The sequence below is a fragment of the Nocardia suismassiliense genome (assembly GCF_900269665.1).
In the GTDB taxonomy this organism is placed as follows: domain Bacteria; phylum Actinomycetota; class Actinomycetes; order Mycobacteriales; family Mycobacteriaceae; genus Nocardia; species Nocardia suismassiliense.
Map to the genome: position 1 here is coordinate 6,209,273 of NZ_LT985361.1, position 115,343 is coordinate 6,324,615.

The window sequence follows — 115,343 nt, forward strand, 5'->3', positions numbered from 1 at the left end:
CTTCCGCAATCCAAAATTCGGTCAGATTCTTCGAGATTCGATCGAAGCGGAGACCTCACGACCGCCAACGGCTGCCCCCACAGAATGGCGCTCCCAGGAGTGCGGCCCCATCGATAGCCTCGGACGACGGCCACCATTCGTTGTGACTCGAAAGGACTCCTCATGCTCCGGCCACACAGGTCCGTCGCGCTTGCGCCGTGCCGATCGACGGCGGTGAGCAGACCATCGAGATCGAGGTCACCGACAGGGGGAGAGGGTGCGCCCAGACCTTCCCGATGCTGATGGATCACGAATAGCACTGGCCCGAAACGGCATTCCAGCGCCGCCGTCGGCGCGGGAGCCGCCCCCGGCGTATAGCCGAAACGCACTGCGGGGGCCTCAGCACATCGCTGAGGCCCCTGCGGTCGTGCCGACCGGTGTCCGAGTGATTTCCTCTGGGCCCCGGCCTCGATACAGAAGGCTCTCATACTTGCGGGTATTCGGCGCACCGAGCGCGGACGTGACCAGTGTAGATGCGTGGCCGTGCATCTGTACGAGCAGTGCGGCGCCGAGCTTCCTCCCGAATCGCCGCCCGAAAGCTGTTCGTAGATAACGAAATAGCAACGACGCCTCGCAATCGTGCTCGAACTGTTCCGCTCGCCGTTACCCGCCGCCCCTCGAGAATTCGCCGGGGAGTCGCCCCGCGGCCATGGTCCGCCCGCCGGTGCCGAAAGGTCGCTCGGATAACCTGTCCCGATGTTCCTGGCCCAGATCGTCGCCGCTCGGGTACCGAGCCGGATGCTGTCCATGTTCGTCCGCAACGCCGAGTTGCTGAAGTTCCTGACCGTCGGCGCGATCGCCTTCGTGACCACCTCGGTGCTCTTCTTCGGCCTGAAATGGACTGTGCTGGAAGGTAAGCCGGTCACCGCGAACGTGGTCGCGGTGCTGATCGCGACCGTGGTCTCCTACGTGTTGAACAGCGAGTGGGCGTTCACCGCGCGCGGTGGACGTGCGCGCAGGCACGAAGCGGCCCTGTTCTTCCTGGTGGCCAGCGTCGGCATGGTGATCAACCAGCTGCCGCTGGCCGTGTCGAGCTACCTCTTCCAGCTCCGCACGCCGCACGTCTCGATCCTGGTGGAGAACATCGCCGACTTCGTCAGCGCAACCATCATCGGCACCCTGCTCGCCACGGTCTTCCGTTGGTGGGCCATGCGCAAATTCGTGTTCCTCGACCCGGTCCGACCCGACCTGGAACTGGACGAGCCGATGTCCGAGACGCGAGCCTGACCGTGCTGGTCGCCATTCCGGCGGGCACGGTGACGCTGTCGGATCGGCGAACCCAGCGCAGCTGGCCGGTCGAGGTCGCGCCGTTCGAGCTGGCGGCGGTCCCGGTCACCCAGGCGGAGTACGAGCAGGTCACCGGGCTGGCACCGAGCAGTGAGCGCGGCGACCGGCGGCCCGTCGACAGCGTCTCGTGGTGGGATGCGCTGCACTACTGCAACGCACGGTCGATCCAGGAAGAGCTGACACCCGTGTACCGGATCGACGACGAGAACGTCGACTGGAACACCGACGCCGACGGCTTCCGACTGCCGACCGAGGCCGAATGGGAGCACGCGTGCCGCGCGGGCAGCACCGGCCCGCGCTACGGTGAACTCGACGAAATCGCCTGGTACCGAGGCAATTCGGCTGAGCACATGCATGACGTCGGCGGCAAGCGGCCCAATGCGTGGGGCCTGTACGACATGCTCGGCAACACCTGGGACTGGTGCTGGGACATCTACGACGCCGAAATCTACGGCTCCTACCGGGTGCTGCGCGGCGGTGGTTGGTTCGACGAACACTGGAGCTGCCGCGCCTCGGTGCGCCGCCGCAGCCATCCGTCCCTGCGCTTGGACGACGTAGGCTTCCGCGTTGCACGATCGCCGCGTTCCTGATCTGCCGCGACCAGCGAATCTATTGTGGCCGTGGAGCATTCACCGACCCTGCCGCACCTCGGTCCGGTAACGTACCGAGCAGGTCGGCGGCTTCGGTTGTCGAATCGACCCGCACCCGTGCGCCGGAACCGGATTCGAGCCCCGAACCACACCGGCCCGGAGTAACGCTGTCGCGATTGTGGATTCACCCGTACTACAGAACGGTGGTGCGCGATGAGAAACACCGGCCCGATTGTCGTACTGACCGATCACAGCTCGACCGAGGGCAGCTCCGCCCTGCTCGCCCGCGCCGTCGAATGGGTCACCGACGCTGCACCACTGGTGCTGGACGCGAGACATTTCTACGACGGCGGCGAGGGAGTGCTGCGGGCCGCCGACGCTGACGGTGCCGTCCGAGCACATCGAGGTCCAGCCGAGCGCGCTCGTCGTCTATGAAATTCCGCCGATCGACCGGCATCGATTCACCCGGTTCCAAGCGGCCATCGCCCGCAGCGGTATCCCCTGCCTCGGGGCCGACGCGCAGGCGTGGCGCAACGCGACCGACAAACGTCGCACAGTCGAACGATTCCGGGCCGACGGTATCCGTCAGGAGGAATCGCTCGTACTGGACGATCCCACTCCGAGCGCCGCATCGACAGCCTTCGAACGGCTCGGGCGCGACGTCTGGACCCGGCCGGTGATCGGCTTCGGTGGACGCGATGTATTCCACGTGACCACCGAGGCGCACCTGCACGCCGCGCGCGAGCTCTACCGAAAGACCGGCACGAGTTGGCTGCTCACCCGCGACGCACAAAACTTCGACGAGCACGGGCGACGCCACCAATATCGAGTGGTCGTGCTCGGCCGGCGGGTGCTGCGGGTCTGTGAGCACGTGCAGGTCGACCCGGACGCCCCGTGCAACGAGGCGCAGGGCGCGGTCTCGACCGTGCTCCCCCGCAACGCCCTGCCCCGGCGCCTGCACGAGCTCGCGATCCGGGCCACAGCATCGGTCGGGCTACCGTTCGGCGGTGTCGATCTGGTGTCCGAGAACGGCGGCGTGGTTTTCGAGGTGAATGTGCATCCGGTGCTGGATGTTCCGCAAGGTTTCGAAACGGTGGCGGTTCCCTTCCTGCTCGCGCACCTTTCCGAGTCCGGCGCGCCGGACTTGCCCCGATCCACACGGGTACACCCGCAGCACTGATCGGACATTTCGGACAGGTTTTTTCGTACGCTCCACGAAATCGTCAGCGCCGCACATACTGTCCGGTACAAGCATGGCTATCACCCAGACAACGCGCCCGTGGCGCCTACGGTAGGTGCCACGCCGACCCCGAAGCGAGCGTATTCATGGTCATCATCGCTGTGCACGACGCCCTCCTCGCGCAGATCGGCAATCCGACCCCGGAACCGCCGCCGGTCTCGGACAAGATTTTGCAGATGGTCCGCTACCTCACCTGGCTGGTGCTGCTGTCCGGGGTCTGCGGGATCACCTTCGCGGGTGGACGATTCGCCTGGGAGAAGTGGCAGGGCGGTCCGCTCGACTCGCCGAAGATGATCGCCGGCGGCATGATCGGCGGCGTTGTCGCCACCAGCGCGGGCACGATCATGAACGCGGTGATCGGCTGAGCGGTAGCGGCTGGACGACGGGCCGATCAGGTTAATCGCGGAAGGTAACCTTCCGCGATTCCTGCGATGATCGACCCATGTTGGAGACCTCCGCGCGGCTACTCCGCCTGCTGTCGCTGCTACAACTGCACCGGGATTGGACGGGGCCGGTGCTCGCCGAGCGACTGGGGGTGTCCACGCGCACCGTGCGCACCGACATCGAGCGGCTGCGGACCTTGGGTTATCCGGTGCACGCCACGCCGGGTGTCGCGGGCGGCTATCGATTGGGTGCGGGCTCCGCGCTGCCGCCGCTGCTGCTCGACGACGAGGAGGCGGTCGCGGTCGCGGTCGGTTTGGCCACCGCGGCCAACGGGGCCGTCACCGGCATCGAGGAGACCTCGGTGCGGGCGCTGGCGAAGCTGCAGCAGGTGTTGCCCGCGCGGCTGCGCGCCCGAGTGGCGGCGCTGACCTCGGCCACCGTGCACGCGCCGGATATCGGCCGGAACACCGTCGACGCCGAGGTGCTCACCGCCGTGGCCGGCGCGATCCGGGCGAGCGAGCGGTTGCGCTTCGACTACGCAGCACATTCGGGTGCGCCGTCGCGTCGCGAGGTCGAGCCGCACCGGCTGGTGCACTGGCGCGGGCGCTGGTATCTGGTCGCGTGGGATCCGGGCCGCGACGACTGGCGTACCTTCCGGGTCGACCGGATTGTGCCCAAGACGCCGAACGGACCGCGGTTCACTCCGCGCGAGGTGTCCGAGGACGACATCGCCGAGCGCGTGCGGCGTGGGGTCGGCGCGGCGACCTGGCGGTATCGTGCGACGGTGCGCATGGCCGCGCCCGCCGAACGGATGCGGGCCCAGTTGCCGCCCGCGGTGTCCGTCGAGCCGGACGGCCCGGATCACTGTGTGGTGCGGGCGGGTTCGGATTCACCGCGGATGCTCGCGTTCTATCTCGGTTCCGTCGATGTGGATTTCGAGATACTCGAGGGCGCCGAGCTCGCGGAGCAACTGCTGGCGACCGCCGAGCGATTCCGCAGGGCGGCCGGTCAGCAATAAACGATTACGTACCGGAATTAGGCAATTAACGGGTGAGCCCAGCCTGGCCGGCATAAAACACCGAACAGGCTGGGCTGTCCCTGTTCTCGATTCCCGTCAGGGCTGGTTGGCACCCGCGATGCCACCGATGATTCCACCGATGATGCAGCCGGGGATGGCACCGACAATGGCGAAGATCAAGCCGATCAAGAAACCGATGGCGCACCCGATCAACACACCGGCGACGGTAGTGCCCGCGTCACCGATGAACTGCGGCGCACCCGCCTCCGGGAGCGCAGCCCCGACCGGCGTCAACGTCAAAGTGGTTGCGCTGGCGTCGACTTGCGGCGCGACCCGCACCTGCTGACCCGCCACCGATTGGAGGGTCGTCGACACGTTGGCGATCACCGATCCGTCCGGTGCCAGCACGGAGATGCCCTGATCGGGCGTCAGTACGAACTTGCCGGAGGCGAGCGTGACCGTCGCGTTCGAGCGGTCCGGCGCGACGGCGGCCGTGTAGGCGACTCCCCGATCGACCCCGTTGATCGCGTCGGCCACCTGCACTTCACCGTGTGCGGTTGCCGCGGCGACACCGGTCGCGGCCACGGTGAGCGCTGCGGTAGCGAGCATTTTCCTGATATTCATAAGGCTTTCCAATCATCTAGCCGATTCGATTGGCGTTTCCCGGAAACGGCCGTGGAACACCATCGATCATGCTCTCTCGACAACAGGATTGTCGAGAGAAACGGGCAGATTGAATTACCTTGCAAGATCACACATTTCGCGCTTCCCCATGAAATTGGGGGGTTGATTTTCGCGCTATTCCAATTCCCCTTCGGTCTCCAAGTAGACCTGGCGCAGTCGATCAAGTGTCGCCTGCTCCGGATGCTCCCACAAGTCCCGTTCGGCGGCTTCCAGCAGCCGCTCGGCAATGCCGTGCAGCGCCCACGGGTTGGACTGCTCCATGAACTTGCGGTTCACGTCATCGAAAACGTAGCTCTCCGCGAGCTTCTCGTACATCCAGTCGGCGACGACGTTGGTGGTGGCGTCGTAACCGAACAGGTAGTCGACCGTCGCCGCCATCTCGAACGCGCCCTTGTAGCCGTGCCTGCGCATCGCCTCGAGCCAGCGCGGGTTCACCACGCGAGCCCGGAACACCCGCGAGGTCTCCTCGGAGAGCGTGCGGGTGCGCACCGCGTCGGGCCGGGTGCTGTCGCCGATGTAGGCCTCGGGGTTCTTGCCGGTGAGCGCGCGCACGGTGGCGACCATGCCGCCGTGGAACTGGAAGTAGTCGTCGGAGTCGGCGATGTCGTGCTCGCGGGTGTCGGTGTTCTTGGCCGCCACCGCGATTCGGCGGTACGCGGTGCGCATGTCGTCGGCGGCGGGTGCGCCGTCGAGATCGCGACCGTAGGCGTAGCCACCCCAGGTGGTGTACACCTGCGCGAGGTCATCGTCGGTGCGCCAGCTCTTCGAATCAATCAGTTGCAGCAGCCCCGCGCCGTAGGTGCCCGGCTTGGAACCGAAGATGCGGGTGGTGGCGCGGCGGGCATCACCGTGCTCGGCCAGGTCGGCTTCGGCATGGGCGCGAACGTAATTCGACTCCGCGGGCTCGTCGAGTTCGGCGACCATTCGCACCGCGTCGTCGAGCAGCGCGAGCACGTGCGGGAAGGCGTCGCGGAAGAAGCCGCTGATGCGCACCGTCACATCGACACGGGGACGGGACAATTCGTCGAGGGAGATCACCTCGAGGGTGGTGACGCGGCGGCTCGCCTCGTCCCACACCGGCCGGACACCAAGCAGAGCAAAGACTTCGGCGATGTCGTCGCCGGAGGTGCGCATGGCCGAGGTGCCCCACACCGAGAGACCCACCGAGCGCGGGTACTCACCGTGATCGGCCAGGTACCGCGCCAGCAGCGAATCCGCCATGGCCTGACCGGTTTCCCAGGCCAGCCGGGACGGGACGGCCTTCGGGTCGACGGAGTAGAAGTTGCGGCCGGTCGGCAAGACATTGATCAGGCCGCGCAGGGGTGAGCCGCTGGGGCCCGCCGGGATGAAGCCGCCGTTGAGGGCGTGCAGGACGCGATCGATCTCGATGCCGGTTTGACGCAGGCGGGGGACGACTTCGGTTGCGGCGAAACGGAGTACGTCACGGACCGCGGTGAGCCGGGGGTCCGTGGTCAGGACTGCGGCCGCCTCGGCGAGGTCGGCGTGCGCGGCCGTAGCCGAACTGTCAGCAGCCAGTTGAGGACTGGATGCGGCAGGGCTGTCGGCCTCCGCTGTCGCGCCGGACCGCGAGCCACCCGCTGTCGCGAGCAGCGAGGCCGCGAACTCGTCGACGAGCCTGTCGACCGCGTCGGCCGACCAGTCGGCGCCCTGCAAGGCTGCCACCAGCCCGCGAGCTTGGTTCTCCACCACATCCACTCGACCGCGCACCTCGGTGCCGGATTCGTCCAGCCCCAAGGCTTCCCGCAGCCCGGGCACGTTGCGCTCGCCGCCCCAGAGCTGACGGGCACGCAGCATGGCGAGCACCAGGTCGACCTCGCTCTCCCCCGCGGGCGCCTGACCGAGAATGTGCAGTCCGTCGCGGATCTGCACGTCCTTGATCTCGCACAGCCAGCCGTCGACGTGCAGCAGCATGTCGTCGAAGACGTCCTCGTCGGGGCGTTCGGCGAGGCCGAGGTCGTGGTCCATCTTGGCCGCGCGCATCAGCGTCCAGATCTGCTGGCGGATGGCGGGCAGCTTGGCCGGGTCGAGGGTGGAGATGTTGGCGTGCTCGTCGAGCAGCTGCTCCAAACGTGAGATATCGCCGTAGCTTTCGGCGCGGGCCATCGGGGGGATCAGGTGATCGACCAGGGTCGCGTGCGCGCGCCGCTTGGCCTGGGTACCTTCGCCCGGGTCGTTGACGAGGAACGGGTAGATCAGCGGCAGGTCGCCGAGGGCGGCGTCGGTGCCGCAGGAGGCGGACATGCCGAGGGTCTTGCCGGGCAGCCACTCCAGGTTGCCGTGCTTGCCGAGGTGCACCATCGCATCAGCGCCGAAACCCTCGGCGGAGCTGAGCCATCGGTACGCGGCGAGGTAATGGTGGCTGGGCGGCAGGTCGGGGTCGTGGTAGATGGCGACCGGGTTCTCACCGAAACCACGGGGCGGCTGCACCATCAGCACCACATTGTCGAAACGCAAGGCGGCGATGACGATCTCACCGTTCGGGTCGGCGGAGCGGTCGACGTAGAGCTCGCCGGGCGGCGGGCCCCACGCCTCGACGATGGCTTCGCGCAGGTCTTCCGGCAGCGTGTCGAACCACGCGGTGTACGCCGCCGCGGTGATCCGAATCGGGTTGCCTTCCAGCTGTTCCGCGGTGAGCCAGTCCGGATCCTGGCCGCCCGCCGCGATAAGGGCGTGGATGAGGGTGTCACCGTCTTGCTCATCGAGGCCCGGAACCGCACCCTGCTCGCCGAGATCGTATCCGGCGCTGCGCATCTCGGTGAGCAGGCGAATCGCGCTGGCGGGCGTGTCCAGGCCGACCGCGTTGCCGATGCGGGCGTGCTTGGTCGGGTAGGCGGACAGCATCAGCGCGACGCGCTTGCGCTCGGCCGGGATGTGCCGCAGCCGCGCGTAGCGCACCGCGATACCCGCGACCCTGGCCGCGCGTTCGGCGTCCGGGACGTAGGTGGACAGGCCGTCCGCGTCGAACTCCTTGAAGGAGAACGGAACCGTGATGATCCGGCCGTCGAACTCGGGGACGGCGACCTGGGTGGCGACGTCCAGCGGGGAGAGCCCGTCGTCGTTTGCCGCCCACTGGGCCCGGCCACTGGTCAGGCACAAGCCTTGCAGGATCGGCACATCCAGGTCGGCGAGTGCGCCGACGTCCCAGGACTCGTCCTCGCCGCCCGCCGAGGCGGTGGCCGGCTTCGTACCGCCGGCGGCGAGCACGGTGACCACCAGGGTGTCGGCCTGGCGCAGTGTCGCAAGTAGTTCGGGCTCTGCGGTGCGCAACGAGGCACAGTACAGCGGCAGGGCGCGTGCGCCGGAGTCTTCGATCGCCCGGCAGAGTGCGTCGATGTAACCGGTGTTCCCGGCGAGATGCTGTGCGCGGTAATAGATCACCGCGACGGTGGGCTGTTCGTCGCCTGCGTCGGCCGAATCCCGTTCCAGCACACCCCAGCTCGGCAGCTGCACCGGCGGCTCGAAGCCGTGGCCGGTGAGCAGCACCGTGTCGGACAAGAAGTTGTGCAGCTGCCGCAGGTTTTCCGACCCGCCCGCGGCCAGGTAGTTGTGCGCGTCGGCGGCGACACCGCCGGGCACGGTCGAGCACTCCATCAGTTCCGCGTCCGGCGCGATCTCGCCGCCCAGCGCCACCATCGGCACACCGCTGGCCCGGATCGCGTCGAGGCCGTCCTCCCAGGCGCGCTTGCCGCCCAGGATGCGCACGATCACCAGGTCGGCGCCGTCGAGCAGCGCGGGCAGGTCATCCACCAGCAGCCGGGCGGGGTTGCCCCACCGGTACTCGGCGCCGCTCGCGCGGGCGCTCAGCAGATCGGTGTCGGACGTGGACAGCAGCAGAATCACAGGTGACGGCCTTCCTCGGGTTACGCGCCCATCGGTGCTGCTCGCCGCCGGGGTCGGCGGCCAGCGGAGCCGGCGGGGTGGGTGAGCCCAGAGGGTCTGGCTATTCACAGTGGCGCGACCGCACCGGATTTCCACCGGTTTCCTCGTCACCCGCCGAGCACGGCAGATGCTACCTGCCGTACCACCGGGTTCGGCTCGCCGGTCGCCGTCAGCTCGCCGCGCGGGCAGCCAGGAAGTCGTCCACGATGCGCACGCAGTCGGCGGGGGTGGCGTGCTCGATGCCGATCAGTTTCGCGAAGACGATCGGGCCGACGAGTTGGGTCAGCGCCAGCTCGAGGTCGAATTCGCCCAGTCGCGGAAGACCACGGTCGCTCCCGATCCGCAGCGGACCCCGGCGCACATCTGAGCGATATCTGCTTCGACTACGTCAGATCGGCGTTTCCGTCGACGACTTTGAGGTGGTAGTGGAATCGGTTGACCCGCCAGCCATCCGGAGTCCGTTCGGTGCCGAGGACATAGCTGCCCACGAAGGTGCGGGTCTTGCCGTTGGTCGCGGAGTTCTTCACGTGCACCGCGATCGCGTCGGCATGCACGGTCGCCGTATCGCCCGCCAGCTCGATCAGATGGTTCCCGGACTGATGATGAACCTCATCCAGCTCGGCCAGCCCCACCCGCCAGTCCTCGACGATATCCGCCGCCGCACGCTCACCGGCCGGGCCGCCGAAGCCCCCATCGAAGTCCACCTTCGGGGTGAACACAGCAGTGGCAAGATCATCCCACCGCCCCTGATCGGTGTAGACGAACAACCGGGTGATCACGTCGACGATCGCGAGTCGATCTGCAAGGGTAGAGATTTCGGACATATGCCCCACCCTAGCGATCCGCGGGATCAGTTGCTCGACGACCGTCACCGGTGGCGTTGGGCGAATCTGTCGCCGACGTTGCGCGCGCTCGCCCACGCCGCTGAGCGTGCGGCCGAGTTGCTGACCTACACGTTCGGCCGTACATGCGGCTGCCCGCGCCCTGTGACGGCGGGCCGATTGGCGCGGCGGCGGGCGTCCCGTCCTGAGGCAACTGGCTGTCGCCCGTTGAGATCCCCCCATGCGGGTGGTGGTGAAAGGCGCGATGCGGCGGCGCGGCTCTCGCGCGCAAAACCCAAGCGCCCGTGAGCAATCGACGGCACCGTAGTCGAAAGTGCGGCCCAGCGATGGCGGAGGCCAGGACCGTCCGGCTCGCCGGCTGGGACGGGCGGCGCGGGCCAGGACACGGCAGCGCGTGCTAGCGCGGCTCAGCAGGACTACCGCGCGGCTGAGCAGCGCTAGTTGGGCTGGGCCGCGCTACCGGAATGGGCGCCGCTACCGGGCTGGGCGGCGCGAGTCGGGCTCGGCCACGCGGGTCGAGCTGGACCATCCCAGTCGGGCTTGGCCACGCCAGTCGGGCGGCGCCACACTGCCGGGCGGGGCGGCGCTACCGGACTGGGCTACGCCAGCCGGACTGGGCCGCGCTTCCGAGGCTCGGCCACGCCAATCGGGCTCGGCCACGATACCGGCTGGGCGGCGCTACCGGATTGGGCCAAGCCAGTCGGCTGGACGGCGCTACCGACCTGGCGGCGCGAGTCAGCTCGGCCACGCCAGTCGAGCTGAGGGCGCTGGCGCGGCTGGGCAGCGGCGGCGGGCTGGGCGCGTCTCCTCCCTGGTAGGCCGGTCGGCTCGGTACGTACCCTGGACGGACTATGACTCGAGGTGTTCCGGATTCCTGTCCCGGCGTGTTGCGGCTGCATGAGGCGGCGGATGGGCCGTTGGCGCGGGTGAGGCTGCCTGGTGGGCGGGTGGAGCCGGGGCAGTTGCAGGTGTTGGCGGAGGCGGCGCGGGAGGTCGGGGACGGGAATATCGAGTTGACGTCGCGGGGGAATGTACAGCTGCGGCAAGTGCGGGATGCGGGGGAGCTGACGGGACGGCTGGAGGCGGCGGGGTTGTTGCCTAGTCAGACGCATGAGCGGGTGCGCAATATTGTCGCTTCGCCGCTGTCCGGTCGGATCGGTGGTATCGCGGATGTGCAGCCGCTGGTTCCAGCGCTCGACGCCGGGTTGCTGGCCGCGCCGCGGCTTGCAGAGCTTCCTGGGCGCGTGCTGTTCACGCTGGATGACGGGCGCGGCAATGTCAGCGTGCTCGGTGGTGATATCGGCGTACACGCAACCGGCAGCGAGGAATTCGCGCTGCTGCTGGCGGGACGCGACACCGGTATCCGGATCTCGGCCGCCGACGCGGTGGATGTCATGCTCGCCGCCGCCCACGGGTTTCTCGACCTGCGCGGTGGTGAGGCGGGGCGGTGGCGGCTGCACGAGATCGATAACGGTGCCGAGCGGGTAGCTGAATTGCTCGCCCTCCAACGCGGCACCGACCGGGTGGAACTCGGTGCGGCTCAAGATGTTCCGATCGGCTGGCTGGATCAGGACGACGGCTTGGTCAGCCTCGGCGCCGGCGTACGCCTGGGCTCGCTGCCTGCCCGGACCGCCGAATTCATAGCCGCCATCGAGCGTCCCGTGTTCGTCACCCCGTGGCGCAGCCTCGTCATCACCGACTTGGCGGAATGGGCAGCGGAGCAAGTTGTCCGCGTGCTGGCCCCGATGGACCTCATCTTCGACGCCAACTCCCCCTGGCTCCAGGTCAGCGCCTGCGCGGGTCGTCCGGGTTGCGCGAAGTCGCTCACCGACGTCCGCGCCGACGTGACCGCTGCGGTCGAGTCTGATCGGGTTCTTCCCTCGGAGTCGAATCAGCCTATGCCCCAAGGCCTGCCGATAATCGATGCCGACGAGGTAACCGTCGCGGGCCGCCAGCACTGGTCCGGCTGCGACCGACGCTGTGGCCGCCCCCGAGGCACGGTCACAGACGTCGTTGCCACCGATACCGGCTACCGCGTCGACTGACCGCTGGGTCCGCCTCGGGCCTTGAGGCCCCGCCCCGGGACACATTGCCCCTCAGCCACACACCGCCTTCAAGACCACGGAGACCTCACCCCGAGGGCCACGCAATCCCACCTCCAAAACCGCACAGTCACGCCCTCCAGACCACGCGATCTCACCCTCAAAACCGCGCAGTCGGAGTCGAAGACCACAGTCTCGCCTTCAGGACCACGCTCTCCGACTCAGAACCACGTCTGTCACGACGAACGGCATCTGGCAGCGGGCCTTGCCCGAGGACAGCCCACCACCAGCGCCGTTGACCCTCGAAGCTACTCGTGAATCTCCAACGTGCAGCACTTGACGCTGCCACCGGCCTTGAGCAGCTCGGACATATCGATGCCGATGGGGTTGTAGCCGCGGGCACGCAGCGCTTCGCTGAGCGCGACGGCCTTGTCACTGAGGAAGACGTTCAACCCATCGGAGACACCGTTCAACCCGAGCACTTCCGCGTCCGCATCGGTGGCGACGATGGCGTCGGGGAACAGCTCGGCGAGCACCGCCTGGCTTTCCGCGCTGAAGGCGGGCGGGAAGTAGGCGATGGTGTTGTCGTCGAGCGGCAGCAGCACGGTATCGAGGTGGTAGAAGCGCGGATCGACCAGCTCGAGCGACAGCACGGGTCGCGAAAAGTGCTGCGCCACTTCGCGATGCGCCGCGAGCGAGCTGCGGAAGCCCATGCCCGCGAGCATGCGGTCACCGACCAGGAGGAAGTCCCCCTCGCCCTCGTTGACCTCCTTGGCGTCGACCAGTCCGGCGAGGCCGTGCTGGGCGAACCAGTTGTGGTACGCGGGGCCCTCGGCGGCGCGCTGAACGTGGGTGAACCGGGCCGACATCGCCCGGTCGCCGACGACGAGTCCGCCGTTGGCCGCGAACACCATGTCGGGCAGGCCGGGCACGCCGGGCACCACGTCGACCTTGTGGCCGTACTCCTCGTAGGTGGCGCGCAGGGTTTCCCACTGGAGCAGGGCGAGGGCGCGGTCGACCGGGGCTTCCGGATCCATCCACGGATTGATGCAGTAGGTGACGTCGAAGTAGTCGGGACGGCACATGACGAACCGTCGCGGTGACGGCTTACGAACGGTGGTCTCGGCACGGAGGGTGGCTACAGACGTCAACGTGTCTCCCGGAGGTCGGCGCGATCTTGCGGCTGACACGACCGTAATTCGCCTAGTATTGCGCCAGGAACATCGAATCGTTGCGCATTTCGGCCCTAGAACATCGAATAATTGCGCAATAGCGAAAGGGCTGTGACGTGGACGACATCGATCGGCGGATATTGGAGCACCTGCTCAGACAGGCCCGCGCCTCGTTCCAGGAAATCGGCAGCGCGGTCGGCCTGACCGCACCCGCGGTGAAGCGGCGCGTGGACAAGATGGTCGCGACCAAACAGATCACCGGTTTCACGGCGTTGGTGAACCCGGCCGCGATGGGCTGGAAGACGGAGGCTTACGTCGAGGTGTACTACCGCGACAACATCTCCCCCGCGGAACTTCGCCGCAGTCTCGAACCCATTCCGCAGGTCGTCGGCGTGTGGACCATCGCCGGCGAGGCCGACGCGCTGGTGCACGTGATGGCCACCGATATGGCCGAGATCGAGGTGACCGTCGAACGCATCCGGGAGAACGCGCGCGTCGGCCGCACCCGCAGCTCCATCGTGATGTCCCGCATTCTCGAACGCCCCCGCACCTGACCCCGGCTACCCGCGCCGACCTGGTGGGGAAGGCACCTCTTAGGGTGGACGCCATGTCCGACTTGCGTGCCAGCTACCTCACCGACGGGGCCGAGATCTATCGGCGCTCGTTCGCGATGATCCGGGCGGAGGCGGACCTCGATCGGTTCCCGCCGGAGGTGGCGCAGGTGGTGGTGCGCATGATCCACGGGTGCGGTCAGGTGGATCTGGCGGGGGATGTGGCGTTTTCGCCCGGCGTGGTGGCTTCGGCTCGGGCCGCACTGCGGGCGGGAGCGCCGATTCTGTGCGATGCGAACATGGTCGCATCCGGTGTGACGCGCAAGCGGCTACCCGCCGACAACGCGGTGATCTGCACGCTCACCGACCCGCGCGTGCCGGAACTCGCTGCGCGCATGGGCAATACGCGCTCCGCCGCGGCGCTGGAGCTGTGGCGTACGCACCTCGACGGCGCGGTCGTTGCCATCGGAAACGCGCCGACCGCGCTGTTCCACCTGCTCGACCTGCTCGACGCGGGCGCACCGCGGCCCGCTGCCATCATCGGCATTCCGGTCGGCTTCATCGGCGCCGCCGAATCCAAGGACGCGCTGGTCGAGTTCGGCGACATCGAATACCTCACCGTCCGCGGTCGACGTGGTGGTAGTGCCATCACCGCGTCCGCGTTGAATGCGATTGCGAGCGAACAGGAATGACGGGCGATATGGGGACCGGGTCTGAATCACACACGGCGCCAGGCAAGTTGTGGGGTGTAGGACTCGGCCCCGGCGATCCCGAACTCGTGACGGTGAAGGCGGCGCGGGTGATCGCCGCGGCCGATGTGATCGCGTTCCACAGCGCGCGGCATGGGCGCAGCATCTCCAGAGGTATTGCGGCGCCGTACATGCGAGCGGGGCAGCTCGAGGAGCATCTCGTCTATCCGGTGACGACCGAGACCACCGATCATCCTGGCGGATACCAGGGTGCGATCGATGAGTTCTATGAGCAGGCCGCCGAACTGCTCGCTGGGCATTTGGCGGCGGGTCGGTCCGTCGCATTGCTCGCCGCAGGTGACCCACTGTTCTACAGCTCCTACATGCATATGCACCGGCGGCTGGCCGATCGGTTCGAGGCGGAGATCATCCCGGGTATCACCTCGGTGAGCGCCGCGTCGGCGGCGTTGGGTACCCCGCTGGTCGAGGGCGAGCAGGTGCTGACCATCCTGCCCGGCACCATGCCCGTCGACGAGCTCACCCGCAGGCTCCGCGACACCGAAGCCGCCGCCATCATGAAACTCGGCCGCACCTATCCCAATGTGCGCCAGGCTCTTTCGGATTCCGGCCGCCTCGCCGACGCCTATTACGTCGAGCGTGCCAGCAGCACCCGTCAGCGTGTGTTGCGTGCCGCCGACGTAGCCGACGCGGACGTGCCCTACTTCTCCATCACTCTGGTTCCGGGCCCGACACCGACTACCCCACTTCCCCACGCGAAACCTGCTGCGGCACAGCATGAGTCGCCGAACACGCGCGCTGCCCTGTCCACTGGGAACGCCAACGAAGACATCGCCGACCGCCCCGACCGAGTCGCCATCGACCGCCCCAGCCAAGTCGTCATCGACCGGCCCGACCGAGTCGTCGACGACCGCCCGGGCCAGGTCGTCGTAGTAGGCCTCGGCCCCGGCGCCGCCGAGTGGACGACCACCGAGGTACACGAAGCCCTCGCCGACGCAACAGATCTCGTCGGCTACACCACCTACCTGAACCGAGTCCCAGCACGCCCCGGCCAGCGCAGGCATGCCAGCGACAATCGCGTCGAGTCGGAACGCGCAGCCATGGCATTGGATCTGGCGCGGCGAGGCGCGCGGGTCGCGGTGGTGTCGTCGGGCGACCCCGGGGTCTTCGCGATGGCCGCAGCAGTCTTGGAGGAAGCCGCAGATCCCCAGTGGCGCGACGTGCCGGTCCGGGTGCTCCCCGGACTCACCGCGGCCAACGCGGTGGCCAGCCGGGTCGGCGCGCCGCTCGGGCACGACTACGCGATGATTTCGCTCTCCGATCGCCTCAAGCCGTGGGAGGTTGTCGCCCAACGGCTTTCCGCGGTCGCCGCCGCCGACATGGCGATCGCGGTGTACAACCCGGCCTCGTCGCAGCGCACCTGGCAGGTCGGCGCCATGCGCGACCTGCTGCTGGAGCATCGCAAGCCGGACACGCCCGTGGTGCTCGGCCGCGATGTGGGCGGGCCGACGGAGTCCGTGCGGGTGGTCGCGCTCGGCGATCTCGACCCGGCCGAGGTCGACATGCGCACCCTGTTGATCATCGGCGCGTCGACCACTACGGCCCAGGAAACCGACCAGGGGGTCCGCGTTTACACCTCACGACGCTATGCCCGCAGCGGCAACGCGGCCGCCCCCGACGCGTAAGATCTGCTGACGCACCGACGAATGGAGGGATCTTGGCCGCGACACTGTCGGAGCTGACGCTGCGCGCCCGAGCCCTGGAGGCCCGAGCCACCGCGAGCGAACAAGCACTCGACGAGCAGGGCGACGTCCTCAGCGAGCTCGCGGCTCTCACCCGAAAGGCGCTCGACGGTATCGACCGGATCGAGGGGCGCGCCGAGAAGATCGAGGAAGACCTCGTCGAACTGCGCCTGGGCCAGGCGCGACTGGAAGAGGGCATGGCGCTGGTGCTGGCCAGGCTCGATCAGCTGGCCGGCAAATAGGTGTCACCGCCGATCCGGCGCACGTTCGTATAACATTCCACTATGGAAGGTTGAGAGCGAAGGGAGCAGTCGGTTGACGAAGACCGCGACCAGCCGCAAGCCGTTGAACTCCACGGCCGCGTCGCTGCTCGGATTTCTGCACGAAGGACCGATGTCGGGCTGGGATCTGGTGGCCAAGGCCCAGGACCGCATCGGCGACTTCTGGACGATCACGCAAAGCCAGGTCTACCGGGAACTGGCCGCAATGGACGCGGCAGGACTGGTGGCGAAAGGCGAACCGGGCGCACGGGAACGCACGCCCTATCTGATCACCGACGCGGGACGGGAAGCCTTCCTGGAGTGGATCGCTCGCGACCCGGGCGGCGAAAACATCCGCTTCCCACTGTTGCTCACGCTGTCCTTCGGTCACCATCTCGACCGCGCGCATCTGGACCGAATTATCGCCGCCAACAGGGAGATTCATCAGACGCGGCTGACCAAGTATCTCGGCGATGACCCGACCGATCTACCGCCCTATGCCCGCGCCACGCTGGATTTCGGCATCAGATACGAACGCGCGGTGCTCGATTGGTTCGATCGCCTGCCCGAATTACTCGGCCGATGACCGGAGCCAATCCCATACCTGGGCAACGTTTTCCATGACTACCGCACCTTCCGGCAGCGCAGGCCGGTCGATCATGACAACCGGCAACCCTGCCGTACGGGCGGCAGTCAACTTAGCGTCGGTCTGATCGCCGCCACTGTCCTTGGTGACGAGCACGTCGATGTGCCGGTCTGCCAGCAACTGGGATTCGTCCTCGACGGTGAAAGGGCCACGGGCAAGCAAGAGTTCGTGCCGTGGCGGGAGCGCGCCCTCAGGTGGATCGATAGCGCGGATCAGAAACCAGGGCTCTGTCAGTCCGGCAAAGGCACCGACACCTTGACGGCCGATGGTCAGAAAAACGCGTTCGCCCATCTCGCCGACGGTCTCCGCCGCAGCCGCGAGATCCGTTACCCGGATCCACCTGTCGCCATCCTGCGCGGACCAGCCGGGTCGCCGCAGGTGCACGAGCGGCAACCCTAGATCGGCCGCAGCCGCAGCGGCATTCGCACTGATGACGCCCGCGAACGGATGGGTGGCATCGATCACGGTATCGATCCCGTTGGCCACCAACCAGTCCCGCAGCCCCTCGACCCCACCGAACCCGCCGACCCGCACTTCGCCGACCGGCAGCAGAGGGTCACGAACGCTTCCGGCGAGCGAGGAGACGATATCGAATCCTTGCTCGCCGGAAGCGATGTGGGCGAGTTCCCGGGCTTCCCGGGTGCCGCCTAAAAGGAGGGTTTTCAGGGCTGGCCGCTGAAGTAGGCGATGCCCGCGTTCAGCAGCGACGGCCCGCCCGCGACGGCGAGACCGATGAGCGCGCCGAGCACGGCACCGGGCAGGATCCCGACACCGAAGAACAGGAAACCGATAGCGGCGCCGATCAATCCACCGACCGCGGCACCGAGCGACGCGCGCTGCAGTTCGGCGAAGAACCATTCCTGCGCGCCGATGAACTCGGCGGCGACCGGCGCGTTCGCGGACGGCGCGACCTTCGGGGTCAGCGTCAGCTGCTTGGCGTCGTCGGCGATGGCCGCGGCGATCTCCACCTGCTCGCCCTTGGCGGTCGCGGTGAGCGGAATGGTGGTGACGGCCTCGCCGGCGGCGTTGGTCAGGGTCACCGACTGCTTGTCGGCGGCCAGGCTGAACGCACCGCCGGTGACGCTGGTGACGACGGACTTGCCCGCGTCGGCCAGCTGCAGCGCGTAGCTGACACCCTGGTCGGTGCCCTTGACGGTCTGCGCGGCGGTGGTCTGATCCTGCACTGCGGGCGGTACCGGCGCGGCATACGCGGTACCCGCGGCGACGCCGGTGGCGGCGATGGCCAAAAGTGCGGTGGCGGCAAACTTCTTGTATTTCATCTATCTCCCCATCAGGAACCGGATTTCCGATCATGATCGGATCTCGGCCCCGACCCTACCCGCCGGACAGAACTCGTTTCACTCGCGGACCTCATATCAGGGCTCCGCTTTGTGCTATTTCACAACGAACCACTGTGTGACCGGGAGCTGCGGGCGCCAAGTCGTGAAGGATCCCAGTGACTCCGCGCGGTAGATCTGGAACTTGCGCAACGTGCCGCCGTGTCTGGCCGCCCAGCTGAGCAGCAGCGATTCGGATTCGGCGGTCACTGCGTTCGCGACGAGCCTGCCGCCCTGTCGCAGCTGCGACCAGCATGTCTCGAATAGGCCATACTGAGTGAGTCCGCCGCCGATGAAAATGGCGTCCGGCGAGACGGATTCGGCGCTCCGGCGCAATTCCTCGAGCACTTCGCCGCGTACGTCGATATACGGTACGCCCAGGGCCGCAGCGTTATCGGCGATCTGCTGTCGCCGGTGTTCGAGCCGCTCGAAAGTGACTGCGCGGCAGCTGGGATGCGTGCGGCACCATTCGATCGCGATGCTGCCGGATCCGCCGCCGATGTCCCACAGCAGCTCGCCGGGGGCGGGTGCCAGTGCGGTCAGGGTCAGGGCTCGCACTTCGTTTTTGGTGAGTTGCCCATCGCCGCTGAACAGTTCGTCCGGCAGGCCGGGCAGTCTGGTCGCTCGGGTATGCGCGGGGTCGGCGACGCACTCGATGGCCACGATGTTCAGCGGGTCACCGGCGGACCGCTGCCACTGTTTCGCGATCCCGGTCTCGACCCGTTCCGCCGGGCCGCCCAGTTGCTCGAGCACCGTCAGCGTGGAATCGCCGAAGCCGTTGCGCCCCAACAGCTCAGCAACGTGCGCTGGCGTTTGCTCGTCGGCACTGAGCACCAGCAGCCGCCGCCCGTCTGCCAGCTCGGGCAGCACTGTTTCCAGCGCTCGGCCGACCACGCTGACCACGGGCGTCTCCGCCAGTCCCCACCCGAGCCACGCGCACGCCAACGACGCCGACGATGGCTGCGGTAAGACCCGAAGCGCGTTCGCCCCCAGCGACCGCGCCAACGTCACTCCGATGCCGTAGAACATCGGGTCGCCGCTGGCCAGTACACAGATTCGGGAGCCGGCGTACCGGTCGAACAAGCCGGGCAGGGCGGGCACCAAGGGCGAGGGCCACGCGACCCGCTCCCCTGCCGAATCCTGTTCCGGCACAAGGGCAAGCTGCCGCGATGAACCGAAGAGCACCTCGGCGGTCGCGATAGCCTCCCGCGCTTGGCGCCCCAGCCCGTCCCAGCCGTCGGCTCCGATCCCCGCCACGACCACTGGCGGACCGGACCAGGTCGCGGTCACCGATACCCACCGCGCAGCATCGCCGTCATTGGTGCGCACCAGGGAGTGACAGGCAATCGACCATCCCTCGCGTCCGACGCCGACCGCAGTCGGCACCGCGCGCTAGGCGAGGGCCTTGGTTCGCTGCCCCGGCCTGGACCGACACCTTGCGGCGAGTCATCGCAGCCGAACCCGCATGGTCGTGCCGCCGCTCACCGCGGCATCCGGCGCCAGACCGCTTGGGGCAGCAGGCGCATCGCGAAGAAGACCGGGCGCAGGATCAGGGGCGTCCAGACGACACCTGTGCGCTTGTGCAGTCCCTTGACCACGGCGGCGGCCACCTGGTCCGGCGTGCTGGAGAACGGAGCCGGCTCCATGCCCTCGGTCATCCGGCCGATGACGAAGCCGGTACGCACCAGCAACAGGTGAACGCCGGTGCCGTGCAAGGCATCCGCGAGTCCGCTGGCGAAACCGTCGAGTCCCGCCTTGGCCGATCCGTAGACGTAGTTGGCGCGGCGGACCCGCACACCGGCCACCGAGCTGAAGACGACGAGCTGCCCTTCGCCTTGCGCGCGAAGCAGATTCGCGAGCGTGGTGAGCACGCTGACCTGAGCGACGTAGTCGGTGTGCACCACGGCGATCGCGTGCGCCGGATCACGCTCGGCCCGCGCCTGATCGCCGAGCACACCGAAGGCGACCACCGCCACCCCGATCTGCCCGTACTCCGCCGTGAGCTTCTCCAGGAAGGCCGGATGGTTCGCCGTGTCGTCGGCGTCGAATTCCACGCAGTGCACGGCCGCCGCGCCGGCGTCGTTGAGCGCCGCGATCTGCTCCGCCAGGTCGCCGCTGCGTCGCGCCGCGAGGATCACCACCTGCCCCGGTGCCAGCCGCCGCGCCACCTCGAGCCCGATCTCGCTGCGCCCGCCGAGCAGCAGCACCGTCCCCTCGGCAATCCCTCGCATTCCCATGCGCCCAGTCTGTCATTCCACCCCCACCCACCCGCGCAACGGGACATATCGAGCTATATCCCGTGCGCGGCCGCTCGACTCAGGTCCGTGAGTGGCACATGGCTGCGGCAAACGTCGAGAACGTGTCTCCATGGTGTGCCACTCACGCATCGCGCTGGCTGCGCTCGACCACGCGGGCACCACGGCGTGACGTCGACTCCTTGGTGCGTGCCCGCCGGAGGTGCGCGCCGCGCCCCTCTGCGGGACGACCCGGCGGCACCGCTACGGTCTGGTTATGCCCACGCAGACCGCAGAACTTTCGCCCGCCGCCCTCGAATTCGTCACCGAGCGGCATCTGGCGACCTTGACCACGTTGCGGGCCAACGGGACACCGCATGTGGTGGCGGTGGGGTTCACCTGGGATCCGGAGGCTCGGATCGCCAGAGTGATCACCGACGGTGCGTCGGCGAAGGTGCGAAATGTGCGGCGAGGCGGATACGCGGCGGTCAGCCAAGTCGAGGGTCGACGATGGCTCACGCTCGAAGGCCCGGCAACGGTGCTCGACGATCCGGACGCCGTCGCCGAAGCCGAGCAACGCTACGCCGGCCGCTACCGAGTCCCCCGCGTAAACCCAACCCGCGTGGTCATCGCAATCCAGGTCGAGCGCGTACTGTCCAGCTCCACCCTGATCGCCGCCGCGCCCGAGGCCACCGAACCGGCGTAGTACCGCAGCGCGGGCCAGCGAATCAGCTCGCCCAGCAGCCGTTGGCCGAACGACAAGCGAAGCAACCCGCCCAACCGCCACTGGGCAGCGAAACAACCCGGCTAACCGCAGCCCGGGCCGACCGTGCAGCCAACAGCCCATACAGCCGCCGAGCCGAGCGGCAGCGAGTCAGCCCGCCCGGCGGCGACCGGGTCGAGCGAACGCGAAGCAGCTCGCCCGAACGCAACCGCGCCAATGGGCAGCGAAACAGCCCAGCCAAACACGGCCTGGGCCGACCTGACAGCGAACAGCCTGTCTGGCCGCCGAGCCCAGCGGCAGCGAGTCAGCCCGCCCGGCGGCGACTGGGCCGAGCGGTCGCGAAACGGCTCGCCCGACCACTACTCATCGTCTTACAGGACCGTCAATGCGTGGGGGCGCTGGTTCATGGACTCGCAGCCGTCTGCGGTGACCACGACGATGTCTTCGATGCGGGCGCCCCAGTCGCCGCGGAAGTAGATGCCGGGCTCGATGCTGAAGGCCATGCCTTGCTGGAGGACGAGGTCGTTGCCTTCGACGATGTAGGGCTCCTCGTGTACCGAGAGGCCGATGCCGTGGCCGGTGCGGTGCACGAAGGCGTCGCCGAAACCGGCTTCGACCAACGGGTTTCGGGCGGCGGCGTCGACGGATTCGGCGGTGACGCCGGGGCGGACGGCGGCGACGGCGGCGGCTTGCGCGCGTTCCAGTGCGGCGAAACGGGCGGCGATCTTGGGGTCGGGTTCGCCGAGGACGTAGGTGCGAGTGGAGTCGGAGTAGTAGCCGGGGTCGACCGGGCCGCCGATGTCGATGACCACCACGTCGCCGGACTCGATGCGGCGCTCGGAGACACCGTGGTGCGGGTCCGCGCCGTGCGGGCCGCTGCCGACGATGACGAACGCGGCTGCGGTGTGCCCTTCCTCGATGATGGCGGCGGAGATATCGGCGCCGACCTCGGCTTCGGTGCGGCCGACCTGCAGGAATTCGCCCATCCGCGCGTGCACCCGGTCAATGGCCGCGCCCGCTCGGCGCAGTGCGTCGATCTCGGCGGCATCCTTGATCATGCGCAGTTCGCGCAGCACCGGCGTGGCGGAGGCGGGCAGGCCGGTGAACGACGCGGCCAGCGGGATCAGGTGCAGTGCGGGCATGGCGTCGGCGACGGCCACCCGGGAGCCGACGTGCAGCGCCGACTTCACCAGTCCGTACGGATCTGTTCCGTCGACCCAGTCCAGCACGCGCAGGCCCAGTTCGCCTGCCGCGGATCCTTCCAGCGAGGCCAGTTCCAGCTTGGGGATGACCACCGAGGGGGTTGCGCCGTCGGCGGGGATGACCAGGCAGGTCAGGCGTTCGAACGATTCGGCCGCGGACCCGATCAGATACCGCAGATCCGGGCCGGGAGTGATCAACAAGGCGTCCAGATGGGCGGCCCGCATCAGCTCCACCGCCCGCTCCAACCGCTCACCATAAATGTCCGCCGCGAACCTGGAATCCGTATGCGAGCTCATTCATCCGACGTTACCTGCCGCGCCCGCCCCCGCGAACCCGAACTCCCCCGCTCCACTTCGTCCACCCCGAACCGTCATCGGCACTTCACGAAGCCGCCGACCGGCCGGGAAGTGTGTGCGGGCGGCAGGACGACGCCGAACTGCTCGAATTCGTTGGCCACCGGAACGGCTGTGTAGCACGCAAGCCGCGCCTCATTCATCCCGGTGCAATGAGGTGGTGACTTGTGCGAATCGAGTGGGGAGCCGACGGACTGTCAATTCTCGTGATGCACACGAGCCGCCTCCCGCTCGCCACTTCCAACCTCCTACTTGCCAGCTCCGCCCGCCGACTTCCCGCTTCCGCTTCCTGCCTCCCACCTGCAGACCTCTCGCCGGCCACCTCCTGGCTCCCGCATGCCTGCCTTCCGCTTGCCACCTCTCAACTTCCGGCATCCGTCTTGCCGCTCCCGCCTCCGTCTGCCCACTTCCGCGTCCGCCCGCCACCTCCCACTTCCGGCCCCCGTTCGCCGCTTCCGCGTCCCGCTTAGACCTGCCGNCCCCGACACCCTCCCCACCGCCCCCGCTGACTTGGACCGCCTCCGCGAACTGGCCACCGCCTACAACGCCGAAAGCCCGGTCACCCGCCTCATCAAGGCCCTCGCCGCCCGCACGGCCTAGTTCTGAAAGCCCCACTACCGCAACCCTTCACGGCAGAGCTGTCCGTCGACAAGATCCCGAAAACAGCACCACAGCCAGTCCCCACGCCGGAACCTTCACCCTGCCCATCCCAGGTTGCGGAAGAGAAAGCCGGGAACACCACCCGACGCGCTCAGCACCATCCGGGCATCCCATCGACTGTCATAAACCCTCGAATCAGCTCACCCCGGGAGGTCTTTGAGCGCGCGGTCCTATACGGGTACACCCAAAGACACCCCGCCAAGGTTCACCTTCCCGGTAGGAGCAATCAAGGACTCCTCGGGTGAACGGTCCAGCGAGCTGAAGACTCACCCAGGTTTTCCCGTGAGTAGTGCTGGGCGCGTCGTGTGCCGTACCCGGCTTACCTCCGCGGTCGGTCACGCGGCGCTCGGTTCCAGCGTGGTCATCTGGCTGTGGTTGCGTTCCGAGAGCTCTAATGGGTGGAACACGTTGCGGGGTAGAGAGACTCGCAGACCGTGCACACTATTCACAGACGGTAGACACTCTGTGAGGGGTCTGCACGGTCTGTGAGAGGTGCGCACGGTATACGAGAGGTGCGCACGGTCAGCGAGAGATGCGCACGGTATACGAGATCGCCCAGCGCTGGCGGGGCGCGGGGATTTGCTGGCAGCGGCCAGCTTTCATGCTCGACGTGTGCGGGGACGGGAAAATGCGAGCAAGCCCGCCATGACGTCCCACTCGAAACCGAGCCGATCACCAAGCGGGATATAGCGGCGGGAAAACGCGAGTGAGTCCGCCGTGATGTCCCACTCGGCATGCAGCTGCTCACTCAGCGGGACATAGTGGCGGCGAACCGCGCGCTTTGGCGCCGCTGGGTCCCGTTGATCATGAACGGAGCTCCAGAGGGTACGCGAAATGGCGCCAATGCTGGCGCAGCGGTAGTTGTCAGCAAGATCCGCACTGGCTCTCGGGTTCCGCACCGATTGCGGGGGTCCCAAGTGGGTGCGGATCCCGAGAGGGGGTGCGGTTTTTGCTGGCAGCGGCCAGCTTTAGTGATCGGCGGGACATAAGGGCGAGCCAATTCGCGGCGGCCCGCCACTACGTCCCGCTCGGCGAACAGTCAGACGGAAGTGCTCAACCTGCGGGACACAGCAGAGGCGAAACATGGGCAAGCCCGCCCTCATGTCCCACTCAAGGCCGCACCGAACACCCAACGGGACACAGTAGCGGCGAACCGCGAGTAAGTCCGCCGTCATGTCCCACTGGAAGCCGAGCCGAACGCCCAACGGGATATAGCGGCGGGAAAACGCGAATAGGCCCGCCATTACGTCCCACTCAAGGTTGGGTCGAGCACCCAGCGGGACACAGGGGTCGGAAACGCGACTAAGCCCGCCATGACGTCCCACTCGAAGCCGGACCGATCACCCAACGGGACTTAGGGGTCGGAAGACGCGGGGAAGTTCGCCGTGATGTCCCACTCGGCACCCAGCTGCTCACTCAGCGGGACATAGCGGCGCCGAGCCGCGCGCTCTGGTGCCACTGGGGTTCCTCGATGACGGGCGGAGCGCCAAAGGGTATGCGGAAGGGGGCCTTACGGTTCGGTCGGCCGCCTTCACCTTTCGCTGTCAACCACCTTCAGCTCTCGACGTAGGCAGTCTTCACCTTTCGATGTCGACCGTCTTCACCGTCCTGCGGCAACCACTTTCATGTTTCGCTGCAGGCACCCTTCAGGATTCATCGGGCCCCCTCGAGGAATGACACCCCCGCCAAGGCATACAACGCCTGCGAATCCCCAACCAAGCCGGCACCGCCCACACCCCACAGAAACGCCAACGGCCGGCCCACCGAAGTGGGCCGACCGGGAGGCTACTAGCGACGGGACCTAGTTCGGGCGGCCGACCTCGTAGGTTCCATCCTCCTTGGTGATCTTGATAGTCACCTTCTTGCCCTCGCCGCTGACCTTCAGGTCGCAGGTGAAGGTGGCGTCGACCTTGACTTCTTGACCGGACGGGCAGGTGACGTCGCTGACGTCCTGGATGCCGTAGGAGTCGGTGAGGACCTTTTTGACGCCGTCCTGGACGGCGGCTTGGTCCAGCTTGTCCTTGGAGGTCAGTACGAGGACTAGGGCGACGATGGCGCCGATGACCACGACACCGAGCACGACCAGGCCGATGACCAGGCCTTTTCCTTTGCCTTGCGGCGGGGGCTGCTGCTGGCCGCCCCCCTGCGGTTGCGGCTGCTGCTGGCCCCCCTGCGGCTGGCCCTGCTGCCAGTCCTGCGGCTGAGTCTGGCCCCACGGCTGGCTCTGCTGGCCGGGCTGACCCCACTGCGGGTTCGGCTGCTGACCCCACTGCTGCTGGCCGGGTTGTTGCGGCGGCTGACCCCACGGCTGCTGCGGCGGCGGCTGATCACCGCCCCACTGCTGGGTCGGCTGGGCCGAGGCCGGAGTTTGCGGCTGGCCGCCCCACTGGTGGGTGGGTCCTGCCCCGCCGGGTGCCTGCTGTCCACCCCACTGCTGGGTGGGATCGTTGTTGCGCCCCTCCCCGGGTTCGCTGGGTCCAAACGGGCCGCTCATCTGGTTGCCTCCACTCGCATCGTTGTACACACGGTAGCCCCCCGCGTGAGAACGGTCCGATATCTCTAGTCCTCCGCCACGGTCGGTACGCGAAAGAAATCAAATCACAATCGAATCCGCTACGCGGCGTCCACCGCGACGACACCCCGCCGGATCGCGCGCACCGCCTTCGCGGCGGTCGCGGCGACCTCCTCGTCGTCGGCGGTGTTGTGGATCTGGTCGAGCAGGTCGATCACCTGCCTGCACCAGCGCACAAAATCGCCCGCGGACAGCGGCGTGGCCTGATCACCGCTGGCGAGCAACGACTCGGCCAACCCGTCGCCGCGCGCCCACTTGTGCACGCCGGTGACGAAACCCAGATCGGGTTCCCTGGTCGGCGGCAGCTTGTGCCGGGCCTCGTCGGAGCGCAACTCCGACCACACGCGGATGGTCTCGCCGATCGCCCGCCGGATCGGTGCCGTCGGACCCGTCACGCCGAGATATCCACCGTCCTGGCGGGATTCGAACACCAGAATGGACACGACTCCGGCCAACTCGGCCGGGCCGAGCCCGCGCCACAGCCCCTGCCGCAGGCATTCGGCGACCAGCAGGTCGCTTTCGGAGTAGATCCGGGCCAGCCTGCGACCGTCCGCGGTCACCTCGGATTCGTGCACGAACCCGCGTTCTTCCAGCAGCCCGAGGATCCGATCGAAGGTGCGGGCCAGCGAGTTGGTCGTTGCGGCAACCTTCTGGCGCATGGTCTCGGTCTCCCGGGCCAGCTTGTTGTAGCGCTCGCCGATGCGCGACATCTGCTCCCGATCCGCGCGGGTATGCGCCGGATGGGCGCGCAGAGTGCGACGCAACGTGGACAGTTCCCGGTCGTCGGCCGCCGACGCACGTTTGCCGCGGCGCGGCCGGCCCGGCACGGAAATCCCGGTGCTGCGCAGCGCCGACGCGAGATCGCGACGGGTCTGCGCGGTCCGGTGATCGACCCGCCGCGGCAACCGCATGTGCCCCAACGCCTCCGCGGGCACCGGGAAATCGGCCACCGACACCCGACCGGCCCACTTGTCCTCGGTGAGCACCAGCGGCCGCGGGTCACCCGGCGTCGCATCGGGTTCCAGGATGACCGCGAGCCCGGCCCGCCGCCCGGATGGAATCGCCACCACATCACCGCGGCGCAACGCCGTCAGCGCCGCGACCGCAACCCCGCGCCGGTCCGACCGACCTTGCTGTTCGAGCTGCCGCTCCCGCTGCTTGATCCGTTCCCGCAGCGAAATGTATTCCAGGAAGTCACCATCGGCGCCGCCGAGCTGATCGCGCAGCTTGCGCAGCGCGGACTCGTTGCGTTCGATACCGCGGACCAGCCCCACCCCCGAGCGGTCGGCTTGGAACTGCGCGAACGACCGCTCCAGCAGCATGCGCGCTTCGGCGGCACCCATCCGGTCGATCAGGTTGATCGACATGTTGTAACCGGGCTTGAACGAACTGCGCAGCGGATAGGTCCTGGTGGAGGCCAGACCGGCGACGGCACTGGTATCGACCTCCGGCTGCCACAGCACCACCGCGTGGCCTTCGACGTCGATGCCACGACGTCCGGCGCGTCCGGTCAGCTGGGTGTATTCACCGGGGGTGAGCTCGGCGTGCGACTCACCGTTGTACTTGACCAACCGCTCCAGCACCACCGTGCGCGCGGGCATGTTGATGCCGAGAGCCAGTGTCTCCGTGGCGAATACGGCCCGCACCAGACCTTTGACGAACAGCTCCTCGACGGTATGCCGGAACGCGGGCAGCATCCCCGCGTGGTGCGCGGCCAGCCCGCGGTGCAGCGCCTCGCGCCACTCCCAGTACCCGAGCACCTCCAGGTCCGCCTTCGGCAGGTCACCGGTGTGCTTCTCGATGATGTCGTCGATCTGTTCGCGATCGTCCTCGCGGCTCAAATCGAGCCGGGAACGCAAGCACTGTGCCAGCGCGCCATCGCAACCCGCGCGACTGAAGATGAAGGTGATCGCAGGCAGCAGGCCCTCTTCGTCCAGCTTCGCCAGCACCTCCGGCCGCGGCAACGGACGGAAGTCACGCCGCGGACCGCCGCGCCCGTTGCGCGGACCATTCCAGCTGTTGGCCCGATCGGCGGCTTCACGCTGCTTGATGAACCGGACCAGGTCGCCGTCGACCAGCACCTTCTGATCGGTGGAATCGGTGTCGAACAGGTCGAACATGCGCCGCCCGACCATGACGTGCTGCCACAGCGGCACCGGCCTGGTCTCATCCACCACCACGGCGGTGTCGCCGCGCACGGTCTCCATCCAGGCGCCGAACTCCTCGGCGTTGGAGACCGTCGCCGATAGGCTGACCAGCCGCACGTCCGGCGGCAGATGCAGGATCACTTCCTCCCACACCGCGCCGCGGAACCGGTCGGCCAGGTAGTGCACCTCGTCCATCACCACGAACGACAACCCGCGCAACGCGTCCGAGGACGCGTACAGCATGTTGCGCAGCACCTCGGTGGTCATCACCACCACGGGCGCGCCCGGATTGATCGACTGGTCGCCGGTGAGCAAGCCGACGCTGTCACGGCCGTAGCGCTCGGTGAGATCGGCGAACTTCTGGTTCGACAGGGCCTTGATCGGCGTGGTGTAGAAGCACTTACCGCCCGCGGCGAGCGCCAGATGCACGGCGAACTCGCCGACCACGGTTTTACCCGCACCGGTCGGCGCGCAGACCAGGACGCTGTGTCCCTCTTCGAGTGCCGCGCAGGCGGTGCGCTGGAAAGGATCCAGGCTGAACTTCAGCTCGGTGGAAAACTTCGCAAGCTCGCCCGTATGCGACCGGTGATGTGTCACCGTCAGAGGGTATCGGAGTAGTCCGACATCGAGCGCCCGGTTTTATCCGGGGGTGTCATGATCGAGTCGGCCGGATCGATCGGATCGGGGCTGCTCAGCGTGGACGCTTCTTCGTCGGCCAGCGCGGCCAGGTTGTCGGCTTCCTTGCGCGCCTTGCGGATGTCGTTCAAGCGGGAGAACTGGATCGCGACCTCGAACAGCACCGTGAGCGCGAGCGCGAGCGCCAGCATGGAGAACGGGTCCTGCGGGGTGACGATGGCCGCGAACACGAAGAGCCCGAACGTGATTCCGCGCCGCCACGCCTTGAGCCGGGCGTAGGTGAGCACCCCGATGAGGTTCAAACCGATGATCAGCAGCGGGGTTTCGAAGCTGACGCCGAAGATGACCAGCAGCTGGATGATGAAGCTGAAGTACTGCGAACCGCTCAGCGCGGTGATCTGGACGTTGTTGCCGATCGTCAGCAGGAAGCTCAATGCGTGAGCAACCACGACGTAGGCCAGCACGGCGCCGGACGCGAACAGCACGCTGCCCGCCGAGACGAACCCGACCGCGTATTTGCGTTCCTTCGCGTACAGACCCGGCGTGATGAACGCCCACAACTGGTAGAGCCAGATCGGCGCGGCGAGCACGATGCCCGCCGTCATGCCGACCTTCAAGCGCAGGGTGAACTGCTCGAACGGTGCGGTGGCCAGCAGCTTGCAGGTCCCGTCCGGGCTGATCGCGGCGCGCGACGAGTCCGGCAGCGCACAGTAGGGACCGCGGAGGATATCGCCGAGGCTCTTGAGGCCGAGGAACCCGTACTCGTACCAGAGGAACCCCAGCACGGTGGTGAGCAGAACCGCCGCGATCGAGACCAGCAAGCGGTAGCGCAGTTCCTGCAAATGCTCGACCAACGACATGGTGCCGTCGGGATTGGTCCGGCGCTTGCTGTGCCGGGGATCGAACGGGATTCGCATGGTGGGTGATGGCCCCTGGGTTGAGAAGCTCGGCAACAGCGCACGGATCCCGGAGTGAGTCGCGACTCACTCCGGGTCGAACAGCCCGCTCAGAGCGTCTTCGGCTCGGCCTGGGGCTGCGGGGTGACCGACGGGGTGACCGGCTGGGCCTGCGGCAGTTGCTGAACGGGCGGCTGCTGCGCCGGCGCCTGCGCGTCGGACGACTCCTTGCCCTCGTTCTGCATCTGGCTGACCTCGCTCTTGAAGATGCGCAACGACCGACCCAGGCTGCGGGCCGCGTCGGGCATCCGCTTGGCACCGAAGAACATCACGAAAACGACCGCAATGATCAGCCAGTGCCAGATGCTCAGACTGCCCATGATTTTTACCTCCCAAGACTGGTGATGGTTCTGATGCTACCGGAGGGTGACGTGCGCGAACGCACCGTCCGGCCGCTCGGCGCACTGGGGAGTGCGAAGTCACGATGCCCTGTTTGCCCGATGTTCACTCCAGCCGGGCGAGCTCGGTCAACGAGCACCGGCCTGCGCGGCCCGCAGTTGTTCGAGCAATTCCGCACCGGTCCAGGTGCGCCGGTCGCCTTGCTCGGCGGCCACGATCAACTCGATCAGCCGCTGATTCACCGGCGTCGGCAGGCCGACCATCGTGCCGAGACCGACGATTTCCCCACAGAGCCAAGAGATTTCGGTTTTGCGGCCGAGTTCGAGATCGTCCGCCATGGACGAGCGCGCCATCGGATCGATGGCCAGTACCCGGCCGAAGACGCGCCGGAAAATACCGTCGGGCACGGTCAGCAGCCTGGTCATCAAAGCAGGCGGTACGGGTGTCAGCCGGGCGGGCGCTATTCGCGCCCTGTTCATCACCGTGAGCGCCTCGCGCTGGGTCAGCGCCAGGCAACGCCGATAATTCCGGTCGCTGAGTTGCTCGCGCAGCGGTCGTCCGGACAACGCGTTGATCGGGTTGTTCAGGTTCAGCAGCAGTTTCGCCCACTGCACCGAGCGCAGCTCCGGGTAGCGGCGCAATGCGAGCCCGGCCTGCTGGAAGACATCGAGGAACGGTGCCAGCGCCGGATCGTCCTGCACGGCGAGCCCGCCCTCGGTGCCGCGATGGAACCGGCCGCCGGGGTGGTGCACCACGTTGAACAGCACCATGCCGGCCAGCACCACGCAGTTGGGCAGGATCTCCCTGATCACCGTGTCGTTGCCGATGCCGTTCTGCAGGCTCAGCACCACCGTGCCCGGCCGGATCTTGCCGGTGAGTTCACGCACCGCATCCGCGGTCGCCGCCGATTTCACGGTGACCAGCACGATATCGGCCGAGCCGATGTCGTCCGGCTCGGTGGCCACCTGGAAACGATCGGGGGCCACTGTGTCGTCGCCGCCGTCGAGGTCGGTGAGCCGGACACCGGACGCGGTGATCTCGTCGAGCAGTCGCGGCCGGCCGACGAACGTGACGTCGGCGCCCGCCACGGCCAGCTTGCCGCCGACGAAGATGCCGATGCTGCCCGCACCGATCACCATCACCCGGCTCGCCGCGCCGGTGCTCATCCCACCGCCTCGAAGCCGGCGGCCGCGTAGGCGGCCAGCGCGGCATTCGAGCGTTCGCGCACCGCCGCAACCAATTCCGGCGGACCGAGCACGGTGACGCTCGAGCCGAAGCCGAGCAGCAGGCGCGCCATCCAGTCCAGTGTGGCGAACCGCATGGTCGCCTCCAGGCTGCCATCGGGGTGCACGGCGAGCCGATGCATCGGGTACTGATCGAGCACCCAGGCGTAATCACCGTGAATACGCAAGCGCGCCAACGGAACCGCGGGATCGTCCTGGAACAGGTCGAGCGCGGCGGACTCCTCGGTGGCGTGGCTCGGCGGCCTGGCCGGTTCGTCGAGTTCGGTGGCGTCCTCGATCCGGTCGAAGCGGAACAGGCGGACGCCTTCGGCCTGCCTGCACCAGGCTTGCAGATAGCTGTTGTTGTCTACGAGGACAATCCGGATCGGATCGCCGACGCGTTCGGTGACGACATCGCGACTCGCGGAGTAGTAGACCAACCGCAACGCGCGCTGCCTGGCCAGCGCGGAGCGCACGGTGGCGACGGCGGGCGCCTCGGTCGGCGGGGTGCGGGCATCATCGAGCTGGCTGCCGGAACCGCCTGCGATAGCCGATTCGATCTTGGCGATGGCGGCGTGTGCCGCGGTCGGGTCGACCATGCCCGGCATGTCCACGATCGAGCGCAGCGCCACCAGCAGTGCGGTCGCCTCGGTGGAGGTGAGCCGCAGCGGGCGGTCGATGCCCGCGGAGAAGGTGACCTCGATGCTCTCCTCGGAGAACGAGAGATCGATCAGATCGCCGGGGCCGTAGCCGGGCAGGCCGCACATCCACAGCTGGTTGAGATCGCTCATCAGCTGCTTGGTGGTCACGCCCAGATCCGCCGCCGCCTCCGCCGCACTGATACCGGGGTGGGCGATGAAGTACGGAATCATGTTCAGCAGTCGCGAAAGTCGAACAGAAAGTCTAGAAGAACTCACGCTCTGACCTCCGTGCGATCGAAAACCGAACGCAACCGCGCAACCACATCGGTGCGCAGGTCCTCCGGCGCGAGCACGACCGCATCCGGGCCGAGCCCGGTGATCAGGCGGGCAATCCAATCGCGGGAGCGAACCGGTAGCTCCACCACCGCGCCGACGCGACCACCGATGGTGCGTTCGCCGGTCACCTGACCGATCCGGCGCAGTTCACGCCCGCGCCCCTCGGCCACCCACACCGTCGCCGTGAAACTGACCGGCGCCGAGCTGGTGACGCGATCGACGATCGTGCGCAGGTCGATACCGTCCGGTTTGCGCACGACGTTCTCCGGCCCGTAAGCGGTCACGTCGTCGCCGATCCGGGACAACCGGAAGCTGCGGACCGCGTCCCGCTGCCGGTCGTGGCCGACGAGATACCAGCGGCCGTGCCGGGTCACCACTCCCCACGGCTCCACGTCGCGCATCAGATAGGGCGCGTTGATCGCGCCACGATGTTCGAACCGTACGGCTTGGCCGGCGTCGATCGCGGCGAGCAGTTTGCCGAGCACCGGCTCCGAGCCGCGGGTCCGTGCGGGCACGGCGGGAACCGAGGCCACTGCGGCATCGGTCTCCACGTGGATGCCGGCGGCACGCAGTTTCAGCAGCGCCCCGTCCGCGGCGGCGGCCAGCTCCGGCGATTCCCACATCTGCACGGCGACCGCGACGGCGGCGGCTTCCTCGTCGGACAGGTCGATCTCGGGCAGCTCGTAGGCGTCCCGGTTGATCCGGTAGCCCTCCACCGAGGTGTACCGGCCGACCGGTCCGATCTCCAGGGGTATGCCCAGGTCACGCAGCTCGTTCTTGTCCCGCTCGAACATTCGGCTGAACGCCTCGTCGCTGGCGGACTCCTCGTAACCGGCGACGCTGTCCCGGATCCGCTCCGCGGTCAGGAACTGCCGGGTCGACAGCAGCGCGATGACCAGATTCATCAGCCGCTCGACCTTCGATATCGCCACCCGATAGAGGGTAATCTGCCCGGCACCGCGCGTGCGCGTCGGCGCGCGATTCCCTCGATCACAGGTCGCCACGCGGCAGAATCGAGGGCATGATCATCGCTTTCTCTGTGACCCCGCTCGGCACCGGCGTCGATGTCGGACGTGCCGTGGCCGAAGCCGTCCGAGTCGTGCGCGCCAGCGGGCTGCCGAACCGCACCGATGCCATGTTCACCACCGTCGAGGGCGAATGGGACGAGGTGATGGGCGTGGTCAAGCAGGCCACCGACGCGGTGCTCGCCGCCGCCCCGCGCTGCAGTCTCGTATTGAAGGCCGACATCCGGCCCGGCGTCACCGACGGGATGACGTCGAAGGTCGAGACGGTCGAGCGCTACCTCGCCGAGGGCTAGTCCGGGATCGGCGTCTGCTGATACAGCACCAATTTCCACTCGCCGCCCGCGCGCAGATAGACACTCGACATCTGCCCGCGGAAGGCCGGTGCGTCCCCCTCGCGATACGCGACGCCGGTGTAGACGAGCACCTTGCTGTCCACCCCGCCGTCGATCAGCCGCGGCTCGAGAATCTCGTAGGTCCGCCAGGGCGGTGAATCGTTCAGCGCGGCAATGACTTCCGCGCGCCCCAGCACCATCCCGTGCGCGAGCACCATCACCGCGTCCCCGGTCATCAGCAGCCCGTAGAAATCGGCCCCGGTGCCGTCGCACAGCGAGTCCCAGCCCCGGCGCTCGACCGCGAGCAGCTCATTGAGAAGTTCCGTGTCTGCCATACCCCCACGGTAGGCACAGTCACGGCAAACGACATCCACCCAGGTAAGGGGTTCGCCGAAAAAGTCCGACGGCGACCGATACCCGATTGCTCGGGTCCGGTCGCCCCGTCACTACATGGAGGCGATGAGCCGGTCCACGCGTTCGTCCACCGAGCGGAACGGGTCCTTGCACAGAACCGTGCGCTGGGCCTGGTCGTTCAGCTTCAGGTGGACCCAGTCGACGGTGAAGTCGCGGCCGGCTTCCTGGGCGGCGGTGATGAAGTCGCCGCGCAGTTTGGCCCTGGTGGTTTGCGGCGGGGTGTCGACCGCGGCGTCCACGGCCTCGTCCTCGGTGATCCGCTTGGCCAGACCCTTGCGCTGCAGCAGGTCGAACACGCCGCGGCCGCGCTTGATGTCGTGATAGGCCAGGTCGAGCTGGGCGATCTTCGGATCGGACAGCTCCATGCTGTAGCGATCCTGGTAGCGCTGGAACAGCTTGCGCTTGATCACCCAGTCGATCTCGGTGTCCACCTTGGCGAAGTCCTGCGCCTCGACGGCGTCGAGGGTGCGGCCCCACAGGTCGACGACCTGGTCGATCTGCGGGTCACGGTCCCGGTTGCGCAGGTGCTCGACCGCGCGGGCGTAATACTCGCGCTGGATGTCCAGGGCGCTGGCCTGCCGCCCGCCCGCGAGCCGCACCGGACGGCGACCGGTCAGATCGTGGCTGACCTCGCGAATGGCGCGAATCGGATTGTCCAGGGCGAAGTCTCGGAAGGAGACGCCCGCCTCGATCATCTCCAGCACCAGGGCGGCCGTGCCGACCTTGAGCATGGTGGTGGGCTCGGCCATGTTCGAGTCGCCGACGATGACGTGCAGGCGGCGGTACTTCTCCGCGTCCGCATGCGGCTCGTCGCGGGTGTTGATGATCGGCCGCGAGCGCGTGGTCGCGGACGAGACGCCCTCCCAGATGTGCTCGGCCCGCTGGGACAGGCAGAACGTGGCCGCCTTCGGCGTCTGCAGGATCTTGCCCGCGCCGCAGATCAACTGCCGGGTCACCAGGAAGGGCAACAGCACGTCGGAGATCCTGGAGAACTCCCCCGCACGCACCACGAGGAAATTCTCGTGGCAGCCGTAGGAGTTGCCCGCGGAATCGGTGTTGTTCTTGAACAGGTAGATATCGCCGCCGATGCCTTCTTCGGCAAGCCGCTGCTCGGCATCGATCAGCAATTCTTCGAGGACCCGCTCGCCCGCTCGGTCGTGGGTCACCAATTGGTGCAGGCTGTCGCATTCGGCAGTCGCGTACTCCGGATGGGACCCGACATCGAGATAGAGCCGAGCACCGTTGCGGAGGAACACGTTCGAGCTGCGGCCCCAGGACACCACCCGGCGGAAAAGGTACCGGGCTACCTCGTCGGGGGACAGCCGACGGTGACCGTGGAAGGTGCATGTCACACCGAACTCGGTCTCGATCCCCATGATTCGTCGCTGCACACTATCGACATTACAGCCATGTCATGCGCCCGCGTGGGGCTGCGGACAACACGATCGCATACGTCTTCACAACGATTCGGTCCGGTTTGCCCGGATTCGGCGTCCCGCACCACCTTGGACACCCTTTTCGCAATCCACGAGCCACCGCGCGGCGGCCGCAGATACCATTCGATCCTCCCGCGTGTATCCCGACCTCGGTATGCGCGGTGCGCAGCGTCATGGCTACCGCTTCAGCGAAGTTCGTTTGTCCCGATATCGACGACGAAGGTAGGCCGAATGCGAACATGGCTCAGGGTGGCGGCCGTCGCGGTAATGTGCGCGGTCGTTTCGCAGGGCGTAGTGGCCGCCGAATTCGACGAGGCCCCGCCGACCGAACTGATCGCGGTGGACGGCGGGCACCTCGACTGGCCGACCATGCTGCGGGTGCTGCGCGACGAGAGCGTCACCGTCCGACTGGCCGACTCGGCCCGGCAGCGAATGAACACCACCCGGCAGGGCGCCCTGGATTCCGTCGCGGCCGGTCAGCGCGTGTACGGCTGGAATCAGGCGCTCGGACCGTTGAAGGACCGCCCGCTCGAACCGGATCAGCAGCGCGAATTCCAGCGGCGCATGCTGCGCTCGCACGCCGCGGGCGTCGGTCCCATGCTGCCCCCGGGCGTGGTGCGGCTGGCCCTGGTACTGCGCGCCAACTCGATGGCCAGGGGCGCGATGGGGGTGCGCCCGGAGGTGGTGGACCGGATGCTGTCCATGGTCGAGGCGGATGTGCTGCCGCTGATGCCGGAGATCGGTTCGCTGGGCACCGGCGATCTGCAACCGATGGCGGCGGCCGGGCTGAGCATGATCGGCGAGCACAATCCGGTCCTGTTCCGCGGCAAGCAGGTCGCGGCGAGCATGGCGTTTCGCGCGGCGGGCCTGCCGCAGCAGTTCACCCTGGAGTCCGGCGAGGCGCTGCCGCTGATCAGCGGCGGCAGCGTGGTCACGGCCCGTTTCGTCGAGGCCATCGACCGCGCCGAGCACGACCTGCACGGCTTCGCCGCCGCCTTCGCGCTGTTCCTGGAGGCGACCAGGGCCGAGCAGGGCGCCTTCGACGAGCGCACGCATACCGAGCGCAACCTCGATCACGACATCGACGGAGCCGGGGACATTCGCTCGATGGTGTGCGGCACCGAATGGATGACCGATCAAGGCCGCGAACGGTCCGGCGACGCACACCCGCGCATTCAGGACGCCACCTCGGTCCGCTCGACCCCGCACGTGATCGGCGGGCTGCGGCACAGCCTGGAGACAGCGCGCGACATCGCCCTGCGCGAGGCGAATGCCTCCACCTCCAACCCGCTGATCTTCGAAAAGGACGGTGGCGGCTACGAATTCGTGATGGGCGGCAACTGGGCGGTGACCCGCATCGGTGCGCAGATCGACGCGTTGAACGCACAGATCGCGAACCTGGCGATCCTGTCCGAAGGGTTGTCCGGCCGTCTGCTGGAACCGAAATGGAGCTACGGGGTACCGGCGAATCTCGCGGGTGGGGAGATCGGGCTGAACTCCGGCATGGTGCAGGCGCAGACGGTTGCCGCCGCCTTGATACCCGAGATCCAGGTCCGAGCCCATCCCGCGAGCACCATGTCCCGGCCGGTGAAGGGTGGTCAGGAGGATCTCAATACGATGGCGATGGCGTCGATGCGCAACCTCGCGGACAATCTGGATCGGCTGGATATCGTGCTCGGCGTCCAGATTCTGATGGGCGCGCAGGCGGTTGACTTGATGCGCGAACGGATGGGCGAGTTGCGCCTCGGTTCCGGGACCGAGGCGGTGCACGCGGTGGTTCGTCAGCGCATCCCGATGCTCCACGACGACCGCTATCTCAGCCCGGACGTCGACGCGGCCATTGCCCTGGTCCGCGAGGACGCCTTCACCCCCGCGTTCCGCGCGGCCGACCAAACCCGCTGCGCCGCATAGCCGGAACGGGACACGGCGGCGCGGCTACCAGGGCAGTGCCGGACATGAAGCGGGCCCGTGCGATGACCACCACTGGGGCGGCACCGCACGGGCCCGGACTTCTGAACGGCGTTACTCGGCTTCGGGTGTCTCCGCCGGCTCCGCCTTGGCCTTACCCTTCTTGGCCGCCGGGTTCAGCAACTGCTCCAGCGCGGAATTGGTGACCCGCCGGAAAGCCCGTCGCGGTCGCGCCTGCTCCAGCGCGGCAACCTCGAGCGAACTGACGCCGAGCACCCGCTTCTCCTTCTCCGCACCCTCGGGGACGCCCGCTTGCAGCGCCTCCACCGCGACCTTGATCGCGGCCCCCAGGTCGAGACCGGGCTTGTAGGACGCCTTCAACGCGGTCAGGATCGGCTCGGTCGTGCCGCCCATCACCACGTATTCGCGCTCGTCCACGATCGACCCGTCGAAGGTGATGCGATACAGCACCGTCGTCGGCGGCTGCTCCGGATAGCCCACCTCCGCCACGCAGATCTCCACCTCGTAGGGCTTGAGCTGATCGGTGAAGATCGACCCGAGCACCTGGGCGTAGGCGTTGGCCAGTGCGCGGCCGGTCACGTCGCGGCGGTCGTACTGGTAACCGCGAATGTCGGCCTGCAAAATTCCGCTGCGGCGCAGGTTCTCGAACTCGTTGTATTTGCCGACCGCGGCGAACCCGACCCGGTCGTAGAGCTCACTCACCTTGTGCAGCGTCGCGGACGGGTTCTCCGCGACGAACAGCACACCCTTGTCGTACACCAGGACCACGACACTGCGACCCCGACCGATGCCCTTGCGCGCGAGCTCGGTCTTGTCGCGCATGATCTGCTCGGCCGACGCGTAGTACGGCAGTGTCATGCTGTGCCCTCCTTCGCATGCCCGAGGGCCCCTCCGTGGTTACGCACGCTGCCTCCTCCGGGGCCTGACCCGGTCATGCGGTGGCCCTCCCTTCTTCGGCAGCCTCGCGATCGGCCACGATCCCGCGAGCGATCGCTTCGAGGCGGTCCTCGGTCACCTCGACCGCACCTTCCTCGTCGATGACGATCGCCGTCGGATAGATCCCGCGCATCAGATCGGGACCACCCGTCGCGGTGTCGTCGTCGGCCGCGGCGAACAGCGCCTCGACGGCGATGCGCAAGGCGCGCTCCTGATCAATTCCCTTGGCGTACAGCTTCTTCAGCGACCCCTTGGCGAAGACCGAACCCGATCCCACCGCGGCGTAACCGAACCGCTCCTCGCTCCGTCCACCCACCACGTCGTACGAGACGATGCGGCCGACCCGGTCCGGGTCGGTGGCATTGACGTCGTACCCGACCAAAATCGGAACCACCGCCAGCCCCTGCAGGGCGGCGGGCAAATTCTCGCGCACCATCTTCGACAGCTTGTTGGACTTGCCGTCGAAGGTCAGGGATACGCCCTCGAGCTTCTCGTAGTGCTCCAGCTCGACCGCGAAGATCCGCACCATCTCGACGGCCATGCCCGCGGTGCCGGCGATGCCGGCCGCGGAGTAGCTGTCGGTGATGTAGACCTTCTCGATGTCCCTGCTGGCCAACAGGTTTCCCTGGGTGGCCCGCCGGTCACCGGCGATGAGCACGCCGCCGCGGTAACTGATCGCGACGATGGTGGTGCCGTGCGGCGCGATGTCCTTGGCGCCGGTGGCACTCAACATCGGGCCGTCGACCATCCCGAACTTGTTGCCGGGCAACATGTCCGGAGCGTGCATGCGGAGGTATTCGGAGAAGGACGAGAGGGCGTACCCCAGGTGGAGACGCGAGGGGTCACCTACTGTCACTGGCCGCCTTTCTGAACGTACGCACGGACGAAGTCTTCGGCGTTCTCCTCGAGCACATCATCGATCTCGTCGAGCAGGTCGTCGGTCTCCTCCGCCAGCTTTTCGCGGCGCTCCTGACCGGCGGCGTCCGCACCCTCCGGACCATCATCCTCGTCGCCGCCCCCGGCGCGCTTGGTCTGCTCTTGTGCCATGGCAGCCGACCTCCTCTGTCCTCATCATGACCGGAGCTCAATGTCGAGCACGGCCCCGATCATGAGCAAATGTCCGTGCTCGTTCTTCAACACTACCCAGCCGAACCGACACGATGTCGTATTCCGTCCCGATGTAGGTCGAGTCGGTAGCGGTCCCGTGATCAGGTTGTGAGCTGTTCCACAAGATCGGCGGCCGAGGTGACCCCGTCCAGCAGCTTGCCGACGTGCGCCTTTGTGCCGCGGCGCGGCTCCAGGGTGGGGATGCGGACCAGCGAATCGCCGCCGAGGTCGAAGATCACCGAATCCCAGCTCGCCGCGGCGATGTCGGCGCCGAACCGGCGCAGGCATTCGCCGCGGAAGTAGGCGCGAGTGTCAGTGGGCGGGTTGGTCATCGCGTCCATCACCTGCTGCTCGGTGACGAGCCGTTTCATCGAGCCGCGGGCCACCAGGCGGTTGTACAGGCCCTTGTCCAGGCGCACGTCGGAGTACTGCAGATCCATCAGGTGCAGCTTCGGGGCCGCCCAGCCCAGTCCCTCACGCTGGCGCATGCCCTCGAGCAGGCGCAGCTTGGCGGGCCAGTCGAGCAGGCTCGCGCATTCCATCGGGTCACGCTCGAGCAGATCGAGCACCATGGCCCAGTTGTCGATGATGTCCTGCACGCGCTTGTCGTCGTTGCCGGTGCGGTCCATGAACTTGATCACGCGGTCCAGGTACACCCGCTGCAGCGCCAGTCCGGTGAGCTCGCGGCCGTCGGCGAGCGCGACGGTGGCGCGCAGCGTCGGGTCGTGGCTGATCGTGTGCACGGCGGTGACCGGGCGGGCCAGCTGCAGATCGGTGAGATCCTCGCCCGCCTCGATCAAGTCGAGCACCAGCGCGGTGGTGCCGACCTTGAGGTAGGTGGACATCTCGGCCAGGTTGGCGTCGCCGATGATGACGTGCAGCCTGCGGTACTTGTCCGCGTCGGCGTGCGGCTCGTCGCGGGTGTTGATGATGCCGCGCTTGAGCGTGGTTTCCAGGCCGACCTCGACCTCGATGTAGTCCGAGCGCTGGGACAGCTGGAAGCCCGCGGTGTCGCCGGACTGCCCGATGCCGACCCGGCCGGAGCCGGTGATCACCTGACGGGACACGAAGAACGGGGTGAGGCCGAGGATGATCTGGTTGAACGGGGTGTCGCGGCTCATCAGGTAGTTCTCGTGGGTGCCGTAGGAGGCGCCCTTGCCGTCCACGTTGTTCTTGTACAGCTGCAGGCGCGGGGCGCCGGGCACGCTCGACGCGTGCCGCGCGGCGGCCTCCATCACTCGCTCGCCCGCCTTGTCCCAGATGACCGCGTCCAGCGGATCGGTGACCTCGGGTGCGGAGTACTCGGGGTGGGCGTGGTCGACGTAGAGCCGGGCGCCGTTGGTGAGGATCATGTTCGCCGCGCCGACCTCGTCGGCGTCGATCACGGGCGCCGGTCCGTTCATCCGGCTCAGGTCGAAGCCACGCGCGTCGCGCAGCGGCGACTCCACCTCGTAGTCCCAGCGGGTGCGTTTCGCGCGCGGCACACCCTCGGCGGCGGCGTAGGCGAGGACGGCCTGCGTGGAGGTGAGGATCGGGTTGGCCGACGGCTCGGTTGGGGTCGAAATGCCGTACTCGACCTCGATTCCGATGATGCGCTGCATAGGTCGAGCCTAACGGGCACCGCCGGGCGAAGTCCGTCGGCAGGCTGCGCCGGGCCGGGGACGACGGCGGTGGAGGTCGATCTCATCCCGCGCGTCGTACTTCCGGAGGATTCTCGCAGCCCCAGGTCGGCGCGATAGTCGGTGCATGACCGAATCTCTCGCCACACCGCACGCCGACGCGGGGCGGCATCGCGCGGCAGCCGCGCAGGCACCGGCCGGGCGCTCGCGCTTGGTCGCCTTGGATGTGCTGCGCGGTATCGCGATTCTCGGCACCCTCGGCACCAACATCTGGATCATGACGAACCCCGAAGGGCTCATGGGCTACGTCGATCAATTGAACGGACCCGCGAGCGGCTGGATCTGGGCCGAACGCGTGCTGCAACAGCTGGCCCAGGGCAAGTTCCTCGGGCTGCTCACCATCATGTTCGGCATCGGGCTCGCGATTCAGCAAGCTTCGGCGCAGCGCGGCGGGCGGCGCTGGCCGGGCAAGTATCCGGTGCGCGCGGGACTGCTGCTCCTGGACGGTCTGCTGAACTTCCTGTTCATCGCGGAATTCGATGTGTTGATGGGATACGCGATCACCGGTTTGGTCGTCGCCTATGTCCTCGCGACAAGTGAACGCGCGCAACGGCGTTGGCTGATCATCGCGGCGAGTATTCACGTCGGCATGCTCACCTTGCTCGCCCTGGCGATAGCGTTCGCACCGGAGCAGGACGCCGAGCCGCGCCGGCCGCTGGACCCGAATCCTTATGCCGACGGGTCGTTCTGGGATCTGGTGGTGTTCCGGGTGCAGCACGCGGGCGAGTTCCGGGTGGAGACGGTGTTCGTATTCGCCATGTCGATCGCGCTGTTCCTGGTGGGCGCCCGGCTGTTTCGGGCCGGGGTGTTCCGGCCGGAGGGCGCGGCGCTGCGTAAACGGTTGCTGATCATCGGTTTCGGTGTCGCGGCGCCGATCGACCTGGTCGCCGGCGTGGCGGGCGGCGGTGACCTGTTCCTGTTCACTCGCTACGGCACCGCGCCTTTCGTATCGCTCGGCATCCTCGCGCTGGTGGCGCACTTCTATCTGCGCAAGCCAGACGTCGGATTCGTGGGCAGGCGGCTCACCGAGGTCGGCCGTACCGCGCTCAGCTGCTACATCCTGCAGAACCTGGTGGCGTCGATCCTCTGCTACGGCTGGGGTTTCGGCCTCGCGGCCCGCGTCTCCGGCGACGCGCGAGTGCCGTTCACCGTGGGCGTCTACCTGCTGGTTTCGCTGATCATCGTGGCCGGTGCGCATCTGTGGTTGCGCCGGTTCGAGCGCGGGCCGGTCGAATGGGCTTGGCACCACAGCTTCCAGTTGCTGACCGGCGGAAAAGCCTGACTGAATCAGGAGGGGAGACGTCCGGCCCGCGGAGCTACGTGGGCCGGACGCCCTCACAATGAGTTGGCGGACTGGGCTTTCGGTGCCGACGGCAACTCGATGTGGTCGATGACCACCCCGACGTCGAGGTTCGCGACGAGCCCCGCGTCGTCGAATTCGATGGTCCCTGCCATACCGGCGCCGCTGAATTCGAGCAGTCGATTGTCCTCGAGGAATCCGGTGACCAGTCCCCGCCTGCTCAGGTAGCTCTGGGTGGCCCGCCGATGGTCGACCAGCGGCAATGCGTTGAAGCCGTGGGCGAGTACGCGCGCGAGGCCCGCCGCGCTCGGCGGCGGTAACTCGAACGCCGGGTGCTCCACCAGAAACGCCACGCAGGTGCCGTCGGTGACCCCGCAGTACGAACTCCAATGCCCGGAAATCACTTTCGCGGCGTCCAGCAGCAGGGTCGCCACCTGGTGTGGCTCGGGCGTGGCGCGGCCGAGCGCGACCGGCATTTCCGCGGCACACAATTCGGCGACGCCGTAGCGGAAACCGAACTCGCGCACCATGCGCGCGACCGCGATCAGCGGCGGCGCGAAACCCCATGGATTAGCCCAGGCCCACAGCCACGTCTCGGCGTCGGCGGTGCCGAGCAGGTGAAAATTCGTGCACTCGAATGTCTGGTCTTCGCCGATGAATTCGAGCCGCCGCTCCTCCATATCGGCCTGCCACCGGTGCGGACCGAGCAGTTCCTCGACATGTAGGCGATGCTCGAGCGACAGCAATCCCGCGTCGTCGAGCAGCCTCGTCAGGGGCACAGGTTCGGACACCGGCATGAGCGTAGTCAACGCACGCCGCGTCGTAGGCATCCTCGCCCGGCGCTGGTTTCGTGTCGAAATGCATCGCCCGCGATCGCTGGGCCCGGAATTACTCGGCGCGCAACGCTTCCGGGCGGGCCAGCAGATCGCCGACGACCACGTCGCGTTCCAGTGGCACGCCGAGGCTGCGCGCGTTGCCCTCGAAGAGCGCGAGTACGGATTCGGTGAGGATGCCCTCGACCTGATCGGAGGCGAGGGTGCTGTTCGGGTCGGCGCGCCAGCTGTTCACCACGCCGTCGACGAAACCGATGATGCCGAAGGCCATCGGACGCGCGCGCCCCGGGTCGATGCCGAAGCGGGACAGCCAAAGGGCGAACAGGTCGGCCAGCCGGCCGCCGATCCGGTCCTTCGCCCCGGCCAGCGACGAATCACCCTGCGGCGCCGCGCCGCCGATGAAGCGGTGCAGGTTCGGGTGGCGTTCGACCCAGCGCACGTAGGTGCCGACGGCGCCGCGGACGGCATCGCGCACGGTGCCGTCGGGGTGCAGCTTCGGCATGATCTGCGCCAGTAGCGATTCCAGGATCTGGCGGCGGATCTGCTCGTCCAGATCGGTGCGGCCGTCGAAATGCCGGTAGACGACCGGGCGGGGCAGGTTCAGGCGGTCGGCGATCTGCTGCACCGACACCTCGACACCGTGCTCCTCGATGACGGTGATCGCGGCGTCGATCACGTCGGCGCGGCGCTGGGCCTTGTGCCCGTTCCAGCGGGTCGCGCGCCCGTCGGAGACGGGAGGCTCGAGGTTTCCGCTGGTCGTGGTCACAGAATCACGATACCCGCCCGGCGGTTGACTGCGACAGAGTGTCTCACTAATCTGAGTGTGACAGCTTGTATCGGTTAGTCGACATGTTGGAGAGCAGTCATGGGCAACGAAGCCGCACTGATCCCCCAAGAGTCCTTCGCGCAGCGCCTACTGGCCGGCTCGGTCAAGAAGTCCTACGACCCGGTGGTCGACATGGACTGGGACGCGCCGCTCGATCCGGACAAACTCTTCCTCCCGGCGGCGGTCGTCTCGCTGTACGGCACCGAGCTGTGGGAGTCGATGACGCCGCAGCAACAGCGCGAACTGTCCCGCCAGGAACTGGCGAACGTGCTCTCGGTCGGCATCTGGTTCGAGAACCTGCTCAACCGGCTGCTGTTGCGCGAGTTACTCGCCGACGACCCGACCAGCAGGCATTCGCATTACACCCTCGTCGAGATGGGTGACGAGTGCAGGCACATGATGATGTTCGGCAAGCTCATCGACCGCATCGAGGCCCGCCCGTACTGGCCGCGGCGCGCGGGCAGACTGGTGATCGGCGTGCTGCCGCTGTTCCTGCGCGGCTCGATGACCTGGGTCGGCGCGCTGGTCGGCGAGGAGATCTTCGACGCGATCCAGCGGCGCACCCTCGACGATCCGGAGTTGCAGCCCTTGGTGTCTCGTGCGATGCGCATCCACGTCACCGAGGAGGCGCGCCACATCGGCTTCGCCAGGGACGCACTGGCCCGCATGGTGCCGACCATGTCGCGCGCCGAACTCGCTTACACCAGACTGTGTGTCGCGATCGCCGCACCACTGTTCGTCTATCTCTTGACCAACCGGCATATGTACACCCGCGCCGGTTTGGACGGGCGCGCGGCCCGGCGCATCGCCACCAAGAATCCGGACGCCAAGAAGGCGCTCGGCATCGGCGCCGCGAATCTCGGTGTCTTCCTGCAGAAGCAGGGCCTCATCGGGCCGATCGGCGAGTGGATCTGGCGGCGACAGGGGCTGCTCGCATGATCGAGAACCCCGAAATCGTCATCGTCGGTGCCGGTTTCGGCGGTATCGGCATGGCCATCGAGTTGCGCAAGGCGGGCATCGACGATTTCGTCGTGCTGGAGAAGGCCGGCGAGATCGGCGGCACCTGGCGGGAGAACACCTATCCCGGTGCGGGTTGCGATGTGATGTCGCTGATGTATTCGTACTCCTTCGAGCCGAACAAGCGGTGGACGCGCATGTTTGCTCGTCAGCCGGAGATCCTGGACTATCTGCGCCGTACCGTCGACAAGTACGACCTGCGCAGGCACCTGCGCCTGCACGCCGAGGTGGTGACCCTCGACTTCGACGACGCGGCCGATCGCTGGGACGTCGGTCTGGCGGAGGGGCGGCATTTTCATCCGCGAGTGGTCCTGATGGCGCCCGGCCCGCTGCACGAACCGTCGGTGCCGGACTTTCCCGGCCGGGACACCTTCCGCGGCAAGAGTTTCCACTCCGCCGAGTGGGACCACGACTTCGACCTCAGCGGCAAGCGGGTCGCGGTGATCGGCACCGGTGCCAGCGCGGTGCAGTTCGTGCCGCAGATCGCCAAAGAGGCTGGGCATGTGACGGTGTTCCAGCGTACCCCGCACTGGATCGTGCCGAAACCGGACCGCCCGCTCTCCCCCGTGGAACACCGGGTGTTCCGGTATCTGCCCGGCGCCCAACGGCTCTACCGCTGGGCGATCTACTGGGGCTACGAGTCGCTGATTCCCGCGTTCATGAACCCGGAGCTGATGCGCCGGGTGGAAACCGTCGCCCGCGGCCACCTGCACCGCCAAGTCCGCGATCCGGAGCTGCGTGCTCGGCTCACGCCGGACTACCGGCTGGGCTGTAAACGAATTCTGGTGTCCAACAACTTCTATCCCGCGTTGCAGCGGGACAACGTCGAGCTGGAGAGCACGCCCATCGCGAGCATCACCGAGTCCGGTATAGCCACCGTCGACGGTGCCGAGCAGCCCTTCGACGCGATCATCTACGGCACCGGCTTCAAGATCTCCGACCGGTTCGCCGACCAGCACATCGTCGGCGCCAACGGCCTTACCCTGCAACATGCTTGGCGCGACGGGGTGGAGGGATTCCTCGGTGTGGCGGTCAACGGATTCCCCAACCTGTTCCTCATCGTCGGCCCGAACTCCGGCGGCGGGCACCAATCGATCGTCTTCATGATCGAGGCGCAGGCCCGCTACATCCGGCAGTGCGTCGAGTTGCAGCGCAAGACCTCGACGACCCGGATGGAGGTGCGGGCGGCGACCCAGCACGAGTTCAATCGCCGGACCCAGGCGAAACTGGCTGGGACCGTGTGGAATTCCGGCGGCTGCCAGAGCTGGTATCTCGACGAGCACGGCGTCAACCGGGCCGCCTGGCCGGGCTCCAGCGTGTCCTACTGGCGCACCATGCGGCACCCGGACCCCGGCCACTACGACCTCACCGTGGCGGCGGATCGCGAACCGGCACACGAGTATTCGGGTCCCGCCACGCTCGACTCCCCCGGTTCGCTACTGCCGGTGACGGTGACGCTCAGCGGGCACGCCGACCCGATCGATGGCCGATATCACTGGTACGGACGCATCCGGGCCGCCGACGGGGCCGACCTGCCCGATCCTGGCCGCGCCGAGGTATTCCTGACTCTTCCCGGCCGCTTCCCCACCGCGGGGCGACTACAGGAGCGCGCCCCGTGGGGCAACCTGCGCATCGTCGGCGTCGGTGACCCACCGTTCGCGCTGGAGCCTGCCGAAATCCATTGAGCCGGAAGGGACTATGCCGTCCAATTCTGCCGCGCGGCCCACTGTGCGGGAGTAGTCGTCGTCCGCCACACCAGTTCGGCGGGTAGCGGAGGCGGCGGTGCCGCGGCAGCCTGCTCGTAGATGCCCGCGACGGCTTCGGCCGCGGTTTCGCCGATGACCGGAGCCATCAGCCGTCCGTATTCGGCGGGCGGTATCTGCACCCAGCGCACCGGACGTCCGACTGCCGTACCGACTGCGGCCGCGAGGTCGTCACCGGTGACCGCCGCTGGGCCGGTCGCCAGGGTGACCCCGGATTCCGTCCCGCCGGCCAGTGACTCGGCGATGCGGTCGCCGATGTCATCGAGCGATACCCACTCATCAGGGACGCCCGCCGGTAGTGGATAGGCCACCTCGCCGTCCTGCGTGATGCGCCGAATCGACCACGGCTGCAACAGATTTTCCAGATAACGACCGGCGGGACCGGTCGTTGCCCCGTACGCCACCGCACCAGGCAGTTCCCGCATGAGGTGCACTCGCGCGTCGATGAAGGGCACCCCGATCGGCTCCGGCGGTAACCCCGTCGCCGGATTGAACACTGCCCGCTCGATCCCGGCTTTAGTCAGCGCGGCGAGGATGGTCTCGGCGTACCGCACGACGACCGGTTCGAACAGCAGGGGCAGTTGTACGAGGACTGCGTCCGCCCCGGTGTACGCCGAGACCAGCGAGTCGATATCGGACAGGTCGGCATTGCGGGAGTTGAGTGGCCGAACCACCCAACCTGCCGCGGCCAGCCTGCCGCTTATCGCCGCTCCCTGCGCCCCGGTGGCGCCGTGCACTGCAATCGTCTTGGTTGTCATGCCCCGAGTCTGCGCGTGATACTTCCTTTACGGAAGTACGCACATTTCTCGCATATACTATTTGAATGGAAAGTATCCAGGTAGAGGCACCGATGACGCCCGAACAGTGCCCGGTCACCCGCACCCTCACGCTCGTGGGCAGCCGGTGGACACCCCTGGTCATCTACCACTTGCACGCAGGCACCCACCGCTACGGCGAACTGCAACGCGCCCTCCCCGGCATCAGCCCGAAAACCCTGGCCGACCGCCTGCACGTCCTCGAACGCCACGGCCTGCTCACCCGCACCGTCTACCCCGACAAGCCGCCACGCGTCGAATACACCCTCACCCCCAGCGGCCACCGCCTCGGCAACATCCTCGACTCGGTCGCCGACTGGGCCGCCGAACCCGACGTCACCATCTGACCCCACGATTCGGGCAGAATCGAACCATGGCAACGGCAACCTGGCAGGGTCGCGTCCTCGCGAGCAGCGACGACACGGTCATCGTCGAAGGCAACCACTACTTCCCACCGGACTCCGTGCACACCGAGTTCTTCCAACCATCGCAGTCCCACACGTTCTGCCCATGGAAGGGCACCGCCAGCTACTACACCGTGGTCGTCGACGGCGAAACCAACGAAGACGCGGCCTGGTACTACCCCGACCCCAAGCCGGAAGCAGCCCAGATCAAGGACTACGTCGCCTTCTGGCGCGGCGTCGACGTCGCCTGAGAGTCGCACAGCAGAGCAGGCGCGAGTTCCTCGAGCTGATCCAGCCCGAGGTCGTGCGCCGCGAGCGTGATCGGCTGGATCGCGACGTGGTCGGCGCCCGCGTCGAAATGCTCGCGGACGCGCCGCCGGATCGCGTCGTGATCGCCCCATGCCACGAGCGCGTCCACCAGCCGGTCGCTGCCGCCACCGAGCAGGTCGTCCTCGCCGTACCCCAATTCCGCCAAGTGGTTGATGTAGTTCGGCCTGGTGATCGTCTGCGCAAGGTAGTGCCGACGGGCTACGGCGCGGGCGGTGCCGGGATCGGTTTCCAGCAGGACCGCCTGTTCAGGTGCCAAAAGCGGTCCGTCACCGAGGATTTCGCGGGCTTTGTGGGTGTGTTCGGGGGTCACGAAATACGGGTGGGCGCCGCTGGCGTGGTCGCGGGCCAGCGCCATCATGCCGGGACGCAACGCGCCGAGGATCCGGTGGGGCGGCCGGAGCGCGCGGGGACTGTCGTATCCGGCGGCGTCGAGGGCGGCGAGATAGCCGCGCATAGCGGTCAACGGTTTGGTGTAGCGGTGTCCGCGCACGTCGACCTCGGGGCCGTGGCTGGCGCCCAGGCCCAGGACGAACCGGTCGGGGTATGCCTCACCCAGGGTGTGGGCGGCGGCGCCTGCCGCGGTCGCGTCGCGCGCCCAGATGTTCGCCACGCCGGTGGCGACTACCAGGCGCCGGGTCGCGGCGAGTAGCAGTCCGGCGTGGGTGAACGCCTCTTTGGAGGCGAAGCCCTCCGAGATCCAGAGCGCGCCGTAGCCGAGAGCTTCGAGCCGCTCGGCGGCGGATTGTGCACGCTGAGCCGGGACGTGGTTCAGCGCACCGGACCAGACTCCGACGCTGCCCAGCCGTCCCGCCAACGCTCGCCCTCGAGTATCGTTCGCCATGAATACCCTTCCCTGCCTTATGTTTCCGAATGATCGACGGTTGCGCGGCAACACCGGTTCCTGGCACGAGCGCGTTGGCACGTGGTGGGTCTGCTCCGCGCTGTGCGACCTATTTCCCGTCGGCCGGATGGAGCGGTCAGCCGACCACCGGGAGCACGACTCGCGACGGTCGAGCCGGGTCGTGAAATATTTCGATGTCGTAGGGGGCGGCGCTGGTCGCTGTAGCAGCAGGCTCGCCGGTGCCGTGGTTGCGGTTGAAGCGGGGGAACGCGCCGCCGCACACCTGTACCCGCAGTCGGTGGCCGCGGCCGAAGCGGTAGGCCGTGGCGGTCAGCTCGATTTCTGCGGCCACTACGCCGTCCTGGTCGGCGGTGGGAGCGCCTGGGCGCAGTCGCAGGATCCCGTCGGTGACATTGCGTGAGATGCCACGCGGGTCGACGTCGCACAAGCGCACGAAGACATCCGCGTGTCCGGAAACGGTGCGCACATAGATGGTGGCGTTGAGCTCACCGATCAGGTCGAGGTCGCGCTCGAGCGGTTCCCCGGTGAATACCAGTACGTCGGTGCGCTTTTCGATCTCGCGGTTGTTTTGCCCGTGTGTCTTACCGATCAGCATGAGTCCGCCGATGGAGGGCGTGGGGTCGGCGGGGTGGTAGGTGAACGTGTCCGGGACGGATTGGGTGGGCCTCTCGCCCAGCAGTCCGCCCGGTTGCAGAAATATGGGAGCCGGGGTGGCGGGCGGTGGCCACGTCGCGAAGTCGAGCCATTTGCCTGCCTGCTGTAAGAACAACCGCACCGGGGGTCGTTGCAGTTCGGCGCGGTCGCCGAGCAGATGCGCGCGCAGCCACGACAGTTGGTCGGCGACCATGGTCGGATAACTGCCAGGTTCGCCGTGACCCCACGGGCCGATGGTGATGCGCGCCGTCTGTCCGGCGGCTTGCAACCGGGCGAAATCGCGCAGGGCCGACGATACGAACAGGTCGTACCAGCCGGTCGTGATGGTGACCGGAGTGGGCACGGTGTCCGCACCCGCGCTGTGGTCGATCGGATCCCAGCGCTCGATGGTCTCGACATTGCTCGACAGGTCGGTGTAGAACGGCGACGGCCGGCCGAGCGCGCCCACACCGGCGTCGCCGATCGGCAAGCCGCGCATCGCCTTTCGAGTGCGGCGTTGGAAGCCGAACCCAGGCTTCACCTGTTGCATCCCACCGAGTTCCTGCTCCTGCACGCCGATCAACACCGACCAGGACAGCGCGTTGTCCAGTGCGAACGCACCACCGGGATACATCGAGCTCACGTACTCCGAAGCACCGACGCCGACGCACATCGCTTCGAGCGGCTCGTCCAGATAGGGGGCCACCGCCCACTGGGTGTGGCCGAGATAGCTGGCACCGGCGGTCGCGATCCGCCCGTCGCACCACGGCTGCGCCCGCAGCCAGGCGACGACCGCCAGCCCGTCGTCCTTCTCGTCGTCGAAGGGCCGGAACGTGCCGCCGGAACCGAAGGTGCCGCGCGAGCTCACCGTTACCACCTGCAGCCCGCGGCGGGCGAACACCGGTCCGAACAGCGCCATGAACACGCCGCGCCGACCGTAAGGGCTGCGGATCAGCACCACCGGCAGCGGCGACTCGCCCGGCGGGCGGAGGCGGTCGGCCAGCAACTCGACCCCGTCCGGCAGGGGGATGGGTATATCTCTCGTCTCCTGTGGGACAGCGATCGTCGCGGGGGGAACTTTCAGCCAGGCGTCGACCACGCGACCGAACGCTGCGGCACGGGCATATCGCCAATCGGCGCTCATGCCCCGGCTCCAGCCTCGGCCCTGGACCCGGTCACGGTCACGAATCTGCCGGAACTGATGCCGACGCCGGTGCCGCGCACGCAAAGTGCAGGAGCCGAGCCCACGTGTGTTTGACTCGAACCGCGTGGAAGCAGCAACGATTTCGAGTGTTCCATCTGATTTCCTCTCGAGATCCCCGTTGACCTACAAAATGTAACCTACAGTTTGTAGCGTACTGTGGAACAGACCGCAAGGGAGCACATTTGCCGACGACATCGACCCGACTGCCACGGCAGGCCCGGCGCGAGCAACTGCTCGACGCCGCGCTGTCGCTGGTGCGCGACCAGGGCACCGACAATCTCACCCTGGTCACCCTCGCCGAGGCCGCCAGCGTCAGCCGCCCGGTCGTCTACGACCACTTCGGCACCCGACCCGGATTGCTGCTCGCGCTCTATCGCCGGCTCGCCGACCGGCTGCGCGAGGTCACCACCCGCGCGCTGGCCGAGGCCGCCGCAGATCCCGCGGAGCTGGCCCGGGCGACGAGCACCGCCTACTTCACCTGCCTGACCGAGGTGCCGGAGTGGACCGCCGTGGCCGCCGCGCTGCGCGGCAGCCCGGAATTGGCGCCGGTCGAGCTCGAGCTGTGCGACTGCTACGCGGACATGATGATCGCCGCGTTCGGGCCGCACTCGCGCCTGGACGCGAAAGCGTTGCGGCTGCGGTGCTTCGGGGTGATGGGGGCGGCAGACACCCTCGGCGCGGAACTGAGCCGGGGACGCACCAGCATCACCGACGCCACCGACGCGTTGGCCGCGCTGATCCTCGCCGGTATCGACCCCACCACCCGCTAGCCACTACTTCCCGGCGTTCGCCGCGAACATTGCCTCGACCGGATCCCCCGTGGCCGCGTCGCGGAAGATCGTGCCCATCTCCAGCATGCGGCCCACCGCGTACGCCGGAGCCAGCAGCGACTCGGGGGTATGGATGCCCGGCCTGGCCGGGGCTTCGTCGCGCAGGCCGAGCAGTCGTTCGACCCCGAGAGCGACACCCAGAGAAGTCAACGGGCCCTGCCCTTTCGGGTGCACGACGTAGTAGCCGCGACGATACGGCTTTCCCTCCTCGTCGATTCCGTCGAGGTCGATTCGGATCTCCATCGACGGTGCGTCACCGTGGCGTCGGCTCGCGGACGCGCCGAAGGCCAGATCGAAACGGACGTTCTCGGCCCCCGTGGCCAGCGCCAAACTCGGCACGTCCGGGTAGGCCATCGCGAACCCCGGCATGACGGTGCCGTCGACGCTGGCCACACTCGCCTGAGAGGCGGCACCACCGATCCAGCTGAATACGCCGTCGCGACGGACGAATCCCGCGGCAGGCAGGGCCGACCAGCGTTCCAGCTCCGCCAGGCCCGCGGGCCCACCGAGATCCTGGTCGTCGATCAACGCCCCGATCCGGATCCCGTCGACCTGCTCGAACTCGCGTGCCAGCTCCAGGGTGGCCAGCACCAACAGACCTGCGAACCAGTGACTGCCGACCAGGATCGGCACCGCATTCGAGCGTTGCGCGCTCGCGACGATCTCCGGACCGAGATCCACCAGACCACTCGAGATGCTCAGATACGGCAGTCCGTGGCGCTGGGCGTAGCCCAACCCGTTCAACCGGTTGTCCCACACCGTCGCCACGACCGCCGAGTACTCGGCACCCTCGGCCGATCCCAGATCCTCGCGTGCCAGATCCACGGTGACCGCTCGCGCACCTCCGAGCTCGTCGGCGAGACGCTGCGCGCGACCGAGGTCGCGACCGGCGATGGTCAGCGGCAGCGACGGATGCCACTGCCGCAGGAACCGCGCGGCCCCCGCACCCGCGACACCCGAGCCGCCCAGCATCAGTACCGATTTCGGCCGTTCCACCATTCGTTTTCCTCTTTCCTCTCGGCAACCAACCTCGAACCTACATTATGTAACCTACCTTTTGTAGGTACAGGTTGGCCGCACGAGAAGAAGAGACATTGGCCACGGCAACGACGCCGTCGCGGCTGCCGCCGGCATCGCTGGGTCTCCAGCGACTCACACGTCGAAGTACAGGTCGAACTCGAAAGGGTGTGGGCGGACGTTGATCTCGGCTATTTCGGTGTCGCGCTTGAGGCGGATCCAGGTTTCGAGGAGGTCGTCGGTGAAGACGTTGCCTTCGGTGAGGTAGTCGTGGTCGGCCTCTAGACGGTCGATGACGCTGGCGAGGCTGGGTGGGGTCTGGGTTACCTCGGCGGATTCCTCGGGGCTCAGTTCGTAGAGGTCCTTGTCGATGGGGGCGGCGGGCTCGATCTTGCGGCGGATGCCGTCGAGGCCGGCCATCAGCATGGCGGCGAAGGAGAGGTAGGGGTTGCCGGAGGAGTCGGGGCAGCGGAACTCGAGCCGCTTGGCCTTCGCACTGGCTCCGGTGACCGGAATGCGTACTGCGGCAGAACGATTGCGCTGGCTGTAGACGAGGTTGACGGGCGCTTCGTAGCCGGGGACGAGCCGCTTGTAGGAGTTCACCGTGGGATTGGTGAAGGCGAGCAGTGAGGGCGCGTGCCGCAGCAGTCCGCCGATGTAGTGGCGCGCCAGATCGGAGAGTCCGGCGTAACCGACTTCGTCGTAGAACAGCGGATCGCCGTTCTGCCACAGGGATTGGTGCACGTGCATGCCGGAACCGTTGTCGCCGAAGAGCGGCTTCGGCATGAAGGTGACGGTCTTGCCCTCGGCCCACGCGGTGTTCTTGATGATGTATTTGTACAGCTGCAGATCGTCGGCGGCGGCGAGCAAAGTGTTGAACTTGTAGTTGATCTCGGCTTGGCCCGCGGTGCCGACCTCGTGGTGCCCCTTCTCCAACTCGAAGCCCGCGTTCTGCAAATTGCTGCACATGCGATCGCGCAGGTCGACCTCGGCGTCGTAGGGCGCGACCGGGAAGTAGCCCCCCTTGGGGCGCACCTTGTAGCCGCGGTTGAGCGTGCCGTCGGGGTTGTACTTCATGCCGGTGTTCCAGCTCGCCGACCCCGAATCCACCTCGTAGAAGGCCCCGTTCATGGTCGTTTCGTAGCGGACGGCGTCGAAGATGTAGAACTCGGCCTCCGGGCCGAAGTACGCGGTGTCGGCGATCCCGGTGCTGCGCAGATACTCCTCGGCCTTGCGCGCGACATTGCGCGGGTCGCGACTGTAGGCCTCGCGGGTGTGCGGGTCGTGCACGAAGCAGTTCATGTTCAACGTTTTCGCCGCGCGGAACGGATCGAGCCGGGCGGTCCGCAGATCCGGGAACAGCAACATGTCGGACTCGTGGATGGACTGGAAACCGCGCACCGACGAGCCGTCGAACGCGATCCCGTTCTCCACCAGGTCCTCGCCGAAAGCGACGGCCGGGATCGAGAAGTGCTGCTGCACACCGGGTACATCGCAGAATCGGATGTCGACATAAGCGACTTCCTCCGCGCAGATGTACTCCAGTACTCCCTCGGTAGTCGGCTTCATCACGACTCACTCCTCGCACGCGCGGCATCCGCGGATCGGCGAGGCGGGCCCATTCCATCGTTCGCGCTCGAGAGGTCGCGGCAGGTCCGGCTCGCCGAATCCACCATACGACGCCGCACTCGGCACCGGAGGTGAATCGCTCGGGCGGACCATGATTCGGCACTACCTGCGGGTTCGGCACCGGGCATCGGCACAAAGAACGACCGTCAGGTTCGGCATTCTGCCGATACCACCCGGTCGGGTGATGGGGTGGGCTGGATCACACGGCGGTGCGCGGCACCGTCGAGATCGATCCGGAAGGCCCCGATGAAACTGTCTCCGCCGCAGCTCGCCGCGGCGAGCGTGCTCTGCTGCGCGCTCACCGTCAGCACGGCACCGATGCACGCGTCCGCCGAGCCGGGCCGGACCTGGTATGTGAGCGCGACGGCCGCGGCTGGCGGGAATGGTACGGAGGCAACACCTTTCAACACTTTGCAGGCGGTCCAGCAGGCCTCGGGTGACGGTGACACGATCGTCGTCCTGGCCGCGCCACTCGGCACTCCACCGCTCGATGGCGGTATCGCGCTGAAGCAAGGCCAGCTACTACTCGGCCGTCAGGGTCCCGGCAGCGTTGCGGCCGTGGTCAACACGACCGCCGCGAACGACGGTGACGCGGTCCGTCTCGCCCCGGACACCGAAGTCCGCGACCTCACCATCACCGGCGCCCAGCGCGGCGGCATCTACGGCCGCAATGTCGGCACCGCGGTCGTCGCGGGCAACACCATCGCCGCCACTAATCGCGCCTGTCACGACGGGTTCCTGGTGCAGCCTTTCCCGCCGATGCTCGGCGTTCCGTTCGGCACGCCACTGCCCGTCGCACCGAATGTGGTCAAGCTGAACAACGGCTGGGCCGGGATCATGATCGACGCCGACGCCGGCCCCAGCGCGCTGACCATCGAGCGAAATACCGTGCGCGACACCGCCTGTGGCGACGGCATCGACGTCCGCACCACCGGCACCGCACAGGTCACCGCCGCCATCAGCGACAACCTGACCGAGAACATCAATCAGGGTCTCGCCAAACTCTCCGTCCTCGCCGTCGGCATGCAGAGCACCGGAACCTCCGCGCTGACCGCCACGGTGCGCGGCAACACCCAGCGCAATATCGCGGTGCCGGCCAACGACCCACTCAACGCCGCCGCCGACAGCGAAGGCATTTTCGTCAATGCGGCAGAGCGCGCCCGCATGCGAATCACCATCGACCGCAACAGTTTTCGCCACGGCGGCGGCCATTTCTCCGCCAACGGAATCGAATTCGTCACCAGCAACGGCACCCCCGACAGCGAAGTCACCCTCACCAATAGCGAATTCATCGATGTCCCAGGCGATATCGTGGAAAATCTCAATCTGAGCGCCGAGGGCGCCCGCCACGTCATGACCATCGACGGCCTCACCGCGTCGCGCTCCAGCTTCGTCGCCGCCCTCTTGAATCCGTATGTGCCGGGCAATCTCGGCAGCTGCCTGTTCTCGGCCAGCTTCGGCCGGGACAACACCACCGCGCTGACGCTGCGCAACGCCCACCTCAGCCAGTGCAGCGCCGACGGCATCGGCATCTACGCCTACTCCCCCAGCGGCCCTGCCCCCGCGACGGCGACCATGCGTTTCGACATCGCCGACACCACCGTCACCGACGCCGCGGTCGCCGACCTCCAGGTGCACACCGTCGGCGATCTGGCCGAGCTCACCGGCAAGGTGGAACGGTCTCGCTTCAGTGGCGACATCGTGCTGAGTCAGCGCAACAGCACCCTCGGCGCGGGCTCGGTGGTCGACTTCGGCGGCGGTCGCCTCGGCAGCGCGGGCGGCAACTGCTTCTCGCCCGCCACCGAGGCCGCCCTCGCGGCACCGAACCTACCGCTCGACCACCCGGGCTCCTGGCCGATCTGTGGCTGACCCTGCCATCCAGCTGAGTCGAATGGTCGTTGCCCAAGATCAACGAGCGACCATTCGACTCTGCTGATCTTGCGTGGACAACTACCGGGCAGCCCGCCGCGGTGCACGGGTGACGCCAGAGCCCCGCATTTGGTCGAGTGCACAATGTCGTGCGCCACACTCTGCGCGTTTGCCGCTAGCGCACACACTCGCTCATGCGTTCTGCTGATAGATGACGATGAGGTCATCCGCGTCCCCAGACGATCGGGATGACCTCAGCCCTTCGCTAGCAGAGGTTAGGTTCTTGGTTTCATCGACAGTCCCGGCGGCCGCCCGCCCGGACACGCTGTGTGCGGCGTTCCAGTCAAACGTCGCGAAGTACCCGGACGCGGTCGCGCTGCGCACCCTCGGCGGTGCCGTCTCCATCACCTGGCGCGAGTACGGCGAACGGGTACGAACCATCGCGACGGGGCTCGCCGCGCTGGGCATCACCTCCGGCGACACGGTCGCGATCATGCTGACCAATCGCCCCGAGTTCCACCTCTGCGACACCGCCATCCTGCACACCGGCGCGACGCCGTTCTCGGTGTACAACACCAACCCGGTCGACCTGCTCGTCTACCAGTTCGGCAACGCCCGCAACAAGGCCGTCGTCTGCGAGCGCCAGTTCGCGCCCAAGATCCTGGAGGCGGTGGCCAAGGCCGCCGCCGAGGGCATCCACGTCGAGCACGTGATCTGCGTGGACGAGGCGCCCGACGGCACGCTCGCGCTGTCCGACCTGGAACAGCGCACCGCCGAGGGTTTCGATTTCGAGGCCTCCTGGCGCAAGGTGCGGCCCGACGATCTGCTCACCGTCGTCTACACCTCCGGCACCACCGGCCCGCCGAAGGGCGTGGAGCTCACCCACACCAACTTCATCGAAAATGCCCGCGTCCTGGAGACATTCGGCGGTGGCGGCCCCGAGGACCGGGTGATCTCCTACCTGCCCGACGCGCACGCCGCCAACCGCTGGTTCGCGCATTACCTGACCTTGCTCGAAGGCTGCCAGATCACCACCGTGCCCGACTTCAAGCAGGTGGCAATGGCTTTGGCCGAGGTGCATCCGAGCGTATTCCTCGGGGTCCCCCGGGTGTGGGTGAAAGTCAAAGGCGCACTGGAGGAACGGTTCGCCACCGAGTCGCCGGTCAAGCGCCGCCTGATCCACTGGGCGGTCGACGTCGGCCGCAAGAAGGCCCGCGCCACCTCCGATGCCCGCCCCCTCGGCGCCCTCGATCGGGTCCAGTACGCGCTCGCCGATCGCCTGGTGCTCACCTCGATCCGCGCCGGACTCGGCCTCGACCAGGTCCGCATCGCGGTCACCGGCTCGAACGCCATCCCGCCGGAGGTGCACGAGTTCTTCCTCGGGCTCGGCATCCCGCTGTGCGAGGGCTACGGCATGAGCGAATGCACCGCGGGCGCCACGCTCAACCCGCCGGAACGGGTCAAGATCGGTACGGTCGGCACCCCGCTGCCGGGCGCCGAGGTCAAGCTCGCCGACGACGGCGAGGTGCTGGTGCGCGGCAAGATGGTGATGCGCGGCTACCGCGGCGACCCGGCGAAGACCGCGGAGACGATCGACAGCGACGGCTGGCTGCACACCGGCGATATCGGCAGCATCGACAGCGACGGCTACCTGTCGATCATCGACCGCAAGAAAGAGCTGATCATCAACGCGTCCGGCAAGAACATGTCGCCGGCCAACATCGAGAACACGGTCACCGACAACTGTTCGCTGATCGGCACGGTGGTGGTGATCGGTGAACAGCGGCCGTTCAATACCGCGCTGCTGGTGCTCGACCCCGACCTGGCCGCCGCCTACGCGCAGCGGCACAACCTGGCGGGCAGCACCGTCGCCGAGCTCGCGAAGGACCCGCAGATCCTGACCGCGATCGACGAGGGCATCGCCGCGGCGAACAGCAAACTGTCCAGGGTGGAACAGATCAGGAAGTACATCGTGCTCCCCGAGGTATGGGAGAACGGCAGCGACTACCTGACCGCTACTGGCAAACTCAAGCGAAAGCCCATTTCCAGCGGCTACACAGATACCATCGAGGCCTTGTACTCGACCTAAGTCCGGGAAGAAGAACCAGCATGATGCCATCGCGGACTCGGGTGTTCGACGATCTTCATCGGCGGACCGCGTCGACTCTCGAAGCGTTCTACGCCGCGCTGCCGCCGTACCAACGGCTGCCGCAATCCATGGTGGAGACCGACTTCGCCCGGGGCACCAAGCTCAACGTGGACCTGTTCTTCGAGTATCTGCGCCGCGGCGAGGATCCCTCGGAAGAAGACACCAGGGAACTCGTCGAGCTCGCGATGGACCGGTTGCGCGACGGCACCCCGCTGCCCGAGGTGCTGGAGCGCTACCGGTTCGGCGCGGCGTTCATCTGGGAGCGGCTGCGCGCCTCGGCCAGCCCGACCGAGCGTGAGCTGCTCTTCGAGACCTCGCTCGCGCTGCTGAAGTACGTCACGCTGGTCACCTCCCGGATCGCCACCGCGGCCACCCAGCGCGTGCACGACCCGCGCTGGGAGCTGCTGGAGCGCAGACGCGGCATCGCCGACGCGCTGCTCACCGGCCGCGACCCGGTCGAGTGGGCGAACGATCCGGTGATCCCGGTGGCCGACGCCTTCCTCGTCGCGGTATTCCGGCTGTGCGGCACCCGCGGCGGTCCCGCGTCGGCGCTGCGGCACCGGGTGGAGGCGATTCCCGGGGTGTTCCTCCGGCTGGACGCGGGCGGCTGGACCGCGCTGATCCCGTTGCAGGCGGGTGACGACGGCTCCGCCACCCTGTCCGGGCTCACCGCACGGCTGCCCGCGCAGGAACCCGCCGAACCGCCGCCGTACTGGGTGGGGGTCGGCGCGGCCCGTACCAAGGACGCGATCCCGCCGATGTACGCCGAGGCGCGGGTGCTCGCCGAGCTGGGCCGCTGCCTCACCCGGCGCGAAATACTGTGCCGCAGACAGGATTTACAGTTCGAATACACGGTCGCGGTGAGTGACGCGGCCCGGCCCGGACTCGCGTCGGTCCTCGCACCGCTGGACCCGCAACCCATGCTCGCCGAAACCCTCGAGGTATTCGTCGACAGTGGCTTCAACCAGCTGGCGACGGCCCGGCAGCTCAATGTGCACCGAAATACGGTGACCTACCGCCTTTCTCGGGTAAATGAACTGACCGGCCTCGACCCGCACCGACCGGCCGACGCCATGACACTGTCGGCGGCACGTCTGGCACGGCGACTCGAATCCGCTTCGTTCGCACCATAATTCAAGCGGAACGCCGCAATCCCCGACACGGTGCCGGAATCTCCGACACTGTCAGCCAGCTCCACGGTGTCCGCAATCGGTGACGACGCTCCGTAACCTGCTCGCGTCGCGCCATAACCCGCTAGACCGCTACCTCCGCAACTCCCCATTTTTAGGCACTTTCCCAAAGACTCGTCGATACCTCTAGCGAATTGCCAGTGTTGCGGCACCCCGTTTATGCGTTGTGCTGAAGGGCGACGATGAGGTCAGGCGTAGCCACCGCACCTCCGGACACAATCCGGGATCAGTTGGCCCGACCCGGCGCTCGAACCGCGGTACCGGCCGGCGGACGGGTAGCCGGCCGCCCGGCTTCGACCACAGCCAGCAAAGGTTCAGGTAGTTGAGAATTGTATTCCGGGCGCGGGCCTTCCGCCGCGCTGTGCCGGTCGCCGCCATCACCGCCGTCGGCCTGATCATCCAGCTCACACCCGCCGCGAACGCCGTGCCCACCGCGGGCCCGGTGCCGAATGCGCCCGCGAACTTCGGCCTGCCCGCGGACTATCAGCCGACGCCCGAGCGCTACGGCATCGCTTACGAACTGGGGCATATCGTTCCGCTCGCGGACGGCACCCAGCTGCAAACCGAGGTGCGCTACCCCACCGACCCCGCCACCGGTCAGCGCGCCACGGGTGAGTTCCCGGTCGTCGTCAACTTCACCACCTACGGCGCGGTGTCCAGCGCGCTCGCCGCGGCGGTGACCAGCGTGATCGACACACTGCACATCCCGCTGCCCGATCAGCTGAAGGACGCGCGCCGAATCATCAACCAGGCCACCAGCGCTCAGGACATGCTGGTGCGGCGCGGCTACATCGAGGTGATCGCCGACGTGCGCGGCACCGGCGGCTCGACCGGCGCGTGGAATCCCGCGTCCCAGCAGGACGGCGTCGACGGCGCCCAGCTGGTCGACTGGGCCGCGAAACTGCCCGGCTCCAACGGCAAGGTCGGCATGTTCGGGTACTCGTTCCCGGCGCTGTCCGCCCTGCGCACGGCCGAATCCGTCGCGCCAGGTTCGCCGTTGAAGGCGATCGTGCCGATGGCCATGCCGAACAACATCTTCAATGAGGTGCTCGGCCACGACGGCATGATGAGCCCGATTCTGCTCACCGCCATCTCGGTGCTGGTGCCGTACCTGAGCCTGATCGGCCCGTTCCTGACCGCGGTGGTGTCACCGCAGATGTTCATCAAGACGCTCGTCGACCATCTCCAGGCGGTCGTCTCCTCGGACAGCACGATCAAGCTCCTGCTGGAGGCGTACGGCGGCGGCCCGCTGGCCTACGACGGTCAGTGGTGGCAGGACCGCCGCTTCGAGACCGACCTGAACAGGGTCGTCGAGAACGGCATCGCCATGTACCAGATCGGCGGCCTGTGGGACCTGTACCAGGAAGGTCCGTGGCGCAACTACTCCCAGCTGCAGAACCTGGCCGCGGGCCGCGACCAGTTCGCGCCGATGGCGCCGCATCAAACTCCCGACGGACGGTACCAACTGCTGATGGGCCCGTGGTATCACGTCGGGCTCGGTTTCGGACCAGGCTCCCGGCTGGACACCGACATGATCACGGTGGCCTGGTTCGATCGTTGGTTGAAGGACATTCCGAATGGAATAGACAAAACAGACAAAACACTTCATGTGATCGACCCGAACAATATGGCGGTCAGCGCCGCGCGTTATCCGTTCGAGCAGGCGGCGGTTCAGCAGCGGTATTTCGACGGCGATCGACTCGTCACACAACCACCTACCGTCAAGGACGCCTCGGATCGCCTCGACTACACCGGCATCGACAGCATCTGCAACCGGCAGAGCCTCGGCCAGTACAGCGCAGGCCTGTTCGACTTCCTGTTCCGCCTGTTCAACGCCTACAACCCGTGTACAGAGTGGGTGCAGGAGCCGGTGGCCGGCCGCCGCTACACGATGGACCCGGTGACCGAGCCGACCGTGCTGGCCGGCCCGAGCAGCGTCACCCTGTACGCGTCCTCGACCAGCACCGACGCCGCCTTCCAGGTGTGGCTCGACGATGTCGCGCCGGACGGTTCGGCGGTCAACATCACCGGCGGCTCCCAGTTGGCCAGCCAGCGTACGCTGAACGATGAAAAGACTTGGCGCGCAACCGATGGCACCATCTACGCGCCGGAACACGTGGTCCGCAAGGACGCGGAGCAGCTACTGACGCCCGGCGAGGTGACCGAGCTGGAGATCAAGATCCGCCCCACCTTCTACCGATTGGCACCCGGACACGCACTGCGCCTGCGAATCACCAGCGGCACCTTCCCGTCGACCATGCCCATTCCGACCGATTTGCCGCGTTTGCTCGGTTCGTCCCAGCAGCTCCACCGGGACGCGGCCCGGCCGTCGAGCCTGGTCGTACCGCTGGCGCCCGAGTCCGCGTTCGGCGGCTGAGGCAGACCGGGAAGGCGGGCGGGAACCGGACGAATCGGGCGTGACCCAGGTTACGTTTAGCCCGCCTTCAGGGTTGGTAGCTGTAAAGATCATGCAAACCTGGGATGAATTCCAGGTGCATTGAGACACATTGTCCGGCAATCTATCAGCTACCTGAACATTGAGTGTTTAACATTGCCGCTGGCAGCGGCGTCGCACTCCCCCATTGCGTTGCCCGCAACGCCGTTGTCCGCGATATCGGGGCAAATATCGGTGATCAGGCTCACCCGCGCATTCACCAAGAATTTCTTCTACAGTTTGTCTCGTTCCGGTCCGACGATGACGTCCCGGAACCGTACGGACAAAGTTCTCGGATGCAGGCCGAAATTCTTGTCACTATTCGGATCGGCAATTCCCTTACCGCGCATAGGGAACGGCCGATGGGCAGCTGAAGGTGTGTCATGGAATTCATCGAACTGGCCGATTACCCGTTGCCGAGCGGCCGTGTGATCGAGTGGCTCCCGACTGCCACTTCGCACTGGGCCGACTGGCCGCGGGATACTCGCGCCGTTTCCTACAATCACGAGCATCATCTTCGAGATGCGGTGGAACACAGTCGAATACGAGATCGGCGCCACTACTGGCTCGGGCACGCGTTCCGGATCGACGGACCGCTCGACCCGCAGGCCTGGCGTACCGCCTTCGATGCCTGGATCGACCGGCACGAGGGTCTGCGCTCGCATGTCGCCATCGAGGGCGGCCAGCCGGCCAGATACACCTTGCCGCCCGGCGACATCCGGGTCCAACCGGTCGACGCGGGTGCGCCGACCTCGACAATGGCGACATATCGCCTGGTACACGGGCTACTCGACGACGGAACCTCGCCGCTGCGCTGGCCCTCCTACGTCGCCGTGACCATCGCGGGCCGCGACAGTTTCACCGTCGTATTCGCCGCCGATCACTCGATCATGGACGGCTACTCCACCGTCTCCACCGGCGGCGAGCTGCACGCGCTCTACAACGCGGTCCGCGCGGGCAAGTCCGCGCAGCTGTGCGACACCGGCAGCTACGTGGACTTCTGCCAGGACGAGCGGGTCCGCGCCACCGCGGCCACCGCCGACGACCCGGCCGTGCAGACCTGGCGCACGTTCTTCCCGGAGAACACCGAGAACTCCCTGCCCTGCGGCACGTTGAGCAAGGTCGCCGCGGCGCCGATCGAGTTCACCGGTCCCGCGGAGGCCTCGCCGCGGCGGGTGCCGCAGCGCAATCTGTCGGTCGAGGTGCTCGATGCCGACGCGGCCGACGCGGCGGCCTCGGTCGCCAGGGAACAGGGTCAGGGGCTGTTCGCGGCCCTGCTCGCCGCGTTCGCGGTGACCACCACCGAGCTGGGCGCCGGACGGGATTTCCGCACGGTGATCCCGCTGCACACGCGCACCGAAGCGCAGTGGGCCGACACGCTCGGCTGGTTCGTCGGGCTCGCGCCGTTCCAGCTGGATTGCGGTCCGGCCCGCAATCTCGCCGAGCTCATCCAGCCCGCGGGTGAGGAGTTGCGCCGCACCCGCGGCGCGGCGACGGTGCCGTTCGGCCGAGTCTGCGAGTTGCTCGGCACCCGGCCGCGCATCTCGTTCATGGTGTCGTACATGGACGTACGCGGCGCCCAATCGGCCCCCACCTGGGTCGATACCAACACCCGCTGGCTGCGCAGCCGCAACGTCTCCGCCGACGAGTTCTTCTTCTGGTTCGTCCGCACGCAGCACGGCGTGACGCTCAACATGCGTTATCCCGGCACCACCAAGGCGACCCGCGATATCCACCGGCACGTGCTGCGGATGCGCGACCTGCTCGCCGAGTTCACCCGCTACGGGGACGCCCGAATCCGTCCGATCGAAGGAGCGCCGCTGTCATGGTAGAGATGACCCTCACCGAACACTGGCAGCCGAAACCCGGCGTGCTACTCGAGTTCACCACCACGGCGGCGAGCCAGGCCGCCACCGAATCCACCGCGCCCTCCGACGTTCCCGCGACCTACCTGCAGGAGTCGCACATCCGCCGCTGGTCGGCGCGCAGGCAGACCAACGACCCGCTCGCTTCCGAGCTCTCGTTCTGCTTCACGATCGCGCGCCCGCTCGACTCCGAGGCCCTGCGCCGGACCTACATCGCGTTCCTGCAGCGTCACGAGACACTGCGCTCGTGGTTCCGGATCGACGAATCCGACGGCGGGTTCGCGCTGACCAGATACCTGCTCGACCCGGCAGCGGTCGACCTGGAAGCCCACACCCTCGACACCTTCACCGACAGCGGCGAGCTGCGCGACACCCTGGTCGCGAAGTTCAAGGCCAACGCCAACCCGACGCGCTGGCCCGCGATCGTCTGCTGCGCGATCGATCACGGTGCGGACGGATTCACCATCGTCTACAGCGCCGATCACGCGTTCACCGACGGCATGTCGGTGCTCACGTCCACCTACGAATTCCACGCGCTCTACACGGCGTTCAGCACCGGCCAGGAGCCCGTGTTGCCGCCGGTCGGCAGCTACGTCGAGTTCGCGAGGACCGAGCGCGCCGCCGTCGCCGCACGGCCGCCGGAGTTGGAGCAGTTGGCAGGCCTGTTGGCCGAGAAAGCGGATCAGGTCCGCCCGCTGCCGATCGAGCTCGGCCTCGCCCCCGGTGAGGTCGCCGACAGCTTCGGCACCAAGGTCGACATGCTCGACGCGGCCGAAATCGACGCGTTCGCCGCAGCGTGCAAGAACGCGGGCGGTTCGTTCTCCGCAGGCCTGTACGCGGCGGTCGCGCTGGCCGAGCTCGAATTCGCAGGCCGGACAAGCTATCTGGGCATGAATGTAGTCGGCACCCGGAGCGAGCCGCAGTACCAGCTCGCGCAGGGTTGGTTCATCAACCTGATGCCGATCGCGTTCGACCTCGACGGAGCACAGCGGTTCACCGACCTGATCGGCCGAGCCGGTGTCGCACTGGACTGGACCAAACCGCTGTCGAACGTCCCGATCCATGCCGCGCTCGACCGGGCGGCCGAGCTCACCGGCGCGCCGCTGCCGGTCACCACGGACTGGCCGTGGGTGTCCTACCTCGACATGCGCGCGGTGTCCGGTCCGGCGCTGGAGGCCGCGCTACCCGGCGTCTCCGGCATCAACGGTCTCGGCTCCCGCAGCAAGATCGGGCAGACCTCGCCGATCTGGTTCAACAGGGAGCTGGAGCGGCTGCACGTCACGATGATGTATCCGGACACACCGGTCGCGCACAAGTCGGCCGCCGAGTATCTGGAGCAGATCCGCACCACCTTGCGCGCCATCGCCGAGACCGGCGATTTCGCGGTCACCGCACCAGCTCTCGCGAGGTCATGATGCAGTTGCTTTTTCTCGACCAACTGAATGCACCACCGGGCACCCTGCTCGAATGGACCGCGGTCGCCGAGCCCGGCCCGACCCCGGACGCGACCCCACCCTCGGCCAACCAGGCGATCCACCTGGCCTCGGCCGGGCCGACGACCTGGCTCGCCGCGACCTTCGACGTGGCCGGTCCGATCGACGAATCCGCCTTGCAGACGGCGTTCTCGGTGTGGCTACCGCGCCACGACGCCCTGCACTGCAGCTTCGAACGCCCCGCGGACGGCAAGGCCGCCTCGGTGCACGTGGTGGTGGACAGCGACATCCGCCTCCTCCCCCAGCCCGCCGTCGAGACCGCGACCACCGAGGACCTGCGCACCGTGCTCGGCGGCCGGCTCGATCAGGCGTGCTCGCCGTTCACCTTCGCGCCGTACTTCCTCGGCGCGGTCAGCAGGTCCGAAACCTCCACCATCGTCTGCGGATTCGACCACGCGGTGTGTGACGCCTGGTCGATCACCATCGCGGTGGCGGAGCTGGACGAGCTGTACCGGGCCGCCTGCGAGGACGGCCACGACGGTGCCGTCGCGGCCGCCGACCGGCTGCCCGAGCCGGGCAGCTTCCTGTCCTATTCGACCAGGGAGGCCGCCATTCCGGCGGCGGCGACCGGGCCGCTGATCCGCTCGTGGCGCGACTTCCTGCACGCGGCGGGCAACGACCTGCCGCACTTCCCGCTCGACCTCGGCCTGCCTGCCGGGTCGGTGGCCCCGTTCGGCAGCGATGTCCGCCTGCTGCTCGGCGCCATGGCCACCGATGCGCTGCACCGCAAGTCGCGCGCCGACGGGTATTCGATGTTCGCGGCACTGCTCGCGGCGGTGGCCATGGCGGCCGCCGAACTCGGCGGCCGCACCGGCGTCGACCTGGTGTTTCCCGTGCACACCCGACGGGAACCCCGGCACCACAACACCTTCGGCTGGCTGGTGTCGAATGCCCCGGCGCATGTGCCGGTGGCGCACGACTTCTGCGCCACCGCGCAGGCCGCCGACGACGCGGTGCGGTCTGGGCAGCGGTTGGCGCAGGTGCCCGCCAACCGCGTCCTCGCCGCGATGGGCAGTGACCTGCGCCGGACCAGGCAGGATCTGTTCAGCGTCTCCTACACCGACTACCGGCGACTACCCGGCGGTTCGCGCAGCGACACGACCCGCGCGGTGCCCCGCAATCCGGCCCAGCTCAGTCGCAGCGCACCGCTGGACGACGTGCAGCTGTGGTTCACCCGCACCGATGACGGGCTCGCCCTGCGCACCCGTTTCCCCGCGACGCCCACCGCAGGGCCGTTGATCGGTGAGTTCCTCGACAAGGTCGCCGCGACCCTGTCCGCGGCGATCTCGGTTCGGGTATGACCGATCGCTCCACGCACCGCGTTCACCCGACTAGACCCGCAGGCTCGGCGACCCCGGCAGCGGGGCCGTCGAGTAGCGGGATCGCGGCCTGGTTCGGGCCGCAACCATCGACAAAGTACGACTGCCGGGTAGCCGAACCCGATAGTCTCAGCACAGGATCCAGCGAGAGAAATCTCGTGAAAGCCGGGAGCGTCCGACGATGAAGGCTCTGGTCAGCAACGAATCAACGACGTCATCGGACGCCGAAGTGCAGTGGCGGGGCACCGCACTACTACGGCCGGGCATCCTGGCTTTCGAAGGTGAGGTCCTACCGACCGAACTGCCCGCCCATCACGCCGTGCAGATCATGGCCTCGTGTACCCCCATCATGGTCGTGGACGGCAGCGGGGTGCGGCGCGAAGGCAGTCATCTCATCGTGCCCACCGACTCGCCGCACCGGGTCTGCGGCGGGGCCGCGCACGGTATCGCGGTCTACCTCGACCCGGAGACCGTGGCAGGCGCGGCCGCCGATCGGCGGGCCCATCTGCACGGTTGGGTGCAGGGGCTCAGCGTCGATCCGGGGCAGGGCCGGTTGGCCGAGCACGTGTCGGACATCCTCACGGATCTGCTGCGCGACAACAAGGCAGGCGAGCGCGACGATCGGCACGGCGTGGTGACCGCGGCGTTGCAGTTGCTGCCCGACATGGTCAAGGACGGCTCGGTCCGCGGCTCCGATGTGGCCCGTCAGCTGGGGATCTCGGCGACTCGGCTCACCCATCTGTTCACCGAGCAGGTCGGTATTCCGTTGCGGCGCTACATCCTCTGGCTGCGGCTCTACATCGCGATGAACGGCGTGATGGCCGGTGACGACATGACGACCGCGTCCGCGTCGGCCGGTTTCGCCGACAGCGCACACCTCACCCGCACCTGCCGGCGCACCTTCGGGCTGCCGCCGTCGATGATGAGTCCCGACATCGACTGGGACATCAGTCTGTGAGCGCCGGCCCGTCCGTCGGCACACCGGTGGCGACGACGGGCAGTATGCTCGGAGCATGATCTCGCGGGCCAGGCTGACGACGTATGCGGTTTTCGCATTCGTGCTGCCCGCTTTGCTGCTCTTCGTGATTCCGGCGGGCGAGCCGGGTTCGGTGGCCGCCGTCGGCCTCGTCGCGGCCTCGCTGTTCGTCGCGCTCGCCGCGGTGCACCCGCCGGCCCGGCTGCCGCTCCCGCTGGTCGGTTCCGGCCCGCCGCCGTCCGCGCAACGCCGCCGACGCGGCTCCTTCCTGCGCCAGAGCAATCCTGACACCCCCGGGCGTCCGCGCCCACGAGCGCCAGGGTTCGCGACCGCCTGACGTCCACTCCGCACCAGGTGCGCGGTGTGCGTCGGCGTTGTCGTCGACCCCTTCCGTTCTCGTGCGCCTACGCACGCCCACAGTCAGGTGCTCTCATGCTCGACTTCGTCTACTACCCCGTGTCCGCCATCTTGTGGCTCTGGCACTACGTCTTCGCCGCGGCTTTCGGTCCGGCCAGCGCACTCGCCTGGGTGCTTTCGGTGATTTTCCTCGTACTCACCCTGCGGGCCGTCCTTTTTGTGCCCTTTCTCAAGCAAGCGCGCAGCCAAACCATTGTCAAAAAATTGCAGCCGAAGGTCGCGGGCTTGAAACAAAAATACGCGACCGATCGACGGCAGCAGGCCGTTGAGATACAGAAACTCTATAAAGACAATGGCATCAATAGCTTCGCGACACTGATTCCGCTCATCGGTCAGCTTTTGGCATTCCTCGGCCTGTTTCATGTGCTGCGTTCGTTCGACCGCACCGGGGCCCTCGCCCATCTGCCCTTTCAGGCCATCGCAACCCCGATGACGCCCGAGCAGAACGCCGCGACGCCCAATTACGTCTTCAGCGCCGCCGATGTGCAGTCGTTCCTCCAGGCGAAGATCTTCGGCGCCCCACTACCGGCCATCCTGGCCGGCACCGGCGATCTCCTGGCAACGGTGGCCGCCGTCGCCGTCCCGCTGATGCTGATCGCCGCTGTCGCAACGCATTTCACCGCACGCGCGTCGCTGTCCCGCCAGGACACCACCGTCCAGCTCCCCATGATGCGCCCGCTCACCCTGTGGGCGTTTCCTGCGTTCGCCCTGATAGGCGGCGCGCTGGTCCCGGTGGCGATCCTGCTGTACTTCGTCACCAACAACGCCTGCACCCTCGCCCAGCAGCACCTCGTCTATCGCCGGCTCGACGCGGAAGCGGCCGCCGAGGCCGAGCGCACGGCGGTTGTCCGCGCACAGTCGGCTCCGAAACCGGGGGCCAAACCCATCCGGCGCCGATGAGGACCGGGGTGGGTGCGCCGACGCACCCACCCCAACAGGTCGAGCGCTGTTCGCTGCGCGGGTTACCCTCGAGCGGTGTCAGCGCAGCCGGAACGCGTCCAGCAGAAGTCCGAGATGATCGCCGTCTATGACGCGGCGGGGCGGGTGGTCGGCGCGGCCGATCGGGCGGAGGTGTACCGCGCGGGGATCTGGCATGCGAGTGCCGGTGTGCTGGTTCGTTCCGGCGATGGCGAGCGGATCTATGTGCATCGGCGCACCGACACCAAGATGGTGTTCGCGGGGATGCACGACTGTTTGGCGGGTGGGGTGATCGGGCCGGGGGAAAGCCCGGAGGAGACCGCGGTCCGGGAGCTCGCCGAGGAACTCGGCATCACGCTGACCGGGACCGAACCGCGACCGCTGGCGCGGGTGGCCTGGGATGGTGAGTGGCAGGGAAAACCTATGCGCTGCCACGTTTTTGCCTATGAACTGCGCTACGACGGACCGATCCGCCATCAGCCCGAGGAGATCGCCGACGGCTGGTGGTGGACCGACGCGGAACTGCGCGCCCACCTGGCTGACCCGGACTGGCCGTTCGTGCCGGACACCCGGGTACTCGTCGGCGATCTGCTCAGCTGAGCCGGGTCAGGACGCGCTGCCGCTGCCCAGCGAGAGCACGGTGGCGAACAGGTTGGCGAAAACTTCGAGCAGTTCCATGAATTCTCCGTTTGTTTGGCTATACCGATGAAGCACCGGAGCTTCGACGACCGACATGGCCGATGTCTGAACACCGGGGGAACACCGATGATCGCCGCGCCGGATTACCCGGAGGAGGCTACCGAACTAGCCCACGCAGCGAAAGCGCCAGGATTCCTCGTCTGCAGCAGCACCCGCCCCGGCCCCACGAAATCGAAGACGAAGCCCTCACCGGACTTCAGCGACTGGATGGAGCGCCCGACCACCGCCCGCCGGATGGTGAAGTTCATCGCCAGGTCGTAGGCCACCACGTGCCCGGTGTCGATGGTGATCGGCTCCCCCGGCTGCAGATCGATGACGTCGATGGCGCCGAAGACACCGACGACGACCTCGCCCTCACCGTGCGCGCGCAGGCCGAAACCACCCTCGCCGCCGAACAGGTTGGCGAAGCCGCCCCACTTGCCTTCCACCTGCACCCCATGGGAATTCGCGATCCAGCCGCCCCGGCTGATGAAGAACGGGCGGTCCTGGGTGATCTGCAAATTCAGCATGTCGCCGGGTAGTGCGGGCGCCACGTCCACCCAGCCGCCCTGCTGCGGCGCGGTGAACGTCGAGACGAAGAACGATTCCCCGGCGAGCACGGAGCGCTTCAGCCCGGCCAGGATGCCGCCTTCGGCCTTGGCCGCCAACGTGACTCCCGCCGAGTGCGCGACCATGGCGCCGCTCTCGACCCGCATCGGCTCGCCGCCCGCGAGGAAGCACCGCGCGATGGCCGATGCGGGGTTATGGCGCAGTTGTACCTTCATATTCGCCGACCCTACCGCCTGATTCGCGGTGGCAGGGACACCAATAACGGGGATAGGTCCGCAGTGTGCGGACCGTCTCGTTCACCCCAGTTCGCGCAGCGCCGCATCGTCGCGGGCGACCACCGCGCCGCCGTCCGCGGTGAGCACGATGGGCCGCTGAATCAGCTTCGGATGCTCGGCCAGCGCCGCGATCCATCGGTCCCGGTCGGCGGGGGTGCGACCCCAGCCGGACAGGCCGAGATCCTTGGCGATCTGCTCGCCGGTGCGGGTGATGTCCCACGGCTCGGCGCCGAGCCTGCGCAGCACGGCGCGCAGCTCGTCGACGGTCGGCGGCTCGTCGAGGTAGCGCCGCACCGAGTATTCGACACCCGCCTCGTCCAGGAACGCGGTGGCGTTGCGGCTCTTGGTGCACCGCGGGTTGTGCCAGATCTCGGTCTGCCCAGATGTCATGCAGGCAGGGTACCGAGGCACGCCGACACCATCGTGACGACACCGTTTGAGCAGTGCCCGGCTGGATAAGCTCGACTCGATGCGTAAACGAATGAACTCGATCAACACCCTGGATCGCCGCCTGGTGGAACGCACCGCGCACTGGCGCGCCTCGCCCGCCGACCAGTTCCTGCGGTCACTCAGTATGAGCGCCAACCACAGTCGGCTCTGGATGGCCATCGCCGCCGGGCTTTTCGTGGCGGGCGGGCGGTCCCAGCGACGCGGTGCGGTGCGCGGCCTGGCCGCGGTGGGCATGGCGAGCGGTCTGGCGAACGGGGTCGCCAAGCCGCCGTTCCCGCGGCGCAGGCCGCCGGTGCAGGCGGTGCCGCTGCTGCGGCGGTTGGTCAAGCCGCCGGTCTCCTCTTCGTTCCCGTCCGGCCACGCGGCCTCCGCGGCGGCGTTCACTACCGCGGTGGCGCTCGAGTCGCCGGGGACGGCTGCGGTGCTCGCGCCGCTGGCCGTCGCGGTGGCCTATTCGCGGGTGCACATCGGCGTGCACTGGCCCTCCGATGTGGTGGTCGGTGCGGCGCTCGGCTCCGGCGTGGCGCTGGGCACCCGGCGGTGGTGGGCGGTGCGCGACGACGAGCCCGCCACCCTGGGTCCGGCCAAGCGGACCGAACCGCTGCCCGACGGACGCGGCATGCTGCTGGTGGTCAACCCGTCCTCGGGCCCCGGCGACGGCGCCGAAGAGGTTGCGCTGCTACGCAATCGATTGCCCGCGGCGCAGTTGCTCGAGTTGGGCGGAGACATCGACCTCGATGCCGAGATCGATCAGCGGGTGCGGCGCGACGACATCGCGGCGCTCGGCGTGCTCGGCGGCGACGGGACGGTGTCGGCCGTGGCGGAAGCCGCTGTGCGGCACAGCCTTCCGCTGGCGGTGTTCGCGGGCGGCACACTCAACCACTTCGCGCGCGATGTCGGCGTCGAGGAGCCCGCGACGACGTTCGCCGCGCTCGATGCGGGTCAGCTCATGCTCGTCGACACCGCTCAGGTGAAGCTGGACGACGGGGAGGAGCGCATCTTCGTCAACACCGCCAGCCTCGGCGGTTACCCCGACTTCGTCCGCCTGCGGGAGCGCTGGGAACGGCGGATCGGCAAGTGGCCCGCGGCCGGAATCGCCATGCTGTGCGTGCTGTTCCGGGCCGAGCCGCTGCGCGCGGTCGTGGACGGTGAGCACAACGACCTCTGGATGCTGTTCGTCGGCAACGGGGCGTACGACCCGGCGGACCAGATCCCCATGTCGCGTCCCCGCCTGAGCGACGGCACCCTCGACATCCGGTATCTGCGTGCGGACCTTCGTTTTTCGCGGCTGCGCCTGATCTTCGCCACCTTCACCGGGACGCTCAATCGCTCGGACACCTACGTGCATCGGCGCGCCGGCCGCCTGAACGTTCAGGTCGAGGGCGCTCCGGTGTCGCTGGCCACCGACGGCGAGGTCGCGCACCAGGCCGAGAAGCTCGACTTCGCAAGTCAGCCTGCCGCTTTGGCCGTGTTCCGGGAAGCCCAATCCGACGACGCAGGGTGATCGGTCCGTTGCAGCGGGGTGGCGTCTTCGCGCGCACGCCACCCTGCTGCCTCGGCTCAGCTCACGTAGCCGTCGGCGACCTCCAGTACCTCGTCGACGATCTCCAAGCCGGTGCGCAGGTCATCCGCCGACGTGGTGAGCGGCGGCGCGATCTGGAAACGATTACCCACGCTGAACGGCCACAGACCCCGAGCCTTCGCGGCGGCGGTCACCTTCGCCATCGGCTCGGCGGCGGCACCGGCGGCGGCGAACGGGACCAGCGGTGTCCTGGCCGCCGGATCACGCACCAGCTCGAGCGCCCAGAAGAACCCGAGCCCGCGCACCTCCCCGACGCTCGGATGCCGGGCGGCCAACTCGCGCAAGCCTTTTCCGAGCACGTCGGCGCCCACCGAGCGCACGTGGTCGAGAATGCCGTCGCGCTCGTAGATGCCGATCGAGGCGCCACCCGCCGCGCAGGCCAGCGGGTGCCCCGCGTAGGTGAGGCCGCCGGGATAGACGGTGTGGTCGTAGCGCTGCGCGATCCGTTCGGCGATGAGCACACCGCCGAGCGGCACGTAACCCGAGTTCACGCCCTTGGCGAAGGCGATGATGTCCGGTGCGACGTCGAAGGCCTGCACCGCGAACCACTGCCCGACCCGGCCGAAGCCGACCATCACCTCGTCGGCAATGTAGACGATGCCGAACTCGTCGCAGAGCGCGCGCACGCCGGCGAGATAACCCGGCGGCGGGATCAGCACGCCATTGGTGCCGACCACCGTCTCCAGGATCAGACCTGCGATGTTCTGCGGGCCCTCCAGCTCGATCACCTGCCGCAGGTGGGTCAGCGCGGCCGTCGTCTCTTCTTCGGGACTGTTTGTGCCCCAAGGTGATCGGTACGGGTACGGGCCGAAGAAGCGCACCACGTCGACGTTGGTCGGCTCGGCGGCCCAACGGCGCGGCTCACCGCTGAGCCCGATCGCCACACCGGTACCGCCGTGATAGGAGCGGTAAGCGGCCAGCATCTTGGTGCGGCCGGTGAAGCTGCGGGCCAGCCGCACCGCGTGTTCCACCGCTTCCGCGCCGCCGGTGGTGAACAGGATGCGGTTCAGCTCGCCGGGTGCCCGCTCGACGATCAGCCTGGCCAGTTCGCTGCGGGCCTCGTTGCCGACGGTCGGCGAGATGGTGGCCAGCTGCTGCGCCTGGGCGATGATCGCGGCGATCATGTCCGGATGCTGGTGTCCGAGATTGACATTCACCAACTGCGAGGAGAAGTCGAGGTACCGATTGCCGTTGTCGTCCCAGAAGTGCGAGCCCGAGGCGCCGACGATCGTCGCCGGGTTCAGTTCGGCCTGCGCCGCCCACGGATAGAAGACGTGATCGGTCAAATCACTTACCCCCTTCGGTCAGGGTGACCTGGCTCGGGGCGAAGCCCGCTCCGGTCACCTCGGTGCCACCGGACTTCAGCAATTCCAGTGCCTTCGTGACGTATTCGCTCGTATAAGCGCTCGCGTCGGGATCTTTCTTCAGGACGGTGACGCCCTCTTGGTTCTTGGTGTTCTTGGCGATCTGCACGGTCCGCGCCCAGGCAGCGGGGTCGACCATGCCGATCCCGGCGGGCGAAGGCCAGATCAGCTTGTTCACCTCGTTGATCTGCCACTGCTGATGGGTCGCGCCGAGCGTGGAGCCCGCGGCGACGGTGATGTCCCGGCATTTGTCCAGGTTGTCGCGGCAGAACACCCAGCCCTTCAGCGAGGCCGCGATGAATTTGACGGTCTGCTCTTGGTATTTGGCGTCCTGCAGCTTCTCGGTGTTGGCCCAGATGGCGTCCTGCAGCATGGCGACGCCTTCGTCGTTCCAGTCGATGGTGGCGAAATCGTCTGCGGTGTAGAGCTTTCCGGTGGCCGGGTTCTTGGTCTCCAATAGCTGGGCGTACTCGTTGTAGGACATCGCCTGGGCGGCGGCGATGTCCTTGGCCAGGAAGGCGTTCATGTCGAACTGCTGCTGCACCAGCTTGACGTCTTTCGCCGGGTCGATGCCGGCCTTGGTCATGCCCGCGAACAGCTCGAATTCATTGCCGTAGCCCCAGTTTCCGACCGTCTTGCCGCGCAGCGCGGCCGGACCGGTGATGTTGTCGGACTTGAACGACACCTGCTTGGTGCCGGAGCGCTGGAAGATCTGCGCGACATCGGTAATGCCAGCGCCCGCCTCCCGCGAGGCCAGCGCCTTGGGCACCCAGGCGATGGCGTAGTCGGCCTGTCCCTGCGCCAGCACCGTCTGCGGGACGATATCCGTGCCGCCGTCCAGGATTTCGACCGATAAACCCTGCTCCTTGTAGAAGCCCTGATCGACCGCGGCCAGGTAGCCGGCGAACTGTCCCTGCTTGAACCATTGCAGTTGCAGGCGCACCTTGGTGAGGCCGTCGGCCGTGGTGGTGGAGCCGCCGTCGGTGGTGCTACACCCGGTCAGCACGGTCGCGGCCAGCGCGGTGAGCGCGAGACCGATCCGGAATCGTTTGGGGGACTTCGTCATCTAGATCTCCAGAGGGTGGTGCGTGGTCTACGGGTGAGGAATTCGAGGAGTAGGACGGCGGCCAGGAAGATCAGGCCGACGAGCACGGCGCCCGCCACGTACGCCCACGCCCTGGGGTAGGCGGTATTCGCCGCCGCGGAGGTGATGCGGCTGCCGAGCCCGTTCTGCAAACCGCCGAAGTATTCGGCGATGACGGCCGCGATCACCGCGCCGGGTGCGGCGATGCGCAGACCGGTGAACAGGTACGGCAGTGCCGCGGGCAGTCGCACGGTGCGGGTGACCTGCCAGCCGCCCGCCGCGTACGACGTCATCAGATCCGTATGGACCTGCGGAACCTGGCGCAGGCCCCTGGCCGTGCTGACGAACATCGGGAAGAACACGACGATGGTGACGACCATGCGGCGCGGGGTATCCGTGGTGGTCGAGTACATCGAGTTCAGCAGGGGCGCAAGGGCGACGATCGGCACGGCCGCCGCGCCGGCGGCGAGCGGGCTGAGCAGGCCGTCGACCAGGTGGAACCGGACTGCGAACATCGCGGCCACGATGCCGAGCACCGCACCCACCAGCAGCCCGATCAGGGCGTTGGTTCCGGTCGCAGTCGCGGCGTCGGCGATGCGGTCGAAATTCTCGGTGAATTCGCTCGCGATGGCCGTCGGCGCGGGCAGCAGGAACGACGGCACACCGGCGGCGACAGTCAGCACCTGCCACAGCGCCAGACCACCCACGCCGAACAGCAACGGCGGCAGCACCGTTCGCCACGGCAGCGCGGTCTTCCAGGACGTCATCGCAGCTCCCGCCCGGCCACCGCGCCGCTGCCGCCGTGCCCGTCGCGCAGCGCCGCGCGCACGGCGGCCACCGCCGCGAAGAAGGCTGGGCTGGAACGCACTTCGTCGCCCGCCTCGGCCGCATCACGCCTACCCCAGCCGCCCGTCGGCACGATCTCGGTGATGCGGCCCGGGCGCGGCGACATGACGACGACCCGGTCGGACAGGAACACCGCCTCCGGAATCGAGTGGGTCACGAAGACTACAGCGGCCTCGGTCTCCCCTGCGATCCGCAGCAGCTCGCCCTGCATTCGCTCACGCGTCATCTCGTCGAGCGCGCCGAACGGTTCGTCCATCAGCAGCAGCGAGGGTTTCGGGGCCAGCGCCCGGACGATCGCCACGCGCTGCTGCATGCCGCCGGAAAGCTCGGCCGGATAACGCTTGGCGAAGTCGGTCAGCCCGGCCATTTCCAGCAATTCCGCACTGCGCGAGCGCCGTTCGTTCTTGGGCACCTTGTGCAGTTCCAGCGGCAGTTCGACGTTGGCCTGCACAGTGCGCCAGTCCAGCAGGCCGGACTGCTGGAAGGCGATGCCGTAGTCCTGGTCGATTCTGGCTTGCCGCGCGGTTTTGCCGTGCACCGTTACGGTGCCGCCGGTCGGCTGCTCGAGATCGGCGATGATGCGCAGCAGGGTGGACTTGCCGCAGCCGGAAGGGCCGATCAAGGAGACGAATTCGCGTGGTGCGACGGTGAGGGATACAGCCGAGAGGGCGGTGACCGAGCCTGCGGTGTAAACCTTGTCGACGCCGGTCAGCTGGACTGCCGCAGTTCTTTCGGCGGTCGCTGTGGTGTCGGAGAGTGAGTCCTGCTCCGCGGCGCCAGCTTGCCCGTCACCCGAAACCTGCGGCCCCTCTGCGGTTGTGACGCCTGGGCGTCCTTCGACGGTCAACGGGTACCTCCTGATGAGCTGCCGCGCGGGCGGCGGTAGTAACTGAGCACGGATGCGGGTGCGGCGCAGCCGCACGTCGCTGTGCACCCGACCCGAACCCGATCAGCGCACGAACGGGCGTTCACCGATCCGCTCCCGCGGGCCGGGCGGCCCCGACCGGCCTGCTGTAGCGACGCAGCGCCAGTTCGGCCACGCCGACGACTGCGGTGACGACGACACCGAGCAGCGCGGCGGCCAGGACCGCCGCGTAGAGCCGTGAGGCATCACCGGTGGCCTGCTGGGAGAAGACAATGATCTGGCGGCCGATGCCACCCGCGGTGCCGGTGGAGATCTCGGCGACGACGGCCCCGATCACCGAGGCCGCGGCGGCCAACCGCAAGGCGGGCAGCAGGTGCGGGACAGCGGCCGGAAGCCTCAGGTGCAGCAGGGTCTCCCACCAGCTGGCCGAATAACTGTGCAGCAGTTCGACCGACGCCTTCGACGGTGCCTGCAATCCGCGCAGCATGCCGACCGCCACCGGAAAGAACGCCAGGTACGACGCGATGACCGCGATACTCATCCACGGCCGCCACGGCTCCCCCGCGATCACGATCTTGCCGCCCCACCCGGCGACCAGCGGTGCCAGCGCGATCAGCGGAACCGTTTGCGACACAATGATATACGGCAGCAAGCCACGCTCGACGAAGGCGAAGCGCTGCATCACCACGGCGAGCAGTACGCCGACGACAGTGCCGATCAACAGCGCGAGCAACGCCAGGCCGAGGGTGAATCCGGCGGTTCGCACCAGGGTGACGCCCACCGTCCCGTTGCCATCACGCTCGCCGAGCACCGTGAGGACCGCCCATACGTGCGGCAGCGCCCCGTCTCCGGTGCGCGGCAGGATCCGCTGGTCCCCGATGCTCACTCCGCTTTCGGGGACAACGAGTTTCACCAATTCCCAGCAGCCGAGCACCAACACCAGCACGGCGACCGCGTACACGGCCCGTGCCGTACGCAATCTCATCTGTGCTCCGCACCCAGCTCAGCCACACCGGTGCGTACCTCGGCCATCAGACCACCTCCGTGGCGGTGACCGGATGCGCCAGCCGCGGCAACACCGACTCGCCGTACGCCTCCAACGTCGCGGTTTTCGCGTCGTGCTGCAGGTACACCGCGAACTGGTCGACCCCGAGCTTTTCCAGCTCCCGCAACCGCGCCAGTTGATCATCCGGTGTGCCGAGCAGGCAGAAGCGGTCCACGATGGTGTCCGGCACGAACTCCGCGTGCGTATTACCCGCGCGCCCGTGCTGGTTGTAGTCGTAACCCTGCCTGCCCGCGATGTATTCGGTCAGCGCGGCCGGAACCTCGCTGCCCGCACCATATTTCGACACGATATCGGCCACGTGGTTGCCGACCATGCCGCCGAACCAGCGGCACTGTTCGCGAGCGTGCGCCAACGCCGCGTCCGACCCGTCGGTGACGTACGCCGGTGCGGCTACACAGATCTTCACCGCGCCGGGGTCGCGCCCGGCTCGCTCGGCGGCGGCCCGCACCCGGGCGATGGTCCACGCGGTGATGTCTGGGTCGGCGAGTTGCAGGATGAACCCGTCGGCGACCTCGCCGGTGAGATCCAGTGCGCGCGGGCCGTATCCGGCCATCCAGACCTCCAGCCGGGAATCGCCGGCCCACGGGAACCGCACGATGGTGTCGCCGACCCGGGCGCTGCGCCCGTTGCCGAGCTCCCGGATCACCTCGATGGCGTCCCGCAGGGTGGCCAGCGTGGTGGGCTTGCCGCCGAGCGTGCGCACCGCCGAGTCGCCGCGGCCGATGCCGCAGATGGTGCGGTTGCCGAACATGTCGTTCAGGGTGGCGAAGGTCGACGCGGTCACCGTCCAGTCCCGGGTGGCCGGGTTGGTCACCATGGGGCCGACCACGACTTTCCGGGTGGCGGCGAGGATCTGGCTGTAGATGACGTAGGGCTCCTGCCACAGCAGGTGCGAGTCGAACGTCCAGACGTGCGAGAACCCGTGCGTCTCGGCCTGTCTGGCCAGTTCGACCACCCGGGAGGCGGGGGGTGTGCATTGCAGCACCACACCGATGTCCATGCGGCACTCTCCGTTTCGAAGTCGGATACAGCTGTGCGGGAGCTGGGGGCGTCAGATCAAGTTCTGTGACAGTGCACGTTTGACGAACCGGCCGTGCCCGGCGCTGCCCAGGTAACTGCCGTGATCGATGACCACCCGGCCGCGGGAGAGCACGGTATCGACGTGACCGTCGATCTCGAAGCCCTCGTAGGCCGAGTAATCCATGTTCATGTGGTGGGTCTTGCCGAGCCCGATGCTGGTGTGCCCGTTGGGGTCGTAGATCACGATGTCGGCGTCCGCGCCGGGGCTGATGACGCCCTTGCGCGGGTACATGCCGAACATCCGGGCCGGCGTGGTGCAGCACACCTCGACCCAGCGCTCCAGCGAGATCTTGCCCCTATTGACGCCCTGGAACATCAGGTCCATCCGGTGCTCGACGCCGCCGATCCCGTTCGGGATCTTGCTGAAATCGCCGATGCCCATCTCCTTCTGGTCCTTCATGCAGAACGGGCAGTGGTCGGTGCTGACCGTGGTCACGTCGCCGGTGCGCAGGTAACGCCACAGCTCGTCCTGATGCCCCTCGGCCCTGGACCGCAGCGGTGTCGAGCAGACCCACTTGGCACCCTCGAAACCTGGTGCGCCCAACTGTTCTTCGAGCGAGAGGTACAGATACTGCGGGCAGGTTTCGCCGAAGACGTTCTGCCCGTTGCCCCGTGCGGTGGCGATCTGTTCCAGCGCCTGCTTCGCCGACACATGGACCACGTACAGCGGCGCACCGGTCAACTGCGCCAACATGATCGCGCGATGCGTGGCCTCCTCTTCCATCTGCCACGGGCGGCTGGTGCCGTGGAAGTACGGCGCGGTGTCGCCGCGAGCGATGGCCTGCTCGACGAGCACGTCGATGGCGATCCCGTTCTCCGCGTGCATCATCAGCAGCGCGCCCAGATCGCCCGCCGCCTGCATGGCGCGCAGGATCTGGCCGTCGGTCGAGTAGAAGACACCCGGGTAGGCCATGAACAGCTTGAAGCTGGTCACGCCCTCGGACACGAGTTCGCTCATCCCCTTGAGGGATTCGTCGTTCACCTCGCCGATGATCTGATGGAAGCCGTAGTCGACGGCGCACTTGCCCGCCGCCTTCTGGTGCCACGCGCCGAGCGTGTCCTGCAACCGCTCCCCCGGCGTCTGCACCACGAAATCGACGATGGTCGTGGTACCGCCCCAGGCCGCGGCGCGGGTGCCGGTCTCGAAGGTGTCGGACGCCTCGGTGCCGCCGAACGGCATCTGCATGTGCGTATGTCCGTCTACCCCACCGGGAATCACGTATTTCCCGGTCGCATCGATGACGGTGTCGGCGGTGGTGGTCAGGTCCGCCCCGAGGGCGGTGGCGCCGGGTTGCAGGACGGCGACGATGGTCTCGCCGTCCACCAGCACATCGAGCAGTTGCGATCCGGTGGCCGAGACCACCGTGCCGCCGTGGATGAAGGTCAGTGCCATGTGATCCGCACCCGCTCTCAGGGAGCTACCAGCGGGCCATAGGCGTCCGGCCTGCGGTCGCGGTAGAAGGCCCACCGGTCGCGGACCACTTTGATCAGATCCAGATCGAGGTCGCGGATCACCAGTTCGGGATCGGTGTCCGAGGCGACCTCGCCGACGAACTTGCCCTCGGGGTCGACGAAGTAGCTGGTTCCGTAGAAGTCGTCGTCGCCGTACTCCTCGATGCCGACCCGGTTGATCGCGCCGATGTAGTACTCGTTGGCCACCGCGGAGGCGGGCTGCTCCAGCTTCCACAGGTAACCCGACAGGCCCCGCGAGGTCGCGGACGGGTTGAAGACGATCTCCGCGCCCGCCAGGCCGAGCGCGCGCCAGCCCTCCGGGAAATGCCGGTCGTAACAGATGTAGACGCCGACCTTGCCGACCGCGGTGTCGAATACCGGCCAGCCCAGATTGCCCGGCCGGAAGTAGAACTTCTCCCAGAAGCCGTTGACGTGCGGAATGTGGTGTTTTCGGTACTTGCCGAGATAACTGCCGTCGGCGTCGATCACCGCCGCGGTGTTGTAGAGCAGGCCGGGCTGCTCCTGCTCGTACACGGGCAGGACCATCACCATGCCCAATTCCCTTGCCAGCGCGGCGAATCGCTCCGTCGTCGGGCCCGGCACCGACTCCGCGTACTCGTAGAACTTCGCGTCCTGCAGTTGGCAGAAGTACGGGCCGTAGAACAACTCCTGGAAGCAGATCACCTTCGCGCCCTGCGCGGCCGCCTGGCGGGCGTAATCCTCGTGCGCTTTGATCATGGACTCTTTGTCGCCGGTCCAGTTGGTCTGGACGAGCGCCGCTCGAACGATTCCCATGCTTTGTTATACTTCACTGCGAACCAATTCGGTTGTGTTACAAGATTGCGGAAACAGTTTCGTAGCCGTAAACCTCGAGCCTGGTCGTAGTTCCGGCGACGCCCCCGACGCAGAATGACGGTGTGAGCGAGCGAATCGGCGAGGTTACGGCCCCCACGAACGGGTCGGGGCGGTTCATCGCGGACCTGGCCGACCGGACGCCCGCGGGGATCGCGGCGGCCGTCAGCAGGCTGATCCGTTCGGGGACGTTGACACCGGGCGCGCGGCTGCCCACCGTGCGCGAAGTCGCCCGCGAATTGAAGGTCTCGCCCGCGACCGTGAATCAGGCGTGGCGGGCGCTCGCCGCCGCCGGTGCGATCGTCGCGCGCGGCCGGGCGGGCACCTTCGTCGGCGCCGCCGCCACCAACGGGTCCGGCACCGCCGTCGGCCGCTACCAGCGGCTGCACCCGCCGTCGTTGAGCGCGTTCCGCATCGATCTGTCCCGTGGCACCCCCGACCCGGAACTGCTGCCCGATCTGGGCGCCGCGCTGCGCGACCTCACCAAGGACGGCGCCAGCGACCTCGCCGCCGACTATCTGGGTGAGGCGGTACTGCCCGAGCTGGCCGCGAAAGTCCGGGCGGACTGGCCGTTTCGCGCGGAACGGCTTGCCGTCCTCGACGGTGCGCTGGACGCCGTGGACCGGCTGCTGTCCGCGCACGTCCGGCTCGGGGACGCGGTAGCGGTCGAAGACCCTTGCTTCCCACCGTTTCTCGACCTGCTCGCCGGTCTCGGTGCTCGGCCGGTCCCCGTCCGCATGGACGAATCCGGTTTGCTTCCCGACGAACTCGCGCGAGCTGTCGCAGTGCACGGTGCCACTGCGCTGATCCTGCAACCACGAGCCCAGAACCCGACCGGGGTCTCCCTCACCGCTGCCCGTCTCCGCGAGCTGGCCGACATCCTGCGGGACACGGGCACTCTCATCATCGAGGACGATCACTCCGCCGGAATCGCCGCCGCCACACTGCGTTCCCTCGGCAGCCGGCTCCCCCGGCGCACCGTCCACATTCGCTCGTACTCCAAATCGCACGGCGCTGACCTGCGTTTGGCCGTGGCGGGCGGGCCGGCGGACCTGCTCGACCCGGTCATCGAACGCCGCATGCTCGGCGCGGGCTGGACCAGCAGGCTGCTCCAGCGCGTCCTGCTGAGCATGCTCGACGACCCGGCGGCGATCCAGGCCGTCACCACCGCGCGTACCGAATACCGCAGGCGTTCAACGGAACTCCGTCGCGCGCTGGCCCGCCGCGGCGTCGCCGTCGCGCGCGGGGACGGCATCAATCTCTGGCTGCCGGTCGCCGACGAGAACGCCGCCATGATCTCGCTCGCCGCGGCGGGCATCAAGGCGGCGCCCGGTGGGCCGTTCCGCGTCGGTGACCAGCCGCCCACCGACCACCTCCGCATCACCGTCTCGGCGCTCGCCGACGGCGACCTGGATTGGCTCGCCACCGAACTCACGGCCGCCACCGCCGCGGCACCCACCTATCGCCGCGTTCGCCGGGCTTGACCCCCTTCACATAGCCCACAGACATGCATCGGGCGCGCGAAGAACCTGCTGGTTATGCGAGCCACCTGGGGGCATGTGGATTCCGCAGTGATCGAGGCGGTCCCGGCACGCTATCGGCGGGTAGATGGCATGATTCGGCACGGCATCGTCCGGTGCGCAATCCGAATGAAGGAGATTCCTAGCGGTGAGCAGCGAAGTGCAGGGGCGGCATTCAGGCATCAAGGGGTGGCGGTTCGGGGTACCACGCGGCGTGCTGCGGGTCGTCGGCGTCGCGGCGGTCGCCGCAGCGCTCGCGGCGTTCGCGTCCGGCGGCGTTTCGGCCGATACCTGGAGCGTGCGCACCCAGCAGCCCGCCCAGTGCAATGCGCCCGCGGAAGGCGCCGTGACCGCGCGCACCTACCCGGCGCCCGGCCCGGCCACCGAGCCCGGCGCCAACTACGCCGCGACGCTCGACACCACCTGCGGGGCAATCCAGATCGACCTCGATCCGGCCGCGCCGCAGACGGTCAACTCGTTCGCCTTCCTGTCCAACGAGCAGTACTTCGACCACACCAAGTGCCACCGGATCACCACCGACGGCATCTACGTGCTGCAATGCGGTGACCCGACGGCCACCGGCACCGGCGGCCCCGGCTACCAGATCCCGGACGAGAATCTGGCAGGCGCCACCTACCCGGCAGGCACCGTCGCCATGGCCAACGCAGGCCCGAACACCAACGGCAGCCAGTTCTTCCTGGTCTACCGGGACAGCCAGCTGCCCCCGAACTACACCCCCTTCGGGCGCATCACCGGCGGCCTGGACGTTCTCCAGTCCGTCGCCGCCCAGGGCACTCGGGATGGCGGCTCCGACGGCGCCCCGCGCAACGACGTCGTCCTCAACAAGGTCGAAACCTTCAAGAAGTAACACCCCTCGGCGATGGCGGCGTCCTCGGACGCCGCCATCGCCGTATCCCGGGGTCGAGTGGCACCGGGCCACTCGCCGCTACTTGTGTGGGGTGAGGGGGAAAGTGGTGGCGCCGTCGTTGCCTGCGGGGATGATCGGGACGATCACCGACGACGGGTGTTGGGGATCCTTGTAGATGGTTTGGGTGGCCGGTTCGGTGCGGGTGCTTTCGCCGAAGGGTTCGCCGGTGTTCGGGTTCGGCGCGTACTGGGGGTAGTCGCTACTGGAGATGGCGAGGCGGATCCGGTCGCCTGCCTTGAATTGGTAGCTGGTCGGCCAGATCTTGATGGTGAACTCGTACGGCTGACCCGGCACGATCGGGGTGGGGTTGGTGAGTGAGTCACGGAAGGCGGCGCGAATGATGCCGTTGTTGAGGTTCACCGCGGAGCCGTCCGGAGCGAGAACCTCCAGGCGCGCAACGAAATCGGTGTCGGGTGCGGTCGAGGAGGCCCATAGTTTCACCGTGATCGGGCCGGTGATCTCGGTGTCGGTGCCCAGCGGAGCGGTGTCGTAGGTGAGCACGTCGGTCCGCTGCTCCACCGCGGCCTGGTCGAACGGTCCCTGCGGCGTATTGCCGACACCGCAGCAGGAATGTCCGCCCACACTCGGGGCCGGATCGGTCGGGTCGTAGAGGTAGCGGTCGCCTTCGGCGGGTCCGGCCGGGGCCTGCTCGACCAGTTTGCCGGTGCGACCGGACGAGCCGTTCTCGCCGTCACCGCTGAAATAGTAAGTCTTCCACTGGGTTTGCGGCAGCGGCCAGCTCGGCGCCGACTTCCACCGGTTGGCGCCCATCACGTAGTAGTCGACCCGCGGCTTGCCCGCGACACCGTTGTCCACGCCCTTGAGGAAGTGGTCGTACCAGGCCAGCATGAGCTCGTTGATCGGGCTGTTGCCCACCGGTCCGAGCTGATCGAGCAGCGGCGCGACCACCGAGGTCGGGCGTCCCCACCCGAGGTGGTCCCACGGGCCGATGACCAGACGCTGGTTCTGCCGCGCCTCCGGCGTGCCGCCCTTGTCGACCATTCCGGTGAAGTTCTCGATGCCGCCGGCCAGGAACGAGTCGTACCAGCCCTCCATGTTCAGCACCGGCACCTTCACGTTCTGGTAGCGCTCGCGGATGCTCCATTTCTTCCAGTAGTCGTTGTAGGTCGAGTTACGGATCCAGTCGAAATACCAGGGCGCGACCGCCGGATTGCCCGGCTGCAACGGCGGAAAGTCCTTGTATGGCCGAAAATTCATCCACTGGGTGGCGTTGTCCATGGCCGCGCGGATCTGCTCGATCGCCGCGGTGTCGCGGCGATGCTCGGCGGCGGCGAGGCCGATCGTGCTCACCGCCCACGGTTCCACGAAGCCGAGGCGGAACTGCCCGCCCTCATAGGTCCAGCCGTCGTAGTAGTCCGAAGAGGTGTTGGCGGGCACGATGGCTGCCAGGTGCGGCGGCGTCCCGACCGCGGCGAGCCACTGCGTCGCACCGATGTAGGACGACCCGTACATGCCCACTTTGCCGTTCGTACCGGGCAATTGGGCCGCCCACTCGACGCTGTCGTACCCGTCGCGCAGGTCGTTGTCGAACTCGGTGAACGTCCCGTCCGACTTCCCGACGCCGCGAATGTCCTGAATCACCACCAGATAGCAGTGCGAGGCGAACCAGTCCGGCGTCTGATAACGCGAAGAGCTCACTTGCGCAAACGATTTCCCGTACTGCGTGCGCATCAGGATCACCGGCACCGGATCGCTGGTCTGGGGCCGATACACATCCGCCCGGAGGATCGTCCCGTCCCGCATCGCCCCCGGCACGTCGGTTTCCTTGTCGACCGCGCATTTTCCCCGTCCCGTGTTGGGCGGCCAGGCCCCCGCCTGCCCCGGCGCCCCCGTCTGCGTGCTCGCCGCATCATCGGTGTCCGAGCCCGGCGTACACCCCCCGACCAAAACCCCGACGCACACCAGCGCGGTCAGCAACCGCCCGACGCCAATACCGTGACCGGACAACCGGATACACCTCCCGTGAGGCGCCGACCGGACACTCGACGCGTGCCCCTCAACAGTGAGAACGCCTCCGTCGAGCCGATGCTATCAAGATCCAGTACCAAACGTCCCACGAATGCGGTTCCGCGACGGAAGGTCGCCGTCCTCGTGAATCTCGTTGCTACACAGCATTTCCCAGAGCACTTCGGACCTCGATTTCCCTGACAGGTCAACAGTCCTCACGCGCGGCAGGCGACAGTGATGATCTCCGGACTGGTCGCCGTCAGTGGGCTGCGATCCCAGTCGCCGAACTGTTCGGCAACGACCAACCCCGCGGTGGACAGGAAGGCAGCGAGGGTGGGCGCGTCGAGGAAACGGAGCTTGCTGTAGCTGATCTCGGGCTCGGTCCACTGGTCGCTGGTGAAGGTGTGGGTGAAGGAGACGAGGTCACCGTCGACCGGTCCGGTGACGTGACAGACGCACCGCACCACCGCACCTGTCTCGTCCAAAACTTCGCCCGAATATCGCTGATGCCACGTCTCCCATTCCCGCACAAGAGGATTGCGGGTTTCGAAGACGAAACGACCGGTGTCGGTCAGTGTCGCGGCGATGACGGCCAGCGTGGACCGCAGTTCGTCGTCACCGAGCAGCACTTGGAACGCGTGCCCGGTCATCACCACCAGATCGAACCGGTCGCCCCGGCTACACAGCGAGCTCGCGTCACCGAGGACCCACTCGATATCCTCCTGCGCCCGTGCCACTTCGAGCATGCCCGGGGCAGGGTCCACACCGCACAGGCGGCCACCATGACCGTCCGCGCGGGCTCTACGCAGCAGTGCTCCCGTTCCGCACCCCAGGTCCAGAACCGAGGGTGCGGCCATGACCAACGGCAGGTAGAACCGGAAATCGTCGCGCGCGCCCTCCGGGCTGAAGCTGTCATACAGCGCGGCGAGCCGGGTATCGGTGAACACCTTGTCGACCATGATCGAAGGGTCGCAGAGACCCGCAGCCCACCGCGACCTGTTTTCCTGGTTCACGAGCGGCGCGATCGTGCGGTCCGCGCCTGCGCTCAGTCCAAGCGGAGTAGGTCGGGCCAGGTTTGGGACCAGGGGGCGCGGGGACCGTCGCAGCGCCAGATGGTGACGTCGCGGGTGGCACCGGGGAAGCCTAGGGGTGTGTCGGCGCGGCCGATGGGGGTTACCGCGGTGAAGAGGGGGCGGATGTCGGCGATGTCGTCGCCCACCCAGAGGACGGTGGTTGCGGAGTCGGGTGGGGTGCCGAAGTAGCCGAAACCGCGGTTGGGGCTGTAAGTGGCGGGGAGGTCGTAGTCGGAGCGGAATACGTCGAGTGCGCTTGCCTGCCAGTAGGAGTCGGTGATGATGACCGTGCCGGCGCGGTCGGCCTCGGGCAGGGGTCGGTAGGCGGTCGCGGGGGCGGCGGCGAGTTCGGGCCAGCCGAACCTGCCGTACACGCCGATCGAGAGCCCGGCTTGGGCCTCGTTCTCGGCCGGGGTGTAGTCGGATTCGGGTCGCCACGGCATGGTAAAGGCCGCTAGGGCAACGGATACGACGACCAGCACGAGGGTGATGATCGTGCGCGGGCGACTCATCTGCTCGGTCCAGCGAACCGCGCCCGCGGCGAAGATCACGGCGTAGCAGCCCGCCGCGTAGTACGGCCTGCCGTCGGTGACGATGAAGATCACGGCAAGCAGCAGCGGCAGCGGCGCGAGGAAGCGATACCGGCGCAACGGTTCCCAGCGGAACAGCGTCACGATGCCGTAGATCAGCAGCAGGCCGCCGAGGATACCGGCGGAGGCAACGGCCAGCGGCAGCCAGGTGTAGCGGCCACCGATGGTGGCCTGTTCGGCGGCGATCACCGCGCCGAGCCGCAGTTGCGGCCAGCCGTGATTGGCCTGCCAGATCAGGCTCGGCAACGTCAACAGCACCACCAGGGCCGCGCCCGCCCACAGTGCGGGACGGCGGAGCAGATCACGCGGTCCATAGCACAGCACGCCGATCGCGACCGCGACCCAGAAGAACGGGATCAACCATTTGACCTGCATATCCAGGGCGGTGGCCAGCGACGCCCACAGCAGCAGCGAGTCCCGCCGCGTGCGCACCCAGCGGACGAGCAGCCAGCTGATCAACACCCACAGCGCGGTGTCGACGGTGTTGGTGGCCAACTGGGTTCCCTGCACCAGCAGGAATGGTGACGACGCATAAGCGATTGCAGTCAAGATCTGGGCGCGGTGCCCTCCGCCCAACTCCCTGGCTATCTGTGCACTGATGACCACCGCCGCCACCGTGACCAGCAGCGCCGGAATACGTTGCGCCACCAACGATCCCGGCGCGAGCAGGTCCATCAGCCGGGCGATCGCGGGCACCAGCGGACCCTGATCCGCGTAACCGAAGGAGAGCCTGCGGCCGGCGGAGATGAAGTACAGCTCGTCGCCGAAGAACCCGTACCGACCGGCCGCAGCCAGCAGCGCGATCGCCGAGAGGACCGCGACAGCACCTACTCCGGCGAGCGCGAACGGCGGTTGCTGCTCAGACGTATCCGGTTGCCGCACTTGGGTTATGTCAGTCACGCTCCCCCGCCTTTCGCTCTACTACCTCAAACAACCGGCCACCATGTGCCGAATACCCGGCCACAGCGAATCCGGCCCCCGGATCGCCCGCCCCGTCCAGAGCGTCGTGCAGGGATCAGCACTGGTCGGACTCCCCGGTGCGCCGGATTCGCACATGACCGCGATCAACCAGCGGGCACGCCCGAATCCTATTACGAACGCTCAGTCACCCGCCCGGTCACCGAAGCGCCGGGTCCTGCCGCGCTCCCACCCCGGATCACCGTCCCGGACGAAAGCGATCCAGCTACCACGCATCTCGTCGACCAGCGACTGCGGGCGCTCCCCTTGCAGCATCGGTGCGCCCTGCCAAGCCGCCGCGCTACCGAGCACGAACGGCAGCTCGAGACAGTGGCACGCACGGAACGGACTGCCCGCCGGCTGCCACTCGAACTCGAACAACCAGGCCGCACCGCCGCCCGCGTTCAGCGACTCGCTCAACTCCCGGGTCGGCCCGCCGAAGATCTGCTCGGAGACCTGCGCAACCGCGTCCCAGTCGTCGGAGAAGAACGCCGCCACCTCATCTCGCGTCGTGCCCATCAGCATCCGCAGGTCGCGCTCACCCACCGCACGCGCCAGATCCGGGGCAACCAACTCTCCATCCGCCACCAACTGGAACGGCGGCACGACCTGACCCTCGCCCCCTTTCGCCACCGCCGACTGCGCCGCCAGCAACGCCGCCACCGGCACCTCCCCGAGCTGCTCCGCCTCGACCCCCAACTCCCGCAACAACTTCGCACCGACCCGCTCGGCCGCTTCCGGCGTAGCAGGCAGCATCCCGAGCGGCGGGCTTTGCAAGATTGCCTGCTGGAACAGCCCGTCGGCCTGCTTCCCCGACAACATCGCCACCAGCGAAATCGCACCCGCCGACTGGCCCGAGGCCGTCACCCGCGCCGGATCACCACCGAAGGCGGCGATATTGTCCCGCACCCACGTGAGCGCCGCGATCTGATCGCGCAGCCCCAGATTCCCGTCACTCACCCCGGGCAACCGCAGGAACCCGAGCGCCCCCAGCCGATAGTTGATCGTCACNCCACTCCCCACCCCCCACCACCGCCCTACCCACCGCACCACCACGCCACCCACACTCCCTCTGCGTCTTTTTTTTTTTTAATGAACCCGGCCCCCCCCGAAACCACCCCCTAACCCTTCGCCGCCGGCGCCAGATGTGAAAAAGAGACAGACCCCGAATTCCGCCACTCCCCCACACCGTAGAAACGGATTCCGCCATGATCAACGGGACATAGCGGCGGCGACACGCCGAGTTCAACGACCATCATGTCCCGTTGATCATGAAGATTCCCACCCACCGGGCAAAGGCGGCGCAGCGCCCCCGCCGGCTACTCGAAAGTGGCGAGCTCAGCGGGATTTCACGAGCGGCATCGACCCCCGCGCAGCTCCGCCGGACGCGGTCGATTCACCAGAACACACCAAAAGGCCGCGCTCCCAACGGAAACGCGGCCTTCGGCACTGAAACTTACAGGTACTGACCCGTATTGGACTCGGTGTCGATCGCCCTGCTCGCGCTGGCGTTCTTACCGGTGACCAACGTGCGGATGTAGACGATCCGCTCGCCCTTCTTACCCGAGATGCGGGCCCAGTCATCGGGATTCGTGGTGTTGGGCAGGTCCTCGTTCTCGGAGAACTCGTCCTGGATCGAATCGTAGAGATGCTGGATGCGCAGGCCGGGGTTGCCGGTGTCGAGGACGGCCTTGATGGCGTACTTCTTGGAGCGGTCCACGATGTTCTGGATCATGGCGCCGGAGTTGAAGTCCTTGAAGTACAGGACTTCCTTGTCACCGTTGGCGTAGGTGACCTCCAGGAAGCGGTTGTCCTCGCTCTCGGCGTACATCCGGTCGACGACCCGTTCGATCATCGCGCGGACGCACAGGGCCTTGTCGCCGCCGAACTCGGCGAGATCGTCGGCGTGCAGGGGCAGCGTCTCGGTGAGGTACTTCGAGAAGATGTCCTGTGCCGATTCCGCGTCCGGCCGCTCGATCTTGATCTTCACGTCCAGGCGGCCCGGCCGCAGGATCGCGGGGTCGATCATGTCCTCGCGGTTGGAGGCACCGATCACGATGACGTTCTCGAGGCCCTCGACGCCGTCGATCTCCGACAGCAGCTGCGGCACGACCGTGGTCTCCACATCGGAGGACACGCCCGAACCACGGGTGCGGAAGATGGAGTCCATCTCGTCGAAGAAGACGATCACCGGCGTACCCTCGGACGCCTTCTCGCGGGCCCGCTGGAAGATGATGCGAATGTGGCGCTCGGTCTCGCCCACGAACTTGTTGAGCAGCTCGGGACCCTTGATGTTCAGGAAGAACGACTTGGCTTCCTTGGCATCCTCACCACGCGCCTCGGCGATCTTCTTGGCCAGCGAGTTGGCCACCGCCTTGGCGATGAGCGTCTTACCGCAACCGGGCGGACCGTAGAGCAGCACACCCTTGGGCGGGCGCAGCGCGTATTCGCGGAACAGATCCTTGTGCAGGAAGGGCAGCTCCACCGCGTCGCGGATCTGCTCGATCTGCCTGCCGAGGCCACCGATATCGGTGTAGTCGACGTCCGGAACCTCTTCCAGCACAAGGTCTTCGACCTCGGCCTTGGGGATGCGCTCGAACGCGAAGCCTGCCTTGGTGTCGACCAGGAGGGAGTCACCGGGGCGCAGTTTGCGAATCGGGGAGTCGGGATCCTCCATGTCGTCGTACTCGGCGACCTTGGCCAGCGGACCCGCCAGCCAGACCACCCGCTCCTCGTCGGCATGACCGACCACGAGGGCACGGCGGCCGTCGTCGAGGATCTCCCGCAGGGTGCCGATCTCGCCGACCGCGTCGTAGATGCCGGCCTCGACCACCGTGAGCGCCTCGTTGAGGCGCACGGTTTGACCGTATTCGAGGGTCGAGGTCTCGATGTTCGGTGAACACGTCAACCGCATCTTTCGGCCCGAGGTGAACACGTCTACGGTCTGATCGTCATAGACACCGATCAGAATTCCGTATCCACTCGGCGGCTGGCCGAGCCGATCGACTTCCTCACGCAGGGCGATCAGCTGCTGGCGCGCCTCTTTGAGCGTGTCCATCAGCTTGGTGTTGCGAATCGTCAGCGAATCGATGCGGGCTTCCAATTCCCGTGCACGATCCGGCGAATCGGCGAGTTGCCTACGGAGCGCAGCCGCTTCGGCGCGTACCGCCTCGAGCTCTCTCCAGGCCGCCGAATCCGAATTCTCGATGGGGCTCATGTGCTGCTCCTCCCAGTCCCGGTCTATCAACGCTACCGGGCGCGAACCGTTCTCGCTTTCCGACATGGTTTCGTCGTGATCACATCTGGGCTGCGATCGACAGCCGGATGACCATGTTAGCCTGCCCTAACCCGCACTCGGTGAGCCCGCTCGCCGACCGAGCCGAAAGGTTGCTGAATATGCTCCTTCCCGCCAGGATTCTCCGCGTTTCTGTTGCTACCGCTACTGCCGCGCTCGCCGTTACCGTCGGGCTCGCGGGCTGTAGTTCTGATGACAACAAATCCGATGCCAAAGTCTCTTCCTCCAGCGTTGCGGCCTCGAGCTCCAGCTCAATTACCTCGAGCAGCGCCGCGGCGACCGGGAACGCGGCGGCGCCGACACCCGAGACGCTGCAGGCGGTGCTCGTCAAATTGTCCGATCCCGCGGTACCCACCGCGGAGAAGACCAAGCTCATAGTCGACGGCGAAAAGCGCACGGCGAACATCGATCAGATGAACAAAGGCCTGGCAGGGTACACACTGACCTACGCAGTGGCCGATATCACAACGCAGGGCAACACCGCCACCGCGCAGGTGACCATCACCTCGCCGCACGGCGCCGTGCCCCCGATGCCCCTCAGCTGGGAGAACGTCGGTGGTACCTGGAAGCTCTCGGACGCGAGCGGCTGCCTGATGCTCGGCTTCGCGCAGGCGCCCTGCGTGCCCGCCTGACCCGTCGCGGCCGGCCGAGGGTGCTGTGCGGGCACCCTCGGCCGCGTCAGCCGCGCTGTCAGCCCTTGGACGGCCTGCGCTGCGGCTTGGGGGTCACCGTGCCCTCGGCAAGCTTGCGTGCGCTCACCAGGAAGGCCGTATGGCCCTGCATCCGGTGCTCGGGGCGCACCGCGAGGCCGACCACGTGCCAGCCGCGCACGATCGACTCCCAGGAGCGGGGTTCGGTCCAGCATTCCTGTTCGCGCAGCGCCTCCACGACTTTCGACAGCTGCGTCACCGTCGCCACGTAGATGATCAGCACACCACCGGGCACGAGCGCCTTGGCCACCGCGGGCAACGCGTCCCACGGCGCGAGCATGTCGAGCACCGCCCGATCCACCGGTTCGCCCGCGAAGTCGGCGACGTCCCCGACCGTCAGCGACCAGTTAGCCGGACGTTCGCCATAGAAGGTTTCGACGTTGCGGATGGCATGGTCAGCATGATCCTGGCGAATTTCGTAGGAAATCACCTCGCCCTGCGGCCCGACGGCGCGCAACAGCGAACACGTCAGCGCGCCGGAGCCCGCGCCGGCCTCCAGCACCCGCGCGCCGGGGAACATGTCGCCCTCGTGCACGATCTGCGCGGCGTCCTTCGGGTAGATCACCGCGGCACCGCGCGGCATCGACAACACGTAGTCGATCAGCAACGGGCGCAACGCCAGATACGGGGTGCCGTTGGTGGAGTTCACCACCGAACCCTCGTCGGCGCCGATCAGGCTGTCGTGCTTGATGCCGCCGCGATGGGTGTGGAACTCCTTGCCCTCCTCCAAGACCACCGTGTACAGGCGCCCCTTGGCATCGGTCAGCTGTACCCGGTCACCGAGGGTGAAGGGACCGGTCCGTCTGGCCGTCATGAATCTCCGTTCGTGCTGGCGAATAGTCGCGCACCTGCATGTCGGTGCCGCCGGATAGCCTGCCAGGTATGAGCTCGCCCGCGTCCACGCCCCCTACCGACGGCGCTGCGGCGTCCGATCCCGGTGCGGCGGCGAGCCGGTCGCGGCCCGCGCTGTCGCCTTCGCGGGCAATGGATTTCAAGCAGTGCCCGCTGAAGTACCGGTTCCGGGCGATCGACCGGATCCCCGAACCGCCGAGCAGGAACGCGCTGCGCGGCACGGTGGTGCACGCGGTGCTGGAGGATCTGTACGGGCTGCCCGCGGCGCAGCGGCAACCGGTGCGGGCCGAGAGCCTGATCGTGCCCAGCTGGGCGCGGGTGGCGGCCGAGTGGCCCGAGGTGACCGAGGTGATCACCGACGCCGAGCTGGACGGCTTCCTCGGCGAGGTGCGCACGCTGGTGCAGACCTACTACCGTCTGGAGGATCCGACCCGCTTCGACCCGGAGTCCAGGGAGGCGCGGGTGGAGGTCGAGCTCGACGACGGAGTTCTGTTGCGCGGCTTCGTAGATCGCATCGACGTCGCGCCGACGGGTCAGCTGCGGGTGGTCGACTACAAGACCGGCCGCGCCCCCGGGCCCACCCAGGAGACCAGGGCGCTGTTCCAGCTGAAGTTCTATGCCCTGGTCGTGCTGCGCACCCGCGGCATCGTGCCCACCCAGCTGCGCCTGATCTACCTGGCCGACGAACAGATCCTCACCTACGCGCCCGACGAGGAGGAACTGCTGCGCTTCGAACGCACGCTGTCCGCACTGTGGGAGGCGATCCTGGACGCCGGGCGCACCGGAGATTTCCAGCCGAACCGCGGCTGGCTCTGCGCGTACTGCGACTACAAGCCGCTCTGCCCCGAATTCGGTGGGACACCGCCGCCCTACCCGGGTTGGCCCACCGGTGGGACGACGGAGTCGCCGGACGAGACGTTGGCGGACGCCGTCGCCGAGTAGCAGTTACCTGGGTCAAAGGGTGAAGTTACGGAACAACAGCACCGAAAGCCCCAGGCCGACAGCCAGATTCACCACCACGGCGGAGCCGAAGACGACGATCGGCCGCCAGCCCGCCTCGCGCAGCCCGCGCAGCGAGAACTCCAGCCCGATGGAGACGAAGGCGAGGATCAGGAACCAGGTGCGCAGATCGTTGATGACGGCGATGTGCGCGGCACCGACCTTCTTGTCGACGGACTGTAGATACAGCGTCCCGATCACCGACGCCGCGATGAAACCGAGCACGAACTTCGGGAACCGCTCCCAGAACTGCCGCGCCGAGGGCCGCACCGCACCCGCCGTGCGTTCCACCTTCAGAGTGAAGTACGCGGTCAACGCGATCGCGACGATCCCGATCAGCGCGTTCTGCGTGGTCTTCACGATGGTGGCGATCTGCAGCGCCTTCTCCCCCGCGATGGCGCCGGAGGCCGCGACCGCCGCCGTGGTGTCGATATTGCCGCCGATCCAGGCCCCCGCGACCGCGTCGGACAGACCGAGAGCCTCGGCGAGCCAAGGCAATACGAAGATCGACGGCAGCGCGAAGATGATCACCAGCGAGGCCGCGTAGGCGATCTGCTCCCGCTTGGCCTGCACCGCACCGGCCGCCGCGATGGCCGCGCTGACGCCGCAGATGGACACGGCCGAGGCCAGCAGCGCCCGCAGCTTGTCGTCGAGCCCGAGCCGTCCGCCCAGCCACCAGGTGAACCCGAACACCGCCGTGATCAACAGCAGCGCCTGCAGGATCGACGGGCCCGCCGCGGTCACCAGGATCTTCAGGTTGATCGAGGCGCCGAGCAGCACCACGCCGGTCTTGATGAAGAACTCGGTCCGGAAACCGGCCGAAAGCCGATCGCGCAGCGCGAGTTTGGTGAGGATGACATTGCCGAGCAGGCCGATCGCGATGGCGTACACCGGGAACTCGATCGACTTGGCCACTCGCTTGAACGGCGTGTCGGCCGCCCACTTCGGCACGTGCGTGTCGAAGTAGCGGGTCAGCGCGCCGAGCACGACGACGACCGCGATCCCTGCCACGATCGCGCCGACGGTCGGACGCGAAACCGCTTGCAATGCCGCAGTTTCGGACTTGATCGGTCCAGAAGTGCCGGCCTTCGTTGCGCTTTCGGCGACCGACTCGGTCGCGATCCCGCCTTCGGCCGGATTGCCTTCGCGGGCTTCGGGGCCCGGCATCACGGCACCAGCCAATCCGGAATAGCGCCCGCCAGAACCAACACGATCAGCGTCAGCCCGACGATCGCCGCCAGCCAGTCCTCGTTCCAGGCGAATGTGCTTCCCGACCGTTGCTCGGGCGATCTCTGTGACACGGGTGTGCTCCTTGCGTTCCTCATCGAGAGGCCGCACGGTAACAACACCCGGTCACCAGGCGCACCGGTTGCGTTCAGCGTGAATTATTCACGCATACCAGACAAAGCAGACGGCGATAATCCGGTTCAGAAGGCCCGGCAGGAACGAATGTCGAAGGCCAGGATGGCTTTTGCGCCGAGCTCGGCGAGCTGGTCCATCACCTCGTTGCCCTGCTTGCGCGGCACCATGGCGCGGATCGCGACCCAGCCCTCGTCCGCGAGCGGGGACACTGTCGGCGACTCGAGCCCCGGCGTGATCTTGACCGCCTGCTCGAGCAGCTCCTTCGGGCAGTCGTAGTCCAGCATGATGTACTGCTGGCCGAACACGACGCCCTGGATGCGCGCGATGAGCTGGTTGCGGGCCCGTTCCTGCTGATCGGAGCCGCTGCGCTCGATCAGCACGCCCTCCGAGTCGCACAGCGACTCACCGAAGGCGACCAGGTTGTGCTGGCGCAGGGTGCGCCCGGAGCCGACCACATCGGCGATGGCGTCGGCGACGCCGAGCTGGATGGAGATCTCCACCGCGCCGTCCAGGCGGATCACCTCGGCCTCGATGCCGCGCCGCTGCAGATCGGCGAGCACCAGGTTCGGGTAGGAGGTGGCGATGCGCTTGTCGTACAGGTCCTCGACCTGCCACGCCTTCCCGGCCGGTGCGGCGTAGCGGAAGCTGGAGCGGCCGAAGCCGAGGCCGATCCGTTCGCTGACCGGCGCGCCGGAATCGAGGGCGAGGTCGCGACCGGTGATGCCGAGGTCGAGTTCACCGGACCCGACGTAGATGGCGATGTCCTTGGGCCGCAGGAAGAAGAATTCGACCTGGTTGGCCGGGTCGAGCACGGTCAGATCGCGCGGATCGGTGCGCCTGCGGTAGCCGGCCTCGACCAGGATGGCGGTGGCGGCTTCGGACAGGGCGCCTTTATTGGGGACTGCGACGCGCAGCATGGCAGGAAGTCCTTTCGGAGGGAGAAACTACGGAGTAAGACGCACCCGTCACAGATGTCGGTACACGTCTTCGAGCTTCAATCCACGACCCACCATCAGCACCTGCACCCAGTACAGCAGCTGCGAGATCTCCTCGGCGAGCGACTCGTCGCTCTCGTGCTCGGCGGCCAGCCACACCTCGCCGGCCTCCTCGAGCACCTTCTTACCCTGGCTATGCACGCCGGCGTCCAGCGCGGCCACGGTTCCGGACCCCTCGGGGCGGGTAACCGCACGATCCTGCAGCTCGGCGAACAGGGTTTCGAAGTTCTTCACGATGAGCCATTGTTTCAGACCGGTATGCGCGACCGTTGCTCCGGCCCATCCCAGCTTTCGGCGTGCCTCGGCGCGGCGACCTGGACCGCCGATCTCGGGGCAGCCGACGCCGGTACTCGATCACGGACCGCCGCCGCCCCGATACCGCATCCGGTCGGGTGACCGGATGCGGATCTCCCTCGGATCAGCTCGCCGCGAGCAGGGCCTCCAGGTCGGCGACCGCGGTGCGCAGGTGGTCGGCGAAGGCGTGCATCTCGTCGGCGACCGTGGTCGGGGTGGCCAGGTAGAGATTCCAGCGGTCCGGCAGCAGGACGTAGGCGACGCCGATGCAGCGGGGGCTGGTCGAGCCGAAACCGAAGTAGCGGATATTGACCGACGGCGCCGAGCTGGTGCTCAGGTAGTCGTCGCGCATGATCAGCCAGCCGGGGCTGTCGTAGAGCGGAATCGGCTCGGTGACGCCGAGCTCGGCGCCGCGCCGGCGCTGGATCCACTGCAGTTCCCACAGATGCTGTTCGGGCGCGGCGCCCGCCTGACACTCCTTGGCGCGGGCGACGTGCGCGGCGGCCGCGGTGCGCGCGGCGGCGAGCCGGGCCTCGGGGTCGACCGCGGGGTCCACCATCGCGTCCACGAACGCCACCATCTCCGGAGTGATCACTCGCATCGCCTCGGTGCGGCCGTTGCGGTACTGCCGGGTGGCGATGGATTCGTAAGTGGCGCCGGTGATTCCCTTGCTGCGCCGATGCGCCAGCTGATAACTCAACTGCGCGAAGGCATCCGGCGAGATGCCGAGCTGCTTGGCCCGCGCGGTGCCGAAGTCCTCGAAAGAGACCGTCTGCGTGGCGTTTTCGGCCGCATACCTGGCGAAATCGGCGCCGGCGGCGATGATGTCGTTGCGCTGGGCGGCATCCAGCACGAAATCGATCGGCTCGACGGCGGGCAACCCCTGCGCCTGTGCCCCGGATCGGGCGGCGTGCTCCGATGCGGGCACCTCCAGCATGGCGTCCACGAAGGACAGGATGGTGGTGCCGTCCAGCCCGCAATGCTCGACATTGATGCCCGCCTGGCCGTCCTCGAAGACGATGAACGACACCGCCTTGTCGAACCAGCGGTTGGCACTGTCGCCGTGCAGCAGCTGATCACAGGCGTGCAGCTCGTCGCGCGGCGCGAAGTCCTCCAGGCAGACGCAGAACAGCGCGGTCTCGATGGTGTCCAGCGCCGCGGCGTTGGCCGGTTCGGCGAGCAACGCCTGCCTGCTCGCCGCCCATTCGGCGCGCGCCTTGGTGGTGAGATGTCCCACGGCGGAGTCGGTTCGGGTCGAGCGAGCCCCGGCCTTCAGTACCTCGCGCAGCCCGCAGGCCAGATCCTCCAGCGAGTGCGGCGCACCGTCCGGGCCGAGCACGTCCATCCGGAAGATGCTGCCGCGGAAGAAGACCACCACATGCTTGGCGTCCGAGGGACCCGGCCATTCCTCGCTGTAGGGCACCCGGACGCTGTCCTGGGTCTCGCCGGGGATACGCGTCTCGGAGAACAGATACTTGTTCTGCCACATCGACAGCGCCTGCCCGCGCTGCAACACCGGCGGGATCGCCTCGGCGTCCAGCGAGAGCTTGTAATCGACTGCGGCGGAGATGATTCCGGCCGCCCGATCCACCTGGGTCGCAGCCGTGGAGGTGGCCAGTGTGGTGTCGTCGCGGAAGAGGAAGAAGAAGTTGGCGTTCAAGGCGATGCGATCACGCCTGCCCAGGTATCGCGACGGCCAGAACAGGTCCAGCCAGCTGCCCACCCCAGGAGTGGCGTCGTACTCCGCGAGGGCCGCGTGCAGCGTGCGGCCGGGTCCGTCCGGGCGCACCAGGTCGGCGACCGCGGCCTCGGTGGCGGCGAGTTCGTCCGCGGTCAACAGCGGCGCGCACCACTGCAGGAATCGGCCGCAGCTGTCCTCCAGCGTGGGCAGGGGCACCCGGGGCAGGCTGTCGTCGGCGGCGAAGGTGCGTTCGGTCAATGCTGGTCCTCGGTGTCGGCGTGGTGCTTGGGCAACGGTCGCGATAGGTAGAGCCCGGCGTAGAGCCAGCCGTCGGTTTCCCGGTCGGTGGTGTCGATTCCCTTGGCGGACAAGGTGTTCAGCACCTGGGTCTGCTCGGTCGCGGAGGCGAACCTGCGCTGCTGGAACAGACCGGGCGCCTGCTCGGTCCGGTAGCCGAGCGCGGCGAGTTCCGCGGCGATCGGCGCGAAGTCGAACATGCGCAGCACGAAGTGTGCCATCCATGGTCGCCGACGCGGATGCGCGGTCGCGACTCGGGCCAGAGTTTTCTCGGTGACGTAGCCGATACAGCCGGTGGAGATGATCAGGTCGGCGGTGGCCAGCACCTCGCGCTGCTCGTCGGTCGGCTCGCCCGACTCGAGATCGGCATGCACCGTGTCGTGCAGCAGGCCGCTCTCCTGTGCGTAGGCGAGTGCGGGCGCGGAGGCATCCATGCCGAGGAAGCGGACATCGGTGAGACCGGTCCTGGCGCCGAGCGTCGCGTGGTCGCGGGCGATGAGGGCCGCGCGATCGCCTGCCGCGGTGCGGTAGTGCTCGGCGAGCTCACGCATGGTGGTGTCGAAACGTAGCAGTGCCGCGTTGACGCCGTAGGAGCAGCCGAGGTCGAGCACGGTGGGCGTGGCGACCCGGGCGGAGGCGCGGAACTCCCGGATCTGCTGCTGGAAAACGGGTTTCGCCAGTTCCGGGATGCGATAGTCGAGATCGGACATGCGGGCGTAGTAGTCGCGTGGATCGGGCCGGTCGTAGATATCGTCGAAGGAGGCTTTCCCGGTCGTATGTAACGGCACTGCCACAGTCGTTCCTCTCGGGGTCGAGCGGTGTGTCCCGATCCCTGGGATGGATCGGGCCGTTCGGCTCAGTCGAGCAAGCGGTCACCGCGGACGACGTCGGCCGCGGCGGCCAGATGGTCGGGTAGCACCCGGCCGAAGAGTTGCCGGGTGCGCTCCACCGTGCCGATCACGCCGGGGCGGTCGGTGTAGGCGAAGATCGCCGAATGCCGTTGCGTGGCACCGGCGACGGGCGACACGCGGTGCAGCGAGAAGCGTCCCTGGAAGAGCTGCAGGTCGCCGGGGCGCAGGTCGAGCCGCTGGATGAGGCGCTCGCCGGTGCCGTCGAGCACGGCGCGCACGTCGTCGAGGTGCTCGGCCGCCGGCGTGCGAATGTTGGGGCAGTACTCGAAGATTCCGCCGGACTCGGCGGGCTGGGTCAGCATGCTGACGGTGAATTCGTTGGTGTCGAAGTGCCACGGATGCGACATGCCGGGGGCGACGACGTTCAGGCACAGCCCGGCCAGCGGGTCGGCGAATTCGTGCAGTTCGGCCAGGCCGAAACAGTCCGCGACGAAACGCTGGAATCGCGTGTCGACGTACAGCTGGTGGATCAGCGCGTCGCCGGGGATGCGGTCGCGCGGCACGAACGCGTTGCCGCGCTCGAGCACGATCCGCCCCGGATGATCTTCCGGCAGTTCGGTATCCAGCGGGATGTTGTAGGCGTTCACCCGCTCGACCTCGTAGTACGCGTGCGGGGCCATCGCCTCGCCCTGCGCCCGCAGCGTCTCGGTCAGTTCCGGCCGGATGAAGCCGCGCAGCACGGTGCAGCCGATCGCGGCCAGATCCGCTCTGGCCCGCCGCACCGCGGCCTGCCGCTCGGCATCCGCCGGATTCGCGAGGGGATACCGTGCGGTATCAACGATCTCGTCGAGGACACCCAACGCTGCCATGGCGACATTCTGGTAGAGCGGACCGCCGACACGCCCGAGATTCGGCGAGATTGCCGGTGACGGCAGTCACACCTATCTATCTGCGCGCACTCCCATTGCGGCACAGTAACTCTCGGTGAAGCGCGGTCGGGAGTGTCGAACCCGGGCCGTTCAGCCGCGCAGCTTCAGCGCCTGTTCGAGGTCGTCGATCGTCAGCCCGACCAGGGTGTCGCGGAAGCTGCGCCCCGGTCCGTCGGACACCGGAATCTCGCACGGGATCACGATCACCGCGCAGCCCGCCGCCTGTGCGGCGCGCGTGCCGGTCGGCGAATCCTCCACGGCGACACAGTCCTTCGGATCCACGCCGAGCAGCTCCGCTGCCCGCAGGTAGACGTCCGGCTCCGGCTTGCCGAGGGCCACCTCGTCGCCGCAGACCGACACGTCGAAGAAGTCGCGCCCCAGCGTGTTCAACCCGAACTCGGTGAGCGACCGCTTGGTATTGGTCACCAGCGCCGAGGCCAGCCCCGACTCCCGCACCATCGCCAGCGCGTCCTGCGCACCCGGCCGCCACGGAATCGGACCGGTCATCAACTCGGTCACCCGCCACTCCAGGAACTCCCCCGCCGCCTGCAACGCCTCGGCCGTCGGCGGCACCCCGAGCCCCTCGAAGATCATCCGCAACGCATCCGCCCCCGACGCCCCGATCAGCGCATGCCGCAACTCATCGGTCATCTCGTGCCCGTGCTCCCGAGCCAACTCCCGAACCGCCACGTCCCAGAGCTTCTCCGAGTCCAGCAGGGTGCCGTCCATGTCCCAGAGGACGGCGGTTAGTCGGGGCGTCACGTGCCGGAACCGGAGATCAACATCCGTCCATTGTCCGATACCACCTGGATCCATCGGCTCTCGGATCTGACCTCACCGTTCTTCATGCGGTAGGTCAGCGAGACGACCGCGCGATTGTCGCCGTTCTGGGTGACTTTGCCGACGCTGACCGAGCTGACCGTGCCCCACCAGCGGGAGTACTCGGTGTAACCGCCGGTCTGAGCCTGATACGAGGGGGTCAGCTGTGCCCAAGCACCGGAGGTATTGCCCGGCAGCATGCTGTAGTAGCCCTGCACGAACTGGACGACATTGGCGGACTGAGGTGCGCCGAAGGGCGTCGCCGTGACGGTCGGGGGTGGCGGCGGCACCGTCGTGGGANGGCGCGGCGGGATCGGGGGTTGGGCGGAAACAGATTCGGCGGCAGCGGAATTCGTCAGCGCGGCGGTCGCCACGATGGAGGTGGCGTCGTTCGCGTTCGAAGTGCTGTCGCTGCCCGGGTGCGGGATGACGGTCGTCGCGTCGGCGCCCGGCGCGGGCAGGGCCTTGGTGAGCGAGGGGGTGCCGAGCTTCGGATCACGGCCTTCCGCAACGGCTTCGAGAGCCTGCTGCGCCTCCCGCATGGTCGGGCGCGCGTCGATCGTCGGCGCGAGCAGCCGCATCAGCACCGGGCCGAGCGCACCGGCCTGCTTGGGCTCCGGCACCTGGCCGCGCGCGACGGCATGCAGCACCGCCAGCGGATTGTCGCTCTCGCCGAACGGCGGCTGACCCTCCACGGCGGCGTAAAGCGTTGAGCCGAGCGCGAATACGTCGGAGGCGGGTTCCGGGTTCTCGCCGCGCGCCACCTCGGGTGCCAGATAGGCGGGGGTGCCCGCGAGGAAGCCGGTGGCGGTGACGGTGACGTCGCCGACCGCGCGGGAGATGCCGAAGTCGGTGAGTTTCACGGTGCCGTCGTCACCGACGAGCAGGTTCGCCGGTTTCACATCGCGGTGCATGATGCCCGCATCGTGGGCGGCGGCCAGGGCGGCCGCGGCTTGCGCGCCGATGCGCGCGACCTCCACCGGCGGCAGGGTCCGCTTGCCGGAAAGTTTGGCCGCCAGGCTGGGCGCGTTCATGTATTCCATGACCAACCAGGGCTGGCCGTCTTCCTCGGCGACGTCGAAGACGGTGATCGCGTGCGGATGGTGCAGCCGGGCCGCGATCCGGCCCTCGCGCATGGCGCGCAGCTTCGCCTCCAGCGCCGCGGTCCGGGACAGTCCGGGCGCGAGGATCAACTGCTTCACCGCGACCGTGCGCCGCAGGCGGACGTCGGTCCCCCGCCACACAACGCCCATGGCACCTGTGCCGATCGGATCCGTGAGTCGATACCGTCCCGCGATCAATCGGTCCGCCGTCATGCTGTTGTGCCTTCCTGCTTACGCGCCGAGCTGGTCCTGCACTGGCGCGTACCGCCGGGAAAATCCCGAAAATGCCACGCGCCGAAGTCCTTTGCACCCGTATGCAGCGATGGCGACGCACCCGCCGACTGCCCCGGATGCAGTTGCAACGCCTCCGACAATGGCATACCCACCCGACACACATCCACCTCACCGAAACTCCCTGAGCAATCCCCCAGGTCAGCGCTGCGCCACGCCGAGACACGAAATACCCTCGGCGCGTCGGGATTTGCCCAAATCATGGCATACGAGCAGGTAACCAAGGCCCTCGCCGGACGCGAACAGTGTTCCGCGACACCGTGACCACCATCACTATTCGATCACGACAGTTATAACCGTTTTTCCCCACAACAGCCCGCCACGGCGCCCGAAATTCGGGTTCACCGAGCCCGCACACCCATTACATAAGCCGCACACCCGCTATAGACGGTGTGCGGCTTACGTAAAAGGTGTGCGCTGTGCGAAAGTCAGGCGTTGAAGTACTTCGCCTCGGGGTGCAGGAGGACGAACGCGTCGGTGGACTGCTCCGGATGCAGCTGCAATTCCTCGGAGAGCACGACGCCGATGCGGTCGGCTTCCAAGAGGTCGACCAGTTTGGCACGGTCGTCCAGGTCGGGGCAGGCGCCGTAACCGAACGAGTAGCGGGCGCCGCGGTAGCCGAGCTTGAAGTACTCCAGGACGTCGGCGGGGTCGGAGTCGGCGACCGCGTGACCGTCCAGGGTCAGTTCCTCGCGGATGCGGCGGTGCCAGTACTCGGCCAGCGCCTCGGTGAGCTGCACGCCGATGCCGTGCACCTCCAGATAATCGCGATAGTTGTCGGCCGCGAAGAGTTCGTTGGCGAAGTCGGCGATCGGCTGCCCCATGGTGACCAACTGGAACGGCAGCACGTCCACCTGTCCGGTCTGCTCGGCCCGCTCGCGCGAGCGGATGAAGTCGGCGATGCACAGGAAGCGATCCCGCTGCTGACGCGGGAAGGTGAACCGATACCGTTCCGGCGCACCGGGATTCGGCTCGGTGAGCACGATCACGTCGTCGCCCTCGGACACCGCGGGGAAGTATCCGTACACCACGGCGGCGTGCTGGAGCACGTTCTCGGTGCTCAGCCGGTCCAGCCAGGCGCGGAAGCGCGGCTTGCCCTCGGTCTCCACCAATTCCTCGTAGCTCGGCCCGTCGCCGCCGCGCTGGCCGCGCAGACCCCACTGGCCGAGGAACAGCGCCCGCTCGTCGAGCAGCCCCGAATATTCGTGCAGCGCCAGGCCTTTCACCACGCGGGTGCCCCAGAACGGCGGGGGCGGCACCCGCACATCCCCGGCCACGGCGGAGCGCGCGGGGACCCCGATCGGGACCTCGACCGCCTTGCGCTCCTCGGCGATGCGCTTGGACCGCTCGTGGCGGGCCTTGCGCTGGGCTGCCTTCTCCCGCTCCGCGATCGCCTCAGGGCTGTCGGGATCGAGGCCGCCGCCACGCTTGCGGGTCATGATGTCGTCCATCAACCGCAGGCCCTCGAAGGCGTCGCGGGCGTAGTGCACGTCCCCCTCGTACACCTCCGTGAGGTCGTTCTCCACGTAACCGCGGGTGAGCGCCGCGCCACCGAGCAGCACCGGGAACTGCTCGGCCACGCCCTTGGTGTTGAGCTCCTGCAGGTTCTCCTTCATCACCACGGTCGACTTGACCAGCAGCCCGGACATGCCGATGACGTCGGCCTTCTTGTCTACGGCAGCATCGAGAATGGTCGCGATCGGCTGCTTGATGCCGAGGTTCACCACCTCGTAGCCGTTGTTGGACAGGATGATGTCGACCAGGTTCTTGCCGATGTCGTGCACGTCGCCCTTGACGGTGGCCAGCACGATGCGGCCCTTGCCGCTGTCGTCGGTGGCCTCCATGTGCGGCTCCAGGTAGGCGACCGCGGCCTTCATCACCTCGGCCGACTGCAGCACGAACGGCAGCTGCATCTGACCGGAGCCGAACAGCTCACCGACGGTCTTCATGCCGGACAGCAGCGTCTCGTTGATGATCTGCAGCGGCGGCACCTGCTGCATCGCCTCGTCGAGGTCGGCCTCCATGCCGTTGCGCTCGCCGTCCACGATCCGTCGCGCCAACCGCTCGAACAGCGGCAGCTGCGCCAGTTCCTCGGCGCGTGAGGCCCGCGACGACGACGTGGACACGCCCTCGAACAGGCCCATCAGCTTCTGCAGCGGGTCGTAGTCCTCGCCGCGGCGGTCGTACACCAGATCCAGCGCGGTCTCGCGCTGCTCGTCCGGAATGCGCGCCATCGGCAGGATCTTCGACGCGTGCACGATCGCGGAATCCAGCCCGGCCTGCACGCATTCGTGCATGAACACCGAGTTCAGCACCTGGCGGGCCGCGGGGTTCAGGCCGAACGAGATGTTCGACAAACCCAGGGTGGTCTGCACCGCGGGGTGCTTCTCCTTGAGCAGCCGGATGGCCTCGATGGTCTCGATGCCGTCCTTACGCGACTCCTCCTGGCCGGTGCCCAGGGTAAAGGTGAGGGTGTCGATGATGATGTCGCTCTCCCGCACCCCCCAATTGCCGGTGATGTCGGCGATCAGCCGCTCGGCGATCTCCACCTTCTTCGCGGCGGTGCGGGCCTGGCCCTCCTCGTCGATGGTCAGCGCGACCACCGCGGCGCCGTGTTCGGCGACCAGCTGCATGGTCTGGTGGAAACGGGACTCCGGCCCGTCGCCGTCCTCGTAGTTCACCGAGTTCACCGCGCAGCGACCGCCCAGGTGCTCCAAACCCGCCTTCAGCACCGGGGTTTCGGTGGAGTCGAGCATGATCGGCAGCGTCGACGAGGTGGCCAGCCTGCTCGCGAGGGCGACCATGTCCTTGGCGCCGTCGCGGCCGACGTAGTCCACACACAGATCCAGCATGTGCGCGCCGTCGCGGGTCTGATCCTTGGCGATATCCAGGCACTTCTGCCAGTCCTCGGCCAGCATCGCCTCGCGGAAGGCCTTGGAGCCGTTGGCGTTCGTGCGCTCACCGATCATCATGATCGAGGCGTCCTGCTGGAACGGCACCGCCGTGTACATGCTGGACACCGCGGGTTCGTGCGCCGGGGAGCGGCGCGCATCGATCGGCGGCAGCTTCGGCTCGATCTCGCGGACCGCCTCGGTCACCTGCCGGATGTGCTCGGGCGTGGTGCCGCAGCAGCCGCCGACCAGCGCGAGTCCGAACTCGGAGACGAAGCCGCTGAGCGCGACCGCCAGCTCCTCGGGCGTCAGCGGGTATTCGGCGCCGTTCGCGCCGAGCACCGGCAGGCCGGCGTTCGGCATCACCGACACCGGAATTTGGGCGTGCCGGGACAGATGGCGCAGGTGCTCGCTCATCTCGGCCGGGCCGGTCGCGCAGTTCAGGCCGATCATGTCGATGCCGAGCGGCTCCAGCGCGGTGAGCGCCGCGCCGATCTCGCTGCCGACCAGCATGGTGCCGGTGGTCTCCACGGTGACGTGGGTGATGATCGGAATGCGCCGGCCGAGCTGACGCATGGCCTCCCGGCTGCCGGTCACCGCCGCCTTGACCTGCAGCAGATCCTGGCAGGTCTCGATGAGGATGGCGTCGGCGCCGCCCTCGAGCATGCCGAGCGCGGATTCGGTGTACGCGTCACGCAGCGCGGTATAAGGAGCATGGCCGAGGGTGGGCAGCTTCGTGCCCGGCCCCATCGAGCCGAGCACATAACGCGGCGTCCCGTCGGCGGACGGGCCCATCTCGTCGGCGACCTCGCGGGCCAGCCGGGTGCCGCGCTCGGACAGATCGCGGATGCGGTCCGCGATGTCGTAGTCGGCCAGGTTCGGCAGGTTGCAGCCGAAGGTGTTGGTCTCGACGGCGTCGGCGCCCGCCTCGAAGTACGCGCGGTGGATGCTGCGCAGCACGTCGGGGCGGGTGTCGTTGAGGATTTCGTTGCAGCCTTCCAAACCGAGGAAGTCGTCCAACGTGAGGTCGGCCGCTTGCAACATCGTGCCCATCGCGCCGTCCCCGATCACGACGCGGCGGCGCAACGTGTCGAGTAGCGTGGTGTCGAACTCGGCGGGCAGTGACGCAGACATGAGGACCAGCGTAATGGTCCGGTCGGACAGACCGACCCCCCGAGCCGGGTGGACACGGACACACCTGCGCCGCCGACGCCGTCGAACACGCCGGGCCCGGCCACGGCATACGACACGCCAGTTCGCCGCACACATTAGGCTGACCGAGTGAACCCCAGTGAAACTCCCGATCCGGAACTGCCGACATTGCGGGAACCGGTGCTGGTCGCGGCCTTCGAAGGCTGGAACGACGCGGGCGACGCCGCAAGCGGCGCCGTAGAGCATCTGGAATTGATCTGGGACGCCGAGCCGCTAGCCGAACTCGACTCCGAGGACTACTACGACTACCAGGTCAACCGGCCGACGGTCCGGCAGGTGGACGGCGTGACCAGGGAAATCCAGTGGCCCTCCACCATGCTCTCGGTCTGCTCGCCGCCCGGTAGCGACCGCGACATCGTGCTGCTGCGCGGCATCGAACCCAATATGCGCTGGCGCAGCTTCTGCGAGGACCTGCTGGAGTTCATCGAACAACTCGGCGTGCAAACCGTCGTCATCCTCGGCGCGCTGCTGGCCGACACCCCGCACACCCGCCCTGTCCCGGTCACCGGGTCCGCTTACAGCAAAGAAGCAGCGGAGCGTTTCAACCTGGAGCAGACCAGGTACGAGGGACCGACCGGCATCACCGGCGTGCTGCAGGATCAGTGCGTGAAGGCGGGCGTGCCCGCGGTGTCGTTCTGGGCCGCCGTGCCGCACTATGTTTCGCAGCCGCCGAACCCGAAGGCCACCATCGCGCTGCTGCACCGGGTCGAGGACGTGCTCGATATCGAGGTGCCGCTCGGCGAATTGCCCACGCAGGCTGAGGAATGGGAGACTGCGGTCAACGAGATGACCGCGGGCGACGACGAGGTCAGCGAATACGTGCGCTCCCTGGAGGAACGCGGCGACGCGGCGGTCGACGTGAACGAGGCGATGGCCAAGATCGACGGCGACGCCATCGCGGCCGAGTTCGAGAAGTACCTGCGCAGGCGCGGCCCGGGCAGCTTCGGACTCTGAAACACGCCCGAACGCTGACTATTTCGGTTTGCCTGGTGTTCACCAGGGGGCCGCTTGTTGGCCGGAAAGCCGCTGCCCCCTATTCTTTTTAGGGTGACCTTTGCCTCGCTCGTCGCGCACCTGCGTAGTTTCGACGAGCGGGTCGCCGTCCTCTGCCCCGGCTCGTCCGGGGCGGAGGACGCGGCGCCGGAAACGGCGGCCGACGAGGCGCGGCGGATCACCTACGCCCAGCTGGCGACGCTCGTCGAGGATTTCGCGGCCGAACTCGGACCGAACCGCAGGCTCGTCGCGCTCGCGGCCCGCAACGATCTGCGTTCGCTCGTCGGATATCTCGGCGCGCTCAGCGCAGGGTGCGTCGTGCTGCTCACCGCGGAAGTCACCGACGAGTTGCTGAGCGCCTACGATCCCGACGTGGTCATCGAGCACGGCCGGCCACACAGCCGGCGCGAGACCTCCGCGCACACCTTGCATCCGGATCTCGCGCTGCTGCTGAGCACCTCGGGTTCCACCGGCTCCCCGAAACTGGTCCGCCTCTCCTCGGCGAACCTGCTGGCCAATGCGGCCGCCATCGCCGAATACCTGACCATCGGCCCGGACGACCGGGCGGCGACCACCCTGCCGATGTTCTACTGCTACGGGCTTTCGGTGGTGCACAGCTACCTGCTGCGCGGCGCGAGCCTGCTGCTCACCGAACGGTCGGTACTGGACGACGTGTTCTGGGACGAGTTCCGCGCCTGTCGCGCAACGTCTTTCGCGGCCGTCCCCTACACCATCGACCTGCTGGACCGAATCGGCTTCGCCCACATGACATTGCCCGATCTGCGGTATGTCACGCAGGCGGGCGGCAGGCTCGCCCCCGATCGGGTCCGCGACTACGCCCGACTCGGCGCACAGGCGGGCTGGGACTTCTTCGTGATGTACGGCCAAACCGAGGCGACCGCCCGAATGGCCTACCTGCCACCAAATTTGGCGGCCGAGCGGCCGGACTGCATCGGGGTGCCCATCCCCGGTGGCGAATTCAGCCTGGAGCCGATCGAGGAGACCGGCGGACACCAGCCAGGCGTCGACCTCGGTGGGCACGCGACCGACGCCGCGCCGTACGAACTGGTGTATCACGGCCCCAACGTCATGCTGGGTTACGCCGAGTCGCCCGCCGATCTCGCGCTCGGGCGCACCGTAACCGCTTTGCGCACCGGCGATCTCGCCCGCCGCACCCCCGAAGGTCTGTATCAAGTGATCGGCCGCCGCAGCCGGTTCGCGAAGATCTTCGGGCTGCGCATCGATCTCCAGCGCCTCGAATCCGGGCTGGCGGCCGCGGGTTTCACCGTCTGCTGCACCGACGACGACGAACTGCTCGTCGTCGCCGTGGAGAGCCCCGCCACCGATCCGACCGAGACCGCGGCGCAGCTGGCCGGGCTGCCCGCCGCGTCCGTACGAGTATGTGCCGTCGAGGAATTGCCGCGACTGGCCAATGGCAAGCCGGACTATCCGGCCGTTCGCACGTTGTCGGCACCCGCGCCGGAGAGCCGGGGCATTCGCGCGCTCTACGCGACCTCGCTCGGCCTCGACCCGGCGCTCGTCCACCCGGACAGCACCTTCGTCGACCTCGGCGGCAATTCGCTGACCTACGTGACGACCGCGGCCAGGGTGGAACGCGCGCTCGGCAGGCTCCCCGCCGACTGGCCGACCATGACCGTCGCCGAGCTGGACCGGATCCCGCACGGCGGCAGGCGGTTCGGCCGCACGGTCGATACGAGCACGCTGCTGCGCGCCGCCGCCATCGTGCTGATCGCGGGCACGCACATCGGGCTGTTCGTGTGGTGGGGCGCCGCGCACGTGCTGCTCGGCGTGGCCGGATTCAACTTCGCCCGCTTCGCGGTGACCGCCGCGCCGCGTGCCGAACGGTTGCGGCACGTGCTGCGCACGGTCGCGCTGATCGCCGTGCCGACCGCCGCATGGGTAGCCGTCACGTTGCTGTTCACCGACTACTACGGCTGGCAGAACGTACTGCTGCTCAACAAGATTCTGGGCCCGCGCGACAGCGACACCGCGGGGCATCTGTGGTTCATCGAGGTACTGGTCTACTTCATGGTGGCTGCCGCGCTGCTGCTGCGGATACCCCTGGTCGACGCGCTGGAGCGGCACGCGCCGTTCTGGTTCGCCATGGGCCTGCTCGCGCTCACCTTGGTGCTGCGCTATCAGCCGTTCGGCCTCTATCCGGCAAAGGATGTGCCGTTCTCACCGCTGGCGGTGTGGTTCTTCGCCATGGGCTGGGCGGCCGCGAAGGCGACGACGGCGTGGCAGCGACTCGTGGTCAGTGCCGTCCTGTTGGCCTGCGTGCCCGGCTATTTCGGCGTGCCGGATCGCGAGCGATTGGTGATGGCCGGGCTGCTCTTGCTCATCTGGCTGCCTGCGATCCGGGTGCCGGCGCTGCTTGCGGTCGTCGCGGCGGTGCTCGCCGACAGCTCGCTGTTCGTCTATCTGCTGCATTGGCAGGTGTATCCGCTGTTCGGGCAACACCATGTTGCGGCGTTGCTCGCCTCGCTGGTAGCCGGTGTGGCCGCGACGAGGGTGCTCGCGGAAGTGCGACGGCGATCGGGACGGACCACTCGCTGGGCGATACCCCACTGGTCCGGCGTGCCGTCGTGGCTGTCAGGTCTCGATGGTCCAGACCTGCGCCGCCGCTTCGCGCGCCAGCTTCGCTAGCAGAATATCCCGTGGGATCGTCTGGCCGGCAAGGTGATCGAGCGACGGAACCACTACGTGGTGCGCGTCTGCTCGCTTGAGCTCCTGGGTCAGCTCGACAAATGCCGTGCCGTCACCGGAAGTCGATTCATGGAACGTTGCGGCGAAGCAGAGCCCTTCCTCACGGGCGAGGCTGCTCATCGCATCCTCGAGCTCTGCGCTGTGGCCATCGGCCAAATCGTCACGCAAGTATCCATAGATCAACGCTTCCACCCGAACCTCCGTTGGATTGGGTACCGCTGTTCTCATGTGGATCTACCCATTGTGGGGCACAGCGCCTTGCAAGGACAGATGCAATTGCATCTGGCTGTAACAAGATGGGTCCGGCAAACTTTCCGCTCCCATGGTCCAGCATGCACAACGCCAAACTGCGAATGCAGATGTCAACCCACTGACACCTATATGCCCTATCTCGGCCACCGGGCGTTAACTGGTGCGATACTACTGACGTGGCCGCTGGAGACGATCGACCCGTCTGGGCTGTCCGGATGCGTTCTGAACGCGATGCGCGGGGGTGGTCACAAGCAGATGCCGTCCGCGTGATGCGCGCCAAGTCATCCCACAACCTGCCGACAGACAGTACACTGCTGCGTAACTGGCGCCGTTGGGAATCGGGCGAGTCGCGGCCGGATGATTTCTATGCCCCTATCATCGCCGCCGCTTTCGACACCGTCACAGCGGCGTTCTTCCCCAAGGCCCGACCGAATCGGGACGACGAGGTGCTCTCGGCAACGGGCATGGACACGCTGGAATTCATCGGCCGCCTTCGCATGTCGGACGTCTCGCCCGCCACCCTCGATGCCATCCGCATCACCGCGGAACGCCTCTGCTGCGAGTACTCCTACGCCGATCCGCACGAGCTGCACGCCGAGGGCACCGGATGGTTGCGGAGAATTACCTCGCTGCTGGACGGCCGACTGACTCTGGCGCAGCACCGCGACATCCTGGTGCTCGCGGGATGGGTTGCGTTGCTGGTGGGTTGCGTGGACTACGACCTCGGCCGGCGCACCGCCGCCGAGGCGACCCGACGCGCGGCGTACTCGCTCGGCCAGGAGGCCGAGAATGCCGAGATCACCGGGTGGAGCGCGGAAATGGCGGCCTGGTTCGCGCTGACCCAGGGCAACTACCGGGGTGCGATCGACGCGGTCGACCAGGCCCTCGAGGCCAGCCGAAACCTGGGCGTCGGTGTGCAACTCGCGGCGCAGCGGGCCAAGGCGTGGGCACGGCTCGGCGACCGGCACGAGGTCGAGACGGCCCTCGATGAGGGTCGAGCAATTTTGGAGCGACTCGACCATCCGATCAACCTGGACAACCATTTCGTGGTCGACCCACAGAAGTTCGACTTCTACGCGATGGACTGCTGCCGCGTCGCGGGCGAGGATCGGCGCGCCGAGAGTTACGCCAACGAGGTCATCCGCAACTCGACCAGGGCCGACGGCACCGTGCGCAACCCGATGCGGGTGTCCGAAGCGCATCTCACCCTCGCGGTGGTCGCCGTGCGCAACCGCGATCTGGAACTCGCCGTCGATGAGGGACTGCGCGCGTTCGCGGGTAAACGCCGTTCACTGCCCTCGCTCATGTGGATCGCGGGCGAGGCCGCGCGGGAAATCATCGCCCGATACCCCGGGGATCCGCGCACCCGCGTGTACTTCGACCAGCTGCGCGCCCTCTCGAGCGAGTGACCGGTTCAGAACCGGCACAGCCCGATTCAACGGCGAACATCCGGCAAACAGGACACGGCCACGCCGAACTGGGTACGTTCGCGTTGTCGGCGACCGGCCCGCTACTACCCTGTTCCCGGTGACCGACTCCGTCGACGGCTCAGCCATCGCCTCCGTCCTATGGGACGACCGGCTGCGGCTGTTCTCCTTCGCCACCGCCGAGCGCCGCGCCGACTATCTGTGGGTGCTGCGCGCTTTCGACAGCGCCCGCGCCGCTTATGTGGTGCTGCTGCACGCCGACGATGTGGCGGAGTGGATCGAACGCAACGGACACAACCTGCGCACCCCTGACCTGCTCGAAACGGAACCCGCGGCTGACGTCGAGAGCCAGCAACATATAGAGGACAAGTCGGCGAGTCAGTCCGGCGACACAGCGCCGGTGGACGACACCGCGAAGACCGACGGCCCAGCGCAGTCCGATAACCAAGCGCAGTCCGGCGATACATCGCAGTCGGACAGCCCGGCTCAGTCCGACGACGGTCCCGCGAGCGCCGCCGTCTGGTCCACCGTGCGCGGCGCCCGCCCGAACGCGCCCCGGCTCACCGCCGCCGAGATCGGCCCGCTGCTCGATCAACTCCATCAGTGGGGCGTGCTGGAACGCAGTTACGACGGCACCCGCGCCGCCACCCTGGCCGAATACCGCAACCGGCACTTCGTCTACCAGTTCTCCCAGGCCGGGTTCCAGGCTTACCGCGCGGTCGCGGGAGTATTGAACGCCCGGCTCGATGAAGCGTCGCTGTCCCGGTTGGTGCTGCCGGAACTGCTCGCCGACCTGCACACCCTTGCCGCGGCCAATCGCGAGGGCGACGCCGAGCGGGTCTACCGCACGCTGCGCCGCCTCGACGCCGCGCTGACCGATATGGCAGCCCGCGCCGCACACTTCTATCTCTCCCTCGGCGACCTCGTGCGGACCACCGAGATCACCCCGGAATCCTTTCTGGCGCACAAGGACGCGCTGCTCGCGCACATGCGCGAATTCAGCCTGGACCTGGCCCGATTCACGCCGCGGCTGGCGGGCGCGATCGCCGAGATCGAGGAGACCGGTGTCGAGGAGCTGATCGAGCGCGCCGCAGGCTGCGACGAACGGGTGCTGCTGAGTTTCGCGGAGCGGCAGGCCGATTGGCACGCGCGCTGGGACGGGCTGCGCACCTGGTTCGTCGCGTCCGGCTCGGGCGAGCACGCCGGGACCACCGAGGCGGAACGGTTGCGCGAGGCGACCATGAGTGCCATCGCCGCCGTGCTCTCGCTGCTGCGCCGGGTCACCGAGACGCGGCGCGGCGGGGTGAGCCGGGAGTCGGCGCTGCGCCACCTGGCGGGCTGGTTCACGGCTGCGCCGAGCGCGGACAGCGCGCACGCTCTCTTCGATGCGGTGTTCGGCCTCGGCAGGCCGCGCCACCTGGCCATGGAGCATCCGGACGCGGACCTCATCCCGGCGCAACGGTCCTGGTGGGAAGCTCCACCTTTGGAGATCTCCCGCACGCTGGCCGAGACGGGCCGACCTCCATCGGCCGGCGCGCCCGCGCGAATCCACCGCAACGACGCGGGCATTCGGCGGTTGCGCGAGGCGCAGCTGGACGCGCAACGGGCGCGGGCCGACGCGGCCAAATCGCTGGCCGCCGCCGACGTGCACGAGCGGGTGCTCGACGAACGCGAGACCGAGGTGCTGTTGCGGCTGCTCGACGCGGCGTCCACCGCGTGGGTGCCGGTGAGCGGCCGGGTCGCCGGGACCACCGGATCCGACAGCGGGGTCACGCTGACGGTGTCGGAGCACGACGGTTCTACCGTGGTGCAGACCGCCCACGGGCTGCTGCATCTGAACAATCGCAGGCTCGAGGTGCGCCAGACCACCAAGACCCGGCCGCGCGGCGCCAAGGAGGCTCGATGAGACAGGCCCTGACGCCCGGCCCCGGGTGGCGCGGATGATGCACGGACGCAAGATCGATTCGCTTGCGCTGGACAACTATCAGCGCGCGGCCAGGGTGATCCTCGCCAATCACCTGGTGACCAGGACCTATCCCGATCGGATCGCGCTGCCGCTGATCCGCCGGTGGGCCACCGAACTGCGCGAGGACCTGGCCGAGCTGTTCGGCTACCGGTTGGAGGTCACCGAGACCACCGCCCGGGTGTTTCCCATCATCGACAGGCTGGACGCGGGCAAACCCGCGCGCACGCCCGCCGACCGGCTCTTCGATCGACGCCGCTACGCCTACCTCGCGCTCGCCATCGCCGCGCTCGGCCGGGCCGGCGACCAGACCACGTTGTCCGAGTTGGCCGATCAGGTCGCCGCGTACGCGGGCCGGGTGGAGGGACTGGAGCTGTCCACCGATCGTGCGGCGGACCGCGACGCCTTCGTCGACGCGATCGGCTGGCTGACCCATCGCGGCGCGCTCACCCTGGCCGACGGTGACGCTGGCGGCTGGGCCAGCGATCCGGAGGCGGGCGAGGCGCTCTACGACATCGACCGCCCGGTGGTGTTCGCGCTGTTCCGGCCGCCGCGCGCGCTGCAACATCTGCACAGCGTGCGCGGGCTGCTCACCGAAGAAGCCGCGGGCGCAAGCGGTCCCGCGCACGCGCCGACCGCCGCCGACCTGGCCCGGCGGGTGCGCCGGGCGCTGGTCGAGCGGCCGGTGGTGTACCTCGACGACCTCGAGCCCGCGGAACGGCCGGTGCTGGGTCAGGATCGCATCGTCGCCGACGTCGAGTTGTTCACCGGGCTGCGCGCCGAA

Annotated in this window: 101 protein-coding genes (1 of these 101 cut by a window edge); 42 read left to right on the forward strand and 59 right to left on the reverse strand. The window is 67.7% G+C overall.

Annotation, left to right across the window (positions count from 1 at the left end; all coding sequences use genetic code 11):
• The first annotated feature begins 735 nt into the window (after nt 1-735).
• From DBO33_RS27430 to DBO33_RS27450, 6 genes are all read left to right on the forward strand, one after another.
• Nucleotides 736-1,266 carry a GtrA family protein gene (locus DBO33_RS27430; RefSeq protein ID WP_107657649.1) on the forward strand — a complete coding sequence of 177 codons (531 nt, stop codon included), beginning with the start codon at nt 736-738 and terminating at the stop codon, nt 1,264-1,266.
• Between the two features lie 2 nt (nt 1,267-1,268).
• Complete coding sequence (locus DBO33_RS27435) at nt 1,269-1,916, forward strand: formylglycine-generating enzyme family protein (RefSeq protein WP_234391071.1); 648 nt, start codon at nt 1,269-1,271, stop codon at nt 1,914-1,916.
• 213 nt (nt 1,917-2,129) lie between these two features.
• The gene (locus DBO33_RS43090; protein WP_159080567.1) at nt 2,130-2,351 is read left to right on the forward strand and encodes a hypothetical protein; all 222 of its coding nucleotides are present in this window, start codon (nt 2,130-2,132) and stop codon (nt 2,349-2,351) included.
• On the forward strand, nt 2,302-3,096 hold the full coding sequence (locus DBO33_RS27440) for an ATP-grasp domain-containing protein (protein WP_159080568.1): 795 nt from the start codon (nt 2,302-2,304) through the stop codon (nt 3,094-3,096). The genes DBO33_RS43090 and DBO33_RS27440 overlap by 50 nt, the downstream gene beginning before the upstream one ends.
• Nucleotides 3,097-3,242: 146 nt before the next feature.
• Entirely contained in the window at nt 3,243-3,521 is a 279-nt protein-coding gene (locus DBO33_RS27445) for a hypothetical protein (RefSeq protein WP_107657651.1), read from the forward strand.
• A 77-nt stretch (nt 3,522-3,598) separates the two neighbouring features.
• Nucleotides 3,599-4,558: a helix-turn-helix transcriptional regulator gene (locus DBO33_RS27450; RefSeq protein ID WP_107657652.1), complete on the forward strand. Its 960-nt coding sequence runs from the start codon at nt 3,599-3,601 to the stop codon at nt 4,556-4,558.
• Nucleotides 4,559-4,654: 96 nt separating this feature from the next.
• Here DBO33_RS27450 and DBO33_RS27455 read toward each other — a convergent pair whose 3' ends face one another.
• From DBO33_RS27455 to DBO33_RS27470, 4 genes are all read right to left on the reverse strand, one after another.
• Complete coding sequence (locus DBO33_RS27455; RefSeq protein WP_107657653.1) at nt 4,655-5,182, reverse strand: hypothetical protein; 528 nt, start codon at nt 5,180-5,182, stop codon at nt 4,655-4,657.
• A 174-nt stretch (nt 5,183-5,356) separates the two neighbouring features.
• Nucleotides 5,357-9,103 carry a cobaltochelatase subunit CobN gene (cobN, locus tag DBO33_RS27460; protein WP_107657654.1) on the reverse strand — a complete coding sequence of 1,249 codons (3,747 nt, stop codon included), beginning with the start codon at nt 9,101-9,103 and terminating at the stop codon, nt 5,357-5,359.
• 208 nt (nt 9,104-9,311) lie between these two features.
• The gene (locus tag DBO33_RS27465) at nt 9,312-9,503 is read right to left on the reverse strand and encodes a hypothetical protein (protein ID WP_107657655.1); all 192 of its coding nucleotides are present in this window, start codon (nt 9,501-9,503) and stop codon (nt 9,312-9,314) included.
• 22 nt (nt 9,504-9,525) lie between these two features.
• Entirely contained in the window at nt 9,526-9,966 is a 441-nt protein-coding gene (locus DBO33_RS27470) for a nuclear transport factor 2 family protein (RefSeq protein WP_107657656.1), read from the reverse strand.
• 869 nt (nt 9,967-10,835) lie between these two features.
• On the opposite strand from DBO33_RS27470, the gene cobG reads away from it, so the two are divergent.
• The gene (gene cobG, locus DBO33_RS27475; protein ID WP_107657657.1) at nt 10,836-12,029 is read left to right on the forward strand and encodes a precorrin-3B synthase; all 1,194 of its coding nucleotides are present in this window, start codon (nt 10,836-10,838) and stop codon (nt 12,027-12,029) included.
• Between the two features lie 305 nt (nt 12,030-12,334).
• On the opposite strand, the gene ddaH is transcribed toward cobG, so the two are convergent.
• Nucleotides 12,335-13,177, reverse strand: coding sequence for a dimethylargininase (ddaH, locus tag DBO33_RS27480; RefSeq protein ID WP_234391072.1), 843 nt, complete (start codon nt 13,175-13,177; stop codon nt 12,335-12,337).
• Between the two features lie 137 nt (nt 13,178-13,314).
• Here ddaH and DBO33_RS27485 point away from each other — a divergent pair, with 137 nt between their 5' ends.
• The 5 genes from DBO33_RS27485 (at nt 13,315) to DBO33_RS27505 (ending at nt 17,044) form a co-directional block, all read left to right on the forward strand.
• Nucleotides 13,315-13,752, forward strand: a complete 438-nt coding sequence (locus tag DBO33_RS27485) for an Lrp/AsnC family transcriptional regulator (RefSeq protein ID WP_107657659.1) — start codon at nt 13,315-13,317, stop codon at nt 13,750-13,752.
• 53 nt (nt 13,753-13,805) lie between these two features.
• Nucleotides 13,806-14,441 carry a precorrin-8X methylmutase gene (locus DBO33_RS27490; protein ID WP_107657660.1) on the forward strand — a complete coding sequence of 212 codons (636 nt, stop codon included), beginning with the start codon at nt 13,806-13,808 and terminating at the stop codon, nt 14,439-14,441.
• Between the two features lie 8 nt (nt 14,442-14,449).
• A complete protein-coding gene (gene cobJ, locus DBO33_RS27495; protein WP_107657661.1) occupies nt 14,450-16,141 on the forward strand; it encodes a precorrin-3B C(17)-methyltransferase in 1,692 nt (563 codons plus the stop codon).
• Between the two features lie 32 nt (nt 16,142-16,173).
• Nucleotides 16,174-16,440, forward strand: coding sequence for a hypothetical protein (locus DBO33_RS27500; protein ID WP_107657662.1), 267 nt, complete (start codon nt 16,174-16,176; stop codon nt 16,438-16,440).
• A gap of 73 nt (nt 16,441-16,513) precedes the next feature.
• On the forward strand, nt 16,514-17,044 hold the full coding sequence (locus DBO33_RS27505) for a PadR family transcriptional regulator (protein WP_107657663.1): 531 nt from the start codon (nt 16,514-16,516) through the stop codon (nt 17,042-17,044).
• On the opposite strand, the gene DBO33_RS27510 is transcribed toward DBO33_RS27505, so the two are convergent.
• From DBO33_RS27510 to DBO33_RS27520, 4 genes are all read right to left on the reverse strand, one after another.
• Entirely contained in the window at nt 17,030-17,770 is a 741-nt protein-coding gene (locus DBO33_RS27510) for a cobalt-precorrin-6A reductase (RefSeq protein WP_234391408.1), read from the reverse strand. The two genes, DBO33_RS27505 and DBO33_RS27510, sit on opposite strands and share 15 nt — an antisense overlap.
• Nucleotides 17,767-18,384, reverse strand: a complete 618-nt coding sequence (locus DBO33_RS44145) for a DUF6861 domain-containing protein (RefSeq protein ID WP_234391073.1) — start codon at nt 18,382-18,384, stop codon at nt 17,767-17,769. Before DBO33_RS44145 ends, DBO33_RS27510 begins: the two co-directional genes overlap by 4 nt.
• A 114-nt stretch (nt 18,385-18,498) precedes the next feature.
• A complete protein-coding gene (gene cbiE, locus DBO33_RS27515) occupies nt 18,499-19,731 on the reverse strand; it encodes a precorrin-6y C5,15-methyltransferase (decarboxylating) subunit CbiE (protein ID WP_107660627.1) in 1,233 nt (410 codons plus the stop codon).
• Nucleotides 19,732-19,922: 191 nt separating this feature from the next.
• Entirely contained in the window at nt 19,923-20,672 is a 750-nt protein-coding gene (locus tag DBO33_RS27520) for an SDR family NAD(P)-dependent oxidoreductase (protein ID WP_407670629.1), read from the reverse strand.
• A 280-nt stretch (nt 20,673-20,952) separates the two neighbouring features.
• Here DBO33_RS27520 and DBO33_RS27525 point away from each other — a divergent pair, with 280 nt between their 5' ends.
• Nucleotides 20,953-21,381 carry a PPOX class F420-dependent oxidoreductase gene (locus DBO33_RS27525; RefSeq protein WP_107657666.1) on the forward strand — a complete coding sequence of 143 codons (429 nt, stop codon included), beginning with the start codon at nt 20,953-20,955 and terminating at the stop codon, nt 21,379-21,381.
• A 389-nt stretch (nt 21,382-21,770) separates the two neighbouring features.
• Here the strand turns inward: DBO33_RS27525 and DBO33_RS27530 are convergent, their stop codons facing one another.
• The 8 genes from DBO33_RS27530 to DBO33_RS27570 all read right to left on the reverse strand — a co-directional run bounded on the left by DBO33_RS27530 (nt 21,771) and on the right by DBO33_RS27570 (nt 33,397).
• A complete protein-coding gene (locus tag DBO33_RS27530) occupies nt 21,771-22,898 on the reverse strand; it encodes a M24 family metallopeptidase (protein WP_107657667.1) in 1,128 nt (375 codons plus the stop codon).
• A gap of 2,518 nt (nt 22,899-25,416) precedes the next feature.
• Nucleotides 25,417-26,109 carry a DUF4333 domain-containing protein gene (locus DBO33_RS27540; RefSeq protein ID WP_107660628.1) on the reverse strand — a complete coding sequence of 231 codons (693 nt, stop codon included), beginning with the start codon at nt 26,107-26,109 and terminating at the stop codon, nt 25,417-25,419.
• A 119-nt stretch (nt 26,110-26,228) separates the two neighbouring features.
• Complete coding sequence (locus DBO33_RS27545) at nt 26,229-28,931, reverse strand: DEAD/DEAH box helicase (protein ID WP_107657668.1); 2,703 nt, start codon at nt 28,929-28,931, stop codon at nt 26,229-26,231.
• Between the two features lie 2 nt (nt 28,932-28,933).
• Nucleotides 28,934-29,887, reverse strand: coding sequence for a twin-arginine translocase subunit TatC (gene tatC / locus DBO33_RS27550; RefSeq protein ID WP_107657669.1), 954 nt, complete (start codon nt 29,885-29,887; stop codon nt 28,934-28,936).
• A gap of 89 nt (nt 29,888-29,976) precedes the next feature.
• Nucleotides 29,977-30,246 carry a Sec-independent protein translocase subunit TatA gene (gene tatA / locus DBO33_RS27555; RefSeq protein ID WP_107657670.1) on the reverse strand — a complete coding sequence of 90 codons (270 nt, stop codon included), beginning with the start codon at nt 30,244-30,246 and terminating at the stop codon, nt 29,977-29,979.
• Nucleotides 30,247-30,393: 147 nt separating this feature from the next.
• Nucleotides 30,394-31,431, reverse strand: coding sequence for a 2-dehydropantoate 2-reductase (locus tag DBO33_RS27560; protein WP_107657671.1), 1,038 nt, complete (start codon nt 31,429-31,431; stop codon nt 30,394-30,396).
• The gene (locus tag DBO33_RS27565) at nt 31,428-32,405 is read right to left on the reverse strand and encodes a helix-turn-helix transcriptional regulator (RefSeq protein ID WP_267897897.1); all 978 of its coding nucleotides are present in this window, start codon (nt 32,403-32,405) and stop codon (nt 31,428-31,430) included. The genes DBO33_RS27560 and DBO33_RS27565 overlap by 4 nt, the downstream gene beginning before the upstream one ends.
• Complete coding sequence (locus DBO33_RS27570) at nt 32,402-33,397, reverse strand: helix-turn-helix transcriptional regulator (protein WP_107660629.1); 996 nt, start codon at nt 33,395-33,397, stop codon at nt 32,402-32,404. The genes DBO33_RS27565 and DBO33_RS27570 overlap by 4 nt, the downstream gene beginning before the upstream one ends.
• 89 nt (nt 33,398-33,486) lie before the next feature.
• Here DBO33_RS27570 and DBO33_RS27575 point away from each other — a divergent pair, with 89 nt between their 5' ends.
• Complete coding sequence (locus tag DBO33_RS27575) at nt 33,487-33,783, forward strand: MTH1187 family thiamine-binding protein (RefSeq protein ID WP_107657673.1); 297 nt, start codon at nt 33,487-33,489, stop codon at nt 33,781-33,783.
• On the opposite strand, the gene DBO33_RS27580 is transcribed toward DBO33_RS27575, so the two are convergent.
• Together DBO33_RS27580 and pafA are read right to left on the reverse strand one after the other, a co-directional pair.
• Nucleotides 33,780-34,157: a nuclear transport factor 2 family protein gene (locus tag DBO33_RS27580; protein WP_107657674.1), complete on the reverse strand. Its 378-nt coding sequence runs from the start codon at nt 34,155-34,157 to the stop codon at nt 33,780-33,782. The genes DBO33_RS27575 and DBO33_RS27580 overlap by 4 nt on opposite strands.
• Nucleotides 34,158-34,268: 111 nt before the next feature.
• Nucleotides 34,269-35,627, reverse strand: a complete 1,359-nt coding sequence (gene pafA / locus DBO33_RS27585; RefSeq protein WP_186818252.1) for a Pup--protein ligase — start codon at nt 35,625-35,627, stop codon at nt 34,269-34,271.
• Nucleotides 35,628-35,903: 276 nt separating this feature from the next.
• On the opposite strand from pafA, the gene DBO33_RS27590 reads away from it, so the two are divergent.
• Nucleotides 35,904-37,583: an HAL/PAL/TAL family ammonia-lyase gene (locus DBO33_RS27590; protein ID WP_107657676.1), complete on the forward strand. Its 1,680-nt coding sequence runs from the start codon at nt 35,904-35,906 to the stop codon at nt 37,581-37,583.
• Nucleotides 37,584-37,694: 111 nt separating this feature from the next.
• Here the strand turns inward: DBO33_RS27590 and prcA are convergent, their stop codons facing one another.
• The 4 genes from prcA to dop form a co-directional block, all read right to left on the reverse strand.
• Entirely contained in the window at nt 37,695-38,459 is a 765-nt protein-coding gene (gene prcA / locus DBO33_RS27595) for a proteasome subunit alpha (protein ID WP_107657677.1), read from the reverse strand.
• Between the two features lie 73 nt (nt 38,460-38,532).
• Nucleotides 38,533-39,393 carry a proteasome subunit beta gene (gene prcB / locus DBO33_RS27600; RefSeq protein ID WP_199856776.1) on the reverse strand — a complete coding sequence of 287 codons (861 nt, stop codon included), beginning with the start codon at nt 39,391-39,393 and terminating at the stop codon, nt 38,533-38,535.
• Entirely contained in the window at nt 39,390-39,584 is a 195-nt protein-coding gene (locus DBO33_RS27605; protein ID WP_107657679.1) for a ubiquitin-like protein Pup, read from the reverse strand. Before DBO33_RS27605 ends, prcB begins: the two co-directional genes overlap by 4 nt.
• 161 nt (nt 39,585-39,745) lie before the next feature.
• Entirely contained in the window at nt 39,746-41,245 is a 1,500-nt protein-coding gene (dop, locus tag DBO33_RS27610; protein ID WP_107657680.1) for a depupylase/deamidase Dop, read from the reverse strand.
• Nucleotides 41,246-41,390: 145 nt separating this feature from the next.
• Between dop and DBO33_RS27615 the strand changes: the two genes are divergently transcribed.
• Nucleotides 41,391-42,605: a DUF418 domain-containing protein gene (locus DBO33_RS27615; protein ID WP_107657681.1), complete on the forward strand. Its 1,215-nt coding sequence runs from the start codon at nt 41,391-41,393 to the stop codon at nt 42,603-42,605.
• A 53-nt stretch (nt 42,606-42,658) separates the two neighbouring features.
• Here the strand turns inward: DBO33_RS27615 and DBO33_RS27620 are convergent, their stop codons facing one another.
• Both DBO33_RS27620 and DBO33_RS27625 read right to left on the reverse strand, forming a co-directional pair.
• Nucleotides 42,659-43,414, reverse strand: coding sequence for a DUF6882 domain-containing protein (locus DBO33_RS27620; RefSeq protein ID WP_159080569.1), 756 nt, complete (start codon nt 43,412-43,414; stop codon nt 42,659-42,661).
• 97 nt (nt 43,415-43,511) lie between these two features.
• Nucleotides 43,512-44,222: a TetR/AcrR family transcriptional regulator gene (locus DBO33_RS27625; protein ID WP_107657683.1), complete on the reverse strand. Its 711-nt coding sequence runs from the start codon at nt 44,220-44,222 to the stop codon at nt 43,512-43,514.
• Nucleotides 44,223-44,321: 99 nt separating this feature from the next.
• Here DBO33_RS27625 and DBO33_RS27630 point away from each other — a divergent pair, with 99 nt between their 5' ends.
• Together DBO33_RS27630 and DBO33_RS27635 are read left to right on the forward strand one after the other, a co-directional pair.
• Entirely contained in the window at nt 44,322-45,221 is a 900-nt protein-coding gene (locus DBO33_RS27630; RefSeq protein WP_107657684.1) for an AurF N-oxygenase family protein, read from the forward strand.
• Nucleotides 45,218-46,984 (forward strand): DUF4873 domain-containing protein, encoded by a 1,767-nt coding sequence (locus tag DBO33_RS27635; RefSeq protein WP_107657685.1) that lies wholly within the window; start codon nt 45,218-45,220, stop codon nt 46,982-46,984. The genes DBO33_RS27630 and DBO33_RS27635 overlap by 4 nt, the downstream gene beginning before the upstream one ends.
• 11 nt (nt 46,985-46,995) lie before the next feature.
• Here the strand turns inward: DBO33_RS27635 and DBO33_RS27640 are convergent, their stop codons facing one another.
• A complete protein-coding gene (locus DBO33_RS27640; RefSeq protein WP_107657686.1) occupies nt 46,996-47,820 on the reverse strand; it encodes an NmrA family NAD(P)-binding protein in 825 nt (274 codons plus the stop codon).
• Nucleotides 47,821-47,885: 65 nt separating this feature from the next.
• On the opposite strand from DBO33_RS27640, the gene DBO33_RS27645 reads away from it, so the two are divergent.
• Together DBO33_RS27645 and DBO33_RS27650 are read left to right on the forward strand one after the other, a co-directional pair.
• The gene (locus DBO33_RS27645; protein WP_222594973.1) at nt 47,886-48,224 is read left to right on the forward strand and encodes a winged helix-turn-helix transcriptional regulator; all 339 of its coding nucleotides are present in this window, start codon (nt 47,886-47,888) and stop codon (nt 48,222-48,224) included.
• A gap of 26 nt (nt 48,225-48,250) precedes the next feature.
• Nucleotides 48,251-48,532: a DUF427 domain-containing protein gene (locus DBO33_RS27650; RefSeq protein WP_107657688.1), complete on the forward strand. Its 282-nt coding sequence runs from the start codon at nt 48,251-48,253 to the stop codon at nt 48,530-48,532.
• Here the strand turns inward: DBO33_RS27650 and DBO33_RS27655 are convergent.
• On the reverse strand, nt 48,496-49,452 hold the full coding sequence (locus tag DBO33_RS27655) for a TIGR03620 family F420-dependent LLM class oxidoreductase (protein ID WP_107657689.1): 957 nt from the start codon (nt 49,450-49,452) through the stop codon (nt 48,496-48,498). The genes DBO33_RS27650 and DBO33_RS27655 overlap by 37 nt on opposite strands.
• A gap of 136 nt (nt 49,453-49,588) precedes the next feature.
• Nucleotides 49,589-51,250, reverse strand: a complete 1,662-nt coding sequence (locus DBO33_RS27660; protein ID WP_107657690.1) for a CocE/NonD family hydrolase — start codon at nt 51,248-51,250, stop codon at nt 49,589-49,591.
• A gap of 242 nt (nt 51,251-51,492) precedes the next feature.
• On the opposite strand from DBO33_RS27660, the gene DBO33_RS27665 reads away from it, so the two are divergent.
• Complete coding sequence (locus tag DBO33_RS27665) at nt 51,493-52,080, forward strand: TetR/AcrR family transcriptional regulator (RefSeq protein WP_107657691.1); 588 nt, start codon at nt 51,493-51,495, stop codon at nt 52,078-52,080.
• Nucleotides 52,081-52,083: 3 nt separating this feature from the next.
• On the opposite strand, the gene DBO33_RS27670 is transcribed toward DBO33_RS27665, so the two are convergent.
• Nucleotides 52,084-53,139, reverse strand: a complete 1,056-nt coding sequence (locus tag DBO33_RS27670) for a saccharopine dehydrogenase family protein (protein ID WP_199856777.1) — start codon at nt 53,137-53,139, stop codon at nt 52,084-52,086.
• Between the two features lie 153 nt (nt 53,140-53,292).
• On the reverse strand, nt 53,293-54,726 hold the full coding sequence (glnA, locus tag DBO33_RS27675; protein ID WP_407670630.1) for a type I glutamate--ammonia ligase: 1,434 nt from the start codon (nt 54,724-54,726) through the stop codon (nt 53,293-53,295).
• A 306-nt stretch (nt 54,727-55,032) separates the two neighbouring features.
• Between glnA and DBO33_RS27680 the strand changes: the two genes are divergently transcribed.
• The 11 genes from DBO33_RS27680 (at nt 55,033) to DBO33_RS27730 (ending at nt 70,016) form a co-directional block, all read left to right on the forward strand.
• The gene (locus DBO33_RS27680; RefSeq protein ID WP_107657693.1) at nt 55,033-56,655 is read left to right on the forward strand and encodes a right-handed parallel beta-helix repeat-containing protein; all 1,623 of its coding nucleotides are present in this window, start codon (nt 55,033-55,035) and stop codon (nt 56,653-56,655) included.
• 283 nt (nt 56,656-56,938) lie between these two features.
• On the forward strand, nt 56,939-58,744 hold the full coding sequence (locus tag DBO33_RS27685; protein ID WP_107657694.1) for an AMP-dependent synthetase/ligase: 1,806 nt from the start codon (nt 56,939-56,941) through the stop codon (nt 58,742-58,744).
• Nucleotides 58,745-58,764: 20 nt separating this feature from the next.
• On the forward strand, nt 58,765-59,937 hold the full coding sequence (locus DBO33_RS27690) for a PucR family transcriptional regulator (RefSeq protein ID WP_107657695.1): 1,173 nt from the start codon (nt 58,765-58,767) through the stop codon (nt 59,935-59,937).
• A 379-nt stretch (nt 59,938-60,316) separates the two neighbouring features.
• Nucleotides 60,317-62,371: a CocE/NonD family hydrolase gene (locus DBO33_RS27695; protein ID WP_107657696.1), complete on the forward strand. Its 2,055-nt coding sequence runs from the start codon at nt 60,317-60,319 to the stop codon at nt 62,369-62,371.
• Nucleotides 62,372-62,811: 440 nt separating this feature from the next.
• Complete coding sequence (locus DBO33_RS27700) at nt 62,812-64,260, forward strand: condensation domain-containing protein (RefSeq protein WP_107657697.1); 1,449 nt, start codon at nt 62,812-62,814, stop codon at nt 64,258-64,260.
• On the forward strand, nt 64,254-65,708 hold the full coding sequence (locus DBO33_RS27705) for a condensation domain-containing protein (protein ID WP_107657698.1): 1,455 nt from the start codon (nt 64,254-64,256) through the stop codon (nt 65,706-65,708). The genes DBO33_RS27700 and DBO33_RS27705 overlap by 7 nt, the downstream gene beginning before the upstream one ends.
• Nucleotides 65,708-67,087 (forward strand): condensation domain-containing protein, encoded by a 1,380-nt coding sequence (locus DBO33_RS27710; protein ID WP_159080570.1) that lies wholly within the window; start codon nt 65,708-65,710, stop codon nt 67,085-67,087. Before DBO33_RS27705 ends, DBO33_RS27710 begins: the two co-directional genes overlap by 1 nt.
• A gap of 199 nt (nt 67,088-67,286) precedes the next feature.
• Nucleotides 67,287-68,063 carry a helix-turn-helix transcriptional regulator gene (locus DBO33_RS27715; protein ID WP_107657700.1) on the forward strand — a complete coding sequence of 259 codons (777 nt, stop codon included), beginning with the start codon at nt 67,287-67,289 and terminating at the stop codon, nt 68,061-68,063.
• A 55-nt stretch (nt 68,064-68,118) separates the two neighbouring features.
• Entirely contained in the window at nt 68,119-68,418 is a 300-nt protein-coding gene (locus DBO33_RS27720) for a DUF6412 domain-containing protein (protein WP_107657701.1), read from the forward strand.
• A gap of 95 nt (nt 68,419-68,513) precedes the next feature.
• Complete coding sequence (yidC, locus tag DBO33_RS27725) at nt 68,514-69,398, forward strand: membrane protein insertase YidC (RefSeq protein WP_107657702.1); 885 nt, start codon at nt 68,514-68,516, stop codon at nt 69,396-69,398.
• A gap of 114 nt (nt 69,399-69,512) precedes the next feature.
• Nucleotides 69,513-70,016, forward strand: a complete 504-nt coding sequence (locus tag DBO33_RS27730) for an NUDIX hydrolase (RefSeq protein ID WP_107660631.1) — start codon at nt 69,513-69,515, stop codon at nt 70,014-70,016.
• 6 nt (nt 70,017-70,022) lie between these two features.
• Here the strand turns inward: DBO33_RS27730 and DBO33_RS44475 are convergent, their stop codons facing one another.
• The 3 genes from DBO33_RS44475 to DBO33_RS27740 all read right to left on the reverse strand — a co-directional run bounded on the left by DBO33_RS44475 (nt 70,023) and on the right by DBO33_RS27740 (nt 71,329).
• On the reverse strand, nt 70,023-70,151 hold the full coding sequence (locus DBO33_RS44475; RefSeq protein WP_255528229.1) for a hypothetical protein: 129 nt from the start codon (nt 70,149-70,151) through the stop codon (nt 70,023-70,025).
• Nucleotides 70,152-70,198: 47 nt separating this feature from the next.
• A complete protein-coding gene (locus DBO33_RS27735) occupies nt 70,199-70,879 on the reverse strand; it encodes a TIGR00266 family protein (protein WP_107657703.1) in 681 nt (226 codons plus the stop codon).
• Between the two features lie 81 nt (nt 70,880-70,960).
• On the reverse strand, nt 70,961-71,329 hold the full coding sequence (locus tag DBO33_RS27740) for an arsenate reductase family protein (RefSeq protein WP_107657704.1): 369 nt from the start codon (nt 71,327-71,329) through the stop codon (nt 70,961-70,963).
• Between the two features lie 79 nt (nt 71,330-71,408).
• On the opposite strand from DBO33_RS27740, the gene DBO33_RS27745 reads away from it, so the two are divergent.
• Nucleotides 71,409-72,893, forward strand: a complete 1,485-nt coding sequence (locus tag DBO33_RS27745; RefSeq protein WP_107660632.1) for a bifunctional phosphatase PAP2/diacylglycerol kinase family protein — start codon at nt 71,409-71,411, stop codon at nt 72,891-72,893.
• A gap of 56 nt (nt 72,894-72,949) precedes the next feature.
• Here DBO33_RS27745 and DBO33_RS27750 read toward each other — a convergent pair whose 3' ends face one another.
• The 8 genes from DBO33_RS27750 to DBO33_RS27785 all read right to left on the reverse strand — a co-directional run bounded on the left by DBO33_RS27750 (nt 72,950) and on the right by DBO33_RS27785 (nt 81,523).
• A complete protein-coding gene (locus DBO33_RS27750; RefSeq protein WP_107657705.1) occupies nt 72,950-74,257 on the reverse strand; it encodes an aminotransferase class III-fold pyridoxal phosphate-dependent enzyme in 1,308 nt (435 codons plus the stop codon).
• A 1-nt stretch (nt 74,258) separates the two neighbouring features.
• Complete coding sequence (locus DBO33_RS27755) at nt 74,259-75,401, reverse strand: ABC transporter substrate-binding protein (RefSeq protein WP_107657706.1); 1,143 nt, start codon at nt 75,399-75,401, stop codon at nt 74,259-74,261.
• A complete protein-coding gene (locus DBO33_RS27760; protein ID WP_199856779.1) occupies nt 75,398-76,186 on the reverse strand; it encodes an ABC transporter permease in 789 nt (262 codons plus the stop codon). Before DBO33_RS27760 ends, DBO33_RS27755 begins: the two co-directional genes overlap by 4 nt.
• Complete coding sequence (locus tag DBO33_RS27765) at nt 76,183-77,112, reverse strand: ABC transporter ATP-binding protein (protein ID WP_107660634.1); 930 nt, start codon at nt 77,110-77,112, stop codon at nt 76,183-76,185. Before DBO33_RS27765 ends, DBO33_RS27760 begins: the two co-directional genes overlap by 4 nt.
• A 121-nt stretch (nt 77,113-77,233) precedes the next feature.
• Nucleotides 77,234-78,115, reverse strand: coding sequence for an ABC transporter permease (locus DBO33_RS27770; protein ID WP_107657707.1), 882 nt, complete (start codon nt 78,113-78,115; stop codon nt 77,234-77,236).
• Nucleotides 78,116-78,161: 46 nt separating this feature from the next.
• The gene (locus DBO33_RS27775; protein ID WP_107657708.1) at nt 78,162-79,196 is read right to left on the reverse strand and encodes a TIGR03842 family LLM class F420-dependent oxidoreductase; all 1,035 of its coding nucleotides are present in this window, start codon (nt 79,194-79,196) and stop codon (nt 78,162-78,164) included.
• Nucleotides 79,197-79,247: 51 nt separating this feature from the next.
• Nucleotides 79,248-80,669: a dihydropyrimidinase gene (gene hydA / locus DBO33_RS27780; protein ID WP_107657709.1), complete on the reverse strand. Its 1,422-nt coding sequence runs from the start codon at nt 80,667-80,669 to the stop codon at nt 79,248-79,250.
• 17 nt (nt 80,670-80,686) lie between these two features.
• The gene (locus tag DBO33_RS27785; protein WP_107657710.1) at nt 80,687-81,523 is read right to left on the reverse strand and encodes a nitrilase-related carbon-nitrogen hydrolase; all 837 of its coding nucleotides are present in this window, start codon (nt 81,521-81,523) and stop codon (nt 80,687-80,689) included.
• Nucleotides 81,524-81,645: 122 nt separating this feature from the next.
• Here DBO33_RS27785 and DBO33_RS27790 point away from each other — a divergent pair, with 122 nt between their 5' ends.
• Entirely contained in the window at nt 81,646-83,064 is a 1,419-nt protein-coding gene (locus DBO33_RS27790; RefSeq protein WP_234391074.1) for an aminotransferase-like domain-containing protein, read from the forward strand.
• A gap of 184 nt (nt 83,065-83,248) precedes the next feature.
• Nucleotides 83,249-83,968 carry a peptidylprolyl isomerase gene (locus DBO33_RS27795; protein ID WP_234391075.1) on the forward strand — a complete coding sequence of 240 codons (720 nt, stop codon included), beginning with the start codon at nt 83,249-83,251 and terminating at the stop codon, nt 83,966-83,968.
• Nucleotides 83,969-84,046: 78 nt separating this feature from the next.
• On the opposite strand, the gene DBO33_RS27800 is transcribed toward DBO33_RS27795, so the two are convergent.
• The 6 genes from DBO33_RS27800 to DBO33_RS44150 form a co-directional block, all read right to left on the reverse strand.
• Nucleotides 84,047-85,792: a CocE/NonD family hydrolase gene (locus DBO33_RS27800; protein WP_107657711.1), complete on the reverse strand. Its 1,746-nt coding sequence runs from the start codon at nt 85,790-85,792 to the stop codon at nt 84,047-84,049.
• Nucleotides 85,793-86,211: 419 nt separating this feature from the next.
• Nucleotides 86,212-86,955 (reverse strand): class I SAM-dependent DNA methyltransferase, encoded by a 744-nt coding sequence (locus tag DBO33_RS27805; protein WP_107657712.1) that lies wholly within the window; start codon nt 86,953-86,955, stop codon nt 86,212-86,214.
• Nucleotides 86,956-87,041: 86 nt separating this feature from the next.
• Nucleotides 87,042-88,559 carry a glycosyltransferase family 39 protein gene (locus DBO33_RS27810; protein ID WP_234391077.1) on the reverse strand — a complete coding sequence of 506 codons (1,518 nt, stop codon included), beginning with the start codon at nt 88,557-88,559 and terminating at the stop codon, nt 87,042-87,044.
• Nucleotides 88,560-88,760: 201 nt separating this feature from the next.
• The gene (locus DBO33_RS27815) at nt 88,761-89,627 is read right to left on the reverse strand and encodes a carboxylesterase family protein (RefSeq protein ID WP_159080571.1); all 867 of its coding nucleotides are present in this window, start codon (nt 89,625-89,627) and stop codon (nt 88,761-88,763) included.
• Nucleotides 89,628-90,072: 445 nt separating this feature from the next.
• The gene (gene arc / locus DBO33_RS27820) at nt 90,073-91,833 is read right to left on the reverse strand and encodes a proteasome ATPase (protein ID WP_107660637.1); all 1,761 of its coding nucleotides are present in this window, start codon (nt 91,831-91,833) and stop codon (nt 90,073-90,075) included.
• A 79-nt stretch (nt 91,834-91,912) separates the two neighbouring features.
• On the reverse strand, nt 91,913-92,242 hold the full coding sequence (locus tag DBO33_RS44150) for a hypothetical protein (protein ID WP_234391078.1): 330 nt from the start codon (nt 92,240-92,242) through the stop codon (nt 91,913-91,915).
• Here DBO33_RS44150 and DBO33_RS44155 point away from each other — a divergent pair.
• A complete protein-coding gene (locus DBO33_RS44155) occupies nt 92,232-92,543 on the forward strand; it encodes a hypothetical protein (RefSeq protein WP_234391079.1) in 312 nt (103 codons plus the stop codon). The two genes, DBO33_RS44150 and DBO33_RS44155, sit on opposite strands and share 11 nt — an antisense overlap.
• 58 nt (nt 92,544-92,601) lie before the next feature.
• Here DBO33_RS44155 and DBO33_RS27830 read toward each other — a convergent pair whose 3' ends face one another.
• Nucleotides 92,602-93,435, reverse strand: coding sequence for a tRNA (adenine-N1)-methyltransferase (locus DBO33_RS27830; protein ID WP_107657715.1), 834 nt, complete (start codon nt 93,433-93,435; stop codon nt 92,602-92,604).
• A gap of 68 nt (nt 93,436-93,503) precedes the next feature.
• On the opposite strand from DBO33_RS27830, the gene DBO33_RS27835 reads away from it, so the two are divergent.
• Complete coding sequence (locus DBO33_RS27835) at nt 93,504-94,415, forward strand: RecB family exonuclease (protein WP_107657716.1); 912 nt, start codon at nt 93,504-93,506, stop codon at nt 94,413-94,415.
• 12 nt (nt 94,416-94,427) lie between these two features.
• Here DBO33_RS27835 and DBO33_RS27840 read toward each other — a convergent pair whose 3' ends face one another.
• From DBO33_RS27840 to metH, 10 genes are all read right to left on the reverse strand, one after another.
• A complete protein-coding gene (locus tag DBO33_RS27840; RefSeq protein ID WP_107657717.1) occupies nt 94,428-95,639 on the reverse strand; it encodes a YeiH family protein in 1,212 nt (403 codons plus the stop codon).
• Entirely contained in the window at nt 95,639-95,773 is a 135-nt protein-coding gene (locus DBO33_RS44480; RefSeq protein ID WP_267897898.1) for a hypothetical protein, read from the reverse strand. Before DBO33_RS44480 ends, DBO33_RS27840 begins: the two co-directional genes overlap by 1 nt.
• A 126-nt stretch (nt 95,774-95,899) precedes the next feature.
• Nucleotides 95,900-96,751, reverse strand: a complete 852-nt coding sequence (gene hisG, locus DBO33_RS27845) for an ATP phosphoribosyltransferase (protein ID WP_107657718.1) — start codon at nt 96,749-96,751, stop codon at nt 95,900-95,902.
• 48 nt (nt 96,752-96,799) lie between these two features.
• The gene (locus DBO33_RS27850) at nt 96,800-97,081 is read right to left on the reverse strand and encodes a phosphoribosyl-ATP diphosphatase (RefSeq protein WP_174412539.1); all 282 of its coding nucleotides are present in this window, start codon (nt 97,079-97,081) and stop codon (nt 96,800-96,802) included.
• Nucleotides 97,082-97,247: 166 nt separating this feature from the next.
• Entirely contained in the window at nt 97,248-99,062 is a 1,815-nt protein-coding gene (locus DBO33_RS27855; RefSeq protein WP_107657719.1) for a choline/carnitine O-acyltransferase, read from the reverse strand.
• On the reverse strand, nt 99,059-99,895 hold the full coding sequence (locus DBO33_RS27860) for a class I SAM-dependent methyltransferase (RefSeq protein WP_199856780.1): 837 nt from the start codon (nt 99,893-99,895) through the stop codon (nt 99,059-99,061). Before DBO33_RS27860 ends, DBO33_RS27855 begins: the two co-directional genes overlap by 4 nt.
• A 62-nt stretch (nt 99,896-99,957) precedes the next feature.
• Nucleotides 99,958-100,821: a HalD/BesD family halogenase gene (locus tag DBO33_RS27865; protein WP_107657721.1), complete on the reverse strand. Its 864-nt coding sequence runs from the start codon at nt 100,819-100,821 to the stop codon at nt 99,958-99,960.
• A 150-nt stretch (nt 100,822-100,971) separates the two neighbouring features.
• Nucleotides 100,972-101,643, reverse strand: a complete 672-nt coding sequence (locus DBO33_RS27870) for an HAD family hydrolase (protein WP_267897899.1) — start codon at nt 101,641-101,643, stop codon at nt 100,972-100,974.
• Nucleotides 101,640-103,016, reverse strand: coding sequence for a serine/threonine-protein kinase (locus DBO33_RS27875; protein WP_107657723.1), 1,377 nt, complete (start codon nt 103,014-103,016; stop codon nt 101,640-101,642). The genes DBO33_RS27870 and DBO33_RS27875 overlap by 4 nt, the downstream gene beginning before the upstream one ends.
• Before the next feature lie 506 nt (nt 103,017-103,522).
• Nucleotides 103,523-107,119 carry a methionine synthase gene (gene metH / locus DBO33_RS27880; RefSeq protein WP_107657724.1) on the reverse strand — a complete coding sequence of 1,199 codons (3,597 nt, stop codon included), beginning with the start codon at nt 107,117-107,119 and terminating at the stop codon, nt 103,523-103,525.
• Nucleotides 107,120-107,266: 147 nt separating this feature from the next.
• Here metH and DBO33_RS27885 point away from each other — a divergent pair, with 147 nt between their 5' ends.
• Both DBO33_RS27885 and DBO33_RS27890 read left to right on the forward strand, forming a co-directional pair.
• A complete protein-coding gene (locus DBO33_RS27885) occupies nt 107,267-108,151 on the forward strand; it encodes a PAC2 family protein (RefSeq protein ID WP_107657725.1) in 885 nt (294 codons plus the stop codon).
• Nucleotides 108,152-108,244: 93 nt separating this feature from the next.
• Nucleotides 108,245-110,857 (forward strand): AMP-binding protein, encoded by a 2,613-nt coding sequence (locus DBO33_RS27890; RefSeq protein ID WP_107657726.1) that lies wholly within the window; start codon nt 108,245-108,247, stop codon nt 110,855-110,857.
• Here DBO33_RS27890 and DBO33_RS27895 read toward each other — a convergent pair.
• Nucleotides 110,804-111,109 (reverse strand): hypothetical protein, encoded by a 306-nt coding sequence (locus DBO33_RS27895; protein WP_107657727.1) that lies wholly within the window; start codon nt 111,107-111,109, stop codon nt 110,804-110,806. The genes DBO33_RS27890 and DBO33_RS27895 overlap by 54 nt on opposite strands.
• Nucleotides 111,110-111,438: 329 nt before the next feature.
• On the opposite strand from DBO33_RS27895, the gene DBO33_RS27900 reads away from it, so the two are divergent.
• The 3 genes from DBO33_RS27900 to DBO33_RS27915 all read left to right on the forward strand — a co-directional run.
• Nucleotides 111,439-112,578: a hypothetical protein gene (locus tag DBO33_RS27900; RefSeq protein WP_107660639.1), complete on the forward strand. Its 1,140-nt coding sequence runs from the start codon at nt 111,439-111,441 to the stop codon at nt 112,576-112,578.
• A gap of 172 nt (nt 112,579-112,750) precedes the next feature.
• The gene (locus tag DBO33_RS27910) at nt 112,751-114,502 is read left to right on the forward strand and encodes a TIGR02677 family protein (RefSeq protein ID WP_407670631.1); all 1,752 of its coding nucleotides are present in this window, start codon (nt 112,751-112,753) and stop codon (nt 114,500-114,502) included.
• Nucleotides 114,503-114,539: 37 nt separating this feature from the next.
• Nucleotides 114,540-115,343, forward strand: partial view of a TIGR02678 family protein gene (locus tag DBO33_RS27915; protein WP_107660641.1) — the 5' portion only. Its footprint extends 621 nt past the window's final position; the window shows 804 of its 1,425 coding nt (coding positions 1-804); the start codon lies at nt 114,540-114,542; the stop codon falls past the right edge of the window.

Coding starts and splice junctions, on each gene's coding strand:
- tatC (WP_107657669.1), bottom strand. CDS start 29,887: ATGCGAATCCCGTTCGATCCCCGGCACAGCAAGCGCCGGACCAATCCC.
- DBO33_RS27650 (WP_107657688.1), top strand. CDS start 48,251: ATGGCAACGGCAACCTGGCAGGGTCGCGTCCTCGCGAGCAGCGACGAC.
- DBO33_RS27520 (WP_407670629.1), bottom strand. CDS start 20,672: ATGCGAGGGATTGCCGAGGGGACGGTGCTGCTGCTCGGCGGGCGCAGC.
- DBO33_RS27835 (WP_107657716.1), top strand. CDS start 93,504: ATGAGCTCGCCCGCGTCCACGCCCCCTACCGACGGCGCTGCGGCGTCC.
- DBO33_RS27580 (WP_107657674.1), bottom strand. CDS start 34,157: ATGGCAGACACGGAACTTCTCAATGAGCTGCTCGCGGTCGAGCGCCGG.
- DBO33_RS27690 (WP_107657695.1), top strand. CDS start 58,765: ATGATGCCATCGCGGACTCGGGTGTTCGACGATCTTCATCGGCGGACC.
- glnA (WP_407670630.1), bottom strand. CDS start 54,726: ATGAAGCCGACTACCGAGGGAGTACTGGAGTACATCTGCGCGGAGGAA.
- DBO33_RS44145 (WP_234391073.1), bottom strand. CDS start 18,384: ATGAAATACAAGAAGTTTGCCGCCACCGCACTTTTGGCCATCGCCGCC.
- DBO33_RS27840 (WP_107657717.1), bottom strand. CDS start 95,639: ATGCCGGGCCCCGAAGCCCGCGAAGGCAATCCGGCCGAAGGCGGGATC.
- arc (WP_107660637.1), bottom strand. CDS start 91,833: ATGAGCCCCATCGAGAATTCGGATTCGGCGGCCTGGAGAGAGCTCGAG.
- hydA (WP_107657709.1), bottom strand. CDS start 80,669: ATGGCACTGACCTTCATCCACGGCGGCACGGTGGTCTCGGCCACCGGA.
- DBO33_RS27450 (WP_107657652.1), top strand. CDS start 3,599: ATGTTGGAGACCTCCGCGCGGCTACTCCGCCTGCTGTCGCTGCTACAA.
- DBO33_RS44475 (WP_255528229.1), bottom strand. CDS start 70,151: ATGTCGGTCGTCGAAGCTCCGGTGCTTCATCGGTATAGCCAAACAAAC.
- DBO33_RS27640 (WP_107657686.1), bottom strand. CDS start 47,820: ATGACAACCAAGACGATTGCAGTGCACGGCGCCACCGGGGCGCAGGGA.
- DBO33_RS27660 (WP_107657690.1), bottom strand. CDS start 51,250: ATGAGCGCCGATTGGCGATATGCCCGTGCCGCAGCGTTCGGTCGCGTG.
- DBO33_RS27630 (WP_107657684.1), top strand. CDS start 44,322: ATGGGCAACGAAGCCGCACTGATCCCCCAAGAGTCCTTCGCGCAGCGC.
- DBO33_RS27900 (WP_107660639.1), top strand. CDS start 111,439: ATGCGCGCCAAGTCATCCCACAACCTGCCGACAGACAGTACACTGCTG.
- DBO33_RS27615 (WP_107657681.1), top strand. CDS start 41,391: ATGACCGAATCTCTCGCCACACCGCACGCCGACGCGGGGCGGCATCGC.
- DBO33_RS27760 (WP_199856779.1), bottom strand. CDS start 76,186: ATGACGTCCTGGAAGACCGCGCTGCCGTGGCGAACGGTGCTGCCGCCG.
- DBO33_RS27805 (WP_107657712.1), bottom strand. CDS start 86,955: ATGGTCGACAAGGTGTTCACCGATACCCGGCTCGCCGCGCTGTATGAC.
- DBO33_RS27720 (WP_107657701.1), top strand. CDS start 68,119: ATGATCTCGCGGGCCAGGCTGACGACGTATGCGGTTTTCGCATTCGTG.
- DBO33_RS27645 (WP_222594973.1), top strand. CDS start 47,886: ATGGAAAGTATCCAGGTAGAGGCACCGATGACGCCCGAACAGTGCCCG.
- DBO33_RS27705 (WP_107657698.1), top strand. CDS start 64,254: ATGGTAGAGATGACCCTCACCGAACACTGGCAGCCGAAACCCGGCGTG.
- hisG (WP_107657718.1), bottom strand. CDS start 96,751: ATGCTGCGCGTCGCAGTCCCCAATAAAGGCGCCCTGTCCGAAGCCGCC.
- DBO33_RS27430 (WP_107657649.1), top strand. CDS start 736: ATGTTCCTGGCCCAGATCGTCGCCGCTCGGGTACCGAGCCGGATGCTG.
- DBO33_RS27735 (WP_107657703.1), bottom strand. CDS start 70,879: ATGAAGGTACAACTGCGCCATAACCCCGCATCGGCCATCGCGCGGTGC.
- DBO33_RS27715 (WP_107657700.1), top strand. CDS start 67,287: ATGAAGGCTCTGGTCAGCAACGAATCAACGACGTCATCGGACGCCGAA.
- DBO33_RS27530 (WP_107657667.1), bottom strand. CDS start 22,898: ATGAGCTCGCATACGGATTCCAGGTTCGCGGCGGACATTTATGGTGAG.
- DBO33_RS27830 (WP_107657715.1), bottom strand. CDS start 93,435: ATGACGGCCAGACGGACCGGTCCCTTCACCCTCGGTGACCGGGTACAG.
- metH (WP_107657724.1), bottom strand. CDS start 107,119: ATGTCTGCGTCACTGCCCGCCGAGTTCGACACCACGCTACTCGACACG.
- DBO33_RS27670 (WP_199856777.1), bottom strand. CDS start 53,139: ATGGTGGAACGGCCGAAATCGGTACTGATGCTGGGCGGCTCGGGTGTC.
- cobG (WP_107657657.1), top strand. CDS start 10,836: ATGACTCGAGGTGTTCCGGATTCCTGTCCCGGCGTGTTGCGGCTGCAT.
- DBO33_RS27590 (WP_107657676.1), top strand. CDS start 35,904: ATGCGAACATGGCTCAGGGTGGCGGCCGTCGCGGTAATGTGCGCGGTC.
- DBO33_RS27490 (WP_107657660.1), top strand. CDS start 13,806: ATGTCCGACTTGCGTGCCAGCTACCTCACCGACGGGGCCGAGATCTAT.
- DBO33_RS27470 (WP_107657656.1), bottom strand. CDS start 9,966: ATGTCCGAAATCTCTACCCTTGCAGATCGACTCGCGATCGTCGACGTG.
- DBO33_RS27740 (WP_107657704.1), bottom strand. CDS start 71,329: ATGACATCTGGGCAGACCGAGATCTGGCACAACCCGCGGTGCACCAAG.
- DBO33_RS27865 (WP_107657721.1), bottom strand. CDS start 100,821: ATGGCAGCGTTGGGTGTCCTCGACGAGATCGTTGATACCGCACGGTAT.
- yidC (WP_107657702.1), top strand. CDS start 68,514: ATGCTCGACTTCGTCTACTACCCCGTGTCCGCCATCTTGTGGCTCTGG.
- DBO33_RS27730 (WP_107660631.1), top strand. CDS start 69,513: ATGATCGCCGTCTATGACGCGGCGGGGCGGGTGGTCGGCGCGGCCGAT.
- DBO33_RS27445 (WP_107657651.1), top strand. CDS start 3,243: ATGGTCATCATCGCTGTGCACGACGCCCTCCTCGCGCAGATCGGCAAT.
- DBO33_RS27605 (WP_107657679.1), bottom strand. CDS start 39,584: ATGGCACAAGAGCAGACCAAGCGCGCCGGGGGCGGCGACGAGGATGAT.
- dop (WP_107657680.1), bottom strand. CDS start 41,245: ATGCAGCGCATCATCGGAATCGAGGTCGAGTACGGCATTTCGACCCCA.
- DBO33_RS27785 (WP_107657710.1), bottom strand. CDS start 81,523: ATGGGAATCGTTCGAGCGGCGCTCGTCCAGACCAACTGGACCGGCGAC.
- DBO33_RS27525 (WP_107657666.1), top strand. CDS start 20,953: ATGCCCACGCAGACCGCAGAACTTTCGCCCGCCGCCCTCGAATTCGTC.
- DBO33_RS27800 (WP_107657711.1), bottom strand. CDS start 85,792: ATGCGGGACGGGACGATCCTCCGGGCGGATGTGTATCGGCCCCAGACC.
- DBO33_RS27755 (WP_107657706.1), bottom strand. CDS start 75,401: ATGACGAAGTCCCCCAAACGATTCCGGATCGGTCTCGCGCTCACCGCG.
- DBO33_RS27700 (WP_107657697.1), top strand. CDS start 62,812: ATGGAATTCATCGAACTGGCCGATTACCCGTTGCCGAGCGGCCGTGTG.
- DBO33_RS27575 (WP_107657673.1), top strand. CDS start 33,487: ATGATCATCGCTTTCTCTGTGACCCCGCTCGGCACCGGCGTCGATGTC.
- DBO33_RS27745 (WP_107660632.1), top strand. CDS start 71,409: ATGCGTAAACGAATGAACTCGATCAACACCCTGGATCGCCGCCTGGTG.
- DBO33_RS27540 (WP_107660628.1), bottom strand. CDS start 26,109: ATGAGCGGCCCGTTTGGACCCAGCGAACCCGGGGAGGGGCGCAACAAC.
- DBO33_RS27655 (WP_107657689.1), bottom strand. CDS start 49,452: ATGGCGAACGATACTCGAGGGCGAGCGTTGGCGGGACGGCTGGGCAGC.
- DBO33_RS27770 (WP_107657707.1), bottom strand. CDS start 78,115: ATGAGATTGCGTACGGCACGGGCCGTGTACGCGGTCGCCGTGCTGGTG.
- DBO33_RS27560 (WP_107657671.1), bottom strand. CDS start 31,431: ATGAGCACCGGCGCGGCGAGCCGGGTGATGGTGATCGGTGCGGGCAGC.
- DBO33_RS27710 (WP_159080570.1), top strand. CDS start 65,708: ATGCAGTTGCTTTTTCTCGACCAACTGAATGCACCACCGGGCACCCTG.
- tatA (WP_107657670.1), bottom strand. CDS start 30,246: ATGGGCAGTCTGAGCATCTGGCACTGGCTGATCATTGCGGTCGTTTTC.
- prcA (WP_107657677.1), bottom strand. CDS start 38,459: ATGACACTGCCGTACTACGCGTCGGCCGAGCAGATCATGCGCGACAAG.
- cobJ (WP_107657661.1), top strand. CDS start 14,450: ATGGGGACCGGGTCTGAATCACACACGGCGCCAGGCAAGTTGTGGGGT.
- DBO33_RS43090 (WP_159080567.1), top strand. CDS start 2,130: ATGAGAAACACCGGCCCGATTGTCGTACTGACCGATCACAGCTCGACC.
- DBO33_RS27635 (WP_107657685.1), top strand. CDS start 45,218: ATGATCGAGAACCCCGAAATCGTCATCGTCGGTGCCGGTTTCGGCGGT.
- DBO33_RS27680 (WP_107657693.1), top strand. CDS start 55,033: ATGAAACTGTCTCCGCCGCAGCTCGCCGCGGCGAGCGTGCTCTGCTGC.
- DBO33_RS27775 (WP_107657708.1), bottom strand. CDS start 79,196: ATGGACATCGGTGTGGTGCTGCAATGCACACCCCCCGCCTCCCGGGTG.
- DBO33_RS27455 (WP_107657653.1), bottom strand. CDS start 5,182: ATGAATATCAGGAAAATGCTCGCTACCGCAGCGCTCACCGTGGCCGCG.